This is a genomic window from Ulvibacter antarcticus (genome assembly GCF_003688405.1).
GTDB classification, from domain to species: domain Bacteria; phylum Bacteroidota; class Bacteroidia; order Flavobacteriales; family Flavobacteriaceae; genus Ulvibacter; species Ulvibacter antarcticus.
The window spans coordinates 57,672-173,014 of sequence record NZ_REFC01000014.1 but is presented as its reverse complement, the minus strand read 5'-3'; the positions used below and the strand labels follow the sequence as shown (position 1 = coordinate 173,014).

General features: G+C 37.0%; 95 protein-coding genes and 1 tRNA gene (2 of these 96 cut by a window edge). 42 read left to right on the top strand and 54 right to left on the bottom strand.

Going from position 1 to position 115,343, the window contains the following annotated elements; all coding sequences use genetic code 11:
• On the top strand, positions 1–587 hold the 3' portion of the coding sequence (locus BXY75_RS12485; protein ID WP_121908097.1) for a DUF6029 family protein. The gene continues 1,060 nt to the left of window position 1, outside the view; 587 of the gene's 1,647 nt are visible here — the last part of the coding sequence; its start codon lies beyond the left edge, outside the window; it ends in the stop codon at positions 585–587.
• Positions 588–1,077: 490 nt separating this feature from the next.
• Here BXY75_RS12485 and BXY75_RS12480 read toward each other — a convergent pair whose 3' ends face one another.
• Positions 1,078–1,803, bottom strand: a complete 726-nt coding sequence (locus BXY75_RS12480) for a T9SS type A sorting domain-containing protein (protein WP_121908096.1) — start codon at positions 1,801–1,803, stop codon at positions 1,078–1,080.
• 264 nt (positions 1,804–2,067) lie between these two features.
• Between BXY75_RS12480 and BXY75_RS12475 the strand changes: the two genes are divergently transcribed.
• Both BXY75_RS12475 and BXY75_RS12470 read left to right on the top strand, forming a co-directional pair.
• Positions 2,068–3,756, top strand: coding sequence for a T9SS type A sorting domain-containing protein (locus tag BXY75_RS12475; protein ID WP_121908095.1), 1,689 nt, complete (start codon positions 2,068–2,070; stop codon positions 3,754–3,756).
• A 207-nt stretch (positions 3,757–3,963) separates the two neighbouring features.
• Positions 3,964–5,652, top strand: coding sequence for a T9SS type A sorting domain-containing protein (locus BXY75_RS12470; protein WP_121908431.1), 1,689 nt, complete (start codon positions 3,964–3,966; stop codon positions 5,650–5,652).
• Between the two features lie 67 nt (positions 5,653–5,719).
• Here BXY75_RS12470 and rsmG read toward each other — a convergent pair whose 3' ends face one another.
• Positions 5,720–6,349 (bottom strand): 16S rRNA (guanine(527)-N(7))-methyltransferase RsmG, encoded by a 630-nt coding sequence (gene rsmG / locus BXY75_RS12465; protein WP_121908094.1) that lies wholly within the window; start codon positions 6,347–6,349, stop codon positions 5,720–5,722.
• Positions 6,350–6,471: 122 nt separating this feature from the next.
• On the opposite strand from rsmG, the gene BXY75_RS12460 reads away from it, so the two are divergent.
• Genes BXY75_RS12460 through purT form a run of 3 tightly spaced genes read left to right on the top strand, consistent with a single transcriptional unit; the run spans position 6,472 to position 9,945 of the window.
• Complete coding sequence (locus BXY75_RS12460) at positions 6,472–7,575, top strand: fatty acid desaturase family protein (RefSeq protein ID WP_121908093.1); 1,104 nt, start codon at positions 6,472–6,474, stop codon at positions 7,573–7,575.
• 5 nt (positions 7,576–7,580) lie between these two features.
• Complete coding sequence (locus tag BXY75_RS12455) at positions 7,581–8,771, top strand: pyridoxal phosphate-dependent aminotransferase (protein ID WP_121908092.1); 1,191 nt, start codon at positions 7,581–7,583, stop codon at positions 8,769–8,771.
• A gap of 10 nt (positions 8,772–8,781) precedes the next feature.
• On the top strand, positions 8,782–9,945 hold the full coding sequence (gene purT / locus BXY75_RS12450; RefSeq protein WP_121908091.1) for a formate-dependent phosphoribosylglycinamide formyltransferase: 1,164 nt from the start codon (positions 8,782–8,784) through the stop codon (positions 9,943–9,945).
• 34 nt (positions 9,946–9,979) lie between these two features.
• Here purT and BXY75_RS12445 read toward each other — a convergent pair whose 3' ends face one another.
• Both BXY75_RS12445 and trkA read right to left on the bottom strand, forming a co-directional pair.
• Positions 9,980–11,485, bottom strand: a complete 1,506-nt coding sequence (locus BXY75_RS12445; protein WP_121908090.1) for a TrkH family potassium uptake protein — start codon at positions 11,483–11,485, stop codon at positions 9,980–9,982.
• Entirely contained in the window at positions 11,485–12,834 is a 1,350-nt protein-coding gene (gene trkA / locus BXY75_RS12440) for a Trk system potassium transporter TrkA (RefSeq protein ID WP_121908089.1), read from the bottom strand. The genes BXY75_RS12445 and trkA overlap by 1 nt, the downstream gene beginning before the upstream one ends.
• Positions 12,835–12,969: 135 nt before the next feature.
• On the opposite strand from trkA, the gene ubiE reads away from it, so the two are divergent.
• Positions 12,970–13,701, top strand: a complete 732-nt coding sequence (gene ubiE, locus BXY75_RS12435) for a bifunctional demethylmenaquinone methyltransferase/2-methoxy-6-polyprenyl-1,4-benzoquinol methylase UbiE (protein WP_121908088.1) — start codon at positions 12,970–12,972, stop codon at positions 13,699–13,701.
• Between the two features lie 2 nt (positions 13,702–13,703).
• The gene (porT, locus tag BXY75_RS12430) at positions 13,704–14,411 is read left to right on the top strand and encodes a type IX secretion/gliding motility protein PorT/SprT (RefSeq protein WP_121908087.1); all 708 of its coding nucleotides are present in this window, start codon (positions 13,704–13,706) and stop codon (positions 14,409–14,411) included.
• A 1-nt stretch (position 14,412) separates the two neighbouring features.
• Here porT and BXY75_RS12425 read toward each other — a convergent pair whose 3' ends face one another.
• The gene (locus BXY75_RS12425) at positions 14,413–15,129 is read right to left on the bottom strand and encodes a TrmH family RNA methyltransferase (RefSeq protein ID WP_211331822.1); all 717 of its coding nucleotides are present in this window, start codon (positions 15,127–15,129) and stop codon (positions 14,413–14,415) included.
• Positions 15,130–15,164: 35 nt separating this feature from the next.
• On the opposite strand from BXY75_RS12425, the gene tamL (BXY75_RS12420) reads away from it, so the two are divergent.
• The 3 genes from tamL (BXY75_RS12420) to accD all read left to right on the top strand — a co-directional run bounded on the left by tamL (BXY75_RS12420) (position 15,165) and on the right by accD (position 19,977).
• Positions 15,165–17,756: a translocation and assembly module lipoprotein TamL gene (gene tamL / locus BXY75_RS12420; RefSeq protein ID WP_121908085.1), complete on the top strand. Its 2,592-nt coding sequence runs from the start codon at positions 15,165–15,167 to the stop codon at positions 17,754–17,756.
• 160 nt (positions 17,757–17,916) lie between these two features.
• Positions 17,917–18,984 (top strand): class II fructose-bisphosphate aldolase, encoded by a 1,068-nt coding sequence (fbaA, locus tag BXY75_RS12415; protein ID WP_121908084.1) that lies wholly within the window; start codon positions 17,917–17,919, stop codon positions 18,982–18,984.
• Positions 18,985–19,110: 126 nt separating this feature from the next.
• The gene (gene accD, locus BXY75_RS12410) at positions 19,111–19,977 is read left to right on the top strand and encodes an acetyl-CoA carboxylase, carboxyltransferase subunit beta (RefSeq protein WP_121908083.1); all 867 of its coding nucleotides are present in this window, start codon (positions 19,111–19,113) and stop codon (positions 19,975–19,977) included.
• A gap of 69 nt (positions 19,978–20,046) precedes the next feature.
• Here the strand turns inward: accD and BXY75_RS12405 are convergent, their stop codons facing one another.
• Positions 20,047–20,877 carry a hypothetical protein gene (locus BXY75_RS12405; protein WP_121908082.1) on the bottom strand — a complete coding sequence of 277 codons (831 nt, stop codon included), beginning with the start codon at positions 20,875–20,877 and terminating at the stop codon, positions 20,047–20,049.
• Between the two features lie 178 nt (positions 20,878–21,055).
• Between BXY75_RS12405 and rpsO the strand changes: the two genes are divergently transcribed.
• The 7 genes from rpsO to BXY75_RS12370 all read left to right on the top strand — a co-directional run bounded on the left by rpsO (position 21,056) and on the right by BXY75_RS12370 (position 29,746).
• On the top strand, positions 21,056–21,325 hold the full coding sequence (gene rpsO / locus BXY75_RS12400) for a 30S ribosomal protein S15 (protein ID WP_121908081.1): 270 nt from the start codon (positions 21,056–21,058) through the stop codon (positions 21,323–21,325).
• A gap of 301 nt (positions 21,326–21,626) precedes the next feature.
• Positions 21,627–23,861, top strand: a complete 2,235-nt coding sequence (locus tag BXY75_RS12395) for a polyribonucleotide nucleotidyltransferase (RefSeq protein ID WP_121908080.1) — start codon at positions 21,627–21,629, stop codon at positions 23,859–23,861.
• A 144-nt stretch (positions 23,862–24,005) separates the two neighbouring features.
• Positions 24,006–26,717: an ATP-binding protein gene (locus BXY75_RS12390; RefSeq protein ID WP_121908079.1), complete on the top strand. Its 2,712-nt coding sequence runs from the start codon at positions 24,006–24,008 to the stop codon at positions 26,715–26,717.
• Between the two features lie 102 nt (positions 26,718–26,819).
• Positions 26,820–27,848 (top strand): hypothetical protein, encoded by a 1,029-nt coding sequence (locus tag BXY75_RS12385; protein ID WP_147437279.1) that lies wholly within the window; start codon positions 26,820–26,822, stop codon positions 27,846–27,848.
• Between the two features lie 11 nt (positions 27,849–27,859).
• On the top strand, positions 27,860–28,444 hold the full coding sequence (locus tag BXY75_RS12380) for a DUF1566 domain-containing protein (RefSeq protein WP_121908077.1): 585 nt from the start codon (positions 27,860–27,862) through the stop codon (positions 28,442–28,444).
• Between the two features lie 31 nt (positions 28,445–28,475).
• Positions 28,476–29,030, top strand: a complete 555-nt coding sequence (locus BXY75_RS12375; protein ID WP_121908076.1) for an RNA polymerase sigma factor — start codon at positions 28,476–28,478, stop codon at positions 29,028–29,030.
• Positions 29,027–29,746 carry a hypothetical protein gene (locus BXY75_RS12370; protein ID WP_121908075.1) on the top strand — a complete coding sequence of 240 codons (720 nt, stop codon included), beginning with the start codon at positions 29,027–29,029 and terminating at the stop codon, positions 29,744–29,746. The genes BXY75_RS12375 and BXY75_RS12370 overlap by 4 nt, the downstream gene beginning before the upstream one ends.
• Positions 29,747–29,833: 87 nt before the next feature.
• Here BXY75_RS12370 and BXY75_RS17330 read toward each other — a convergent pair whose 3' ends face one another.
• Complete coding sequence (locus tag BXY75_RS17330) at positions 29,834–29,965, bottom strand: hypothetical protein (protein ID WP_262697292.1); 132 nt, start codon at positions 29,963–29,965, stop codon at positions 29,834–29,836.
• Positions 29,966–30,318: 353 nt separating this feature from the next.
• On the opposite strand from BXY75_RS17330, the gene BXY75_RS12365 reads away from it, so the two are divergent.
• The 4 genes from BXY75_RS12365 (at position 30,319) to BXY75_RS12350 (ending at position 33,825) form a co-directional block, all read left to right on the top strand.
• On the top strand, positions 30,319–31,182 hold the full coding sequence (locus BXY75_RS12365; RefSeq protein ID WP_121908074.1) for a sigma-70 family RNA polymerase sigma factor: 864 nt from the start codon (positions 30,319–30,321) through the stop codon (positions 31,180–31,182).
• 568 nt (positions 31,183–31,750) lie between these two features.
• The gene (locus tag BXY75_RS12360; protein ID WP_121908073.1) at positions 31,751–32,155 is read left to right on the top strand and encodes a BLUF domain-containing protein; all 405 of its coding nucleotides are present in this window, start codon (positions 31,751–31,753) and stop codon (positions 32,153–32,155) included.
• Complete coding sequence (gene rpe / locus BXY75_RS12355; protein WP_121908072.1) at positions 32,152–32,811, top strand: ribulose-phosphate 3-epimerase; 660 nt, start codon at positions 32,152–32,154, stop codon at positions 32,809–32,811. The genes BXY75_RS12360 and rpe overlap by 4 nt, the downstream gene beginning before the upstream one ends.
• A gap of 48 nt (positions 32,812–32,859) precedes the next feature.
• Positions 32,860–33,825 (top strand): YpdA family putative bacillithiol disulfide reductase, encoded by a 966-nt coding sequence (locus BXY75_RS12350; protein ID WP_121908071.1) that lies wholly within the window; start codon positions 32,860–32,862, stop codon positions 33,823–33,825.
• 41 nt (positions 33,826–33,866) lie between these two features.
• Here BXY75_RS12350 and BXY75_RS12345 read toward each other — a convergent pair whose 3' ends face one another.
• The 3 genes from BXY75_RS12345 to BXY75_RS12335 form a co-directional block, all read right to left on the bottom strand.
• On the bottom strand, positions 33,867–34,703 hold the full coding sequence (locus tag BXY75_RS12345; protein ID WP_121908070.1) for a zinc-dependent peptidase: 837 nt from the start codon (positions 34,701–34,703) through the stop codon (positions 33,867–33,869).
• 243 nt (positions 34,704–34,946) lie between these two features.
• Positions 34,947–35,657 (bottom strand): Bax inhibitor-1/YccA family protein, encoded by a 711-nt coding sequence (locus BXY75_RS12340; protein WP_121908069.1) that lies wholly within the window; start codon positions 35,655–35,657, stop codon positions 34,947–34,949.
• Between the two features lie 63 nt (positions 35,658–35,720).
• Positions 35,721–36,251, bottom strand: coding sequence for a hypothetical protein (locus BXY75_RS12335; RefSeq protein WP_121908068.1), 531 nt, complete (start codon positions 36,249–36,251; stop codon positions 35,721–35,723).
• A gap of 285 nt (positions 36,252–36,536) precedes the next feature.
• Between BXY75_RS12335 and BXY75_RS12330 the strand changes: the two genes are divergently transcribed.
• Together BXY75_RS12330 and BXY75_RS12325 are read left to right on the top strand one after the other, a co-directional pair.
• Positions 36,537–39,743 (top strand): SusC/RagA family TonB-linked outer membrane protein, encoded by a 3,207-nt coding sequence (locus BXY75_RS12330; protein ID WP_245962968.1) that lies wholly within the window; start codon positions 36,537–36,539, stop codon positions 39,741–39,743.
• 11 nt (positions 39,744–39,754) lie between these two features.
• Entirely contained in the window at positions 39,755–41,209 is a 1,455-nt protein-coding gene (locus BXY75_RS12325) for a SusD/RagB family nutrient-binding outer membrane lipoprotein (protein ID WP_121908066.1), read from the top strand.
• A gap of 169 nt (positions 41,210–41,378) precedes the next feature.
• On the opposite strand, the gene BXY75_RS12320 is transcribed toward BXY75_RS12325, so the two are convergent.
• The 20 genes from BXY75_RS12320 to mraZ all read right to left on the bottom strand — a co-directional run bounded on the left by BXY75_RS12320 (position 41,379) and on the right by mraZ (position 67,929).
• The gene (locus tag BXY75_RS12320) at positions 41,379–41,822 is read right to left on the bottom strand and encodes a phage tail protein (protein ID WP_121908065.1); all 444 of its coding nucleotides are present in this window, start codon (positions 41,820–41,822) and stop codon (positions 41,379–41,381) included.
• Positions 41,822–42,280, bottom strand: coding sequence for a phage tail protein (locus BXY75_RS12315; RefSeq protein WP_121908064.1), 459 nt, complete (start codon positions 42,278–42,280; stop codon positions 41,822–41,824). The genes BXY75_RS12320 and BXY75_RS12315 overlap by 1 nt, the downstream gene beginning before the upstream one ends.
• Positions 42,281–42,645: 365 nt before the next feature.
• A complete protein-coding gene (locus BXY75_RS12310) occupies positions 42,646–43,551 on the bottom strand; it encodes a YihY/virulence factor BrkB family protein (protein WP_121908063.1) in 906 nt (301 codons plus the stop codon).
• A gap of 12 nt (positions 43,552–43,563) precedes the next feature.
• Entirely contained in the window at positions 43,564–45,855 is a 2,292-nt protein-coding gene (tamL, locus tag BXY75_RS12305) for a translocation and assembly module lipoprotein TamL (protein WP_121908062.1), read from the bottom strand.
• Between the two features lie 6 nt (positions 45,856–45,861).
• Positions 45,862–50,889, bottom strand: a complete 5,028-nt coding sequence (locus BXY75_RS12300; protein ID WP_121908430.1) for a translocation/assembly module TamB domain-containing protein — start codon at positions 50,887–50,889, stop codon at positions 45,862–45,864.
• Positions 50,890–51,422: 533 nt separating this feature from the next.
• Positions 51,423–51,496, bottom strand: a tRNA-Arg gene (locus BXY75_RS12295).
• Between the two features lie 83 nt (positions 51,497–51,579).
• Positions 51,580–52,029 carry a GatB/YqeY domain-containing protein gene (locus BXY75_RS12290; RefSeq protein ID WP_121908061.1) on the bottom strand — a complete coding sequence of 150 codons (450 nt, stop codon included), beginning with the start codon at positions 52,027–52,029 and terminating at the stop codon, positions 51,580–51,582.
• Between the two features lie 116 nt (positions 52,030–52,145).
• Positions 52,146–54,179: a cell division protein FtsZ gene (gene ftsZ / locus BXY75_RS12285; RefSeq protein ID WP_121908060.1), complete on the bottom strand. Its 2,034-nt coding sequence runs from the start codon at positions 54,177–54,179 to the stop codon at positions 52,146–52,148.
• A gap of 100 nt (positions 54,180–54,279) precedes the next feature.
• Positions 54,280–55,614: a cell division protein FtsA gene (ftsA, locus tag BXY75_RS12280; protein ID WP_121908059.1), complete on the bottom strand. Its 1,335-nt coding sequence runs from the start codon at positions 55,612–55,614 to the stop codon at positions 54,280–54,282.
• Positions 55,615–55,619: 5 nt separating this feature from the next.
• A complete protein-coding gene (locus BXY75_RS12275) occupies positions 55,620–56,336 on the bottom strand; it encodes a cell division protein FtsQ/DivIB (protein ID WP_121908058.1) in 717 nt (238 codons plus the stop codon).
• The gene (gene murC / locus BXY75_RS12270) at positions 56,326–57,678 is read right to left on the bottom strand and encodes a UDP-N-acetylmuramate--L-alanine ligase (protein WP_121908429.1); all 1,353 of its coding nucleotides are present in this window, start codon (positions 57,676–57,678) and stop codon (positions 56,326–56,328) included. The genes BXY75_RS12275 and murC overlap by 11 nt, the downstream gene beginning before the upstream one ends.
• Positions 57,679–57,691: 13 nt before the next feature.
• A complete protein-coding gene (murG, locus tag BXY75_RS12265; RefSeq protein WP_121908057.1) occupies positions 57,692–58,783 on the bottom strand; it encodes an undecaprenyldiphospho-muramoylpentapeptide beta-N-acetylglucosaminyltransferase in 1,092 nt (363 codons plus the stop codon).
• Positions 58,770–59,960: an FtsW/RodA/SpoVE family cell cycle protein gene (locus tag BXY75_RS12260; RefSeq protein ID WP_121908056.1), complete on the bottom strand. Its 1,191-nt coding sequence runs from the start codon at positions 59,958–59,960 to the stop codon at positions 58,770–58,772. Before BXY75_RS12260 ends, murG begins: the two co-directional genes overlap by 14 nt.
• A 155-nt stretch (positions 59,961–60,115) precedes the next feature.
• A complete protein-coding gene (murD, locus tag BXY75_RS12255; protein ID WP_121908428.1) occupies positions 60,116–61,456 on the bottom strand; it encodes a UDP-N-acetylmuramoyl-L-alanine--D-glutamate ligase in 1,341 nt (446 codons plus the stop codon).
• Positions 61,457–61,550: 94 nt separating this feature from the next.
• Entirely contained in the window at positions 61,551–62,783 is a 1,233-nt protein-coding gene (mraY, locus tag BXY75_RS12250; protein WP_121908055.1) for a phospho-N-acetylmuramoyl-pentapeptide-transferase, read from the bottom strand.
• Between the two features lie 3 nt (positions 62,784–62,786).
• On the bottom strand, positions 62,787–64,250 hold the full coding sequence (locus tag BXY75_RS12245; protein WP_121908054.1) for a UDP-N-acetylmuramoyl-L-alanyl-D-glutamate--2,6-diaminopimelate ligase: 1,464 nt from the start codon (positions 64,248–64,250) through the stop codon (positions 62,787–62,789).
• Positions 64,247–66,247, bottom strand: coding sequence for a penicillin-binding protein (locus BXY75_RS12240; protein ID WP_121908053.1), 2,001 nt, complete (start codon positions 66,245–66,247; stop codon positions 64,247–64,249). Before BXY75_RS12240 ends, BXY75_RS12245 begins: the two co-directional genes overlap by 4 nt.
• Positions 66,248–66,251: 4 nt before the next feature.
• A complete protein-coding gene (locus tag BXY75_RS12235; protein WP_121908052.1) occupies positions 66,252–66,572 on the bottom strand; it encodes an FtsL-like putative cell division protein in 321 nt (106 codons plus the stop codon).
• Complete coding sequence (rsmH, locus tag BXY75_RS12230; protein ID WP_121908427.1) at positions 66,573–67,469, bottom strand: 16S rRNA (cytosine(1402)-N(4))-methyltransferase RsmH; 897 nt, start codon at positions 67,467–67,469, stop codon at positions 66,573–66,575. It abuts the gene before it with no gap.
• Positions 67,456–67,929 carry a division/cell wall cluster transcriptional repressor MraZ gene (mraZ, locus tag BXY75_RS12225; RefSeq protein WP_121908051.1) on the bottom strand — a complete coding sequence of 158 codons (474 nt, stop codon included), beginning with the start codon at positions 67,927–67,929 and terminating at the stop codon, positions 67,456–67,458. The genes rsmH and mraZ overlap by 14 nt, the downstream gene beginning before the upstream one ends.
• 207 nt (positions 67,930–68,136) lie before the next feature.
• Here mraZ and BXY75_RS12220 point away from each other — a divergent pair, with 207 nt between their 5' ends.
• Together BXY75_RS12220 and yihA are read left to right on the top strand one after the other, a co-directional pair.
• On the top strand, positions 68,137–68,901 hold the full coding sequence (locus BXY75_RS12220; protein ID WP_121908050.1) for an alpha/beta fold hydrolase: 765 nt from the start codon (positions 68,137–68,139) through the stop codon (positions 68,899–68,901).
• Positions 68,902–68,958: 57 nt separating this feature from the next.
• Complete coding sequence (gene yihA, locus BXY75_RS12215; RefSeq protein WP_121908049.1) at positions 68,959–69,558, top strand: ribosome biogenesis GTP-binding protein YihA/YsxC; 600 nt, start codon at positions 68,959–68,961, stop codon at positions 69,556–69,558.
• A gap of 238 nt (positions 69,559–69,796) precedes the next feature.
• On the opposite strand, the gene BXY75_RS12210 is transcribed toward yihA, so the two are convergent.
• From BXY75_RS12210 to gldB, 3 genes are all read right to left on the bottom strand, one after another.
• The gene (locus BXY75_RS12210) at positions 69,797–70,165 is read right to left on the bottom strand and encodes a GTPase (RefSeq protein WP_121908048.1); all 369 of its coding nucleotides are present in this window, start codon (positions 70,163–70,165) and stop codon (positions 69,797–69,799) included.
• A gap of 106 nt (positions 70,166–70,271) precedes the next feature.
• On the bottom strand, positions 70,272–70,610 hold the full coding sequence (gldC, locus tag BXY75_RS12205) for a gliding motility protein GldC (RefSeq protein WP_121908047.1): 339 nt from the start codon (positions 70,608–70,610) through the stop codon (positions 70,272–70,274).
• Positions 70,610–71,566 (bottom strand): gliding motility lipoprotein GldB, encoded by a 957-nt coding sequence (gldB, locus tag BXY75_RS12200; protein WP_121908046.1) that lies wholly within the window; start codon positions 71,564–71,566, stop codon positions 70,610–70,612. Before gldB ends, gldC begins: the two co-directional genes overlap by 1 nt.
• Before the next feature lie 155 nt (positions 71,567–71,721).
• Here gldB and nadE point away from each other — a divergent pair, with 155 nt between their 5' ends.
• Positions 71,722–72,513 (top strand): NAD(+) synthase, encoded by a 792-nt coding sequence (nadE, locus tag BXY75_RS12195; RefSeq protein WP_121908045.1) that lies wholly within the window; start codon positions 71,722–71,724, stop codon positions 72,511–72,513.
• Between the two features lie 159 nt (positions 72,514–72,672).
• Positions 72,673–73,305, top strand: a complete 633-nt coding sequence (locus BXY75_RS12190) for a response regulator (RefSeq protein ID WP_121908044.1) — start codon at positions 72,673–72,675, stop codon at positions 73,303–73,305.
• A 1-nt stretch (position 73,306) separates the two neighbouring features.
• On the opposite strand, the gene dnaG is transcribed toward BXY75_RS12190, so the two are convergent.
• The 6 genes from dnaG to BXY75_RS12160 form a co-directional block, all read right to left on the bottom strand.
• Entirely contained in the window at positions 73,307–75,268 is a 1,962-nt protein-coding gene (gene dnaG / locus BXY75_RS12185; RefSeq protein ID WP_121908043.1) for a DNA primase, read from the bottom strand.
• 131 nt (positions 75,269–75,399) lie between these two features.
• Positions 75,400–76,473, bottom strand: coding sequence for a porin family protein (locus BXY75_RS12180; protein WP_121908042.1), 1,074 nt, complete (start codon positions 76,471–76,473; stop codon positions 75,400–75,402).
• 47 nt (positions 76,474–76,520) lie between these two features.
• Complete coding sequence (locus BXY75_RS12175; RefSeq protein WP_121908041.1) at positions 76,521–77,327, bottom strand: hypothetical protein; 807 nt, start codon at positions 77,325–77,327, stop codon at positions 76,521–76,523.
• Entirely contained in the window at positions 77,314–77,880 is a 567-nt protein-coding gene (locus BXY75_RS12170; RefSeq protein ID WP_121908040.1) for an RNA polymerase sigma factor, read from the bottom strand. The genes BXY75_RS12175 and BXY75_RS12170 overlap by 14 nt, the downstream gene beginning before the upstream one ends.
• A gap of 45 nt (positions 77,881–77,925) precedes the next feature.
• Positions 77,926–78,735, bottom strand: a complete 810-nt coding sequence (locus tag BXY75_RS12165) for a CPBP family intramembrane glutamic endopeptidase (RefSeq protein ID WP_121908426.1) — start codon at positions 78,733–78,735, stop codon at positions 77,926–77,928.
• Positions 78,736–78,951: 216 nt separating this feature from the next.
• Positions 78,952–79,929: a polyprenyl synthetase family protein gene (locus tag BXY75_RS12160; protein WP_121908039.1), complete on the bottom strand. Its 978-nt coding sequence runs from the start codon at positions 79,927–79,929 to the stop codon at positions 78,952–78,954.
• Positions 79,930–80,074: 145 nt separating this feature from the next.
• Here BXY75_RS12160 and BXY75_RS12155 point away from each other — a divergent pair, with 145 nt between their 5' ends.
• Both BXY75_RS12155 and BXY75_RS12150 read left to right on the top strand, forming a co-directional pair.
• Positions 80,075–80,521, top strand: a complete 447-nt coding sequence (locus BXY75_RS12155) for a hypothetical protein (RefSeq protein WP_121908038.1) — start codon at positions 80,075–80,077, stop codon at positions 80,519–80,521.
• Positions 80,522–80,600: 79 nt separating this feature from the next.
• A complete protein-coding gene (locus BXY75_RS12150) occupies positions 80,601–80,942 on the top strand; it encodes a hypothetical protein (RefSeq protein ID WP_121908037.1) in 342 nt (113 codons plus the stop codon).
• Positions 80,943–81,012: 70 nt separating this feature from the next.
• Here the strand turns inward: BXY75_RS12150 and hemL are convergent, their stop codons facing one another.
• From hemL to BXY75_RS12135, 3 genes are read right to left on the bottom strand one after another with little or no spacing between them, the layout of a single operon-like run.
• On the bottom strand, positions 81,013–82,299 hold the full coding sequence (gene hemL, locus BXY75_RS12145) for a glutamate-1-semialdehyde 2,1-aminomutase (RefSeq protein WP_121908036.1): 1,287 nt from the start codon (positions 82,297–82,299) through the stop codon (positions 81,013–81,015).
• A gap of 7 nt (positions 82,300–82,306) precedes the next feature.
• Complete coding sequence (locus tag BXY75_RS12140; RefSeq protein WP_121908035.1) at positions 82,307–83,143, bottom strand: glucosaminidase domain-containing protein; 837 nt, start codon at positions 83,141–83,143, stop codon at positions 82,307–82,309.
• A 1-nt stretch (position 83,144) separates the two neighbouring features.
• Complete coding sequence (locus BXY75_RS12135) at positions 83,145–84,065, bottom strand: 1-aminocyclopropane-1-carboxylate deaminase/D-cysteine desulfhydrase (protein ID WP_121908034.1); 921 nt, start codon at positions 84,063–84,065, stop codon at positions 83,145–83,147.
• Positions 84,066–84,356: 291 nt separating this feature from the next.
• Here BXY75_RS12135 and BXY75_RS12130 point away from each other — a divergent pair, with 291 nt between their 5' ends.
• The 8 genes from BXY75_RS12130 to BXY75_RS12095 all read left to right on the top strand — a co-directional run bounded on the left by BXY75_RS12130 (position 84,357) and on the right by BXY75_RS12095 (position 94,654).
• Positions 84,357–85,820 carry a hypothetical protein gene (locus tag BXY75_RS12130; RefSeq protein ID WP_121908033.1) on the top strand — a complete coding sequence of 488 codons (1,464 nt, stop codon included), beginning with the start codon at positions 84,357–84,359 and terminating at the stop codon, positions 85,818–85,820.
• A 171-nt stretch (positions 85,821–85,991) separates the two neighbouring features.
• The gene (locus tag BXY75_RS12125; RefSeq protein WP_121908032.1) at positions 85,992–86,843 is read left to right on the top strand and encodes a hypothetical protein; all 852 of its coding nucleotides are present in this window, start codon (positions 85,992–85,994) and stop codon (positions 86,841–86,843) included.
• Positions 86,844–86,859: 16 nt separating this feature from the next.
• Positions 86,860–87,714, top strand: a complete 855-nt coding sequence (locus BXY75_RS12120; RefSeq protein ID WP_147437278.1) for a hypothetical protein — start codon at positions 86,860–86,862, stop codon at positions 87,712–87,714.
• Between the two features lie 53 nt (positions 87,715–87,767).
• Entirely contained in the window at positions 87,768–88,619 is an 852-nt protein-coding gene (locus BXY75_RS12115; RefSeq protein ID WP_147437277.1) for a hypothetical protein, read from the top strand.
• 27 nt (positions 88,620–88,646) lie between these two features.
• Positions 88,647–91,841 carry a choice-of-anchor B family protein gene (locus tag BXY75_RS12110; protein ID WP_121908029.1) on the top strand — a complete coding sequence of 1,065 codons (3,195 nt, stop codon included), beginning with the start codon at positions 88,647–88,649 and terminating at the stop codon, positions 91,839–91,841.
• Positions 91,842–92,118: 277 nt separating this feature from the next.
• Positions 92,119–93,567, top strand: a complete 1,449-nt coding sequence (locus BXY75_RS12105) for a hypothetical protein (protein ID WP_121908028.1) — start codon at positions 92,119–92,121, stop codon at positions 93,565–93,567.
• Positions 93,568–93,758: 191 nt separating this feature from the next.
• Positions 93,759–94,280 carry a hypothetical protein gene (locus BXY75_RS12100; protein WP_147437276.1) on the top strand — a complete coding sequence of 174 codons (522 nt, stop codon included), beginning with the start codon at positions 93,759–93,761 and terminating at the stop codon, positions 94,278–94,280.
• An 11-nt stretch (positions 94,281–94,291) separates the two neighbouring features.
• A complete protein-coding gene (locus BXY75_RS12095) occupies positions 94,292–94,654 on the top strand; it encodes a hypothetical protein (RefSeq protein WP_121908026.1) in 363 nt (120 codons plus the stop codon).
• Here the strand turns inward: BXY75_RS12095 and BXY75_RS12090 are convergent, their stop codons facing one another.
• Positions 94,655–94,981 carry a hypothetical protein gene (locus BXY75_RS12090; protein ID WP_121908025.1) on the bottom strand — a complete coding sequence of 109 codons (327 nt, stop codon included), beginning with the start codon at positions 94,979–94,981 and terminating at the stop codon, positions 94,655–94,657.
• Positions 94,982–95,091: 110 nt separating this feature from the next.
• On the opposite strand from BXY75_RS12090, the gene BXY75_RS17160 reads away from it, so the two are divergent.
• The 4 genes from BXY75_RS17160 to BXY75_RS12075 all read left to right on the top strand — a co-directional run bounded on the left by BXY75_RS17160 (position 95,092) and on the right by BXY75_RS12075 (position 99,298).
• The gene (locus BXY75_RS17160) at positions 95,092–95,256 is read left to right on the top strand and encodes a DUF5522 domain-containing protein (protein ID WP_170152889.1); all 165 of its coding nucleotides are present in this window, start codon (positions 95,092–95,094) and stop codon (positions 95,254–95,256) included.
• 116 nt (positions 95,257–95,372) lie between these two features.
• Positions 95,373–97,352, top strand: a complete 1,980-nt coding sequence (locus BXY75_RS12085; RefSeq protein ID WP_121908024.1) for a urocanate hydratase — start codon at positions 95,373–95,375, stop codon at positions 97,350–97,352.
• An 11-nt stretch (positions 97,353–97,363) separates the two neighbouring features.
• Complete coding sequence (locus tag BXY75_RS12080; protein WP_121908023.1) at positions 97,364–97,900, top strand: DUF4136 domain-containing protein; 537 nt, start codon at positions 97,364–97,366, stop codon at positions 97,898–97,900.
• A gap of 321 nt (positions 97,901–98,221) precedes the next feature.
• Complete coding sequence (locus BXY75_RS12075; RefSeq protein WP_121908022.1) at positions 98,222–99,298, top strand: T9SS type A sorting domain-containing protein; 1,077 nt, start codon at positions 98,222–98,224, stop codon at positions 99,296–99,298.
• 438 nt (positions 99,299–99,736) lie between these two features.
• Here BXY75_RS12075 and BXY75_RS12070 read toward each other — a convergent pair whose 3' ends face one another.
• The 11 genes from BXY75_RS12070 to pcaF all read right to left on the bottom strand — a co-directional run.
• Positions 99,737–104,212, bottom strand: coding sequence for an HYR domain-containing protein (locus tag BXY75_RS12070; protein ID WP_121908021.1), 4,476 nt, complete (start codon positions 104,210–104,212; stop codon positions 99,737–99,739).
• Positions 104,213–104,979: 767 nt separating this feature from the next.
• Positions 104,980–107,133: an alpha-ketoacid dehydrogenase subunit alpha/beta gene (locus tag BXY75_RS12065; protein WP_121908020.1), complete on the bottom strand. Its 2,154-nt coding sequence runs from the start codon at positions 107,131–107,133 to the stop codon at positions 104,980–104,982.
• A gap of 50 nt (positions 107,134–107,183) precedes the next feature.
• Positions 107,184–107,549, bottom strand: a complete 366-nt coding sequence (locus BXY75_RS12060; RefSeq protein ID WP_121908425.1) for a four helix bundle protein — start codon at positions 107,547–107,549, stop codon at positions 107,184–107,186.
• 105 nt (positions 107,550–107,654) lie between these two features.
• Entirely contained in the window at positions 107,655–108,950 is a 1,296-nt protein-coding gene (locus tag BXY75_RS12055) for a dihydrolipoamide acetyltransferase family protein (RefSeq protein ID WP_394347376.1), read from the bottom strand.
• A gap of 121 nt (positions 108,951–109,071) precedes the next feature.
• On the bottom strand, positions 109,072–109,677 hold the full coding sequence (locus tag BXY75_RS12050; protein WP_121908018.1) for an acyltransferase: 606 nt from the start codon (positions 109,675–109,677) through the stop codon (positions 109,072–109,074).
• 110 nt (positions 109,678–109,787) lie between these two features.
• Entirely contained in the window at positions 109,788–110,540 is a 753-nt protein-coding gene (locus BXY75_RS12045; RefSeq protein ID WP_121908017.1) for an enoyl-CoA hydratase/isomerase family protein, read from the bottom strand.
• A 116-nt stretch (positions 110,541–110,656) separates the two neighbouring features.
• Positions 110,657–110,917, bottom strand: a complete 261-nt coding sequence (locus BXY75_RS12040) for a GIY-YIG nuclease family protein (RefSeq protein ID WP_394347377.1) — start codon at positions 110,915–110,917, stop codon at positions 110,657–110,659.
• 140 nt (positions 110,918–111,057) lie between these two features.
• Positions 111,058–113,553 carry a phenylacetic acid degradation bifunctional protein PaaZ gene (gene paaZ, locus BXY75_RS12035; RefSeq protein WP_121908016.1) on the bottom strand — a complete coding sequence of 832 codons (2,496 nt, stop codon included), beginning with the start codon at positions 113,551–113,553 and terminating at the stop codon, positions 111,058–111,060.
• A 107-nt stretch (positions 113,554–113,660) separates the two neighbouring features.
• A complete protein-coding gene (locus BXY75_RS12030; protein ID WP_121908015.1) occupies positions 113,661–114,263 on the bottom strand; it encodes a short chain dehydrogenase in 603 nt (200 codons plus the stop codon).
• Between the two features lies 1 nt (position 114,264).
• Positions 114,265–114,945 carry a hypothetical protein gene (locus BXY75_RS12025; protein ID WP_121908014.1) on the bottom strand — a complete coding sequence of 227 codons (681 nt, stop codon included), beginning with the start codon at positions 114,943–114,945 and terminating at the stop codon, positions 114,265–114,267.
• A 10-nt stretch (positions 114,946–114,955) separates the two neighbouring features.
• Positions 114,956–115,343, bottom strand: partial view of a 3-oxoadipyl-CoA thiolase gene (gene pcaF / locus BXY75_RS12020; RefSeq protein ID WP_121908013.1) — the end only. Its footprint extends 827 nt past the window's final position; 388 of the gene's 1,215 nt are visible here — the last part of the coding sequence; the start codon falls outside the window, past its right edge; it ends in the stop codon at positions 114,956–114,958.

The window sequence follows — 115,343 nt, the reverse complement described above, 5'->3', positions numbered from 1 at the left end:
TAAAAACTAAAATAGCGGCAAACTTCTCTTACTACAACGGTTTGGACGCAGAATACAATGTTGAGAATCGATGGTATGAAGCCAAGTTTATTGGAACTGGCCCTCGTCTTTACAGAGACTGGAGTGCAGAAGTTAAAAACAAATGGGGGAAACAATTGAATACAATTTTAACCTTCCAGGATATTATTATTGATAAAGGAGTTTCTCAAGGTGGACCAATTGGCACACAGGGTGATATTAAAGCGCAAATCCTGGTTGGTGAAGGAACTTACCGTATAAAGGGCAGTCAGTCTGTTAGAATGGTGCTACAACATATGTGGAGTAAGCAAGACAGAAAGAACTGGGCAGCTGGAGTATTGGAATACAACTTTAACTCTAGACTAGGCCTTTACATTGCCGACTCTTATAATTATGGCGGTGAAGGTAAAATTCACTATTACAATATGGGAGGTAGTTATTCGAAAGGCAGAACACGTTTAGGAATGAACTACGGAAGACAAAGAGGAGGATTAATATGTGTTGGAGGTGTATGTCGATTTGTACCAGAAAATACAGGAGTAAGCGCTAATTTAACGGTGAACTTCTAAAGCATAGAAATATACAATTTAAATAAGGTCGTCTGAAAGCAATTTCAGGCGATCTTTATGTTTACACTAAAGTTGTTTCAATCGTAGGCTTTGCAATTTAGTACTCATGTATTATCAATTACAATTCCTTCCGAAGAGAAACGAAATGAAGAAGAATGAGATATGAGATATGAGATATGAGATAAAAGTAAATATTCTAGTGTCACTTCGAGTGATTTTAATGACCACCAGGGAATAAAAGCTTTATCGAGAAGAAGAGGAAAGAGGAAAGTGGAAAGTGGAAAGTGGAAAGTGGAAAGTGGAAAGTGGAAAGTGGAATAAGATATGAGATAAAGAAAGGATCTAGTGTCAATTCGAGTGATTTCGATATGACTAAAAGGAATTTAGAAATTGTATCGAGAAGAAGGATCTAATGTCAATTTCTACCTACTAAAACAAAAAAAAACGCCCTGATATCCTCAGGGCGTTTTTAATTTATATAGAAGTAAAATTACTTTACAACAACTTTTTGTGTATGAGATAATCCGCGGTTATTGTCAAATTGTAAAATATACATTTGAGCAGAAAGATCAGACATGTTGATAGATGTTCTACCAGCATTCAAGTTTTCGTTTTTAACTATTCTACCTTGAAGGTCATAAACCTTAAGATTTACATCTTCAGCTACATCCACTGTTAATTCATTAGTGATTGTAGTATTGAAAATATTAACATCCAATGCTTCAAAATCATTCAAACTCAATAAAGGATCGTAATAATAAGTCAAACGTAGTTCTTCACCAATATCGTTACCAGCAGCATCAGATAAATAAAATCTGAAGTTATACTCTAAAACATCTGATCCGTTACCGGCAAAAGAATTATAGAAGTGATTTCCTTGTGGTGTTGTACCTCCTACCGGAATTGCTATAAATTCTGGTGCAGCAGGAACAGATTGTCCAATTGAAAGATTAGAAAGACATTCGCCAAAGCAAAGTTCAAATCCTGTACCATCGGCATTAACAGCACTTTCCAACTCAATTCGCATATATATTTCAGCACTCGTAGTGTTAGTTACGAAGAAATCTAAAGAGGCTTCCGGATAAGTTAAAACTCCGTAAGTAACTTCATGTCCGTCAAGTATTGCACCCCCATCACCATCAACAACCGTATACGACTGAGCAAGCATAGAAAAAGAAGCGAATAACACACTAAGTAAAAGTAATTTCTGTTTCATGTTTATTGTTTTTTATAATTAGGAATACAAAAATACAAAACCTAAGACAAACAATAGTAGGACTTTACGAAAAAAATTTATTACACTTAATTAATTCGAACCCATTCCTTTACACGATTGAGATGCAAATATTCCATCGGTTTAGTAGGGAAAACCCATCATGATTAATTTCACAATTTTTCTAAAACATTAGGCTAATGATTGCCACAAAAAAGGTATATTTGTTTACTATAAAAGTATTTAAGAACTTAAAATCAACTTGTTATGACAAAAAAAATATCCCTTTTTCTGGGAGTAATGTTACTTAGTTTTGGAGCTATTGCTCAAACTATTGTTTCTACTTCTCCAGAAAACAAAAAAGTGATTCTGGAAGAATTTACTGGAATTCATTGTGTATTCTGCCCAGACGGTCATGCTATCGCACAAGCGATTAAAGATGCAAATCCAGACAACGCCTTTCTTATTAACATCCACGTTGGTAGTTACGCAAACCCTAATACTGGCGAACCAGATTTCAGAACTCCTTATGGGACTGCTATTGTTGGCCAAACCGGGCTTGTTGGATATCCGGCAGCAACTGTTAACCGATTAAACTTTCCTGGTTATGAGCAAGGATCTTCTGGATCTACTGCAATGAGTAGAAACCGTTGGACTGCTGCTTCTAATCAAACCTTGGCTGTAGGTTCTTATGCAAACGTTGGAGTTGAAGCGTCTATCAACGTTCAAACCAACATGCTTACTGTTCACGTTGAAGGATATTATACCGGATCTAGCCCGGAAGCAACAAACTTGTTAAATGTTGCTTTGCTTCAGAATAACACTTTAGGACCACAAACTGGTGGGAATTCCGGAAATGAATATAATCACCAACACAGATTAGTAGAAATGATCACTGGTCAATGGGGTGCGGATATTAATACGACTACTACAGGTACATTTGTAGACGAAACATACACTTATCCTATTCCTTTAGATTACAATGGTGTACCGGTAGATCTTATTGACTTGGAAGTTGTTGCATTTATTTCTGAAACACATCAAAAAGTTGTTAGTGGTAGTGGTACTCTTCCAACTTTTACAGGTATTACCATTGCAAATGATGCAAGTTTAGAATCGATTGAAGATTTTGACGTTGATTGTTTCACTATGGTTGAGCCAGTAATTGAAATTAAAAACTTAGGGAATGACCCGATCACTAATTTAGATATTGAATATTCTATAAACGGGGGTACTCCTGCAGTATACAACTGGACGGGAGAGATTCTATCTTACTATACTGAAGAAATAACCCTTCCTGGTTTAACTTATACTCCGGAAGTTTCGAACATTTTAAATGTTACAATTCCGAATGATGATAACAATTCTAACAATAGTGGAGATGTTACATTCCGAAGTGCTTCAGACACATCTGGTTCTATAACTATGGTGTTGAACACAGATGGTGCTGGTGCAGATTGTACGTATACTATACAAGATCCAACTGGTACTGTTGTATCTTCTGGTGGACCTTATGATAATAATGTTACCATTGAAAGAACCTATAATTTTGGGCTCGGATGTTACTATACATTCACTTTGATCGATGCAGCCGGAAATGGTGGAACTACTCTTACATTGACTGACGAAACAGGAAACCAGTTTTTTGAAACAGATGGATCGTTTACTAATGAAGCGGTTTCTGAGTTTTCATCTACTGGAGCATTAGGAGTTGATGACAACGCTCTTCAAGGAGTGAAGATCTACCCTAACCCGGTTACTTCAGTACTTAACATACAAAATGCTGAAAAAGCTTCAATCGTAGTTTTCAATATGCTTGGACAAACATTGTTAAGCAAAAGCGATATTTCAATGAATGAACAAATTGAAGTTTCACAGTTTTCTGCTGGAACTTACTTTGTAAAAATCATAGATGGAAATGCCGTTAAAACTGCTAAATTTATAGTGGCCGAATAAGTAGAAGGTTACAACAATTTTATTAAGACCCCAATAACAACTATTACTTGTTATTGGGGTCTGTTTTTTTTTAAAATCTATAGGAATAGTAGGCTATACAAGAAGTTTTAGAAAAACTTTTTTATTCAGAACAAAAAGCTATATTTGCTTCTAAACAAACCGATTACAGATATAAAAACAAATCAATTAATCCTAAAAAACAACTCTATGTTTACAAAATCAACCTCACTTTTAGCATTTGTTTTACTAGCGTTTACCTCTATTGGACAGACGATAGTTTCTACAACTCCTGAAAACAAAAAAGTGGTTCTTGAAGAATTCACTGGTATTCATTGTGTATTCTGTCCAGATGGTCATGCCATTGCACAATCAATAAAAGACGCAGACCCTGAAAATGTATTTCTTGTCAATATTCATGTTGGTAGTTATGCAAACCCTGGAAGTGGTGAACCTGATTTCAGAACTCCTTATGGAACGGCCATTGTAAATCAAACCGGACTTGTAGGATATCCTGGAGGAACCGTTAACCGAATGAATTTCCCTGGTTATGAGCAAGGAACTGCTGGAACTACTGCGATGAGTAGAAACCGATGGGCTGCTGCATCTAATCAAACCAAAAACCAAGCTTCATACGTAAACATTGGTGTTGAAGCAACAATCGATGTTCAAACTAGTGAACTAATTGTACATATGGAAGGATACTATACTGGAGATAGCCCGGAAGGAACAAACCTTTTAAATATCGCATTACTTCAGAATAATACATTAGGACCACAAACCGGAGGTAACTCAGGTAACGAATACAATCACCAACACAGATTGGTTGAAATGTTAACCGGTCAATGGGGAATGGATATCCTAACTACAACTACTGGAACATTGGTAGACGAAACTATTACCTATACTATTCCAGCAGATTACAATGGAGTTCCTGTTGTTTTAGCAGACCTTGAAGTTGTTGCTTTCATTACTGAAACTCATCAAGCAATTGCTAGTGGAAATGGTGCTAAACCAACATATACCGGTATTACAATAGCTAACGATGCTGCATTAACCGATATCGATGATATTTCTGATGACTGTAATTCTGCTTTTGCAGATGTTGCGCCAACAGTTGCAGTTGAAAATTTAGGAGCCGATACAATTACAGCATTGACAATAGAATATTCTGTAAACGGAGGTGATGTCCACACTTATGAGTGGACAGGAAGTATTCCTACCTATCATGAAGTAACAATTGAACTTCCTGAGATTAATTATCCGGTACAAGCAGAGAATGAATTGAGCGTTACCATACCAGATGACGAAAACAATACAAACAACGTCATTGCTACTGATTTTAGAGCATTAAATGCAACTACTACAGTACATATGGAATTACACACCGACGGTTATGGGAGTGAAGTGAGTTGGAATGTTAAAGATTATTCTGGAGCCACTGTTTATAACGGAGGACCTTACGGTAATAATCAAACGATCAATGAAACTTTCGAATTAGCTTCAGATTGCTACACTTTTAATATTATCGATTCTTACGGTGATGGTGGTGGTTCTGTTGAATTAACAGACGACAATTCACTACAGGTTTTTTATACCGACGGGACTTACGGTTCTGGAGATTCTCAAAATTTCTCTACCGATGGTTTCTTAGGAACCAATACTGCTGAGTTGGAAGGTGTAAATATCTATCCAAATCCAGCAACAACTATATTGAATATCGTAAATGCTGAAAACTCTTCGATTGAAGTATACAACATGCTTGGTCAGGTTTTATATACGAAAAGCAATATTTCATTGAACGAACAGGTAACTGTTTCTCAACTTACAGCCGGAACCTACTTTGTAAAGATTACCAATGGTAATGCTGTTAAAACAACTAAATTCATAAAGAACTAAGATTTTTAATAGCAAATAAAAACTCCCGTCAATAATTTTTGGCGGGAGTTTTTTTATTCTGAAAAAATTAAGGTTTGTACTTCAGAGGCAAATGAACCACACTTTTAGTTTCAAAAAAATCCTCTTTATAATAATCCTGAAGCTTATAAATAGTTGCCTTTGGGTAGTTGGCTAATTCATCTTTTAAATCTCCTCCTTTTAAATACAGGATTCCGTTTTTAAGCTCATGCTTTTGACGCTTAGCAACCCTCCCTTTCACCCAATGTACAAAGGTTTCCATTTGAGCTACTGCTCTGCTCACTATAAAATCGTATTGATCTGTTACAGTTTCTACCCTTGCATTAGTCACTTTTACATTGGTAAGTTCTAAGGCACCGGATACTTCTTCAACAACCTTTATTTTCTTCCCAATGCTATCGACCAAATGAAAATTAGTTTCAGGATATAATATAGCCAATGGTATTCCCGGGAAACCACCTCCGGTCCCAACATCCAAAACCTTCGAGCCAGGTAGAAATTCCTGAACTTTAGCAATCCCAAGAGAGTGCAATACATGACGTAGATACAGTTCTTCTATGTCTTTTCGGGAAACGACGTTGATCTTAAGATTCCAGTCTTTGTATAATTCAGAAAGTCTTCCAAACTGATCTAACTGATTCTCAGAAAGATGTGGGAAATATTTTAAAAGTAGCTCCATAGTTAATTTTCAGTCACAAAAGTAAGTTAACTTATGTAAATTTATGATATCAATTAACTGATTTAGATATTAGATCCGTATTTTTGCATTTTGAGAGGAAATTTCCTCATAAAACCACTACAGTGATAAAAAAGCAAATTACTTTTTCGAGGGTAGATTCTGCCAAATTCTTTAGAACGCTAAATAAACGCGTTAATACATACTTTAAGGAGAATGATATTTCCAGAAGCGGCAATTGGAAACTGCACCTAAAAACGGTGATCATGTTTTCGATCTATCTTACCCCATATTTCCTATTATTAACCTTGGATCTTCCGGGATGGGCACAAATACTTTCAACAATCGCGATGGGTATTGGTATGGCCGGAATTGGAATGAATGTAATGCACGATGCAAATCACGGGGCTTATTCATCTAAAAAATGGATCAATAAAGTATTGGGAAGCAGTATATATATTTTGGCTGGTAATGCCTATAACTGGAAAGTACAGCATAATGTACTGCACCATACTTATACAAATATTCATGGTCATGATGAAGATCTTGAGGCCGGAAGAGTACTTCGATTCTCAAAACACGCTAAATGGTATCGTTTTCATAAATTTCAACATTATTACGGTGTTTTTCTTTATGGACTTCTAACTTTCAATTGGGCACTTACTACCGATTTTCAACAAACATATCGCTATTTAAAGCGTAAATTGTCTTTTGGAAAATTCCCTAAGCCATCTACGCAATGGAGTATCTTAATTATAACCAAGATCATCTATTTCTCAATTTGGATCGTTGTACCATTGTTGTTTTTTAATATTGTTTGGTGGAAAATTTTACTTGGATTCTTCATTATGCACTATGTGGCAGGAATGATATTAAGTGTTGTTTTTCAATTGGCACATGTTGTGGAAGAAGCAGACATGTTATTACCGGATCCTTCAGGAACCATGAAAAATACATGGGCCATTCATCAACTATACACTACTGTTAACTTTTCAACCAAGAATAGAATCATGAATTGGTTTACAGGAGGTTTAAATCACCAGGTAGAGCATCATATATTCCCACATATTAGCCACGTTCATTATACAAAAATTTCAAAAATCGTAAAAGAAACGGCCGCGGAATTTAATTTACCGTATCATGAATTCAAGACCACAAGAAAAGCTCTTATAGCACATTTTAAACACTTGCGAGAAATGGGATTAAATCCCGCCTCATTACCAGCGTAAAACCTATGAATTCTAAACTTTCCAACAGAGTCAATGAAATGGCGACTTCTGCCACACTTGCAATGGCAGCCAAGACCAGAGAATTAAAAGAACAAGGAATAGATATCATTGGACTTAGTCTAGGTGAACCCGATTTCACTATTCCGGAGTTTGTAAAACAAGCCGCAATTCAAGCGGTCGAAGACAACTATCATGCGTATACACCCGTCGATGGTTACGGCGAACTGAAGCAGGCAATCATAACAAAATTTAAAAGGGATAATAATCTTACATATTCTCCTTCACAAATCGTCGTATCTACAGGTGCTAAACAATCTTTAGCTAATCTTGCGATGGTGTTGCTTAATGAAGGTGACGAAGTATTATTACCAGCTCCTTACTGGGTAAGCTACGGTGATATTAGTAAATTAGCAGGAGGAGTTCCTGTTGAAATAAAATCGTCTATTGAAAATGATTTTAAAATAACTGCAGCCGATCTAGAAGCTGCGATTACTCCAAAAACGAAAATGATGATCTACAGTTCACCTTGTAATCCGAGTGGTTCGGTTTATAGTAAGGAAGAGCTTAGGGCCTTAGCAGATGTTCTCGTAAAATATCCTGATATTATTGTAATTAGTGATGAAATCTATGAACATATTAATTTCGTTGGTAAGCATACTTCTATTGCTGAATTCGATGATATGTATGATCGTACAGTTGTGGTAAATGGTGTGTCTAAAGCCTATTCTATGACCGGATGGCGAATAGGATATATTGGAGGCCCCGATTGGATTGCACGTGCATGTAACAAGATGCAAGGACAGATTACCAGCGGAGCTAACTGTATTGCACAGCGTGCTACGATTACGGCACTCGAAAATCCGCCGTCGAAAATTCAGTTTATGGTCGATGCTTTTAAGGAACGACGTACATTAATCCTGAATTTATTGTCAGAAATTCCCGGAATAAAGACTAATGAACCTGAAGGTGCTTTTTATGTTTTTCCAGATATCTCTTCTTACTTCGGAAAGACCCTTAAAGGAATGAAAATAGCAAATGCTTCCGATTTTTCTTTATTTCTATTGGAAAAGGCGAATGTTGCTACCGTTACCGGTGAAGCCTTCGGTGATCCAAATTGCATTCGTATTTCGTATGCAGCTTCCGAAGCGAACATTAAAGAAGCTCTAAAACGTATCAAGGAAGCCCTTACAAGCTAGACGGAAGCACATGGCAAAAATTCTACTTTTAGGAAGCGGTGAACTTGGAAAAGAATTTGTCATTGCAGCACAACGTTTGGGACAAACCGTTATAGCAGTCGACAGCTACGAAAATGCGCCTGCCATGTCTGTTGCTCACGAATCTGAAATAATCAACATGCTGGACGGCGATGCTTTGGATGCACTTGTAGCCAAACATCAGCCTGACTATATTGTTCCTGAAATCGAAGCCATTCGTACAGAACGTTTTTACGAGTACGAAAAGCAAGGCTATACAGTGATTCCTTCAGCAAGAGCTGCTAATTTCACGATGAACAGGAAGGCGATAAGAGATCTGGCTTCCAAAGAATTAGGTCTCAAAACACCAAAATACGCATACGCAACCTCAGCCGAGAGCCTTAGAAAATCAGTTTCGGAAATAGGCATGCCCTGTGTTGTAAAACCACTCATGTCCTCTAGTGGGAAAGGACAGAGTACCATTAAAACCGAAGCAGATATCGAAAAGGCATGGAGCTACTCTCAAGATGGGTCCCGTGGTGATGTTGCAGAAGTGATAGTAGAAGCCTTCGTGGACTTCAATTATGAAATTACCTTACTTACAGTTACTCAGCGTAATGGTAAAACCTTGTTTTGCCCACCTATTGGTCATCGCCAGGAACGAGGCGATTATCAGGAAAGTTGGCAACCCACTGCCATGTTAGAAGAGCATCTAAAAACTGCTCGCCAAATGGCAGATAAAGTGACCTCATCGCTTACAGGTGCAGGGATTTGGGGTGTAGAGTTTTTTATAGCAGACGATGGAGTATATTTTTCTGAATTGTCTCCCAGACCTCACGACACCGGAATGGTTACTTTGGCTAACACTCAGAATTTTAACGAATTTGAATTGCATTTGAGAGCAATTATCGGATTGCCTATTCCTGAAATCACCTTAGAACGAATAGGTGCCAGTGCTGTTATTTTAGCTTCGGAAACTGGTGCAAATCCAAGTTACGAAGGATTAGAATTTCTTGCTGAAGCCACCAAAACAGATTTCAGAATTTTCGGTAAGCCGAGTACGCGACCCTTCCGAAGAATGGGAGTTGTAGTTACATATGACGTTCTAGATGGAGACATTTCCGAAGTGACAAAAAAAGCAAAGGAGCTAGCAGGAAAAGTAAAAATTAAGAGCTAATGTATTTGGCGATCTAATGCCAAGCTTAGTTTTTCTATCTGTTCCTCCAGAAAAATGGAGTAAAAAGAATCAATACAGTAAAAAGTTCCAAACGACCAATTAGCATTAAGAATGACGCCCACCATTTGGCAGCCGCCGGAAGATTACCGTAATTCTCAACAGGTCCCAGATCACCAAGTGCTGGTCCCACGTTTCCAAGCGTTGATGCGGCTCCTCCTAATGCAGTTTCGAAATCAAGTCCGAGCCACGAAAACACTAACGTTCCAATGATAAATGAGAGCATATACAGTATAAAGAATCCCAGGATATTAAAAACAATAGGTTGTGGAACAGCTTTTTTGTTATAGCGTGCCGGTAATATAGCATGTGGATGCAAAGTTCGTTTAAATTCAAGTAGCCCGTTTCGAATCATTATTAAATGCCGCATCACTTTAATTCCACCTGATGTAGAACCTGCTGAACCTCCCAAAAACATTAAACCAAAAAAGAAAATAGTTAAAAATGGGGTCCATAATGTATAATCTGCCGACACAAAACCAGTGGTTGTAACAATTGCTAACACTTGAAACAATCCATGGCGAAAAGCACTTTCAAACTCTCCCCATACCATTGGATGTGCTATTGATGAAATGGAAACATCGGCCCTGAAATAAATAAGCAAGGCCGCTATCGCTGTGAAAAGAAAGATGAAAAACGAATACGCTTTAAACTCTTCATCGTTAAATATCTTACTGAATTTGCCCTTGAAAGCAAAATAACTCAATACAAAATTAGTCCCGGCAAGGAACATAAAAACAATCACAATATATTGGATAATAGGCTGGTCATTCCAATAAGCCATACTAGCATTCTTGGTAGAAAAACCACCCGTACTCAATGTACTTAGAGAGTGATTGATCGCATCAAAAAAGCTCATTCCGGCGATCTTTAATAAGATCGTTTCGGCTATTGTATACCCTACATAAATTAACCATAATCGCTTTGCAGTGTCGGTAATTCTAGGGTGTAATTTATCTCCTCCCGGTCCAGGTGCTTCAGCAGCAAATAATTGCATCCCTCCTATTCCTAATAATGGCAAAATGGCGATAGCGAGTACTATAATTCCCATTCCTCCTATCCAATGTGTGATACTTCTCCAAAATAAAACTCCTTTTGGAATACTTTCAATGTCACTTAAAATACTTGCCCCGGTCGTGGTATATCCACTCATAGTTTCAAAAAATGCATTTGTAAAACTAGGGATAGCTCCTGTAAAAATATATGGAAGTGTACCCACCAATGACATAAATATCCAGCCAAAGGTTACGATCATATATCCTTCTCGTTTCTCAATTTCCTTTCTGTGATTTTTAGTAAGAAACATGATTACTCCTCCTATCATAGATCCAACAATTCCTGCTAGAAACATTTCCATGACAACACCATCTGCATACAAATAACTGACTAATGCAGCGATGAGAATAAAACCACCATTCACTACCAGTAGCAGCCCCATTAAATGAAAAATGATTTTTATATTAAGCTTGGACAGGGCTCGCATTAGACGAAAAGTTTTTCGACTTTACTAATAGATTGTGGAAGACAACATACAACGATACGATCTCCGGCTCGGATAACGAAATCTCCTAAAGCGATTAAACCTTCGTTATTTCGAATTACCCCTCCAATAATAGCCGATCTTGGAAAGTCGAGATCTTTTACCAGCTTATTACATACTCTCGAAGATGGAGACACAATAAATTCAAGCAATTCGGCATTCATGTTATTCAGCTTGGTCATAGCAACGACCTCTCCTTTTCGAACGTATCTAAAAATATTATTCGCTGCAAGTAACTTTTTATTAATCAAAGTATCAATTCCAATAGAATGCGATAACTGAAAATAATCCATATTCTCTACCAGTGCTATAGTCTTACGTACCCCTTTTGACTTAGCCACCAGACAGGACATGATATTTGTCTCGCTATTACCCGTAACTGCGATAAAGGCATCCATATCACTTATAGATTCTTCCTTCAGCAACTCCACATTTCTTCCATCTCCGTTGATCACTAAACAGCTTGGGATATCATCTGCTAATTCAAATGCTTTTTCTTTATTGCTCTCAATGAGTTTCACATTATACTTTTCTCCGCAAAGATCTTTGGCCGTTTTATAACCAATTTTGCTTCCACCAAGAATCATCACATTTCGGATGTCCTCATGAGCTTTACCTGTGAGCTTATAAATTTCATCTACTCCATTTGGTGTCGTCACAAAATACACCTGATCTCCTTCTTTAAATTGGGTATCACCCCTTGGTATTAATGTATATTGGGTTCCAAAGCGTTGAATAGCAATAGGAACACAATTTACCTCTGGAAATGCGATTCCTACTTCTTTCACCGTACGTCCTACAAAGGAAGCTGTACGAGAAAGCACAAGGCCAATCATGGTAAGGGCACCATTTTCAAATTGATAGGATTCATTGAAAGCACTCTGACTCAACAATAATTCTATTTCATCAGCGGCAAGCGATTCTGGAGAGATCAATTCATCGATTCCAAATTTAGTAAAACCTACCTCCTCTTTTTTGTCGATAAATTCAGTATTTGAAATACGTGCAACGGTTCTTTTGGCACCAAGTTGTTTTGCCAAAACACAAACCGTAATATTGGTTGTTTCGCTGGAGGTAACGGCTACTACAAGATCAGTCCCATCAACTTTCGAGTCTTTTAAAACCGAAATGGATGTAGCATCACCTCTAACAACCCGTATGTCCAAATGTGAATCTGCATGAGCAAGGGATTCCCTGTTAGTATCAATTAAAGTGATATCCTGAGATTCAAACGAAAGGAGCTTTGCAAGATGAAATCCTACCTCACCAGCTCCGGCAATAATAATTTTCATATAAGTAGTTACGAAAAATGTAGGGCAAAGGTATCGAATTTAAAATATATTGTCATTGCATCATACATTAATCTATTTTAATTCTAATCCTCAATTCACTAGCAAAAAATATGTAGCTTTGCATCCGCTAAATTTATGGAAAAAAAAGTCACACCTTATAAAGACTCCTCCCTGAACAAAAAGAAACAGGTAGAGCAGATGTTCGATACCATTTCCGGAAATTACGACGGCCTTAATCGTGTAATATCTCTTGGCTCCGATATTAAATGGCGCAAGAAGGTTATTAAGATGGTGGCCGCTACAAATCCAGAAAGCATTTTAGACATTGCAACAGGAACGGGAGATCTGGCAATTAAGTTCGCTACTAACTCTTCGGCATCCAGAATTGTAGGTCTTGATCTTTCTGAAGGAATGCTTTCGGTAGCTAAAAAGAAGGTAGCAGATACCAAACTAGCAAATAAGATTGAATTTATACAAGGTGATTCTGAAGCATTGCCTTTTAAAGAAAATAGTTTCGATGCTATTACCGTTTCTTTTGGAATTCGAAATTTTGAAGATCTTGAAAAAGGCCTTTCAGAAATAAAAAGAGTTCTAAAACCCGGCGGATTATTTGTAATACTTGAAACTTCAGTACCTACAAAAACACCTTTCAAACAAGGTTATTACTTTTACACTAAACAGATATTACCACTAATTGGGAAGGTCTTCTCTAAAGACAAGGTTGCTTATAGCTATTTATGCGAAAGTGCTTCTATTTTTCCTTATGGTGAAAAACTCAACAATATTTTGAGAAAAATTGGGTTTAATGAAGTGGAAAATAAACCTCAAACCTTTGGTGTTGCGACGATTTACACCGCGACTAAATAAATATGAAGAAATTACTTTTTGTACTGGCAGCCCTCTTGCTTTCGCAACATGCGGAGGCTCAATTATTTAGCAAAGAACGACTGGCCAATTTGGAAACTTTTGATAACCGTTTTCTTACATGGGGTTACTTTCTAGGTTTCAATAATTATGATTTTAACTTCGATTATATTGAAGAGAAGGAAAATGAACAAACTGACGTAAATGTCGAATCCCAGTCAGGATTTAACGTTGGTCTTGTAGGTGATATGCGTATTAATAAATATATCAATTTACGCCTGGAACCTGGACTCTACTTCACGCAACGAAATTTAATGTTCACCAATTTTGAAGACGATAAAGATCGATTAAGGGATGTAAAATCGACTTATATACATATCCCATTGTTGCTCAAGATTTCAACCAAACGACTGAACAATATTAAACCTTTTATTGTGGGAGGAATCTCGACTTCCATCAACCTTTCCAGTAACGAAAACAACCCGGACGATAATAAACAGGGGGAATTTAGAACAACTAATAACACCAGCTATTACGAGCTTGGTCTAGGTGTTGATTTTTATTTGTATTACTTTAAATTTACACCATCTATTCGAGGAGTATTCGCTACGAGCGATGAATTAGTACAAGACGCTGACCCAAACAGTCCGTGGACCAGTAATATTTCAAAAATGTCCAGTCGGGGAGTTTTTGTAAACTTTACTTTTCAATAAATTATCTTCGGAATTCGCTTAATAATATTGCAGTAGCGGTAGCCACATTAAGGCTTTCAGTCTTTTGTACTTTGCCAAACTGCGGAATGGTAATCTTATGTGAAAGAAGTGCGATAAGCTCATCAGATATTCCATTGGCTTCATTACCCATAATTACAATTGCATTTTCTGGAGTTTCTTCGGAATAAATATTATTTCCATTTAAAACACCACCATAAACCGGTAACTGCATGTTTTTAATATATTCTGAAAGATCTGTGTATTGAATATGCACTCTGGCAATAGACCCCATACTTGCCTGCACCACCTTTGGATTATAACAGTCTGCAGTATCCTTAGAACAAACCAATTGTTCTACTCCAAACCAGTCGCAGAGCCGAATAATGGTTCCTAAATTCCCCGGGTCGCGAATAGCATCTAACGCTAGTATCAAACCTTCAGAAGTAGTAGCCCTAGGTTTCGGAATTTCAAAAACTGCCAACAAACCGTTTGCCTTCTTTAACGCACTTAATTTCTGAAGTTCCCTTTCCGTCACCATCGAAAACTTTTCCGAAGCATCCATAAAAGAAGAAGTTCCAAAAACCGAATGTAAATTCAGTCCTTCTTCCATCAGTTCTGTTATAAGCTTTTGACCTTCAGCAATAAAAAGTCCGTTGGTATCGCGATACTTTTTTTGCTGTAAACTTGTTATTAGTTTTATTTGACTTTTGCTAACCAAAATATAGTATTTTTGAACTGATTAAAAGCATATTCTTGATCCAAAACCTCACAAAAATATCATTTATTTTAGGAATAATCACCCTACTGGCTTCTTGCAACGCGGTAAAAAGAGTGCCAGAATCGAGGTTTTTATTAACCAACAACACTATCGTGGTAGATGGAGCGGAAATAAAGGATGCAGGAGTATTTAGTCAATTATACCAAAAACCCAATCCGAAGATTCCTTTAGTAAGCATTCCGTTAGGGCTTCATATATATAATCTTGCCGATCCTGATCCGGATAGCACCTTTCTCAATTGGCTTCATCGAAATCCGAAGAGAGAAGATAGACTTATTCGTTTTCTTTCAGAAAAGCAAGTTGTCGAAATGGGAAATAGCTACATAGGTTTAAACAAATGGCTTGAAAAATCGGGAGATGCTCCGGTGGTAATCGACGATGCAAGAACGAAGAAGTCTTTAGAACGAATTAAACAATGGTATGCCAAACGGGGTTGGTTCAATACCGAAGGTGATTTTGGTGTGCGCGTTGATTCTTCAAAAAAGAAACGGGCAGCGGTGAGTTATCAAATAAAGCGCTTCAGACCTTATTTTGTAGATTCCATTCAGGAAAAAATAGGATCACCAGTGGTTGATTCCTTGTTTCAAGCCAGCAAAAAAAACACTTTTATCAAACCGGGAAAGCAATATGCTGCCGCCGATTTTAATAATGAAAGAGACCGACTCACTATCCTTTTTCGCAATTCGGGACTTTATCACTTCGATCAAGATTATATTGGATTTGAAGCAGACACCGTGAACACCGGTCACATGGTAAACGTAACCTATTTAATCCCAAACCGAAAATTGACAGAAGGAGACTCTACCTCCACTACCCCATTTAAAGTGCATAAAATAAGTGATGTGCGAATTGTAACCGACTATTCATTTGCCAATAGAGATAAAAAATATACAGACTCGGCCACCTATAATGGATATACACTCTTTAGCTATGATAAGTTAAGATTCAAACCAAAAGCTATTACCAATGCTATAACGATAACTCCTAATAATATTTTTAAGGATATTGACAGAACGCTCACTTATAGTCAGATAAGTAATCTTCGTATTTTTAAGTATCCCAACATAAGTTATCAGGAAGATCCGCGGGATTCCACAGGTACAGACTTGATCGCTACCATTTTACTAAACCCTAGAAAAAAGGCAACCTTTGAAGCCGATTTTGACACTTACACTTCTACTATTCAACAATTGGGTATTGGATTTAGGGGGTCGTTGATTCTTAGAAACATTTTTAGAAGAGCTGAGATCCTTGAAATTTCTGGTCGTGGAAGTATTGGATCTTCGAAAGATGCGGGCGATAACGAAAGCTTTTTTAATATATCTGATATTGGAGGTGATATAAAACTGTCTTTTCCCAGGATCGTGTTTCCCTTTAACACTTCCAAATTAATCCCAAAATATATGTCACCTTCTACTATTATGAGTTTGGGTGCCAACGCACAAAACAACATTGGTCTGGATCGCCAAAATATCAACGCTATCTTTAGTTATCGATGGAAGCCATCAAAGATCAGGACCAATAATGTGGATCTTATGAATGTGCAGTATGTAAGAAATCTAAATACCGGGAATTATTTTAATGTATATCAAAATTCTTTTGATCAGTTAAACGCAGTTGCCCAAGATCTTGAAGCAGCTTCTCCGGGTAGTGTAAATCCGAATTATTACCAGTTAGATGCTAATAATGACCTCCGACTCACAATTCCGGAAGGTGCCAATAGTTTTATAGCGGATGTCATTGGCGATTCTGTGACCGGAGCAATGTCAGGTTCAGATAACTTTGTCCTTGTTAGCAACCTCTCGGAACGTAAAACAAGACTTACCGAAGACAATTTAATTTTCGCTTCAAATTACACTTGGACACGGGATACGAGAGACAATATATTCGATAATAGTTTTTCACGATTTCGATGGAAAATAGAGAGTGCCGGGAATTTACTCGCAGGAATTTCAAATATTGCCGGTTTAAAGAAAAACAACAATAACAATTATGAAACTCTTGGTGTTGCCTTTTCTCAATACGTAAAGTTTGAAGGTGATTATATTAAACACTGGGAACTCAATGACAAAAACATTTTTGCGATCCGAGCATTTGGCGGTATCGCCATTCCATATGGAAATAGCACCAGCATTCCATTTACTAGAAGCTATTTCGCCGGAGGTGCCAATGACAATAGAGGTTGGCGCGCCTACGACCTTGGTCCCGGAAGTAGCGGTAGTATTGATGAGTTTAATGAAGCTAATTTCAAAATTGCGTTAAACGCCGAATATAGATTTACAATTTTAGGCGATTTTAAAGGTGCATTCTTCCTCGATGCAGGAAACATTTGGAATGTCATGGATAATATTGATGACGAGGCTTCTAAATTTAACGGTTTGGCCGATCTTCAGGAAATGGCCTTGGCTTCAGGTTTAGGACTTAGATATGACTTTGGATTTTTTGTATTTAGGTTCGATGTAGGATTTAAAACCTACAATCCTGCCTTAGCAGAAGGTGAACGCTGGTTTAAGCAATATAATTTCTCAAATGCGGTGTATAACATAGGAATCAACTATCCCTTTTAAACCGTTTAAATTTGTTATTTTTGCAGTCACATTACAATTTAATGTATTGAATCTTGAATTGTTTTGTTGCTTAAAACTATATCAATATAAAGCCTTTTTACTATGGTTTCGGCACCATTGAAACCTTTGTAAAATCTGACTTAACAAACATACCTTACATATGAGTCATACAATAAAGCCTGGAGTAGCTACCGGAAAAGAAATTCAGAAAATACATCGATATGCAAAGGACAAGGGATTTGCCATGCCTGCAGTAAATGTTACAGGAAATAATACTGTGAATGCTGTTATGGAAACGGCAGCTGCTTTAAACGCACCTGTTATCATCCAATTCTCTAATGGCGGGGCACATTTCAATGCCGGAAAAGGACTCTCGAATGAAAACGAAAGAGCCGCAATCGCAGGAGGAATCGCTGGTGCCAAACATGTACATCAATTAGCCGAAGTATATGGCGCGACTGTTATTCTTCATACAGACCATTGTGCCAAAAAATTACTGCCTTGGATAGACGGATTATTAGATGCAGGAGAAAAGCATTTCAAAGAGACCGGAAAACCTTTATATAGTTCTCACATGATAGATCTTTCCGAAGAGCCTATTAAAGAAAATATTGAGATCTGTAAAAAGTATCTCGAAAGAATGAGCAAAATTGGAATGACGCTCGAGATCGAATTGGGAATCACTGGAGGTGAAGAAGATGGTGTGGATAATACAGATGTTGATTCGTCAAAATTGTATACTCAGCCAGAGGAAGTTGCCTATGCATACGAGGAACTTTCTAAGATAAGTGACCAGTTTACGATTGCTGCTGCCTTCGGAAATGTTCACGGAGTATACAAACCCGGAAATGTGAAATTAACGCCTGTTATTCTGAAAAATTCGCAAGAGTACGTTCAGAAAAAATACAATACGGGACACAATCCAATAGATTTTGTTTTTCACGGCGGAAGCGGATCTACCGTTGAAGAAATTCGCGAGGCCATTGGATATGGAGTGATTAAAATGAATATTGATACTGATCTGCAATTTGCATTTACTGAAGGAATTCGTGATTATGTGGTAAATAAAGTAGACTATTTAAAAACTCAAATTGGTAACCCGGAAGGGGGCGAACTACCAAATAAAAAGTATTATGACCCAAGAAAGTGGTTACGCGAAGGCGAATTAACTTTTAAGAAACGCTTAGAAAAGGCCTTTAAAGACCTTAATAATGTAAATACACTTTAGTAATCTAGAATTTAGAATTACGAATTCGGTATTATCATTGAAAATATTATCGGCGATAAAACAACCAGAATTCAAAACCCTGCTTATCGGCAGACGGGTTTGAATTCATAATTCATAAGTAAAAATATGCCTTGGTTTAAAAGAACAAAAAAAGGAATTCAAACTCCTACCGAAGATAAAAAAGATGTCCCAAAAGGATTGTGGTATAAATCTCCTACTGGAAAAGTAGTAGATTCTGAACAGCTTGAAAAAAACTTCTATGTAAGTCCGGAAGACGGATATCATGTACGTATTGGAAGTAAAGAATATTTTGAGATACTCTTTGATGACAACAAATTTAAAGAACTAGATAAAAATCTAAGTTCTAAAGATCCTTTAAAATTTGAAGACAATAAAAAATATGTAGATCGCTTAAAAGAAGCTACCGAAAAAACCGGTTTAAAGGATGCTGTTCGTTGTGCTGTTGGAAAATCCATGGGTGAAAATATTGTCATTGCATGTATGGATTTTAGCTTTATTGGCGGATCCATGGGAAGTGTGGTAGGTGAAAAAATTGCACGTGCTGCAGACTACTCACTTAAGAAAAAAATACCATTGGTAATTATCTCCAAAAGTGGTGGTGCTCGTATGATGGAGGCCGCACTGTCTTTAATGCAACTCGCTAAGACAAGTGCAAAATTAGCACAATTGTCAGATGCTGGCATCCCGTATATTTCCTTAGCTACCGATCCAACAACTGGCGGAACAACAGCTTCTTTTGCTATGTTGGGAGATATAAATATAAGTGAACCGGGTGCATTGATCGGTTTCGCGGGACCGCGTGTAGTAAGAGATACCACTGGAAAAGAATTACCGGAAGGTTTCCAAACGGCCGAATTTTTATTGGAACACGGTTTCCTGGATTTTATAACGCATAGGAAAAATCTTAAACGAAAAATCAATCTATATCTTGACTTGGTGCTCAATCGTCCATTGAGAGAAAAAACGGCATAAAGTTGTTCCATTAAAAAAATCCATCAGTTTTTGACCGATGGATTTTTTTTGTTGTTTGATTGATTCGTACTAATTCCCCAGAACAATAGGAAAGTCATAACCGTTTATCGTTAAGGTCGCCATGTCATCGCATTCACCATTACCCCAATCAATTGCACCTGTAAATCCTTCTTGTTGAATTTCCAACACTCCACTTACTAAATAGAGACAATCGAGTTTTCTAACCAAGGTTTCGGTAACCTCACCAGTTCGTAGAAAACCGTTAGAAAACAAGGTATTCCAATTTCCGGTGATTTCATAAACATTATCAATCCATGTCCCAGTTCCAACACCTTCAGTCCATTCTATGGTTCTTGTACCATCTCTAGTTGCAGTGACAGTTGTGTTTGGAAAGCTAACAGTTATTGTTTCAACTACAGTCGATTGAGGGTTTCCATTCGAATTAGCAATCTGTCGTAATATCTCTCCTCCACCAGTCACTCCATTATTGTTATAGACATAGTCTTCGAATGTATAAGTAATCGTTCTACTACCTGATAAGATTGGACTATATTCTAAACGAATAATACCTGAAACTACAGCGCCATTATTTAACTGACAACCATCACCAAAATCTAAGACAATGGTTCCACCATTTCCATTTGTAGTAACCGTAATGGTAGTGCAATTTGGGAATAATGAAACAAGGTTTAATGGAGTTGTGGTGTTTTCGTCAAAACCTGCCTCCATGATATCGAAGGTTCCCTCGGCAACATTATCTGTTCGAGCAGCCTGTTTTGTTTCCTCTGCCGAGTAATTTATTTCTTCTTGAGGCGCATCATCTTTTTCCACACAACCGACGAAAAATATAGTCATAGTCATTAAAAGCAATAGCCGAATTCTTTTTTCAATGAATTTCATAAGTAATTGTTTATTTGTTAGATTGTTATAAATATGAAAACGCTAATTATTCTATTTCAGTATACTACAGAAAAAATTACCAAGATCATCTCGTACTATATTAAATAGATTTTGTACTTTTGCGCCTTGATTACCAAAGTGGTAGTCGGTACATAAAAATCATTTAAGTAATATTCGCATGTATTTAGCACCAGAAGAAAAAGAAAAAATCTTTGTAAAACACGGAAAATCAAAGTCTGATACCGGTTCTGCAGAGGGACAAATTGCATTGTTCACGTATCGTATCGAACATTTAACAAAGCACCTTAAAGCAAATCACAAAGATTACAACACAGAGCGTTCTTTGGTAATGTTGGTAGGTAAGCGTCGTTCTTTACTAGATTATCTAATAAAGAAAGATATCACAAGATATCGTGCCATCGTAAAAGAATTAAACTTACGTAAGTAATTTATAAAAGGGGGCTTGTATGAGCCCCCTTTATTTTTTTTAAGCTGAAGAGCTTTTTCATGACCCATATTCAATAGTTCTTCAAACAAAATATATAAACTGATAATTTTCACCCTTTGGGTCGAATTTTGAAAACTGTTAGTTTATCACATAGAAAAGCTACCCTTAGGTTTTTCATTGGTCAACCACAACAACACAACAACACTGCGGCTGACAACCAGCCGTTGACCAATTTATTAATGTACACCTCCGCTTATGCTGAAAAGGCAAGAGCTTCGGAGTACTAAAGAAAAACAAAATAATGATACCTAAAGTATTTAGAGAGGTCATTGACCTTGGTGATGGTAGAGAGATCTCTATCGAAACCGGAAAACTAGCAAAACAAGCCCACGGGTCTGTTGTTGTTCAATCAGGAAAATGTATGATGCTTTGTACAGTAGTTTCTAACTACGAGCAAAAAGATCTACCATTCTTACCTTTAACGGTAGACTACCGTGAAAAATTTGCCGCAGCTGGTCGTTACCCAGGTGGATTCTTTAAAAGAGAAGCAAGGCCAAGTGATGGCGAAGTATTAACGATGCGTTTAGTGGATCGTGTATTACGTCCATTATTCCCGAAAAATTACAGCGCAGAAACGCAGGTAATGATTCAGTTAATGTCTCATGATGAAGATGTAATGCCAGATGCTATGGCAGGTCTTGCCGCTTCTGCAGCAATCCAATTATCAGATTTCCCATTTGAATGTGCTATCTCTGAAGCGAGAGTAGGACGTGTAAATGGTGAGTTTGTAATCAATCCAACTAGAGCACAGCTTGAAGAATCTGACATCGATATGATGATTGGTGCTTCTGCAGATTCTGTAATGATGGTAGAAGGTGAGATGGACGAGATTTCTGAAGAAGAAATGATAGAAGCAATTAAGTTTGCTCACGAAGCGATTAAACTTCAAATTGATGCACAACACCGTTTGGCTGACGCCTTTGGAAGAAAAGAAGTACGTGAGTACGAAGAAGCTCCTGATAATGAGGAGTTAGTGAAGAAAGTACACGACATGGCGTATGATAAAGTATATGCAGTTGCAAAAGCTGGATCTACTAAACAAGAACGCACTTTGGCATTTGCCAACATCAAAGAAGAAGTAAAAGCATCGTTCTCTGAAGAAGAATTAGAAGAATATGGCGGTTTAGTCTCAGACTATTACCGTAAAGCTGAAAAAGCTGCTGTTCGTGACCTAACGGTTAATGAAGGCTTACGTCTAGACGGTCGTAAGACAGACGAAGTACGTGATATCTGGTGTGAGGTAGATTACTTACCATCGGTTCACGGTTCTGCTGTATTTACGCGTGGGGAAACTCAAGCACTGGCAACAGTAACTCTGGGAACTTCTAGAGATGCTAATAAAATAGATATGCCATCATTTGAAGGAGAAGAGAACTTCTACCTTCATTATAACTTCCCTCCTTTCTGTACAGGTGAAGCAAGACCTATTCGTGGAACCTCTCGTAGAGAAGTTGGTCACGGTAACTTGGCACAACGTGGTCTTAAAGGAATGGTACCAGACGATTGTCCTTATACAGTACGTGTAGTTAGTGAAGTATTAGAATCTAACGGTTCTTCTTCTATGGCAACAGTTTGTGCTGCTACTATGGCATTGATGGATGCAGGTATCCAAATGAAGAAGCCAGTTTCTGGTATCGCAATGGGACTTATATCTGATGGGGCTACTGGAAAGTTTGCAGTATTGTCTGATATTCTTGGTGATGAAGATTATTTAGGAGATATGGACTTTAAAGTAACTGGAACAGCAGACGGTATTACCGCGTGCCAAATGGACATTAAAGTAAAAGGATTACGCTACGAGATTCTAGTAGCTGCATTAAACCAAGCAAGAGATGGTCGTTTGCACATTCTTGGAAAATTGACAGATGCGATTGCAGCTCCAAGAGCGGACGTAAAAGACTACGCTCCAAAAATGGTAACTGTACGTATTCCTAACGATTTCATAGGTGCGTTAATTGGACCAGGAGGAAAAGTGATACAGGAACTTCAGAAAGAAACCGGATGTACTATCGTTATTAACGAAGATCCAGTGACTGAAGAAGGAATTGTAGAAATCTTAGGAACAGGACAAGAAGGAATTGACGCTGTATTAGCGAAGATTGATTCTATTACCTTTAAGCCAGAAGTAGGATCGGTATACGAAGTAAAAGTAATCAAGATGTTAGATTTTGGAGCTGTTGTTGAATATATGGATGCTCCCGGAAACGAAGTTTTATTGCACGTTTCTGAATTAGCATGGGAACGAACTGAAAACGTAAGCGATGTTGTAAACATGGGCGATGTGTTTGATGTGAAATACTTTGGGGTGGATTCAAGAACCCGTAAAGATAAAGTTTCAAGAAAAGCGTTATTACCAAAACCGGAAGGTTATGTAGAAAGACCACCACGCGATGATAAAAGAAGCGGTGGAAGAGATAATCGTGGACGCGATAATCGTGGACGTGATAATCGCGATAGAGATAGAAAAAGAGACTAAATAATATTAGTTGATAAAGATCAAGCCTCCTCAATAGGGAGGCTTTTTTATGATATAAATACATGAAAATTAGGAAAATGTAAAAAATATTGTATCTTCGTTTTTTGAAGGAAAATTCCTTCATAAAGTCTAGCCCCAAGCCTGATGAGTACACTTATAAATCGTTTTTTCTCACAAAACGCACCTACAATTGAAAAATCAAACCTGATTATTTCGGGTAGTGATTCTATTCTTGATTATTTTATTAATAAGGGATCCTCGTGCAAGAAGTTTAATGATCTTGCTCAAAAAGTAAGACAATATCAATTTCCTGAACAAGATTTCAAGTCGAATCTAGCTGATATCTACCTGTATCTGGAAATAGAAGACTATTTAATCTATCATGATCCACGATGTATTACTTCCAAAGTAGCACTTAGGAAAGAAATCACCATTAATTTTTCTGACATAGCTTCAAAGGAGGCTTTTCGTCCGCTTTTTGAAACTGGAAGAAATCAAGAAATTATTCTAGGGCACTTTTTTATTAGCTATATCCTGCAATCATTTCAGGCATTAGAGAAATCAAATAAACTGGCAAGCCGTTGGTTGGGATCGATCAACTCAACACCACCTATCTTGAAGAATTTAGATTTGGTTGGACAAATAAACAGTTTTAGGAAATTAAAAGAAAACCTGCACAAAATTTATGTAGAATTTCTTAATTCCTTCGGAAAAGAGTTTTCTGATGCTATTTTCTACAATGCGCTTAAGGATTTTAATTTCAACTATCATCGATTAGAGTCGAAGAATACTTTGAAAGAAATGATTCCGCAAGGCTTTTTTGAAGTAGAAAGTATTCCTGTTAAAAATGGCTCTGAAAGCCCTGAAATAAAAGTACATATAGATACGAAGAAAGCCGTTGCAATTGATAATAATTCTGTTCTTGAATACATTCTGGATGGTTATATTCTCATTAACCAAGAGGGAAATGTAATTGACAACAATAGCAATGCGCTTCAGATCTTTGGACTTCAGAAGGAAGCACTAAAAAACAAATCAATTTTTGACTTACTTTCAGAAGAAATTGCCATACAATTGAGAAAGGATCTTTTCAATCCCGACCCTGCAATTCCGAAGAACATAATAGGTACCCGACTTGAAACTGAACTCCAGAAATCAAATGGAATAACAGACGACTATGAAATAGCAATTACAAATAACTATTCATCACCTCAAGACACCTATAGTATTTTTCTAAAAAATATCACCAATAAAAAAGACACCTTAAAATCTGTCAGAGAAGCGAAAATCAATGCGGAGCGCATGGCGAAGGCAAAATCTACCTTTCTCTCAAATATGAGTCATGAGATTAGAACCCCTTTGAATGTAATTCTAGGACTTTCAGAAATCATTACAAAAAGTGATCATAAAAATGAATCCCTCTTACGTAAAAATGTAGATGGGATTAATTTCTCTGCCAAAAGTTTACTTTCAATTGTAAACGATATACTGGACTTCTCTAAAATTGAAGCCGGAAAATTAACGCTACAAGCTATTGATTTTAACCTTAGAGATGTTGTTGAAAATTTAGCCAATGGTTTTGAGATCAAAGCCAAAGAGAAAGGTTTGAAGTTGGAGGCATTTATGGACAAAGACATCCCTGATATTGTTATTGGTGACCAATACCGTCTCAACCAAATCCTAACCAATCTTATTGGGAATTCAATTAAATTTACACAAGAAGGTCAAATTACTATCAATATCTTAAAAGTTGCAGAAGACGATAGCGCTATTACGCTTAATTTCCAGGTAAAGGATACTGGAATTGGTATCCCCGAAGATAAACTAGAAAATATATTCGACAGTTTCTATCAGGTCGAAAATCCTGAAAATTCAAAGATTACCGGAACAGGGCTAGGACTCGCTATTACCAAAGAACTTATTTATCTTCAAGAAGGGACTTTAGATGCCAGCAGCGAAGTTGGTGTAGGTTCTGTTTTTGAATTTTCAATTCCGTTAAAAAAGAGTAAGCTTAAAAAAATTACAAATACCGTTAAATATAGCGGAGAACTTGATCTCAAATTAAATAATCTTAGAGTACTTGTAGCTGAAGATAATCAGATGAATCAATTCTACATTAAGCAATTGCTAAATGGGCTCAATGTGGAAGTTGATATAGCTGAAAATGGGCAGGAAGCCGTAGAGATATTCAAAAATTCAAAAACCGATTACGACATTGTATTTATGGATATGCACATGCCTGTTATGAACGGTCTTGAAGCAATATCAATTATTCGAAAATCTAATAAAAATTCTAGAAAAAAGATTCCAATTGTAGCTTGTTCTGCCGATGTTTTCCCGGAAGCACGAAAAAATGCAATAAAAGCAGGAATCGATTTTTATTTAACTAAGCCTTTAAACGAAGATGCAGTAAAAGAAGTATTGTTTTGGCTTATTTCGGATGAAGATTTTAATCCAAATACTCCTTCAAATACAACAGGCCAAGATGTTGTTGGTGCTAAGAGCAGCACTATTGATATCAACATGTTGCTGGAAACCTTCGATAATGATGAAGAATTTATTATTTCTCTCTTAGAGGTATTTATAAAGGAAACCCCCGAAGATTACAAGAGCTTACGTTCTTGCATGGAACGCGAGTACTATTCGCGTGCCAGCTCTTTAGCGCACAAAATGAAATCCAGTTTTATGAATCTGGGGATGACCTTATTAGGGCATCATTTGCAGCAAATTGAAAGCAATACAATTAAAAATGAAGGGTTGAATGATGCTAAAAAACATATGACTGCCTTTAACAGTCTATACACCAAAGCCCTTCTCGAAATCAATATCATCTTAATTGAATTAAGGCAACATTAGTCCCTTAAAGCAGATTACATATTCAAGTCTAAATAAAATCATCAATTCTTAAGTTTATACGCAACCTTTTTTCTTTTATCAGACTATAAAGAAAAGATTGCTATGAAGAAGAATTGCATTTTATTATTGTCTCTCATCATGTCCCTGTTTTATTCTTGCTCCGACGAAGCTGTAGGAACCATGAATATCAACAGGGACATTGTTGATGAGGAACTTTATGATTTTCTAGGCAGGGTTTCGGGAACAGATTCCGATGAGCCCATAGATTGCATCGAGTTTAACTATCCCTTCGCGCTTTTTGTTTTTGATGAAAATCTGGAATTTATCGAAGCCTTACCCATGACAGGAAATTCTATGTTTAGTGATTTTCTGGGAACGTTAGATGAAAATTATTCCATTAGTCTAAGTTATCCAATCGCCGGTACGCTTGATAATGGCAATCTAGTCGACATCAATAACAATCAAGAGCTAAAAGAGGCTATTGATGTATGCAACAAGGAGTCTCACAGAAGACGCTGTAACAATACACTCACCGAATGCATTTGGGAAGTAAATTATCTTTCGGGGACGCCTTCTGCTTATGATGGCGCCTATTTTAATATCAATCGCCTGGGCATAGTAGAATTTCACTATCAAAACACAATTACTTTTGGCACTTGGGTCACTTTATATATTGGTGATGATCTTTTTCTGAATATCGACTTGTTCGATAATCCCAACATAGAAGATGATTGGGATCTCAATTGGGTTGTAAATCTTCTCACAGATCAACAAATCAATATCTCTAATAATTCATCTGAATTTTTAATGCAAAAAAATTGTTCGATTGTATGTTCTTCGGAAGGGATCACGAGTTGTGAAGATGAAATCAACCCCGGCTTCGCCAACTTTAACTTTTCAAAAAATATACATTGCATTGGCGTACCGCAAAATCACGACACGGTATCGGCGCTGTCCTATAGCTTTTATGAAACTGAAGCAGACGCTGAACAAGGAATTAATGCTATTTCGTATTCTAATTATACCAATATAACCAATCCGCAAACTATATTCACCAGAATTGAATATACCCAAGGTGGGGAAATCTTAGTAATTTTCAACCTTACTATTGAAGCTATCAACTGCAAATAAATATCCCAATTATGAAAAGAATACTTTTAATTTTAATGATGATTTCCATCTCCTTTTCTTGTGATAAGAAGGAGGATGATGCTCCCACAGAGGTACTCACTTTTGAAATTGGTGACAATCATGAAGGAGGTATAATTTTCTATCTGGATGCTAGCAGCATGCATGGTTTAATTGCTTCGGAAGAAGACCAAGAAGATGCCGTATGGGGTTGCTTAGGCAACACAACTCCTATTTCTCAAGATACATCTATTGGCTCAGGAAGTGACAACACAGCGGCGATTGTAGCTGCTTGCTCTCAAGATAATATTGCTGCTAAGATCTGCGCAGCATTATCCCTTAACGGTTATGACGATTGGTTTTTACCTTCGTCAGATGAATTGGAACAGTTATATTTACATCGGGATGTCGTTGGTGGGTTCGACGAATCGTATGGATCGGTCTATATAAGTTCGTCTGAATTTTTTCCAGTTGGAACCGGACAACATTTAAATTGTTGGGTACATGACTTCGGAACCACCCCAGTTATACCAGCTAGCAGGAAACTGAATTCAAACAAAGACAACCCATTTCATATACGTGCGGTGCGGGCTTTTTAAAAAGGAGAATTATTTTTAACCATCATAATTATTGACTCTTAACGAATTAATAAAAAACTGTAAAAAAAATAACCGGGAAGCTCAAAGCGAGTTATTCAGGAGGTATAAAGATGCCTTGTTTTTAGTATCGCTCAAATATTGTAGAAATGTAGTTGAGGCGGAAGATAATTTGCACGATGCGTTTATTACCATCTTTCAAAAGATAAAAACCTATAAAAATAAGGGTTCTTTCGAAGGCTGGATGAAACGTATTACCATTTACAAAGCCATAGATAGTTATAAGGCAAACCGCCATATCCCTATTGAAATAAAAAATGATCTGCTGGAAGATGATACCACGGTACTATCAAAATGGGTCGATCTACCTTTGGATGCGCTATTAGGTTTAATTCAGGAATTACCCGATCAGTATCGGTTGGTCTTTAGCTTGTATCAACTCGACGGATTTTCACATAAGGAAGTGGCGGCAATGTTGCAGATTTCAGAAGGCACTTCCAAATCCAATTATCATAGAGCAAAACAGCTTTTGCGAACCAGAATCACAGATATAAATAGTACAAGCCAAATAAAAGCCACGGAAAAATGAAAAATAGGGAAGACATAGGAGCGCTTTTTGAAGCAAGATTGCAGGACAAGAGTAAGAGTCCGAGGCTGGAAGTATGGGAAAAGATCAATGAGACCTTAGACGCAGAAACAAAACGCAAGAAACGCCTCTTTTTCTGGTGGTTCTTCGGAAGTATTGCCACGATTACTATTCTTTTACTTACAACGCTAACAGTAACAAACACTTCATTATTTAATGCTTCGGAAAATGATTCTGAAGAAGAATTGAACATACAAAAGGAGTCTCCAATCGATATCACTTCGGAAGAAGCTACAGAATCTTCTCAAATGCTGGATGAAAATTCAACAAACAATAACGAATCTAATATAATGTTCACTTCTGAAGGAATTGAAGACACCGAATATTCCAAGGAAGATCAAGCAGCGATAAAAGAAGAAAAGAATAACAATACGGCCAACGAGAAAAAAAGAACAAAAATAGTCTCACACGGATCTAAAACTACCACCGACGAAGCTAATAAACTTCATTTTGAAGGGGAACACGAGATCATTTTTGACGACGGTTACGAAGTGGAAACTAACTACAGTTACTACAATAGTGAGACCAACGAAACCATTGTGACATCCGATAAAAAAGTGATTGATAGCCTGATTGCTGCAAGTAAGGCGGAGGCAAAAAAATCTGAAATTCCCGATACTAATACTGACAGTGAAAAGAGGAAGGACAGTTTAAATTAGAAAAAAGTCGTGTCCGACTGAGATTTGAGATCGCTGCGCTGTTAGATGTTAGACCGCTTTGCTCTTAGATGTTAGAACGCTGCGCTGTTAGACATAAGATGCATGATTTAAGACATTCTTACTTCGTGCTTCAAGCTTCCCACTTCCTTCATCGTGCCTCAAGCTTCCCACTTCCAACTTCCAACTTCCTACATCCCACTTCCCGCTTCCAACTTCCAACTTCCAACTTCCAACTTCTTATAATACATAATTTTCAAGTTTACCATTTTTCAAATTAGCGACTTGTATCAAATGCATTAGTGATAGTAGTGACAGCTTATAGCGAGCGGCGGTTGCCGAGCTATAACTACAACGGATAGCGCGACCCTACGGAATATAATGGAGTTGGGAAATGCCCAAATCTAATTCCAAATTCCAAATGCTCAATTCTCAATTCTCAATTCTCAGTATTAAATAAAGATCCTGTGGTTTAGAAAAGCAAGAAAAAACAAAAAAATTATCCCTTTCTGTAACCTTTACTTCTCATATTACGTATAACTATATAGCAACACAATTTAATACTCGATTCGTACATGAGACAGCTGAAAATTACAAAACAGGTAACTAACCGCGAAACTGCATCCTTAGACAAATACTTACAGGAAATTGGCAAGGTCGATTTAATTACTGCAGACGAAGAAGTGGAATTGGCACAACGCATTAAGGCGGGTGACCATCTCGCTTTAGAGAAATTAACAAAAGCAAATCTTCGTTTTGTTGTATCGGTAGCAAAGCAATATCAGAATCAAGGGCTAACTCTTCCCGATCTTATCAACGAAGGAAATTTAGGACTTATAAAAGCGGCACAGCGTTTTGACGAAACCCGTGGGTTTAAGTTTATTTCGTATGCTGTATGGTGGATTAGACAATCTATTTTACAAGCGCTGGCTGAGCAATCACGTATTGTTCGACTGCCATTGAATAAAATTGGAAGCATCAATAAGATTAATAAGATGTATGCTTTTCTGGAGCAGTCGAATGAGCGTCCGCCATCTGCCGAAGAAATTGCGCAGGAATTGGATATGACGATCAATGATGTGAAGGAATCTATGAAGAATTCCGGACGTCACGTCTCTATGGATGCGCCATTAGTGGAAGGGGAAGATTCAAATTTATACGATGTACTTCGTTCGGGCGAATCACCAAATCCGGACCGCGCCTTATTACATGAGTCATTGCGTACAGAAATAGAACGCGCTTTAGAGACGCTTACACCGAGAGAAGCTGATGTAGTAAGATTGTACTTTGGATTGGCCGATCAACACCCGATGACCCTTGAAGAAATTGGTGAAACCTTTGATCTTACCAGAGAAAGAGTTCGACAGATTAAAGAGAAAGCGATTAGAAGGTTAAAGCATACTTCTAGAAGTAGAATATTAATGACCTATTTAGGATAATTAGTTAAAGAATTTAGATTCCTGCTAAAGTTTCTTATATTGGGCACAACAGACTTTTAAAAAGTTTATATAAGATTCCCACTATCGTGGGAACAAAATAATAAGAATAAGATTCACGCTTGCGCGTGAATTATAAACGCAACAACAGTATTAGATGACCGCTTTGCGGTTATTAAGACTGTTCGTTTTTTGATTGATGAATGACCTCCGGCTGATTACCGGAGGTTTTTTCATTTTATGATTTAATTTTTTCCTTCGTGTAAAACTTTGTGTGCTTTGTGGTTTAAAAAATAGTTTGTGAACGCATTTCATCTTGAAGAGACCCCTCCGCCTTCGGCACCTCCCCTTAAAATAAGGGTAGGATCTTTTAGATTTCACTTCTTTGTGTCTTTCGTGAAAAACCTTGTGTGCTTTGTGGTTATAATTATCTATTCTAAGATCAAAGTCTTATATCTTTTGTCTAAAATCTAACATCTAAAAACTCCTTCATAGCTATCGAAATTTGATTTGAATAAATTTTTTCGCTCGAATTTTAACATTTTTGTATCTTGCTGTATATACGCAAAAGATGAATCACACTATTTGTTATGTAAGTAAGTTATCGGAAGGCTTTACCGACCAAGATGTTAATGAAGTTTTTGAAACAACACAATTAAATAACAATAAAGCGGGGATTACAGGAATTCTTCTATTCGGATTTGGAAATTTTTTCCAGGTGCTAGAAGGTGAAAAAAAACAAATTGAACGGCTTTTTGATGTTATTCTAGATGACCCAAGGCATCATAAAATCGAAACTTTGATACATCACGACATAGAATTTCCTATTTTTGCCAGCTATAGTTCGACGTTTAATGTTGTGAAAACAAAAACCGATTTAACTACTATAAAATCGTATCTGGATATTTTTAATGAAAAAACACCTTTTACAGATAAAATAACAAGACTTATTAATCCTTTTGTACACGCTCCATGAGTAAAACCTTAATTGCCCCGTCCATTTTAGCAGCCGATTTTGCCAATCTTCAACACGATATTGAAATGGTGAACCAAAGTGAAGCCGATTGGTTTCATCTTGATGTTATGGATGGAGTTTTTGTGCCAAATATTTCCTTCGGAATGCCCGTTATTAAAAGCATCTCCAAGCATGCGAAAAAAACGCTCGACGTACATTTAATGATTGTGAATCCGGATCAATACATAAAAACTTTTGCTGATCTGGGCGTTAATGTACTTACCGTACATTATGAAGCTTGTACACATTTGCACAGAACCTTGCAAGCGATTAAAGCTGAAGGAATGCAGGCGGGAGTTGCTTTGAATCCGCATACGAATGTGGACTTGCTTAAAGACACTATAAAAGATATTGATTTAGTGTGTTTAATGAGTGTGAATCCAGGCTTTGGAGGACAGAGTTTTATTGAAAACACCTTTGATAAGGTGCGACAATTAAAAGCCTTAATTAACGAAAAAGGGGCATCGACTAAAATTGAAATTGACGGTGGGGTGACCAATAAAAACGCTAAGCAACTTGCAGAGGCCGGAGCAGATGTATTGGTTGCTGGAAGTTACGTTTTTAAGGCAGATAATCCGACTGAGACAATTAAGGGGATGAAGGAGCTGCTTAAATAAAATCACTTCCGGGAACAGTAAGTCCTTACCTATTTCAATTCTTGTTATATGAACTCAATTAAAGATGTACTTATCATTGGCGCAGGACCCATTGGTATTGCTTGTGCGCTAGAGTGCAAAAAACATAATTGGGATTACGTGGTTCTAGAAAAAGGCGCGCTTACCAATTCACTTTTCAACTATCCTTTGAATATGACTTTTTTCTCTACTTCTGAAAAACTGGAGATTGATGAGATTCCGTTTATAAGCAGCAACCCAAAACCTAATAGGAATGAGGCCTTAGAATATTATAGGCGAGTGGCAACCGCCAATAAACTCAATATTAATTTATACGAGAAGGTTATTTCCGTGGAGAAGAAAGGTGATGTTTTTTCTGTCACTTCCGAAAAACAAGCGTACACGGCAAAGAAGGTTATTGTTTGTACCGGCTTTTACGACCTTCCTAAAATGCTCAATGTAGAAGGCGAACTACTTCCGAAGGTATTGCATTACTACAAAGAAGCGCATCCTTATAGCATGCAAATGGTAATTGTCGTTGGCGCGAGCAATTCTTCGGTAGATGCTGCGCTGGAAATATGGCGTAAAGGCGGCGATGTAACTATGGTGGTGCGAGGAGACAGTATAGGTGATCGTGTAAAATACTGGGTAAAACCGGATATTGAAAACAGGATAGCTGAAGGTAGCATCAAGGCTTTTTTTAATTCTGAAATTGTAAAAATCGAAGCAGACCGGGTGATCGTAAATACTTCAGAAGGGCAGAAAACAATTCCGAATGATTATGTGGTGGCGTTAACCGGTTACAAACCTAATTTCGAATTTTTGGAAGCCATGGGCGTGACTCTTTCCGAAGAAAATAAAAAACCCATTTACAATTCTGATACTATGGAATCTAATGTCGACGGACTTTATCTCGCAGGAGTAATTTGTGGAGGCACCGAAACTCATAAGTGGTTTATTGAGAATTCGAGAATTCATGCGAAGCAAATTTCAAAAGATATCGCGAGTAATTTATAACTCCGCTTATCAAAATTTTACCACTATTTCTCTTAAACAAACTAGTAGCCCGCAAAAGTGAAATTCAATAATTTTTGAGTGTGGCTATATAACTTCGGAAAATGACGTTTAAAGTCCATTGGAGATTCGATGAAGTATTCGGCCAGTACTGCCATAAATTCGTATTGATTAGTAAAGGCATAGGCTCTGAAATATCTTGTTTCATCGAGTTTATTCTTGACATTCTGATCGGTTAGTTGTACCAATATATTCTGAAACTGTTTCGCAAAACGAACGGCATCGATGTCTTTACTCTGTCTGGATTCAAGCTGCATGGCGTGCATAAACTCATGAATTCCTAAATTCATATTATCATCTGCTACTTTGTTGCCTTGTTCAAAATCCTTCCATGATAGCACTAAAGCTCTTTCGCGAGGGTTAAATTCACCCTTATGGTAATCGTCATTTATCGCACTGTAGAATTCCTTCGGATAGATGAGAATGAAATTGATAAGTGAATATTCGTAATTTTTTCTTCCGAAGCTAAGCATACAACCTGCGGAAGCTATGAGGACCTTCATGCGATCTGTGACCTCAAGATTTTCTCTGCCTATGAATTTCTTTTCGGCTATAAAAGTGGCAACTCTGTGTTGAAATTGTCGTTTATGTTTTTCTGAAAGTTTTTTATAAAACTCGAATTCCTTTTCAATAATATCCAATTGGACTTTTGGTAATTTCTTAAACACCCAATAATGACGAAATAGGGGTTTGTTATACTTTGAAGCATACCAATTTTCGAAAACTCTAAATAGGAATAATATAAATCCAAATAAGACTATTGCGTATGCATAAGGAGCCATCCATGCAATTTCCTGGTCTGGTTGTAGTAGTAGCATCATTTAGGTTTGGGATGGGTAATATAACAATTATTTTTTCATAACTAATATACCGTTGTAAACAAACGCTTTAACTAACAAAATAGTATATACAAATATGGTGTTTTAAGGTTTGCTGTCTGAAGTTCTAAACACTTTCAAATAAGAAACCACGAATGCACGAATAAGTAAGAGCTAAATATTCGCGCAGTCGTGGTTAAAGGTTTTATTTTATTTAAGATCCTTTTTAATGAGAACCTCATTGTTTTAATTCCTGTTTAGAATGCTTAAAATATACCAAAATAACAACATAAGTGAAGCAAACAAACCTAGTGAAGCAGCTACGTATTGATCTTCACTATATTTATGAACCATATTGGAAGTTTGATACAAAATAGATCCGGATGCAAGTAAAACCATACCAACACTAAACCATAAACCTAAATTAAATCCGAACAATACTCCGGCAATTATTAATCCTAACGCTACAAAGAATCCTATGGCCAGGATAGATTTTAAAAAGGAGAAGTCTTTTTTGGTAAGCAATACTATTGCCGACAAGCCTGAAAACAAGGAAAGTGTAAGAATTGCAGCTTGATTTAAAATTTCAAATCCGCCATCGCCTGCTACTACCATTGCCATCGCAATTAAGGGAATAAAGATAAAAGCTTCAGCAATCACATAAAGTAATAAAGCTAAGTACTGTTTGTTTCTATCATGACTGGATACCGCCATTTTTTCGGCATAACTGGTCACCAACATAAATCCGCCTAACATTACCAACCAAAGCCATCCTTCAGTTAAAGAAATTGCCAGTTTTAAAATTGCAGGGATTTGAAAGAAAATCATTTCAACCAACACAAACAAAAGTACGGCAAACGCCAGATGCGTATAGGTCTTTCTATAAAAGGCTGCTTTTTGGTCTATCGATAATTCTTTAATTAACAAGTTTTGATTCTGCTGTTGTATTTCTTCCATAAAAATTAAGTTTTTGGTTTAATATATAACTATTGGACATTGTTGCTCTAACAATAAGCAAGCCTATTTTGAACTATCACCTTTAAAATGTTGTGACTGGCTTTTAAACAACACGTTAAATGTTGTGAGACTTCCATAACATCTTGTAATGTATTGTTGAAGGTCTATCTTGTCCTGTTCATCCATTTTCTTATTAGCATTAATTTTTTGTTCCATGACTCTAAGACGATCCCTTAACATGACTATTTTGTGAAAAAAGGTATCTATAGGAATTTCTTTATCAGATAGACTGGTATCTTTTGGTTGTAAAATAATCTTTCCACCTTTCCATTTATCGGCTAGCGGTACAATTTCACTAACATCACTCCATTTTTTTAAAATGTCCTTTAAACTTTTCTCTACTTCATAAAAGCTAATCGTATCCACATCATCATCGGTGGCTTCAATAACTTCAAATTCTGCATCGATTGAGATTGTTTCTAAGCCATTTTCTATAAATGTCACCCAATATAAGGTAGAAGTTACATTAGTAACTACCCCTTTTCCGTATTCAGAATGGTTAATTCTGGATCCGATCCCTAAAATTTTGGCCATATTTTGTTAAATTTTTATTGACTGTAAAAATAATAGTTTTTGTGTTTCAGGGCTCATATTAACTAATAATTAAGTAATTAGATTAGTAGCGCTCTAATTTTGAATGAAATATGGCGGAATTTCCCAATTTTTTATGAAATGCCACAAGTAATATTACATAAATGTTATCGTTACGTTAAAGCAGAGATAATAAAAAATTAAAAATCGAAGTGAAAAACAATAAAGAAATCAATATCTTTGCACATCTTAACAAATAAACAAAATATGAGACAAAATTTTAAACTTATGCTAGTTTTGCTAGCTGTCTTCTTTGCGCAGACTTCATTTGCACAGGAAAAACAGTTATCAGGTACTGTAACGGATGGCTCCGGAGTACCACTTCTTGGGGTAAACATTATTATTAAAGGCACCTCACAAGGAACTCAAACCGACTTTGATGGTAATTATGCTCTTGAAGCTTCGGAAGGACAAACTTTAGTATTTAGCTATGTTGGCTATTCTGAAAATGAACAAATCGTTGGAACAAGTAACACTCTTAATGTAACACTTCTTGAAGGAGAAGCGTTAAACGAGGTGGTAGTAACGGCTCTTGGTATATCCAGAGAGAAAAGATCTCTTGGTTATTCTACTCAGGAACTACAAGCTGAAGACATTGCAACAAACAAAAGTGGAAACCTTACTAATGCTTTATCTGGTAAAGTATCAGGTTTACAGATTAAAAGAAACACTAACTTTGGTGGATCTACAAATGCTGTAATTAGAGGTAATACATCTTTAACTGGTAGTAACCAAGCGTTATTCGTAATCGATGGTGTGCCAATTAATAATACAAACACAAATAGTACCGGTCAGAACAATGCAAGTGGTAATTACTATGATTATGGTAATGCTGCATCAGACATTAATCCTGATGACATTGAGTCTATAAATGTTCTTAAAGGTGCTGCTGCATCTGCACTATATGGATCTCGTGCTGCAAATGGAGTGATAATGATCACTACTAAGAAAGGACAAAGATCAAAAGGTGCTGGTATCTCACTTAACACGGGGGTAAATATTGGATTCGTTGACAAAAGCACTTTTGCTGATTATCAGAACCAATATGGTGCTGGTTATGGACACTATTATGGTGGACCTGATGGATATTGGTATGATGACAACATCAACAATGATGGTGGTCTTGTAGTACCTTATACTGAAGATGCTTCCTATGGTGCTCCTTTCGATTCAAACTTATTGGTATACCAATGGGATTCATTCGATCCGGACCTTCCAAACTATAAAACTAAAACTCCTTGGAGAGCAGCAGACAATGGTCCTGTAGATTTCTTTGAAACTCCTATTACTCTTACAAACTCTATCGCATTCGATAAGAGCTTTGAAGAAGGATCTTTTAGATTATCTTACACTAAGTTAGACCAGTCAGGTTTAATGCCAAATAGTGAAATCAACAAGCATAATTTCAACTTAAGTGGTGTTATCAATGTAACTGACAGATTAACTGCAACTGGATTAGCTAACTACATCAAAACTGATGGATTAGGACGTAACTCTACTGGTTATAGTGATAACATTATAAGTAACTTTAAGCAATGGTGGCAAACTAACGTTGACATTGACCAACAAAGAGATGCTTATTTCTCAACTAGAAGAAACATTACTTGGAACCCAGGATCTAGTGACGCTGGATCTGCTCCTATCTTCTGGGATAACCCTTACTGGACACGATATGAGAATTTCCAAAATGACGAAAGAAATCGTTTTATTGGTCACTTCTCTTTGAATTATGAGTTTGCTGATTGGGTAAATGCAACCGCAAGAGTTGCAACAGATACTTACAGTGAAATTCAAGAAGAGCGTAGAGCTGTTGGTTCTGTACCTACATCTTTTGGTGTAACACGTGGAAATGTAGATTCTGGATATTTAAGAAGAAATATCTCGAATACTGAAACTAACTACGATTTAATGTTAAACTTTAATACCGATATTTCTGATAATATCAACTTGTCCGGTATCTTAGGAACAAACATTAGAAGACAAGAGTTCCAATCTATTACTGCTTCTACTTCAGGTGGATTAGTAGTTCCAGGACTTTATTCTTTACAGAATTCAAGTGACCCACTTCCAAACCCGGTTGAAAGAGCGGAGAAAATTGGAGTAGATGGTATCTATGCAAGTGCTTCTTTAGGATTTAGTAATACTTTATTTATCGATGGTACAGTAAGAAGAGATCACTCTTCTACACTACCTACAGATGAAAGTGTTTATTACTACCCTTCTATATCGTCAAGTTTTGTGTTTAGCAAATTATTAAATGTAGATGCAATCTCTTTTGGTAAATTAAGAGCAAACTATGCTGAAGTTGGTAATGATGCTCCATTTGACTTCTTATATGACACTTATGTTATTAACGCCGACGTTGGAACATCTGTAGCAAACTCTTCTAAAAATCCAAACTTAAGATCTGAAAGAACAAAAAGTTTTGAAGCTGGTTTGGAAATGAAATTTGCAAACAGCCGAATTGGTTTTGATGCAGCATACTACAAAACAAACTCTATCGATCAAATTGTAAGAGTTCCTGTTACTACTGCTACTGGTTCTTCTAGTAAGATTCTTAACGCAGGGGAAATTGAAAACAAAGGTATTGAGCTATCTGCATACTTTATTCCTATTAAAAACGATAACTTTAATTGGAAATTAAGTGCAAACTGGACACAAAATAAGAATGAAGTTCTTTCTTTAGCTGAAGGTATTGAAACATTACAATTAGGTTCATTCCAAGGTGGTGTTACAATCAATGCTCAAGTTGGTCAGCCTTATGGTGTGATTTTCGGTACAGATTATACTTACCTTAATGGACAGCCAATTATTGATCCTGCTAATGGACAATACATCGCTACTGGAACTTCTAATAATATTATTGGTGATACGAATCCTGATTGGTTAATGGGTATTTCAAACTCATTCAACTATAAGAACCTAACATTTAGTTTCTTAGTTGACATTCAACAAGGAGGAAGTATTTTCTCATTAGATCAATATTATGGTCAAGCTACAGGTCTTTATGCTGAAACAGCATTTACTAACGATCTTGGAAATCCTGTGAGAAATACATTAGCCGATGGTGGTGGATTTATCAATGAAGGTGTAAATCCTGATGGTTCAACTAACACTGCTAGAATTCAAGCGGACCGTTTTGGTGCATTTGGATATAGAAGAGGATTACCTAACGCTGCATTCGTTTACGATGCAAGTTATGTGAAACTAAGAGAAGTTGCACTTCAGTACAATCTTCCTGCTAAATTCCTTTCCAATACGTTTATGACTGGTCTTACATTTACTGTAACCGGAAACAACCTTTGGATCATCAGCAAAGATTTACCTCATGCAGATCCTGAGTCTGGATTATCTTCTGGTAACCTACAAGGTTATTCAACTGGATCACTTCCATCAACTCAAGATTATGGGTTCAATATTAAAGCACAATTTTAATTCTAAAAAATATGAAAAAACTAATTTTAATTCTCGTTACGGTATTTATCGCCGTATCATGTTCAGATAGTTTGGAAAGCCTGAATGAAAACATAAAAGATCCCTCGGCTGTAAGTGGAGAGAGCTTGTTTATTTCGGCTGAAAAACAATTGGTGGACCAAATGGTTTCACTAAATGTGAACCAAAACAATACGAAACTGTGGGTTCAGTATTTACAAGAGTCCACTTACACAGATGAAAGTAACTACGATCAGGTTACTCGTCAGATTCCTGAAAACCACTGGAGTGCTTTATACAAAGATGTTTTAAAAGATCTTAATGAAGCTTCCAAAGTAATTGAGGCAACTACTTATTCTACTCCAGAACTTAATGCTCAAAAGCCTAATAAGCAAGCGATCATTGAAATCTTAACAGTATATACGTATGCTAACCTTGTGGAAACTTTTGGTGATGTGCCTTATACAGAAGCACTTGATTCTGATAACCTTGCACCAGCTTACGATGATGCATTGACTATTTACACAGATCTTATTAGTCGCTTAACTGCTGCTTCAAATGCCTTAAATACTGGTATTGGTAGTTTTGGTGCTGATGATGAAAGAATCTATGATGGAAATACAGCTAGCTGGAAGAAGTTTGCAAACTCTTTGAAATTAAGAATGGGAATTACATTATCTGATGTAAACCCTGCTTTAGCTCAAAGTACAGTTGAAAATGCTTTCTCAGCAGGTCTTATTTCTAGTAGTGCTGATAACGCTGCTTATACTTATTCATCTTCAGATCCAAACACAAATCCTCTTTACGTTGATTTAGTGTTAAGTGGAAGACAAGATTTTATCGCTGGTAAAACCTTAACTGATATCATGAATGCTATTAATGATCCAAGAAGACCTCTTTACTTAGAGCCTGTTGATGGTTTATTTGTTGGTGGTGAAATTGGTTCTGCTTCTGCTTATGCAGATCACTCTAAGCATGCTGCTCAATTTCAAGATCCTACTTTACCAGGACTTTTAATGGACTATATTGAGGTTGAATTCTTATTAGCCGAAGCTGCTGCAAGAGGATACGCTGTAGGTGGAACTGCTAAGAATCATTATGATGCTGGAATTACAGCATCTATAACTTTCTGGGGTGGTACTGCCACTGAAGCTTCAGATTTCTTAGCTCAAGCAACTGTAGATTACAACAGTGCTATCACGGCTAGTTCTTCTACTCCAGCATGGAAACAAGTTATTGGTACTCAAAGATGGCTTGCTTTATTTAATAGAGGAATGGAATCATGGACTTCTATTAGAAGACTTGATTACCCTGTAATGGCTGAACCAACCGAGGCTTTGTCTGGGTACCCAAACCGTTATACATATCCAACTGTTGAGCAAACGTTGAATGGAGAAAGTTATGATGCTGCTGCCGCTGCTATTGGTGGAGATGCACCTGAAACTAAATTATTCTTCGATATGTTCTAAGAACAATTAAAGTTTATACTTTATCAAAAGGTCCTGAGAGAAATCTCGGGACCTTTTTTTGTTGCTCATTGAATTTTTCTGATAAATATTATCGAGCATCACCGCTCATTCTAAAACTCTTGAGACTTAGTTAAACTTAAAAATTAATGGATCAAATTCCAGAACTTTACTAATTGTAATAACTATAAGCAAACTCTAAGCTTTCAATAACGATTTCGTTATTCATCGAATTGAGATCGGAAGTTTCCAATTTTACCGGCCAGGCATTGAAGAAATTCCATGACATAAGTGGATCGCCATTTTCATTTAATAGCTCAACATTAATGGTTTTATTTTCTATAGTTTCCATAAGTCCGCCACCCAACGTTCTCTGACACCAGTCTACAATACCAGAATCTTTAGGCACTAAGCCTCGTTTTAACACTAAATTTGAGAATTTTACTGAAGTAGGAACTCTATGTTTAAAATTATTGTTCCCACCTTCTACAATTTCCTCTACTCCCATTTCCATGCTTATTCCCGAAACTTCCTTAAAAGCAGCATCCAATTTTCCGGCTTCGTCACTAAAACTCAATCGAAAATAAAAACCGAGAGGCGGATAATAGGTCTCCATTAGCCTCCATTTTTAATAGTTAAACCTTCGTGTGCCAGTTCTAGCGATTCAACAGCAACCTCATTGGCCTCCGACTTCATATCGGTACTGGAAATCTTTGTAGGCCATGCGTTCGCCAAAGTCCATGTCATGGTGGGACTAGCATTTTCATCCAATAGTTGAATAGTCACAGTCTCTCTTTTTATTATATTCATTTTTATAGCATCGTACCATGTCCAGAAACTATTGTCATTGACAAAAATTCCTTTCTTGAGGGTAACATTCCCCGATTTGGATATGCCGGGCATTTTACCGGTTGAAAACATCTTGTTATCATTATGCCGGTATTCGATAAGCTGTGACTCAGTATCCAAGCCTGATACCTCCTGAAATGACACAGTTTTATGATTTGAACCGAGTTTTACATCAAAATAAAACTTTGGTAATGGCCATAAGTTATCTTGTCCTTCTCCTGCCATAATAATTAGCTCTTAAAATTAATATTCGATTAATTATGATTTTTACACTTCCTGCTAGAAAGTGATTTAAATAAATTCAGCCGGAGGTGATACGGTTATTTTTCAGAAACACTCACTATATCACTAAAGAGATTGCTGATATCTTGTATCCATTGCGAATCTCAAAAAAGTAATTTTATATTATTTCGCAAATAAGGCTTATTAAAGCCTTAAAGCACTTTAGGGATAATAAGCCATTATAATAGTACAACTTATTCTAATCGAATCAAATAGGTGTTTCTACGTAATTTACTGAAAATCATAATTTTAGTATGAAAAAGATCACATAAAATTAAAAATGGAATGGATAGTAAGGTAAATCGCAACTATTGCAGTACTTGTTTGGGTTGATTCCTTAAATACTTTTCAGAATATGCCTTAGTAAAATGTGCTCCAAAAAACAGAATTAAACTCGAATAAGAAACCCACAACATAATCAAAATTAGAGATCCTGCAGTGCCGTAAGTTGATCCCGGTTCTAATTCACTAAAGTAGATTGCCAATAAATACTTTCCACCAGCAAATAGTAGAGAAGTCAAGGCGGCCCCAATGCGAACTGCACGCCAGGGAATTGTGGCATTCGGTAATATTTTAAACATGGCTGCAAACAAAAAGTAAATAAACGATAAGGAAATAACCACATCAAAAATATAAACGAATTCGACTAAACTTTCCGGGATGAATCGCTTTAGATTATTTCCAAAAGCACTTAAAGCAGATGTTAGAACAAAACTAATGAGGAGTAAAAACCCTACAATGAGAATGAATCCAAAACTTTTAAATCGAGTAAAAATAGTCTCTATAATGCTATTTGTAAAGCGTGGCTTAGCTTCCCAAATTTTGTCTAATGCATTTTGAACTTGAAAAAACACACCGGTAGCTCCGTATAAGAGAACTGTAACACCAATAACCGTCGCAAACACTGAGGTAGGAGTATCACCTCGCTCAACCATCATTACACGGATAGTTTCTGCTGTCTCTGTACCTAATGCTTTAGTTATTTCATTAAGTAATTCTCCCTGTACAATTTCTCTACCCCAAATGGCACCCACCACGTTTAAAATAATAATTACCAATCCTGGTAGTGATAAAATAGCATAGTAAGCGACCACAGCACTTTTCTCAAAAGGCTCACTATTAAACCAGGACTTAGCAGTAGTAATAAGCAAGCTGGGAAGATCCTTGAACTTAAAATGTCGTTTTAGTGTTTCATCTGGTATAGGTTCTTTCATTCTCAATAAAATTTAAAACGGGTATCCTATAGCAAAATTCAATAGGGGTTCGTCAACTCTAAAATCGAATCGATTATTTTCTTCTAAAGCTGGATCGTGAAAAGGAGCCGCCAAATCAAAACGAATAACGAAGCCCTGTACATCCACACGGAGGCCAAAGCCTGCTCCCATTCCTAACTCACTCATGAAACTACTTGAAAATTTTCCACCGGGAAGTTGTGGGTTTTCATTAGATAACCAGATATTTCCGGCATCGGCAAAAACGGCCCCCTTCAAAAACCCAAATATTGGAAAACGATATTCAATATTAGCCTCAAGGCGAATGTTCCCAGATTGATCAAAAAAAGTACCTGTGCCATCTGGGTCCCCAATATACGTTCCAGGGCCCAAGGACCTTATTCGAAAGGCACGGACACTATATGGGCCTCCTGAGTAATATTGCTTAATAAATGGCAATACTTCAGAATTACCATACGCATAGCCGTAGCCAGCAAATAATCGTGTCGCTATTTTTTGATCTTTTCCGAAGTTAAAGTGATATCTAATATCTGCATCAACCTTTGCGTACTGTGCGTATTCTGTTCCCAAAAAAGTTTTCGAATCTACCCCCTCTTGTTGCTGACCAAATAAACTGATGCTATTTCCAGCAATATCGAAGGTAGTATTGAGAAATATTTGATGTTTCTTAGAAGTATCTACCATTCCATTGTAGGTAAATGAATATGTAAGACCCGATATAAATTGTTGCTCAAAGCTTCGTTGCAAAAATGAATTTTCTTCGAGAATTAGTTCGAATTCCGGGCTAGTATTTAATAACCTGGTATAATTAATAGAGATTGGATTTATCTCATGAAGGACGTATCTGTTGGCATTCCAAGTGTACCCAAATTGAGCAGTCCCTGAAAGAAGTGTATATAACTGACTTCTACTTAAATATTCAACGCCAATTCCTGTTTTGGTTTTTGGTATAGCATACTCAAAAAAATCTGTATTTATTTTAAAAGGGGCAATCACTCTGGGAAAAATAAGTTCAGATTTTGCTCCTAATACAATACTTGTGAGCCCTGCTTGATCGCCACCTGCCACCTGCACTTCATAACCTACGTTAGCGCTAGTATTCAAGGTTTCACCACCTTTTAAGAAATTCCTATTGCTGAAAGTGAGTCCGAATGCGGGGCCTGCGAAGTTATTCGATTTAGTCACGGCCTGCAATTCGGCTCTCACGGCTCGTTTGTTTAATGGAGATAGATAAATATTTGCTTCCAAACTTGCCGTGCTGTCGGTAGCCATAGAATCTATTTCTTTATACTGAATATTCACAAACTTATAAGCACCTATGGTAGACAGCCTACGCGCTGTATTTTTAGAAATGATTGGACTGTATAATTCTCCTTCTTCAATCGTAATAAAAGGATCTAAATGTTTCGGTTTAAAGAATTCATTTTCCTGAATAAAGTTTTTTTCATTAAACCTTGTAATATCCATTTGGAGCGAATCCCTTTCAAGATCATAATTAGCATAAATGTTTACTTTATCGATAGTATAAGGCAAAATAGCTGCTTTAGGAACATCTTTTTTCAGCTTTAAAAACAGGTCAAATCTCTTGTTTTTATATTGATTGGTGTCTGCCTCAAATATCAAAAATCCAGGATTAAAATTGTAATACCCTTTCTCCTTTAATTCACCGTCAATTCGCTCTCTTTCTAGTTTAAGTGCGGCTAAATTAAAACGAATTCCAGGTTTCAATTTGGATGTTGCTACACTACTTATCATCTCTTTATAAATAGGGGGTGACAGGGTATCTAATTGATAGGTCGCCATACGATAAGGGGTAGGCACCTTTACTGTATAAACTGCGGACGCCCGTTTTTTCACTTCGTCCTCAATAACATCAGAAGAAGCCTGACTGTAGAAAAAACCGCGGTTTTCTAATCTATTTCGAAGAAGTTCTTCTACTTGAAAAGTCTCAACATCACTTCTGTACACAGGTTTTTGACCCAGTTGCTTATTTAACCACTTGTTCAAAAAACCTGGCTTTTCTTTCCGACTTTTATAATGATAATATAAGCCCAGATTCATTCCTAATAGCTTGCTATTTGGCTTAGGGCGTATCACCTCTTCGAGCACAGAAGTGAGTTCAGATTTATTTTTAAGGATGGTGTCCGATACTATATCGACTGTTCCGCCTGTGTACAATAGCTCATCTTCGGGTATAAATTTCTGGATGCTACAAGCCTGCAATAGTATGAGAATTGCAAGACCTATCACTTTTGTATATATGCTTCCGAAATCTAATTTACCCATACTCAATTAATCATTTTCAATGTTCATTTCCTCTTTAATCTTTACTCTTTCCTCTTCAGCCTTCTGACTTTCCTCTTTCTTCTTCTCTTCTGCTTCTGCTTCAGCTTCAGCTTCAGCTTTCGATTTTTTGAAGAAAATAGCGTCTCTTAATTCACTAAATCTATTAAATTCCTGTGTAAATATTAATGCAATCCCACTAGCGATTGTTTGTCCGTCGATTACATTTTCAAATTGATTTCTTCGGAAACCTTTAAGGCGATATCTACCATTTTCAGTAAGAATATACTCTAAACTAACATTTCCTATCAAAGGGGTGGATTCTCCAATGGAACTACTCCCCTGTATATCCAGTTCACTTCCTACTCTTACAATTAAGCGGTCGTTGAACAATTTTTTCTGCGCAGCAATGTCTAGTTGCGTTCGCTCGGTGGGAGAATCACCCTGATAATCTGTGTAACTGTCCAGTCCAAAATCTAATTCAACACCTGAATCTCCTAATAATTTATCTGAAAAAACATTGAGTTGATCAGATAGTGCGTCATTTATATTATCTCTGGCAATAGACGCTGCACCTCCCCGACTTCCATCACTACCAGGTTCCGGATAAAATCTATTGAGTACCAATAGCGAAAACACTTGTTTATTAAGTTCGGCTTCCTGTTGATTTAATAATTGGATTCTGCCATAAACCTGACCTCCAATCGCTCCTTGATCATCTTTTGGCATATCTAAATTAAACGATATTTTAGGCTGCAATAATTCACCATCCACATTTAAATAAACATAAAATGGTAAGACCTGTCTGAATTTTGATTTTAATGCCGGGTCTGAACCTGATGTCTGTGCAGCCATTAATGCAGATGCAGAGGCTTCAACATTATATAAAGCTTTTACATCTAATTTGGCATCGAATGGGTCTCCTGACCAGGACACCCGACTTCCTTTCACGAGTTCGAACTTACGATTTACCAGATTGTACAAATTCATTTCATATTGACCTCCAGAGACATTATAGACACCTACAAGGTTCATTCTACCATTAGGATTCATGGTAAAATTAAACTCACCTTCTCCATAAACCTGAAAGTTATCTCCCGTCTCTTCATCGATGATAATTTTTACTTTGGCGCCTTCACCAACATTCACCAGTGCAGCAATATCAAAACCTGTTACTGTTGCTGTTTGTTCTTCAGCTCGGGTGAGGATCGCATCGGGATTTTCTCGGTTCACAAAAACCACCACCCCATTTCTATCTTCAATGTTTACAGTAGCAGAAGGCATTATATATGTAATATCCGTTGTATTATTTACTGTGGCTTTCACATCGAGCTTCGGGATTAGAAGATCGCCAGTCAATTTTGCATTTGCGTCAAAAACAGCTTTTCCGTAGAGAAAATCATTATCTTCTTCTGTAGCGTTCAATACTTGAAAATTAGTTGCCTTGATTGAAAGATCGAAGGTTGGATTTAGAAAATTATTGGTGCCTACTGCACCTGCAATTACCAACGTATTTCCATTTTCATCCAAAACAGTAAAGCGATCCATTGTAAGTCCTTGATTGTCTATTTTCAATTTTTCATCAGCAAGGGTGAAAGCTGCATTAAACTTAGTTATTTCAAAAGTTGCACCCTTAAAATTAAGTGCTCCGTTATATTTTGGTTCTGATATAGGACCGTTTACCTCAAAATTACCAGTAAACACACCTTCAGCATTACTTACTTCACCTTGAGAAAACCCTTCTAATGCCTTCATTTTGAATTGTGATATATCAAGATTCAAATCTAAATTGGCTCCTTCAGCATTAGCGAGATAGCCCCCATCTAATTTCAGACTAACATCCCCACCCTGAATTTCGAGATTAATATCATATTGTGACCCACCCAGACCTTTTGCATCCAAAGTAAGATTGCCTATATCAACATCCATTATTTTGAATTGGTTTATGGATAGGTCGGCAAGAATACCAGTATCACTAAAAGGGTTTTCAATAATAAGGTCACCGTTTAAAATACCTTCAGCAAAACGTTCTTCGGGATTTAAATAATCTAGTACTTCGCTTAAATTAAAATTATTGTATGCAATTGCAATATGTTCTTTGTTGATGTTTGGTAATTTGTCTGTGATTGCTATGGATTGACCATTTCTGTTAATTTTAAAATCCACAAATTCCAAATTCTTCTCAGTGAAGATCACCTCATTGGTGGCAGGAATAGTCCAGGCGTTTTTATTCAACAATAAATCTTTTGGTAGTACTTTAAAAACCAATCGGTCTCTTTCACCTGTGATTTGTGATTGCACATGCATCAATTTCTCATCGCCATCATACGATAAGAACTCTAAGTTCATCTCATTGTTCACCTGATTACCAGTTATTGTGGTGCTTTTAATTGCAAACGGTCCGGCATTGATTTCTCGAAATCCTAGATTGAAATTAAAATTATCCCTGTCTGTATCCATCGTGAACGCCAAACTATCAATTTGATTACCCGCATAGTCAATATGAGGCGCTGCGATTTTCGCTTTCAATTGTCTTGTTTTTTCCTTAAAATCGATCGCAACTGAGATTGTATCAAGGTCTTGAATATTTACTAAGAAAACCTCTTTTAAAAGCGGTGCCTGACTAACCGTTCCCTTCAACCTTAGATTTACGGGATTTACTACTGAATCTGGCAACTTTGCATCTCTATAAAAGTAACTAGCCACATGTCGTTGCAAAGCCTTGCTAAAAGTAAGGGGGTCTGTGTTGGATTCCAATTCCAGATCTAGCATTTTGTTTTTTACAAATAATGCCGTGGTATCCTTTCTAACATGTGCTCCGGCATTAAAGCTTCCCAATAAGTATGTTTTATTATCATAGACCACAACCCCGTCGTCAATACTTCCAGTTACATCATAGGCCGTTGTGTTGCCTTTAAAATTGGCACTTAATTTTAGACCCGTTCTAACATCGCGCTGTATAAGTCCCAAGGCTTGAAGATCGGCACCAATTATATTAAGATCAATTATAGCTTCGGAAGCGATTGAATCTAAAACAACAATTGCGTCCAGAGCGACATTTAGATTTTCATCTTTATATTTAGAAATTACCTTCCCCCTACCATTTTTTATGTTACCATCAATAGCAAGGTCTTTGATTGCGTAATTATTCAAATTGAAACTTGAAATATTAGCCGCTATCGTTGCATCTAATGAATTAATTGTCGTGCCACTTCCATTTCCATTAATAGTAAGACTTATAGGACCTAACTGCTCATTTTGCATTAATTGGTCTAGGCGATATTCTTCTATGGCAATACTTGCATCGAATGATATGGTGTTGGTATTTCTGAAATTTCCTTTTATAGTAGCGATTCCCTGAGAGGTCGTAATGTTTAAGTCTGTTGTAATATCGTCTACAGAACCACTTAATAGCCCATTGATAGCGATAGTTTCGGGCAGTGTGATATTTAGTTCTTTCTCATCAACAAAATTTAAAATATCATTCCTGGTAGTAGAAGCACGTAATGGCTTAAGTCTGAAACTAAGATTATTAGGGTCTGTTGCATTAGTAATTGTTCCACTGGTGGTTATTTTAGTTGAATTTCCCCATTGCACATTTGCCCTAGCAATTTGAACAGATGACAGATAACCATTAGCAATTAGATTTCCTGAAATATATTTTGTACTTAATGTTTCTATATATTCATTTTGACGTAAGGACGGTTGAAACTGAAAGACATCTTTTAAATCTGCTTGAAAAGAAGAAATATTTAAAGCAATCTTGGATGTTTCGGGAGTAATAACTAAATCGGATAAAGACTTATATTCAAATTTTAATCTTCCTTTTAACTTGTTATTATTCAATGCCATTGAAATCTCTTCAGCATTTAAAAGATTATCTGTGATACTTAACTTAAAACCTAAATTATGTAGATTAAAGCCTGAAGCTTCTGCAAAACTCAATTGATTCAGGTTTATACCGGCAAGCTTATCTTTAAGAAAAACATTGTCACCTTGCAAAGAGACGTTCCGAAGAAAAATAGCATTAGGATCGAACACACCTTTTTTCGGCTTGGCATTTCCAACCTGATAGCTAAATTCATTTTGAGATAAATTGATCGCTCCAATATCAATTCGATAGGCAGGCCAATCGAACTTCTGAACATCTTCTTTAACTTTCTTAGCTACTTCATTTACATTTTCGGTAATAACATTGGTTGGAGTAATTGAATTAATTGTAATTTTCGAATTACTTAAAAACACATCCTTAAGTTCTATATCGTTCTCTCTTAAGTTTGCCTTCGGAATTTTTACAGTAAGTTCATCAATATCCATAAGGGCTGTTAAGCCATCCCCTAAGGAAACATAATCGACATAAACTGTTTTTAAACTAAGATCTTCAATTACGAGCAAGGGCAACGGAACCGCTTTAGCATTTGGATCGATTGGAACCGGGCTTTGATGAAATTTAATTCGAGAATTTTCTACATGCCCTTCCGAAGCCTTAAAACTCATATTGGCAAGATCTACTTCGTCTATTTCTAATAGCGCCTTACCGACAACGAATTTACTATCAATACCCAAAACTTCGTCGGCGTAATCAACATCAACATCTTCCAATGAAATTCGTCCTAAATAGACATTTGTAGCGGCTGTCGTTGAATCTGCAGCAACAGAACTATCGGAAGGTGCAAATGCATCTACGAGAAATTGAAAGTTATATCCGGAGACTGTGTCTTTACGAATTATTTTGGCTCGAAGGCCATTCCAATCCAATGCATCAATACCAATACTTTCGCCCTTTATTAATGGCCATAGGGCGATATCGGCTTCTAAAGATTTGGAATATACTAAAGTATCACCTTTAATGTCTTCAAGATAAAGACCCTTTAATAATAAATCGCCATCAAAAGTGAGATAAAATTTATCGATCTCAACTTTAGTATTTGTTTTATTAGAGACAAAATTTGTAGCTTTTTTAATAATAAAATCCTGTCCCCACGGACTTCGAACAAAGAGGACTAACAGAATTAGTATGACTAGCAACGTAGCCATTATTCTTCCAAAAATACGTAGTGCTCTAAAGCGTTTTTTCTTTTTTGTATTTTTCTTTGGGGCCTCTTCCACGTTCGGTCGCTAGATATTTTTACAATGTTTGTTGAATGTATATTTACTGCTGGCATTCTTATCAAAATTCATTCCAACACTATGTAAATGTATTACAATGCAATATATAGTTCATCGGACTTTAACATTATTGTTTATGGTTTTTTATTAATGCTTAAACTATTGTTAATCATTGATTAACATAAATAAAAAACATGTTTAAAGTATAGTGCCTCACAATTGCAAAACTCTTTGTTATGAACGTAAAGGGATTCCAGATCTCTAAAAGCTCCGCTTTGAAAATAAAAAAGCTTCACTTTCAAATTCAAGCGAGCTTGATTTAAAGTACGAGTTTTCCATTTATTCGTGACCGCGAAGGGATTCGCTACGCGCATACCTCAAAGCTCCGCTTTGAAAATGAAAAACCCGTACTTATAAATTCAAGCGAGCTTGATTTAACGTACGAGTTTTCCATTTATTCGTGACCGCGAAGGGATTCAAACCCCCAACCCTCAGAGCCGAAATCTGATGCGCTATTCAGTTGCGCCACGCGGCCATATTCCTGCGAAGGCAGGAATCTCAATGTTCAATTTAAAAAATCAACTTCAAAATTGAGAATTGATTGTTGAATATTTCTTATTAAGATAATCTATCTTTTACCACTGAAGAAATCGTCTTTCCATCAGCTTTACCAGCCAATTTTCCATTTGCCATTCCCATTACCTTTCCCATATCTTTCATAGAATCGGCTCCAGTTTCAGCAATAATAGCATCCACAACTTTTGCAACTTCTTCTGCACTTAATTGCTTTGGTAAGAACTGCTCAATGATAGCAGCCTGAGCCAACTCCGGAGCGGCTAAATCTTCACGTTCTTGCTGCTTATAAATCGCTGCACTGTCCTTGCGCTGCTTAACCTGCTTTTGTAAAATTTTTATCTCTTCTTCTTCACTAATTTCTTCCTTAGATCCTGTCGCCGTTTGCGCCAATAACAAGGCAGATTTTACTGCGCGCAACGCTTCTAACGCCTGAACATCCTTAGATTTCATCGCCGTTTTCATTGCGTCCATTACTTGCGTTTGTAAGCTCATTTTTTAGTGTTTTAAGACTGCGAAGATACACATTAATACGCTATTGGAAAAAGTCAAAATACAAAAAAACGGATGCCTTTTACAGCATCCGTTTTAACGACAATAAGTGTTATTTATTAATCGACATTATCGTGTAAAAATGAATTATTTTTCCTTAGATCAATATCATCATCATCGGTATGTACCGAAGTTCTAGATATATTCGAATCTGAGCTATTCTCATCATCCAACTCAATACCCATGCGCTTATAAGCTGGTTGCTTCTCAATCTCATCGATCTTAGAGGCGCTGTTTCTAAACTTATAATTAAACTCCTTCATTTTCTTTCTACGCTCTTCTGTACGGTCACTTAAAAGCTTTGAAATAGGTGTGTTTAATGGATCTGCTTGTTCGTTAGGAATTATTTCTTTCGTTTCAGGAGCATCAACTGTTTTTGTTTCAAAAACGATCTCTTCTTCGGCGGCTAGTTGTTTTTTCGCAGGTTTAGCCTTAGTTAAATGATTTTCTACTTCTTGATAATCGTCAAGACTGTAGCGTTTAATTCCCGCATCACTAATTTCAGTTACAGGGACTATTTCCACATGGTCCTTTACTTCAATCTCTTCAATTCTGGATGTAATAATTTCAGGCTTCTCTTCTATTTTCTTCGGAATACTTTTTTCTGAAGAAGGATTCATTGGAAGATCGAACATTAAAATCTGCTCTTCACTTTCTGAAGCTTCAGTCGTAACGATTTCTTCTGAAGCCTTTTTATTCACTTCCGAAATAATAAATTCTTCCGTCTTTTCCACCTTCTTTTGTGAAACAGCTTTCTCTTCAGGAGAAACAATAACAAAATCATTTACGTCGATTTCATTAATTAATAACTGCTCAAATTCAGCCAAATGATGAATGTCGATGTTCTCATGAACAACCTTGATATTCTTGATCAACTCTGAAGTTTCTATATAACCCTCAAACGGAATTTCCTTAACAGCCTTAGCTTCATCCTCGTCAAACAAAGAATGCTTTATTACCTTAGGAGTTTCAGAAGGAATTACAGGACCAGATTTCTCACCTATTAGCCTAGGGGAATCTTTTGGTGTAAGATTGTGCTCCGCTTTTTGCTCTTCTTCCAGGGTATGTATAATCTTTTTTGCCTCAGTATTTACAATCTCATTTTGCTGCTCAACATTAAATCCGGTAGCTATTACAGTAATTGCAATGGCTCCTTCCAATGCCTCATCTTCACCAACACCCATAATGATATTTGCGCTATGTCCCGCTTCAGTTTGAATGTAATCACTTATAGCACCAATCTCGTCAATAGTAATCTCCTCATTCCCCGAAACAATCAATAACAGTACATTTTTAGCACCTTTAATTTTATTGTCGTTCAATAAAGGAGAATCCAGTGATTTTGAGATCGCTTCTTGTGCGCGATTAGCTCCAACTGCACTTGCACTTCCCATAATGGCAGTACCGCTATTAGCTAATACTGTTTTAGCATCACGCAAGTCAATATTTTGAGTATAGTGATGTGTAATTACCTCGGCAATACCTCTCGCTGCCGTGGCTAAAACCTCATCTGCCTTCGAAAACCCTGCTTTAAATCCAAGGTTCCCATATACTTCACGTAATTTATTATTATTGATAACAATTAAAGAATCTACATTGTTTCGCAAATTCTCCACTCCAATGTGCGCCTGTTCACAACGCATTTTACCTTCAAACTGAAAAGGAATTGTCACGATACCCACCGTAAGAATATCCATATCCTTCGCCATTTTGGCAATGATAGGAGCTGCACCTGTTCCGGTACCTCCACCCATTCCGGCAGTGATAAAGATCATCTTAGTATTGGAAGTAAGCATGGAAGCAAGTTCATCGAAACTTTCAACGGCTGCTTCTTCACCTACTTTAGGATTCGCACCGGCACCTAAACCTTCAGTAAGGGACATACCCAACTGAATTTTAATAGGAACGGGACTGTTTTCCAAAGCTTGTGAATCTGTATTGCAAATAACAAAATCCACACCTTTAATTCCCTGACTAAACATGTGGTTAATGGCATTACTACCACCACCTCCAACACCAATCACTTTAATTACATTGGACTGGTTCTTTGGCAGATCAAACGAGATGTTATCAAATTCTTTTTCGCTGCTCATATTTTTAATTTTGTGAGGTTTATTCTGCTATTTACACAGAATCGTTTTTAATTTATTTTTATAGTCTTCGATACATTGCTAACTGTATCGACTTTCTTTCTTACTCGGCATTATCTAAAAACTCTTTGAACTTTTCGGCCCATTTATCAAAAAAGCGTTTTCGCTCTTTAGGTTCTTCTTTAATTACTTCATTTTTTTCAGGCTCATTTACATCTTCCACCCTTTCTTCCTTGCTTTCCTTTGCCTCGAAACGCTTATTCCCTGCGAATTTTTCTTTGCTTTGAAGACTATTCAAGACCAAACCAACCGCAGTGGCGTACAACGGACTTGTAGTTTCACTATCACTATCTCCCGCAAGGTGTTCGTTTGGATATCCAATTCGAGTATCCATGCCCGTGATGTATTCTACCAACTGCTTTAAGTGCTGTAATTGAGCACCACCTCCAGTAAGTACAATACCTGCAATTAATTTTTTCTTTTGTTCTTCATGACCGTAATTCTTGATCTCCAAATAGATCTGTTCAATGATTTCCACTACTCTGGCATGGATAATTTTTGACAGGTTCTTTAAAGTGATCTCTTTAGGCTCCCTGCCTCTTAAGCCGGGTATGGAAACGATCTCGTTATCCTTATTCTCTCCCGGCCAAGCGGATCCAAACTTTATCTTCAATAATTCCGCCTGCTTTTCTATAATTGAGCAGCCTTCTTTAATATCTTCTGTAATTACATTTCCGCCAAAAGGAATCACTGCCGTATGACGAATAATTCCATCTTTAAAAATGGCTAGATCTGAGGTTCCACCACCTATGTCGATTAGTGCAACTCCGGCTTCCTTTTCTTCCTGACTTAAAACTGCTTGTGCCGAAGCTAGTGGTTCAAGTGTAATTCCTGAAAGCTCTAAACCTGCACTTTTAATACATCTTCCTACGTTTCTAATAGAAGAAACCTGCCCTACAACTACATGGAAATTAGCTTCCAATCTTCCACCGTACATTCCTATCGGCTCTTTCACTTCTGCCTGTCCATCGACTTTAAAATCCTGAGGCAAAACGTGCAATATTTCTTCTCCTGGCAACATAACTAATTTATGCACCTGGTTACATAAGCGATCTATATCTTCTTCATCAATTACTTCATCGCTATTATTTCGTGTGATATAATCACTATGCTGAAGGCTTCTTATATGCTGCCCTGCAATTCCTACCACGACATCCTTAATCTTCATTCCTGAAGACGTTTCTGCATCCTGAACAGCTTGCTGGATAGACTGAATTGTCTGAGTAATATTATTAACCACCCCTCTATGAACACCTAGGCTCTTGGATTTCCCAATTCCCAAGATCTCAACTTTACCATAATCGTTTGTTTTACCAATCATGGCAACAATCTTTGTGGTCCCAATATCTAATCCTACAGCTATGTTATTGTTTTCCATTGCCTTTATCGTTTTGTGGCTACTACCTGACTTTCATATTGTAAATTCACAAGGCGATACTCGGTAAGGGTACTATCTTGTTTTGTTTTCTGATAAAAAGCTTTAAAATTCTGAAACTTCTTCTCTATAGCCTCCGGTTTCCCAAGCAGCACTTTAAAATTTTGTTTTCTCAATTGCATTTCAATAGAACCATCTTTTGTTACATTCAATCCAACTACACTTTTTTTCATAAACGGATCTTTATTAATTTTTAAAAGTAATTCAGTTACTTTTTCAAAATCCATTTTAGAATTTCCATCGATTAACGGCACTCTTGCCGAATACACAGACGACAATGGCATCTTTTTTCCATCCGCATCCAGATAAAAATCGGGAGTCCCTATAACTCTTCCAATGGGCGTACGTTGTTCAATCTTCGCGCCCAGTGTACCATCTACGGTGATAAAGACCTGAGCATCACGAATCATAGGGTTTTCCATGAGTCTCTGCTCCATTTCATTCAAAACTAAAGTTTCTTTATTGACGTTCGTAACTTTCTCTTGACTTTGTATCAACAATTTATTAACTGTGTTAATTGTGATAAAAGGACTGTTTTCATCGACAAAACTGACATCAATATGAGTTAAATTTCGACCCTCATTTCTACGTTTTGTAAAACTGAAAAGCAAAACTATCGCTATCGTTAAAAGCGCGAATTTTAGTATAATTAAACTAGTTTTCATCTTTCAGTTTTTGAGTTAACGCATCTACCTCCGCACCAATATCTCCGGCACCTACAAGCAATTGCACCCTACAATTTGATGCCATCATTTCTTTTCCTAACGCTTCTTTTGAAAGTATTTTTTTGTTTTTATTTTTTATTTTTTCTAACAACCAATCAGACGATATTCCTTCAATAGGTTCTTCTCTAGCTGGATAAATATCTAGCAACACGATCTCGTCAAATCTGGAAAGACTTTGTGCAAAACCCTCAACAAAGTCTCGAGTTCTACTAAATAAATGTGGCTGAAAGACGACTAATTTGCGATCCTCCGGATACATTTCACTCACTGCTTGATACAAGGCATCAATCTCTGTAGGGTGATGTGCGTAATCATCGATGAGTACTAAATCATCCGATTTAATTTTGTAAGAAAATCTTCTTTGAACTCCTTTAAAACTTAATAAAGCTTTGGATAGGCAATCGGTTGGGGAACCTGCTAAAATTGCCATACCCAAAGCAGTAATAGCATTAAATAGATTATGGTGACCGGGTAAAGAAAATTGTAGATCTTTTAGGGTTGTAAGCGGGGTTTTTAAATCGAAAACATAACTGCCATCTTCAATTCGAATATTTTGAGCTTCAAAATCGGCTGCTTCTCCAACAGCAACAGTTCGTCCATCTAACGGAAGACCTTTTTTGTATAAAAAGTTTTCCCTCTTCGGAAGTAATTTAGAAAAATCTCTAAAAGCATCCTCAATAGCTGAAGCATCTCCATAAATATCCAAATGATCGGCATCCATCGAAGTCACACAAGCGATATCGGGTTGTAATTGTAAGAAGGAACGATCAAATTCATCGGCTTCTACAACCGTGATCTCATGTCCCCGATAAATGAAATTCGAATTATAATTTTCTGCAATTCCCCCTAAAAAAGCTGTGACAGGCATATTACATTCAGCCAGTAAATGCCCTAAAATAGCAGATGTTGTTGTTTTTCCGTGCGTTCCAGCTACTGCAAGACATATAGAATCCTTGGTTATTTCTCCTAATAATGCTGCTCTTTTTATGGTAGAAAAACCTTCCGCAGTGAAATATTGTAATAATTTGTTGTGCTTCGGAATGGCAGGCGTGTAAACGATTAGCGTATGTTCCTTGTCGAGAACCTGAGTGGGAATATTAGATATATCATCTACAAATCCAACTTCAATTTCTTCCGAAGCTAACGAACTAGTAAGAGCAGATGGTGTTTTATCATAGCCATATACCGCATTGCCCTTTAACTTGAAATAACGAGCTAACGCACTCATGCCTATACCGCCAATGCCGACAAAGTAAAATGTTTGTATGTTTTCTAAATTAATCAACTCTCAATGTTCAATGTTCAATAATTTTCTCAATTTCATCAACGATTTCATTAGTTGCATTTGGTTTTGCCAACTTCTTTATGTTTTCTGAAAGTTCTTTCTGTCTTTTTTCTGAAGCCATTAAGGCTATAAATTCCGATTGAAACTTCTCAGACAATTCACTTTCCTTTATTAATAACGCTGCATTTTTTTCTGAAATTGCCATAGCATTCTTCGTTTGATGATCTTCTGCTACATTGGGCGACGGAATAAAAATGACCGGCTTACCCACAAGGCACAATTCAGAAACCGATAATGCACCGGCGCGGGACACAATAATATCGGCTGCTGCATAGGCCAGATCCATCCTGTTTAAGAAGGTATGTACTTGTACATTTTCAGAAGCTTTTCCTTTGTAATCGTTCTCGTAATATTTTCCGCATTGCCAAATGAGCTGTACTTTATTTTCAGCAAAAAAGGACAATGATTCATCAATCAACTGATTAATTTTTCTCGCTCCAAGACTTCCCCCCAGCACTAATACTGTCTTCAGATTTGGCTTCAGATTGAAAAACGAAAGCGATTCTGCTCTTTTTCCGGATACTTCCAAAAGATCTTGGCGAACAGGATTACCCGTTAGTACAATCTTTTCCGAAGGGAAGAACTTTTCCATCCCTTCATAAGCAACGCAAATCTTCTTCGCCTTCTTCGCCAACCATTTATTGGTAATCCCCGCATGACTATTCTGCTCCTGAATAAGACAAGGAATACCTTTATTAGAAGCTACTCTTAATAAGGGTCCGCTTGCAAATCCGCCGGTCCCTACCACAGCGTCAGGACGAAATTTTCTAATAATCGCCTTCGATCTTATTAAGCTAGAAGCCAGTTTTAAAGGAAACTGAGCATTTTGTAAAGTCAATTTTCGCTGAATCCCCGAAATCCATAGCCCTTCTATTTTGTACCCAGCCTGCGGCACCTTCTCCATTTCCATGCGATCCTGTGCTCCTACAAACAGAAATTCGGCATCTGGATAGCGGAATTTTAGTTCATTCGCAATCGCAACTGCCGGGTATATATGACCTCCGGTTCCTCCTCCACTTATGATGAATTTATAGGGCTTCACTTAAAATATCTAAAGGGTTTTGTTCTTTATCTTCTATAATTACAGGTTCTCTTTTTGCACTTACGCTTAATATCATTCCTAATGCAAGACAGGTCATCCAAATGGCGCTACCCCCACTACTTATTAGTGGCAATGTTTTTCCGGTTACGGGAAACAATTCTACAGCTACGCCCATATTTATTAAGGCCTGAAATACAATAGGTAGTCCCACCCCGATAACGAGTAATTTTCCGAAGAAAGAGCTTGCCTTGTGAGCAACAATCACTATTCGGAACAATAATAACAGGTACATAAACAATAGGAAAAACGCACCAACCAAACCAAACTCTTCCACAATAATGGCGTAGATAAAATCGGATGATGATTGAGGCAAGAAGTTTTTCTGCACACTCTTACCCGGACCTAAGCCCGTAACACCACCGGATGCGATCGCTATTTTTGCCTTTTCTATTTGGTAATCGGCTTCGGTATCTTCATTATCTACAAAGCTGTCGACACGGCTTATCCAGGTATCAACACGATTTGGAAACACCTCAGGGAATGCCTTTGCTGTGAGTACAAACAATGTTAACATTAACAGTCCGGCACCTAAGATGATTCCTAAATACTTGATGGGATAACCGCCTACGAAAACCAAAATAACCACCATCGCAAAAATTATTGCTGTGGTAGAAAAATTTGCGGGAAGAATTAAACCTAAAACCACAAAAACCGGCAACCACAATGGCAGTAAAGATTCTTTAAAAGTAATTACTTTGTCTTTTATCTTAGAGAGATACCTGGCCACATACGCCATTAGTACAACTGCAGCTAAGGCAGAAGTTTGAAAGGTCACTCCTACAAACGGAACCCGAATCCATCTACTTGCATTCGCCCCTTCGATGGTTGTACCTTCAGAAATAGTAATTATGAGAAGCAACACAACAACCGGCAAAGCAATAATTGATAAGCCTCTAAAATAATGAAAGGGTATTTTATGAACTCCATAAAGAATTGCAAATCCCAATACCAAGTGTGCAAAGTGTTTTAGCAAAAATGGCAAGGTGCTCCCATCTCCATATAAATAGGCCAAATTGCTACTGGCGCTATAGACCGGCAAGAAAGAAAATAACGCCAAAAGGGCAACTACTGCCCAAATCGCTTTATCACCTTGTATGTATTGAAATATGTTTTTCATTCTTCTTCTCGATACTATTTTTATTCCCGCTGGTCATCAAAAATCACTCCTTCTCGATACTATTTTTTATTCCCGCTGGTCATCAAAAATCACTCCTTCTCGATACAATCCCGATAGCTATCGGGACCACTCGAAGTGACAACTTAATTCTTAATTTAAAGATGTCTCACTGCTTCTTTAAATTGTCTCCCTCGGTCTTCGTAATTTTCAAATAGATCAAAACTTGCACAGGCGGGAGAAAGTAGCACTGTATCGCCTCTTTCTGCCAATCGATACGCCTGTTTTACAGCTTGTTCCATTGAATGAGTTTCAATTAAAGTCTCGGCAACGTTTCCGAAGGCTTCGATAATCTTTTCATTATCAACACCCAGGCAAATAATCCCTTTCACCTTTTCATTTACCAGAGGCAGTAGCTCTGTATAATCATTTCCTTTATCGACACCGCCAACAATCCAAACGGTTGGGGTAGACATACTATCTAAAGCGTAAAATGTAGCGTTTACATTGGTCGCTTTTGAATCGTTGACGTACATCACATTGTTGATTTTTAGTACTTTTTCCAAACGGTGTTCAACGCCCTGAAAGCTCTCTAAACATTCCCTGATGGTTGTTTTACGAATTTTCAACAAATTAGCTACCGTAGAAGCTGCCATTGCATTTTTTTGATTGTGTTTTCCTTGTAATCCTAATGTTCCGATCGGCATAGTGAGATTGTTATTGTCTATTGTTATTACTATTTCGTTGTTTATTATACATGCGCCTTGTTTCAATTGTTTTGTTACTGAAAAAGGCAATAATTGAGATTGTATTGGGTTTTGCGTAAGCCATTTATTTATTTCTATATCGTCTGCATCATAGATGAAATAATCATCCTTAGTCTGATTCATTGCTATCCTGAATTTCGAAGCGATATAATTTTCATATTTGTAATCGTATCGATCCAAATGATCCGGACTTAGATTCAATAGCACTGCAATATGTGGTGCAAACGAATCGATTCCGTCCAATTGAAAACTACTGAGTTCCAGAACGTAATTCTGATATCTTCCATCAGCAACCTGTTCGGCGAAGCTCTTTCCAATATTACCTCCTAAGGCAACATTTAATCCGCCTTGTTTTAGCAATTCGTAAGTGAGCGTCGCAGTGGTTGTTTTTCCATTGCTGCCCGTGATTCCTACTATGGTTGCCTCAGTGAATTTTGAAGCGAATTCAATTTCAGAAACCACCTTCACACCTTTAGCAATCAACTTGATGACAATTGGTGCATTATCAGGAATTCCCGGACTTTTCATTACTATGTCTGCTGAAAGTATTTTTGCTTCAGAATGACCTCCTTCTTCCCATTCAATCTCATGATGTAACAGAACTTGTTTGTATGATTCTTTTATTTTTCCGAAGTCTGACACAAACACTTCAAACTCCTTCTTTTTTCCTAAAATAGCCGTCCCCACTCCGCTTTCTCCTCCTCCTAAAACAACCAATCGTTGTTTCGAGATCTTAGCTTTAAAACCTGAGACTTGAGAATTCACCTTGACTGTATTTTATATTTGTTTTTCTCATATCTCATATCTCACGTCTTACCTCTGTTTTCTATCTTATCTTCAATGTCACGATAGTAATGATTGCTAGAAAAATTCCAACAATCCAAAACCGTGTTACTATCTTACTTTCGTGAAAACCCTTTATTTGATAATGATGATGCAAGGGCGACATTCTAAAGATTCGCCTTCCTTCACCAAATTTCTTTCTGGTGTATTTAAACCAACTCACCTGTAGCACCACAGATAGATTTTCTACCAAAAAGATTCCGCAGAGAATTGGGATCAACCATTCTTTTCGAATAGCAATTGCAATAACAGCGATAATTCCACCAATCGTCAAACTACCCGTGTCTCCCATAAACACTTGAGCCGGATAGGTATTATACCATAGAAATCCGATAAGCGCTCCTGTAAATGCCATGATAAAAATGGTCATTTCTCCAGTGTTCGGGATGTACATGATGTTTAGGTAATCTGAGAACACTACATTTCCTGAAACCCATGCAAAAATTGCCAAAGTAACTGCGATAATCGCTGATGTTCCTGCCGCCAAACCGTCTATACCATCGGTGAGGTTTGCTCCGTTCGAAACTGCTGTGATGATAAAAATGACAATAGGTATAAAAACTAGCCAGGCGTATTTCTTATAATCATCTCCAACCCATTTGATTAGATTTTCGTAGTTGAATTCGTTCTTCTTTACAAATGGAATTGTTGTTAATAAGGTCTTCTCCGCCGGATAAAATTCTCTGGCCGAATTTTGCGCCACGATTTCAGTACCCGTCACCGGATTCATCTTTTGACGTTTTACTGTAATATCGGGATGAAAGAACATAGTAGCGCCTACAATGATTCCGAGACCAACCTGTCCAACAACTTTGTAGCGTCCGGCAAGGCCTTCTTTATTTTTTCTGAATTTCTTTATATAATCATCTACAAATCCAATTATCCCCATCCAAACCGTGGTTACGAGTAGTAGGATCACATAAATATTCTCCAGTTTAGCGAATAGCAACACAGGGATAATTGTTGCAAGAATTATTATGATCCCACCCATAGTAGGTGTTCCTGCTTTTTCACTTTGTCCTTCTAATCCTAAATCACGAACAGTTTCACCAACTTGTTTTTTCTGTAAATAAGCTATTATCTTCTTCCCATAAACAGTTGCAATAAAGAGTGACAAAATTACTGCCAGTGACGCACGGAATGTGATAAACTGAAAGAGACTCGCCCCTGGTAGCTGGTAGGTTTTTTCTAAATAATCAAACAAATAGTACAACATAGTTTATTTATTTAGGGCTGTTAATAATTGATTTACCATCTTAAAATCATCGAAATCAAAACGTTCTCCTTTAATCTCCTGATAGGTCTCATGACCTTTTCCCGCCACTAGAATAATATCATTCTCATTGGCTAACTGACAGGCAGTTTTAATAGCCTGTTTGCGATCGGTTATTGACAAGGTCTTTTTATAATGTTCGGAAGGAACTCCTGCTTCGATTTCTTCAATAATTGTTTCAGGATCTTCACTTCTGGGATTGTCACTTGTAAAAATCACTTTGGTACTTAGACTTGCCGCAATATTTCCCATCACTGGTCTCTTTTGAGCATCTCTGTCGCCTCCACATCCCACCACAGTGATAATTTCCTCGTTACCAGTTCTGATGCTATTTATTGTCTCAAGCACATTTTTAAGAGCATCGGGAGTATGTGCATAATCGACTATAGCTGTAATATTTTTTTCTGAAACTAAATACTGAAATCTGCCGTCAACACTCTCCAATAGACTCATTGCTTGAAGCACCTCCATATTTTCCAATTCTAACAAATCTGAAGCAGCATAAATAGCGAGCATATTATAGGCATTAAAGCTACCTATAAGCTTTACCCATAATTCGTGATTGTTAATTTTAAGTAAAAGCCCCGTAAATTGATTTTCCAAAATCTGAGCTTTATAATCAGCATACGATTTTAAGGCATAGGTATATTTCTTAGCCTTTGTATTTTGAACCATCACCGCACCATTCTTATCATCTCCATTTATCAACGCGAAGGCCGTTTTGGGTAATTGATCAAAAAATAACTTTTTTACATCTCGGTATTCTTTAAAATCTTTGTGATAATCGAGGTGATCATGAGATAGGTTAGTGAAGATTCCTCCGGTAAAATGCAACCCTTCCGTACGTTTTTGGTGAATACCATGTGAACTTACTTCCATAAAACAGAATTCCACACCGGCGTCCACCATTTCCCTTAAATACCGGTTAATCGTCAACGAATCTGGGGTGGTATGAGTGGCTTTGTACTCCACTTCTCCAACCAATATTTTTACTGTAGAAAGTAAACCGGCTTCATAGCCCGTCTGCTTAAAAAGATTGTACAACAAAGTTGCGATGGTTGTTTTACCATTCGTTCCCGTCACTCCTATCAGCTTTAAATTTTCTGAAGGGTTATCATAAAAATTAGCTGCCATTAACGCCAATGCCTGATGGGAGTCAGCAACTTGAACAAAGGTAATTCCATTGACAAACTCTTCTGGCATTGCTTCACAAATTATAGCCACAGCACCTTTATCGCAGGCGGTTTTAATATAATCGTGCCCATTAGATAGCGAACCCTTTATAGCAATAAACACATCATCCAACGCTACTTTACGAGAATCGAAATGGAGATCGCGAACTGCCACAGCTGTATTTCCTACGACTTTCTCGAGGGTTACCTTATACAATATGTCTCTTAATAAGATCACGATAGTTTTAAAACAATTTGAGTTCCTTTTTTAATATTCTCTCCAGATTTTATCGATTGTTGCGACACAGATCCAATTCCCTGTGTTTTCACTTTTAAGCCTAAATTTTCCAATAGCGATACAGCATCCATTCCTGCCATTCCTTGTAGGTTTGGCATAAGAGTATATTTCTTTTGAGCCTTTGGGTAGTAACTTTCAAAATCCGTTTCAATTCGCTTATCGGATGCATCTAAATTGGCCACCTCAGCAACCAGCGGCGAGTCTGTAAATATCTTTTGAGCGATACGTTTAAACACTGGACCAGATACGTCGGCACCATAGAATCCCTTCTTAATACTTGGTTTATGAATGACAACAATGCACGAATACTTCGGATTCTCGGCCGGGAAATAACCCGCAAATGAAGAAACGTATCTGCGATTGCTCGCCCAATCTTTCATCCAGTATTCAGTTTGCGCGGTCCCTGTTTTTCCCGCCATTGAAAAGTTTTCAGAATACAATGACTTACCCGTTCCTCGTTTTACAATGTTTTTCAGAATTTCACGAATCTCATTAATGGTTTCTTCCGAAGCTATTTTATCATTCATCACTTCGGTATCGAAATGCTCCACTTCCCGATTCCATGATTTTATCTCTTTAATAAACAAAGGCTTTACCATAACACCATCGTTAGCCACTGCATTATAAAAAGTGAGGGTTTGAAGTGGTGTAAGACTCAAATTATATCCGTACGCCATAGATGGCAAGGCATTTCTACTCCATTTACTGTGTCCGGGTTCCGGAATCATGGGTTTTCCTTCTCCTTTAATTGGAATCCCAATAGGTGTATCAAGCCCCCAATCTTTTAAATGATTGATAAATTTTTCAGGATTTTTAGAATAGCCCTCATCAATGATTGTGGCTAAACCAATATTAGACGAAACTTCCAATGCTTTGGCTGCCGAAATCTTTCCGTAGCCACCATGATGAGAATCATTAATACGACGCCCATAAAATGACTTCGAACCTGCTTTTGTATCCACAACCGTAGAAGTATCAATTACCTTATCTTCCAAAGCGGCCATCATAGCCATTACTTTAAAGGTTGATCCAGGCTCATGAGATTCACCAATAGCATAATTCAATTTTTCATAATAAGTACCATCTTTGGTGCGGCCCAGATTAGAAACCGCCTTAATCTCACCGGTTTTTACCTCCATAACGATTACCGTACCATGCTCGGCTTCGTAATATTCTAATTGTTTTAGGAGGGCATGATGTGCAATATCCTGGATGTTTATATTAAGCGTAGAAACTATATCGTAACCATCCTGTGGCTCGATCTCATTATCATCATAAACAGGCTTCCATTGGCCTTTCGCAATTTTTTGTTTTAATCTCCTGCCTTCTTTTCCGTGTAAATAATCATTAAATGCACCTTCCAGGCCCACTGCATAATAACCGGGTTTCTGACTACTTTCACTACCCACCATTCGCTCGGCAATCTTTCCAATAGGATGTTCCCGAACCGTTCGCTGCTCGACAATTATTCCCCCTTTATAAGGGCCTAATCTGAAGAGTGGCATACTCTTTACCTTAATATATTCTGAATATCCTAGATTTTTGGCGACTGCCAGGTAGCGATTTTTGTTGGCACGTGCTTTTCTGAAAACATTCTGATAATAGGAAGCAGGTTTTCCAAACATCTTCCCCAATTCCTGTGAAAGTGGCACCATATTCTCTTTAAAGTTCTCTGAAGAAACCGTAACCGCATCGAAACGGATATCATACTTAGGCACCGAAGTCGCAAGCAAACTACCATCATCGGCATACACATTCCCCCTATTGGCGGTAATTACAAAATTCTTGGTGGTATTTTTGTGTGCCATCTCACGATACTTATCACCGTCAACAAACTGAATATCGATCAGTTTCACGGCAATTAGAAGCGCAAAGAGAAACATACCTCCGGCGATGATATATAAGCGATTCAATATGTTTTTATCTTCTACTGGCAACTCGCTACTTCTTTTTAGTTTTAATTTTTATTTTTTGCGGTGGCGTTTCTGAAGGCTCTAAACCCCTACCTGCCATGGCTTTTATCACTTTGCTTTCCATTCTGGATTGCATCAGTTTCATGCGCACATCCACATATTCACTTTTCAATTCTTTTACTTCATTACTTAATTGCGCAATGCGGTGCACCTTTTTATCGGCTGTATGCGAACTTGCGATCATAACCAAAGCCAAAGCCGATAGGAAAATGATAAAGCGCCAGTTTTTTAGGGCATCATCATTTACCAAAAACTTTCCTTTAATTATGTTGTAAAAGTTCTGCTTCATTTATAATTTTCTGGCGATTCGAAGTTTTGCGCTTCTTGCCCTATTATTTTCTTTTATTTCTGCTTCGGAAGGAATTATAAATTTTCCAACCGGTTTCATTGGCACTTCAACTCTTCCGAAGACATCTTTCTCCGGCTCTCCTTCAAACAAACCATTCCTCATAAAGCGTTTCACCAAACGGTCTTCCAATGAATGGTAGGAAATCACACTCAGTCTCCCATTGGGCTTCAACACTTCAAGAGTTTGGATTAGAAACTCCTTCAAAACATCCAACTCCTGATTTACCTCAATGCGAATCGCCTGGTATATCTGAGCAAGAATTTTATTCTCTTTATGTTGAGGCAAAAAGCGCTTTAAAGCGAGTTTTAATTGGTCACTAGATTTAATCGGGGTTTGTCCCCTGGCTTCAACGATCACTCTCGCCATGCCAGGCGCCGAACGTAATTCTCCATACTGCTGCAGCACATTTTTCAGCTTTACTTCTTCGTATTTGTTAACAACGTGATAGGCAGAAAAGTCTGTGTCCTGATTCATACGCATATCCAGATCGGCTTCAAAACGCGTTGAAAAACCACGTTCTGCCACGTCAAATTGATGAGAAGAAACACCAAAATCGGCTAGAATTCCATCGACTTCTAGCTGTCCATGGAAGCGTAAAAATCTTTTTATAAATCTGAAGTTTTCGTTGATAAGTGTAAATCTTGGGTCGTCGATTGTATTTTCAAGAGCATCTTTATCCTGATCGAAAGCTAGCAATCTTCCTTTTGGACCAAGTCTGTTTAAAATTTCTCTGGAATGACCCCCGCCGCCAAAAGTGACATCCACATAAACCCCGTCGGGTTGGATGTTAAGCCCATCTACAGTTTCGGTTAATAAAACCGGATTATGATATTCCATTTGCTGCGTCACTTTCATCTCCCATTACCTCTTCCGCCAGATCCGCAAAATCACTGGCAGCATCGTCAATGGCCTGTTCATATTTATCTTTATCCCATATTTCGACAATATTAATTGCCGATGAGATCACAATTTCTTTTTGAATTCCCGCAAACGACATCAAATCTTTCGGGATTAGCAATCTTCCCGTCGCATCCAATTCTACCGTTTTTACACCTGCCGTAAAACGACGTATGAAATCGTTGTTTTTGCGGTTAAATCGATTCAACTGTCCCATTTTTTGCATCAACGCATTCCACTCTGCCATAGGGTACAATTCAAGACATGCCTGAAATACCGCCCGCTTAATTACAAAGCCATTGGTCATTACAGGAGTCAGCTGTTTCTTCAAAGGAGACGGCACCATGACCCTTCCTTTGACGTCTGCTTTGCACTCGTATGTCCCTATTAAATTGAGCATTAGACGGTTGATTATTATCGATAATAGCTCCAAATATAAATAACTTTTACCACTTTTTACCACAATTTACCACTTTGTTGATAAGTTTTACCACCTCCAAATGATCTCATTAACTTCAGAAAAAAGCATTTAAATAGGCTTAGAATTTTAAAATCGTGATTCAGAGAAATTTGTTTACTTTTGCTTCTATTAATTGTAGCATCCAGAATGACGCATAACTTAAAAAAAGAAGGTAAATTCTCATATTTTGAAGTTGGTGAAGGAACACCTATCATAGTCCTTCACGGACTTATGGGAGGCCTTAGCAACTTTGATGGTGTTTCTAATTATTTCCCTGAAAAAGGATATAAACTTGTTATCCCTGAGCTACCTATTTACACCATGTCTTTACTAAATACCAACGTAAAGAAATTTGCAAAATACGTTTCAGATTTTATCGATCACAAAGGATATAAAGACGTAATCCTGCTCGGGAATTCATTGGGAGGTCATATTGGATTACTCTGTACTAAATTATATCCAGCAAAAGTAAAAGCACTTGTAATAACTGGAAGTTCCGGCTTATATGAAAGCGCCATGGGAGAGAGTTACCCAAAGCGTGGTGATAGGGATTACATTCGTAAAAAGGCCGAAAACGTATTTTTCGACCCTAAAATTGCAACTAAGGAAATTGTGGATGAAGTTTACGAAACTGTAAATGATCGTAATAAGCTGATTCGCACCCTTGCCATTGCAAAAAGTGCGATTAGGCATAATATGGCGAAAGATCTTCCTAAAATGAACACGCCTACCTGCATCATTTGGGGTAAAAACGATAACGTGACACCACCATCGGTTGCTGAAGATTTCGACAAACTACTTCCTGATTCAGACCTTTATTGGATCGACGAATGTGGTCATGCGGCCATGATGGAACATCCCGACAAATTCAATGAACTGTTAAACGAATGGCTTCAAAAAAGAGGGTTTTAACAATTGCCCCAACCATTGTCATAGCAGCTTTTATAATAATTCTTCAATAAATTTCCAATGCAGATAAAATCGGCAGAATTCGTAATGAGTAACAGTGATGTTGCTAAATGTCCAAAAGACCGTCTTCCGGAATACGCTTTTATTGGCCGTTCTAATGTTGGAAAATCATCGCTCATCAATATGTTGATGCAGCGAAAAAGTTTAGCTAAAACTAGTGGTAGACCAGGAAAAACACAGTTGATCAATCATTTTTTGATCAATAAAAACTGGTATCTGGTTGATTTACCTGGTTATGGGTATGCTAGAGTTTCAAAAAGCTCGAAAAAGGTATTTCAAAAGTTCATAACCAAATATTTTCAGAAAAGAGAACAGATGCTGTTGGCTTTTGTCTTAGTAGATTGTCGCCACGAACCTCAACCTATAGACTTGGAATTCATGCAGTGGATGGGCGAAAATGGCGTTCCTTTCTCTATTATTTTTACTAAGGCCGATAAGCTAAAACCCAATGCACTAAAACGCAATGTTGAAGCTTACCAACAAAAAATGCTGGAAACCTGGGAAGAAATGCCACAACATTTTGTCACCTCATCAAGTAGTAACGAAGGGCGAGATGAATTGCTGGGATATATTGGGAGTGTAAATGCTAATATTCAATGATCAATTCTCAACAATCAATTCAGAATTCAGAATTTATTGAGATTTGCTCAACTCCCCCTTCGAAGGGGGCTAGGGGGATATTTTAATAGTTGATAGTACTTAGCAACTCTGCAACTTTGGGGGTGTCTAGAATTTCTCGATACTATTTTAAAATTGCTACGCATTTTAAAATCACTCGAAGTGACAATCGAAATCATCGAGAGTATTGTAGTTAGGTTGACCATCAAGTTCTACTTTCTCAAACCCAATCCTCATGCCGATTATTTATTTCTACGATCAGGTCTGAAATATTCTCAAGCCCTTCCATCACTTCCGAAGTCATAAAAACTTGCAGTTCTCCATTTTCTTCTGAAAGCACAACGGGAAAATCATATTTGGGAAGCCATTTTGAACGATACTGTTTCAGAAATTCATCTTTGTGCAAAAACACCATCTCTATATCTGAAGTTTCTCGAAAAGCCTTCCATTCCTTGTTTTCAGAAAAGTTTCCGAAGGTAAGAGCACACAACTTACAATTGTAAGTCTCCGGACTAGCAATCTTATGCATGCTATCCATAGCCGCGTTGATAAATCCGGAGTTAGCATTATACACAAAAAGCAGCTTCATATTAGAATAAATTCTATAAGTAGTCAGTGGTCAGTGGTCAGTGGTCAGTGGTCAGTGGTCAGTAAAACTAATTTTATCTTTGTTAAAAGAGAATAACTGACTTAAATTACTTCTTCTTCAACTCTAACTTTTCTGCAAAATAATCGCAAAAATCACGCATGGTAGCGCTCATTTTTTCATCGTTGGTAGCACGCTGAAAAGTATCGGTCATCGCACTTAAAGTTTGATGAAAAAACACCTTCATTTCATCCAAGGGCATGTCTTTTGTCCAAAGGTCAATACGCAGTGCTTCTTTGGTTTTATGATCCCAAACCGATAACATAACAGCCTTTGAAGCTGCATTTTCTATACCTCCATCCTCAGCAGACCAGTGAAGGGCTTCAGGAACTTTATTCTCGTCCAAGGTTACGTTTATCTTTATTTCTGAAGTATGTTGTTTTGCCATTATTTTGCAGGTTTGTATTTGGATTCATTAAATAACTGATCAGTGTCTTTCATCATCAATTGACTTATGCTGGTATTAGTATTTTCCATATAAGATCGCACAATTTGCCAACCAAGAAATCTTCCCACCATTCCGGGAGATTCATTGTCGATTTCCAGATAAAATTTTGAAAATGGAGCCGGGATTATAAACTGACCTGGAAGTGTTGCACTCGTACTATAAAGAATTTCTTTTTCCACAAAATAACGCCACATATAGGTTTCGTTCTCCTGCGCCCATTTCAACTGTTCTTCTGTATAACCAATCTTTTCTGCGTCTGAAGTTTCAGGCAACCAAAGATCTTTTAAATATAATTCTTTACCGTAAAAAATCATTTGAGTCAACAAAGTTCTTTTCTGAGGTCTTGCAATTAGCTGCTTAGCGTAGGCTGAGGCAATATCTGGACCTAACTGAGATTCTTTCATGTTTTGTGCAATGTACTTTTTAATTCCACCATAAAATTTATGATCGCTACCCAAATAGGTATCCAATGCGATCACCATCAAGCTGTCCGCAACTATCACTTTATTCTGATAGTCCACGTCTGAAGTGGTAGTCACTACAGTTGGTGGTCTAAATTCAGGGAAGTAATATTTTATATGTTGAAAAAGAGAAAGAATTTCCTGCTCCATTTTTTCCTCGGAAGGAAACTGCCTAGCAACTTCTTGATTGAGTTCAACCTGAAGTGTGTCTGTCATTTTTTGTTCCCAGATCGTGTCGTTGAATTGCTTCGGAAAGAAAACAGGGTATTTCAGTTTTAAATCCTGCAAATCTGAAGGTTTCGCTGCTGCGAATTCTTTATCAAATCGAAGAATTTCGAATTCCATGGGAATAGCCGCTATAGTCTCTTCCAATTGGTCCTTATTGGAACAATTCAGAAATAAAACACTAATAAATAAATACAAATAATACTTCATACAATACAAATTGAAATTGAATAAGATCTCGTGTAAACTTTTCCTTACTTTTGTGCTGCAAAGGTATTTTTTTTAGTTCAGAGTATTAAATTTTAAGGTCTCAGTTTTAAGCTGGGGTTTAATTATTCTCAACTATAAATCTCAATCAACACAGGATGAAAACGGAAAAAGTAACAAATCATATCGTCAATTGGCTTAAAGAATATGCAACTAATGCCAAAATGGAAGGTTTTGTTGTAGGTGTTAGCGGAGGAATTGATTCTGCCGTTACCTCCTCTCTATGCGCAAAAACAGGGCTTAGAACACTTTGTGTCGAAATGCCTATTCATCAGGCGGAAAGTCAGGTTTCTAGAGGTGTTGAGCATATAAAACAGCTAAAGAAACGCTTCGCCAATGTCACAGATGTCCGTGTTGATCTCACCAATGTTTTTGAAGAGTTCAAGAAACAAGTTCCTCAATCTGGCAATTACACTAACTTAGACCTTGCTCTAGCCAATACCAGAGCTCGATTGCGCATGACAAATTTATACTATTTTGCAGGTCTACATAGATATTTGGTCGCTGGAACCGGAAACAAAGTGGAAGATTTCGGCGTAGGATTTTACACCAAATACGGAGATGGCGGTGTAGATTTAAGTCCGATAGCAGATCTTATGAAAAGTGAAGTGTATGAAATTGGACGTATATTGGAGGTGCCAAAGTCTATTTTACAAGCTGCTCCAACAGATGGATTATTTGGCGATAGTCGCACCGATGAAGATCAAATTGGAGCGAGTTATGATGAATTGGAATGGGCTATGAAAATGAAGGAGTTAGACAAACAAAGTAATGACTTTTTGGGTCGTGAAAAAGTGGTTTTCGAGATCTATAATCGCCTTAATAAAGCCAATAAACATAAGATGAACCCGATACCTGTCTGTGAAATTCCTCCTCATTTGAAAGATTAAGCGGATTTTATCGAGTTTTCGTGAGTTTGAACGAAAAGAAATTCAAGAGATTAAACTTTTAATTAGTTTTGATTTGTAGTATAAATATTACAAAACCTCATACTTGCGATTCATTCATCGTTTTAATGATGATTGTATGTAAGAAAAAGACTAAAAAGAATGAAATCAATTTTTATTGCAGATCATCATCCGGTGACAAGAAAAGGGATTTCCTGTATGCTCAAAAAATCAAAGAATTTTGAGATAGTAGGAAAAGCGAGTAGTGGTGGTGAATTATATAAAAATCTACGCGAAACCAAACCGGATATCTTAATTATGGAAATCGATATGCCGGACATAAACGGAATTAATGCACTTCGAAGCATTAAAACCGAATTTCCTGAAATGAGAGTTTTAATCTACTCAACACATCCTGAAGAAATTTATGCGCTTCGATCTATTAAATCGGGAGCTGCTGGATATGTTCCAAAAACCGCATCAACAAAATTATTCTTAAAAGCATTAAAGCAAATCGCTAAAGGAGGTATCTTCCTCAATGAAGAATTGACTTCTACATTCACCAGTAGAAATGTGGGTGAGAGCAGTGCAATTAGCCGTTATAAAAAATTATCTTCCAGAGAAGTGGAAGTTTTAAATTTACTATCAAGCGGTAAACGAAATAAGGATATTGCAAACGCATTAAACATCAACGAAAAGACGGTAAGTACTTACAAAACGCGTTTGTTGAAAAAATTGAAAGTAGATAATCTGGCAGATCTTATCCATCAGTCCAGAATGTTTCAATTTGGATAATTTATAAAACCCTGTTTAGTTTTTCTGAAAGCACTTTTTTTAAAGTAATATAGTCCACAATGTCTTGTAGGCTATGCTCCCTTTTGTCCGCATCTTGTTTTTTAATCTCTTCCGAAAGCTCATTAATTTTCTGAGCCACTAAATAACGTCTTAAATTAAGAATCGTTTCGCTCACCATCTGCGAAATAGTATGTTTCTTTTCTTTTACGTAAATTTCTTTCCCTTCCCAGTCATGCAGTACGTAGCGCTCTTCATCCATTAAAATGTCGGTTACAGACGACGCCTTATCCGATTGAAGTTCATTTATAAAAGTCTCAATCTGGAAAGGTTCTTCGGCATTGAGTTTGTTTATTATTTCGAAGTATAGCGCCTTAAAGTCGTCGTTTGCAAATTCGATCTCGTCATCCTGAAGATCGAGATATACTTTTTCAAAAACTTTTGCTTTTACTGTTTCAGGCTTAAAGGCAATCTCTCCTTTCTCATTGGTCTCTAAAATAAGATCTTCAAACTCTTCCTCTTCCTTTCCATACAATAGCAGTAATTCGATAATCTTACGCTCTAATTCGTAAAGAGCATCAACTTTCTTTACATTTTGTTTTTCTGAAGGTATAACCTGAAAGGCTTCTTGCTTTGTCGTGGTTTTACGGGAAGCGTCTTTTTTATCCTTCTGAAGCATCTGCGCCAGTGAATTAAAGAGCACTTCTTCAGAAATATCCATAATGCGCGAACATTCCTTTATGTAGACCTCCCTTTTAATAACGTCTGGTATTTTAGAAATACTCACCATTATTTCACGAATGGTATCCGCTTTTTTTATAGGATCATTCTTCGCATCTGAAGCTAGTAAGGAAGCTTTAAAACTTATAAAATCCTGTGCCTTTTCTTCCAGATAAATGGTCAGTTCTTCCAGAGAGTTATTCTTGGCAAAACTATCGGGATCCTCACCTTCCGGAAAGGTGCATATTTTTACATTCATTCCCTGTTCCAGGATGAGGTCCACACCTCGTAAGGAAGCTCTTAAACCAGCAGCATCCCCATCGAATAGCACTGTTATGTTTTTGGTTAAACGATTAACAAGTCTTATCTGCTCTGATGTTAAAGCCGTTCCAGATGAAGAAACCACATTGTGTATTCCAGTTTGATTAAACTGTATTACATCGGTATAACCTTCTACCAAATAGCAATTATCTTCTTTGGCAATGCTTTGTTTTGCCTGATAAATACCGTAAAGCACCTTACTTTTATGGTAAATATCACTTTCAGGAGAGTTTAAGTATTTGGCTGCTTTTTTATCACTAGTAAGAATTCTTCCACCAAATCCTAAAGTACGACCGCTCATACTTAAAATTGGAAACATTACTCTTCCCTTAAAGCGATCAAATTGTTTTTCCTCCTTGACAATTGACAATCCTGTCTTTTCAAGATATTCCAATTTATATCCCTTCTGAATGGCATGAGCTGTAAATGCTTCCCATTGATCCAGTGAATATCCTAATTCAAATTTCTTTATGGTTTCGTCTGTAAAACCTCTTTCTTTAAAATAAGATAGTCCAATTGCCTTCCCTGGTTCGGTCTTTAATAAGGTGTTATGAAAGTAGTTCTTCGCAAACTCACTAACTAGATAGAGACTTTCCCTTTCATCTGCCTGCTCTTTTTGCTCATTGGTTTGCTCAGTTTCTTCAATCTCGACACCATACTTCTTAGCAAGATATTTAATCGCTTCAGGATAGGTGAAATGTTCGTGCTCCATTAAAAATGCGACTACATTCCCACCTTTTCCGCTCGAAAAATCTTTCCAAATCTGTTTTACAGGAGAAACCATAAAACTAGGCGTACGCTCATCCGAAAACGGACTAAGTCCTTTGAAGTTACTTCCCGATTTTTTTAACTGCACAAAATCGCCTATCACCTCCTCTACGCGGGCGCTCTCAAAGACATTATCTATGGTAGTTCTACTTATCAATGTTTATTATTGGGCTTTAAAAACGTAAAAATACACCAACTCTTATTTTAACTCTAAATATAAGTATCCTAAATAAAAAAGACCTCTTTTTACAAAGAAGTCTTTTATTAAAATTGATTGGCTAGTTCAACTTAATCTAAATCGAATCGCAAACCGAGGGATACATTGCGTTCCTCAATTAGATTGTCTTTAAAGATTGGATTAAGATCGTATTTTAGGTACAAGGAAGTATCTCCGTAACCTACATAAGCGGCCAAACCATATATAAAATTATTAGTGTTATAATTGGCTTTCAGTTTTTGTTTTACGTCTTCCCCATCATCAGAAAATTTAAGTTTTTGTCTCGTACTTAAATTGATACCTGCATAGCCACCAAATCCTATTTTAAAACTATTATCGGTATCGTATCTGAAATAATCATCGTATTCTCTTTTTTTCGAAGGTCCGATTTCAAAAAACACTGGCACCACAAGGTTATCCATTCTGAATTTCGATTTATCAAGATCTATTGCAAACTCTTCCAATTGAGTAGTAGCTCCATTATCCACAAAATAACGATTGTCTTCAGGTTTCAGCCCGTTGAATTGGAATGAAAGTCCGTACTTAAATCGAAGCCAATTGCTTTCTTTAAAAACGCGGGTATTCCACGAAATACCAAATTCTGCAAAGCGACTTCCGCCAATTTTATAAGGCGAATCATCAATGGATTGCCCATCGGCAATTGCATTATTTAACCCAAAAGCAACAACAATATCTGAAAAAGTACGCTTATCATAGGCTCTTTCTTTTTGTTGTCCATCGTTGATTTTTATTCCTAGAATAAAATCCCCGTCATCCCCTAAGTCCCCAATACCAATAGAGATCTTACCACTTTCAGTATTGAGACCCACTTCACCGTTGCGCTCTAAGAGTGCAATATGATTATCGATAATAGCAATTTTATTTTCAATATTCAAGGCATGTTTCTCGGCGGCTAGTTTTTTCTTGTTTTCGGCTTCTGAAGCAGTAATGGCTCCTTGGTCCAAAGCCCCATTTATAACAAGAACTTCATTTTTTAACGCTTCTTTCTCTGCGTTGATGATGTCTTCTTTCTTATTTTTTAAAATAGAAATTTTGACATTTTCTTCCTGTGTTTCTTGAGCATTTGCATAAGTAAGCGCAAGTACCCACATAGTTAATGTGATGCAATATGTAACGATTTTCATAGTGTTCGTGATTTTTATCCACCAATGGCGGATCGATTGATGAATACTTAATTATTACGTTCAATTACTGCCGTTCTAATTTTTGTAAATCCTTCACCCAACGCATCATAAACCTTATCTCTAAAGCTACGTTCCAATTCCGTTTCTACATCATCCAGCAAGGACGCCGCGTCAACTTTATTAGAACTTAGAATTTGCTGAGTTCGGATTTCACGTTGCGCGTTGATCAGGAGCGCATCGATTTCCTCGGCGGTAACAACCGTATTCTCTTTTTGTAATTGCTCAACTTGAGCTACTACTTTTTGTATTTTATCATTTAGAATTTTTTCTTCAGAATTCAACTGATTTACAGCTACTGCTTCAATCGGTTCAATTTTTACAGAATTATTCGCTTTAATGGGCTCATCAGAATTATTCTTTTTAGCTGTTTTTTGTACTGCGATTCTATCTTTTTTCTGAAAAGTTTTTTGAGGTGTTTCAACAATTTTTTCAATTTTTTTCTCTTCGGAAACAGTTTCAGAGGCAACCATTTCTTTTGACTCTTCTTTCAATATTTGCTCGTTAAGCTTTATTTTCGGACTTGTTTCCATTGGAGTTTCTTCCGAAGCATCTACATTAACCAGCTCCTTATTAATTTCTTCCGAAGCATTTGAAGAAATATTTCTTACCACCGAAACAACTATCAATACACCTATTAAGCTGGCAGCAATTGCATACCAAATAGTTCGATTATTCGACTTTTTTGGAAGTGCATCTAGTTGCGTACTTAGTTTTTTCCAAGCGTCTTTTGAAGGTTTAATTTCTCTTTCTTCAAGCTTCTCGCGTATGTTTTCTTCAAATTTAACGGGTGCCATAACTCATTTTATTTTCATTATTAAATTTTTGCTGTAAAAGCTTCCTTGCTTTAAACAACTGCGTTTTGGAGGTACTTTCGCTTATATGAAGCATCTCTGCAATTTCCCCGTGCTTATAGCCCTCCACCGCATACATTACAAATACAGTTCTATATCCGTCGGGTAGTGAATCGATTAATTTTTGAATTTCAGCTACTTCCAACGCACTTTCAATATAGGCTACGTGCTCAATAGAATTTTCAATTTCTGTTTCATCCTTAAAGAACAGCTTTTTGTTTTTTCGTAATTGTGAGATAGATTCGTTTACCATGATTCTACGAATCCATCCTTCGAAACTTCCTTCGGCTTTAAAACTTTCAAGGTGGGTAAAGACCTTTAAAAACCCTGTTAACATCACCTCTTCGGCCGCATCATTATTTTTCATATACTGTCTGCAAACACTTAGCATCTTAGGAGAGAAAAGCTCGAACAGCTCCTGTTGCGCTCTTCTGTTTCCCTTAACCGATCTCTCGATCAGCTTTGTATAATTTTTATGTAATGAAATTAACTTCAAGATTTGACGGTATTAACAGACTCTATTTAAATAGACGTGAAATTTTTATAAAGGGTTGCCTGACGTATTATTTTTTACAATTTTTAGCAGGTCTGTTTTCCAAATATAATAGATGGCATACAACAAACATGGTAAAACGATCAAGGAAGTTGCGATGCTGTTAGTCAAAGATGTTGGATTAGATATTTGAGCAGCAGCCGGATTACCCATCGAATCCAATTTGGCCACAAAATCGATGGCTGCATGTATGATAATAAGTGGATAGATTCTTTTGGTAATTAGCAATACCACGCCAAACATCACACCAATGAAAGTAGCGAAGAATAGCTGCGAAATCTCACCATATAAGCCTTTGTCGAATTTCACCAAATGAAGGATTCCAAAAAAAGCTGCAGAAGCAAAAATTACGATTACAATATTTTTTTTACTGCTTCCAAATCGATTTATTAAAAAGGACTGAATAAACCCTCTCAACGTTAATTCTTCAGATAAACCGACACTCAAGCAATAGATTCCGGAGACAAACAAATTCAACCAGAGATTTTCTTCCGAAATATCATCAAGAAATAATGCGTTAATAATTGTGAGGTATAACAGCGGGAATAACAATAAATACGCTCTTTTAACCTTAACCTTTGATAAGCCGGCTAATTCCTGTAGGTTGTTCTTCCGTATAAAATATATCGAAATAGCAGCGAGTAAGATATTTACACAAATTTTAAAACCAGAGTGAACATAGTAGCTATCGATCCCTGCAGCGAGCATTTGAGATACCGTGAATTGTCTAAGAAGAACAACAAATAAGAATAAAATAATGAAAACTGTAAAGTCGCTTTTTAATAATGTTTTGTTCATCGAAATTTGATTAGCAAAGCCGCAATTAGGTTTGGGCATTTATCTATAGACGGTTAAAAACTAGTTTTAGTTGTCTGAGGGGAAAAGTTATTGGATTGTTGGATTGTTGGATGTTGGATGTTGGATGTTGGATGTTGGATGTTGGATGTTTAAAACTACGAAAACTCTGAAACTTTGAGTCTTTGGAACTCTGGAACTCTGGAACTCTGCAAACAACTACTTTTTCCGATCGATCACATAGTTCACCATTAACTCCAAAGAATCTTTATAAGGGGAAGCCGGAAATTCTTGTAACAACTGCATTGCTTTCTGTTGATACGCTTTCATTTGTACAACTGCATAATCGAGTCCACCATTATCTCTAACAAAATGAATTACTTCCTTTACTCTTTTAGCGTCCTTGTTATGGTTTTTCACAGAATTTATAAGCCATTTCTTGTCGCTGTGAGAAGCATTGTTTAGTGCATATATTAAAGGCAAGGTCATTTTTTGCTCTTTAATGTCGATGCCGGTAGGTTTTCCAATTTGTTCATTTCCATAGTCGAAGAGATCATCTTTTATTTGAAAAGCGATTCCGATAAGCTCCCCAAAATTCCGCATTTGTTCAACCTTTTCAGAGCTTGCGTTTACAGATTGTGCTCCCATTGCACAGCAAGCAGCAATAAGTGTGGCTGTTTTCTGCCGAATGATTTCAAAATACACTTCTTCGGTGATATCGAGACTTCTTGCCTTTTCAATTTGCAGTAATTCCCCTTCACTCATTTCCCGTACCGCTACCGATATAATTTTCAGTAAATCGAAATCATCATTATCAATAGAAAGCAAAAGTCCTTTTGAGAGCAAATAATCCCCTACGAGTACAGCGATTTTATTCTTCCACAGAGCGTTTATAGAGAAGAAACCTCTACGTCTATTGCTATCATCTACTACATCATCATGAACAAGCGTTGCGGTATGTATAAGCTCTATCACCGAAGCACCTCTGTAGGTACGTTCGTTCACTTCACCCTCGTTCACCATTTTTGCAATTAGAAAAACAAACATCGGTCGCATCTGTTTTCCTTTACGGTTTACAACATAGTGAGTAATACGGTTTAGGAGGGAGACATTTGAAGACATAGAATTAGTGAACTTTTTTTCAAAAAGCTCCATCTCCTTTTCGATGGGAAGTTTTATTTGAGAGACGATCTTCATTCGTTTTCAAAAATAGTTAAATCTGATTAGTAATAACTACTTTAAACGTGTATGCTATCTAATTCAACTTAATTTTTTTAATAATCATTAAACTATCATCTCAATAAAGTGTCATAGATATGTTGAACAATAAAAATTATTAGAAATGAAAAAATTAATGACCGTCGCATTATTACTGTTATTTATCGGTACGTATGCACAAGAAAGAAGAGCAGATAAAAAAGAGAATAAAAGCGAAATGCAGGATAATAGACCGGATTTTACTCCAGAACAAAAAGCAGAATTGGCTACAAAAAAAATGACGCTACATCTCGATCTCACCGAATCACAGCAAGTCACTGTAAATAAGTTGATGTTAGATCAAGCAAAGAATCGAGGTTCCCATGCGGAAAATAGAGAAAAGAGAAAAGATATGACAGATGCCGAGCGCTTTGAGCTGAAATCGAAATTAATGGATGAAAAAATTGCCTTTAAAAAGGAGATGAAATCGGTTCTTAACGATGAACAATACCAAAAATGGGAAAAAAGCAAGCAGAACAGAAGAAAAGGGAAGATGCGTAAGGCCAGTAAAGACAAAGCTTCGCGAGGCTAATATAAAAATTTGATTTTTGGCTTAATTTTTGGTTATTTGCATCATAAATAGTTACATTAGTAACCTTAAATTTAGAAAAATGAAAAATCTTTTATCAATAGGTGTTTTGGCTTTTGTTATGATGTTCGGAATAAACTCTGCAGTCGCGCAAGAATTAAAACAAGATAACGACAGACCTGAAGTTGTTGCTAAAAAGCAATCTCAGGAATTGGATAAAACTTTAGATCTTACCGATGATCAGGAACGTACTGTTTTTAGAGCTTTGGTTTCGAACGAAATGAATTACAGAAAGCATATCAATGGGCAAGATGCCTCGAATGCTTCAGTAATTGCTAATAAGAAAAAATTCGATTCAGGTCTTGACGCAGCGATGAAGAAGACATTGAATGAAGCCCAATACAAAAAATGGAAAGCACTTTAAGCTAAGTAGTTCCTCGGAATTATAAAAAACAAAACACCCTTCATAGCTAATTGTTATGGAGGGTGTTTTATTATAAGGTTTTAGCAACCTTCCTACAAGCTTCAATAGTTTTATCAAGATCCTCATAGCTTAGGGCCTCGCTTAAAAACCAGGTTTCAAAAGCACTCGGAGCAATGTAAATCCCTTCAGCTAACAGACCGTGGAAAAACTTCTTAAACGTATTGTTATTTCCTTTTGCCGCAGTTTCAAAATCTACCACTGGCGTTTCAGAAAAATGCACAGAAATCATCGATCCAGTCCTATTTATAGTGTAGGTAAGATTACTTTCATCCAAGGCAACTACTAATCCTTTATGAAGATAGGCTGTCTTTTTTGCCAATGATTTAAAAATTTCAGGATTTTCATTGAGTTCAGTGAGCATGGCAAAACCAGCCGCCATCGCCAATGGATTCCCGCTTAATGTTCCCGCCTGATACACTGGTCCAAGAGGTGCGAGGTAATTCATAATTTCTTCTCTTGCGGCAAAAGCACCAACAGGCAACCCGCCACCTATTACTTTTCCGAAGCAAACAATATCGGCTGCAACCCCATACAATTCTTGCACGCCACCTTTTGCAAGTCGAAAGCCGGTCATTACCTCATCAAAAATAAGTAAGATGTCATGAGTGTCACATAATGATCGCAGACCTTGTAAAAACCCTTCAGCTGGAGGTATGCATCCCATATTTCCCGCAACGGGTTCAAGGATGATACAGGCAATTTCGTTTTTATTTTCTGAAATGATTTCAGCTACATTATCCAAATCATTGAATCTAGCTAATAAAGTATCTTTTGCAGTTCCTTTGGTAACCCCTGGACTATTAGGAGTTCCAAAAGTTATCGCACCACTACCAGCCTGAATTAAAAATGAATCACTATGACCGTGGTAGCAACCTGCAAACTTTATAATTTTATCCCGACCTTTAAATCCACGTGCTAATCTTACAGCACTCATACACGCTTCAGTTCCACTATTCACAAATCGAATCTTATCTATATTCGGCACCATAGATACAGCCAGTGAAGCTATGTCGGTTTCAATTTTCGTAGGCATACCAAAAGATGTACCTTTTTTAGCCTTTTCTATTACAGCATCAATAACAGGTTTATGAGCATGACCTAAAATCATGGGGCCCCAGGAACCAATATAATCGATAAGTTTATTACCGTCAACATCGTAGAGATACGCTCCTTCTGCCTTTTCAACAAAAACCGGATCTCCTCCAACAGCTGTAAATGCACGAACAGGAGAATTAACGCCTCCGGGAATTACGCGCTGCGCTTCAGCAAAAAGTGCACTGCTTCTTTTATATATCATATTAAAATTAATTTTTTACAGGATGCAGATACAGTTCCTGTCCTATTGAAATATCATTAGATCTTAATCCGTTGTACTCTTTTAAAGTCTCCACAGTAATATTATGTCTGCGGGCAATATTATATAAAGTATCCCCTTTTTGTACTTGGTAAGTGCTTATTTTAGTATCGTCGAGACGCACAGTGTTGACTTTACCTCCTAACACTTCATCATCGTAGGATGTTAAATTATACCGTTCAATAATACCAATTAGTTTGTCAGGATATTTTGGATCTGTAGCGTAACCTGCCTTTTTTAAACCCTTTGACCAAGCTTTGTAATCGTCTTTTCTCAATTTAAATAAATCGGCATATCTAGATCGGGAGGTAAGAAATAAAGAATGATCCCGAAAAGAATATTTTGGATCTGCATATTTTCTGAAACATTCTTGTGCTTCATCATCATCATGATATACACGATCACCCGACCATTCACGATGGCATTTAATTCCGAAGTGATTATTAGCTTTACTCGTAAGTTCACCTCTTCCAGCACCACTTTCCAAGATTCCTTGTGCTAAAGTAATACTCGCTGGAATACCATACTGAAGCATCTCCTCCATAGCGATACCACTATAATTATTTATATAGTTTGAAACAATTTCGGCATAAGAAGCATTAGTCTTAGGGGGCGTAACTATGGTAACCGTCTCTTCATCTTTAGGATTAGAGGTGTTATTAATAACCGGAGTAGTGGTTCGTTCGGTTCTCGTTTTTTTCTTATAAGTGGTTGTTTTTTTATGCGATTTACAACCACTTAGCACCATCACAAGGATAATTATACACGCTAAACTTCTTAAAAACATACTATATATCAATTTGTTGCATTTGTTTCTTTTTCAACATTTGGTTCATACCGGCTATGCCTTGAAGACCTCCTGTATGGATGGCTAAAATACGGCTATTTTCCTTGAAATATCCACTTTTTATAAGATCGGAAATTCCAAACATCATCTTTGCAGTATAGACCGGATCCAAAGGAATTGTTGTTTCTCTTCGGAAAGTATTTATGAAACGAATTAATTCTGAATCTATTTTTGCATAGCCTCCAAAACAGTAATCATCTGTAATCGCAAAGTTCGTTTTGGAGCTGAATTTGTTTACTATTTTCTTCTGAAAGTTTCCTTTTAAGGCCGAAAATCCCAGAATATGTTGATGTTCTTCTGAAGCTTTAACCAATCCAGCCAAGGTGCCTCCGGTTCCAACAGCGGTACAGATATAGTCGAATTCTTTATCGGCTTCAGTTAATATTTCGGCACAGCCTTTAATCGCCAATTCGTTAGTGCCACCTTCCGGGATTAGATAAAAATCGCCGTAAGACTGCTTCAGTTGTTTAATAAAAGCCTGGTCTTCCTTTTCTCTATAAGCTTCTCTGGAAATAAAGTGCAATTCCATTCCGTTTTCTTCTGCAAAACATAAAGTAGCGTTATCGAAGTAATTATTCGCCAACTCCTCACCTCTTATAATTCCAATAGTTTTAAGTCCGGCAAGTCTTCCTGCCGAGGCAACCGCTGCGATATGATTTGAATATGCCCCTCCAAATGTGAGCATACTTGCTTTATTAGATTCAATAGCGCTTCCAACGTTATACTTGAGCTTTCTAAATTTATTACCAGATATAAAAGGATGTATTTTATCCTCCCTTTTTATAACAACCTGAATGTTTTCAGAAGAAAAAGGTGAAAAAACGATTGTTTCGTTGACGATATGTAACTGATTTTCAAACAATTTTAAATTATTTAAAGCAAAACAAGATTCTAAGTTTCGATTGCGAAACTATACAGAGCAAATTAGAGGATTCCCTTTCTTTCGCAAAAATCATTGAAAATATCGTAAAAATCTATGAATCAAAGTATTAATTTTTAAGAAATCTCTAAAGAAAAACATCACTCAATCTTCAAAATTTTAACATTTAAACAGTTTGTTTTTTCCAATAAACTACCGTTCATCGATAATATTTGTTTTTTATCGTATTTATAACTAAAATTGTCATAGCAAACCCCCCAAATCTCCTCAATAATGAAAACTTATCTCCGTATACGAAGAGTTTCCTACCTTATTTTAATGATCACTACAATTACCAATTTGAATGCTCAGGTTGGGATTGGTACATTAACGCCCGACCCATCAAGTATGCTACATATTGACAATGGAGAAGGTAATAAAGGAATTTTAATCCCTCAAGTTGCGCTATCGGCCAGCAATATTGGAAGTCCCATTACTCCTGCGCCAGCAGTTGGATTACTTGTATATAATACAGCTACGGCCGGCTCGGGTGGTACAGCAGTAATTCCGGGTTATCACTTTTGGAGTGGTACAGAATGGATGGATATAATGCAAAATAATGATAAATGGGATCTATCTGGTAATTGGAATACAGATGAAGACTCAGATTATTTAGGAACTAATGATGCCCAGTCCTTAATGTTTAGAACTCACCATATCGAAAGGTTTAAGGTTGCAAACGGCTATCAAGTACTAGCAATGGGAAACGGATCTCCTAATGCGCCATTTTATTCATGGAATCAAGACAAGACTATGGGTTTTTGGAAATCAGGGCATCAAAAAATGGGAATGGCGATCAATGGATCTGTCTTTTTTAACGCCAGTGCAAATACCAGCGGCGGATCAGACATTGAACTCTCCATTAATCCTGAAGGAGAAAATATAAATTTAAGAGTGGAAACTAGCAATAATGAAAATACTTTGTTTGTCGATGGCGAACATGATAATATAGGTCTAGGGACCGGAACACCCGATCCTAGTTCCCAAATGGAAATGACAGCAACCGATAAAGGCTTTCTTATGAATCGCGTTGGACTTACTGCAACAAACGTATCTTCTCCAATCACATCACCGGCCGAAGGTTTAATGGTATACAACACAAATAATACGGCGACAGGCGCAAACGATGTTTATAAAGGTTTTTATATGTGGGACGGAAGTAATTGGATCGCTCAATTTCCAAAAATGCATTCTAAGGTTTACCAACAGGATGCTGCTCCTCCATTAGGTTTTAGAACTATTAGTACTTCGGGCTGGCAAGATATTCCTGGCTTAACAAATCAAAGTTTCACAGCAAAGTATTCCGGAACTTATAAACTAGAAGTAACTACAAATTTTGGAGGTGGTTATATGGAACCAGCTAGTGATAATAAAGACAAAATAAATATTGCCTCTCAAGAAGGTGAATTCAAATTTACCTTTGATGGAAATGATCATATGATATATTCAAATTCATACTCTGTTCACAACAAATTGATTGGTGGTAGTGGAGGTACGAATTATTACGCTATATGGTATCAATCATCTTTGATCCTATATCTACAAGTTGTTGGAGGCACCACCTACAATTTTAATTTAGCATTTGACCAATTCGATTCTCCTGGATTTGTAGACAATGGAAATAGTGGTACAGGTATGGGACATGTGGGTGTAGATATTCCATGTTATACTGAATTTACCTTCTTAGGTGATAATTAGTCAACTAAGAAGAGAATAAGCAAAAGTCGACGGTTATTAAATCGTAAAAGCATTTCTTAAGCACGTTTATTCTTACAAATGTTAAAGTATTATGTGTTTCATCGATTTTATTTGCATTTAAGCGTATATTTTTCCTACATTCGTGCTAGATATCAGAAACCCCCAATTTCTATGTTAGTAAAACTTACTTTAAATCAGTCAAGACTATTTCTTATAGTTCCCATATTATTTATCTGCTTTGTGGGAAGCGCACAGAGTGTAGGAATAAATACGACAACGCCAAATGGTGTGCTAGATATTAATAGCGCAAACTCAGGTTTTGTATTACCGAGAGTTGTGCTTACCTCAACAGTATTACAAGCACCGATTGTTAATCCCCAAGGAGGAAACATCCCACAAGGCACAACAGTTTACAACACCAGCACTACCTCAACAGGAGCTAATGACGTTTTCCCGGGCATGTATGTATGGAGTGGTACGCAATGGCAATCACAATTCGAAAAAAAACAACGCTTGCTTTATGAGCAAAGCTCTTTAGACATGTTAACTTCTGCCTCTTCGAGTTTTACAAATGTTACCGGTCTTTCAAGTAAAACTTTCACACCCGATTATACGGGATTTTACAAAGTATCTGTAAATGTAAACTTCGCTGGTGGTAATGCGAAAGTTCCGAAAATTTCAGGAGGAAATCCAAGTACTAGATCAAACGGATACTTAAATATTGCGCGTGCCAGCGGAACATTCAGATTAAATCTCGCGGGTACCAATTATGATATTCCTGTGAATAGTTATTCAACTGCTTACGAACCAAGCGAAAGTGCAACAAATTACTTTGCTATCTGGCAGGAATTTTCTACGGTTATTTATTTGCCATGTATAGCCGGCAGTTCTAAGTCCTTTACTTTGTCTTTCGATCAACATGATGCTCCAGAATTTCTTAATGATGGTAATAGTAGTTCAGGAAGAGGGCATATAGGATACGATATTCCTTGTACCGTTGAAATTACTTATGTAGGTGAATAATTCTAAAATGAAAAAAATGCAAAACAAATATCTTTCTAGACTAGTATTAATAGTGAGTTTAATCTTTGTTTCGACTGCAAATGCTCAAGTAGGTATAAACACCTCCACTCCAAATGGAGCACTTGAAATTAATTCGACTACACAAGGAGTAATATTCCCAACTGTTACCCTGGTTGATGTGAATACCCCAACTGTAATCAATCCTAAAGGGGATCCTCTGGTTGCCGGTACTACTGTTTACAATATGAGTACAGTAAATAATGGAGAATATAGTTTAGACCCTGGGTTTTATTTCTGGTCAGGAACACAATGGATTCCACAAGGGGATAAAAAAGACAATAAACTATTTTTACAATCGACCTCTCGAAGAACGGGGTCTTCAGACATTATAAATCCCGTTTTAGGAAATCAAGTCATCACTTTTAATGCAAACACATTCACCCCAAAGTTTAATGGCAAGTATAAACTAACCCTTACTACTCATTTCGGAGCAGGTAGAACCAACGCAACATCATCGCCTCAGTTTGTGAATTTTGCGAAACAAGGTGGAGAGTTCAATTTCACATTTAATAGCGTTACGCATACTTACAGATTAAATTCATTTGCAGGTAGTAACAATGATAAACTATTTAAGGGCGGTACTTTAAGACGTTATGAAAATAACGTTAATCAAAATTCTATTGAAATTGAAGAAGTCTTAACGGCTGGAACCAACTATACATTTGTATTAACATTTAATCAAGATGATGCAGATGGATTTGAAGGTAATGGAGATATCTCTATTGTACCAGCTGGAGACGGAAGAGGCTACATAACGATTAATGGGAATATGAAATGTTCCCTTGAATTTAATTATCTGGGACAACAATAGAAGCTTAATTAACCAAAAGAAAAATGATTATGTTGAACTTTAAAAAAATAAGTGTGACTTTGCTAGTTTGCACTCTTTTTACATATATCAATTACGCACAAATCGGTATCGGGACATCAACACCGGAAGGAGCTCTTGACTTAGAGTCATCAACTCAAGGTTTAGTGTATCCACGGATTGCATTAACGGCTTCAAATGTTTCTGCACCGGTTACAAATCCCAATGGCGGTAGTATTGTGTCAGGGACCGTTGTGTTTAATACCAACTTAACCACTAACGGAGCTAATGATGTGTCCCCAGGAGTATATGCTTGGAGTGGAGCAATTTGGCTGCCCCAATTTACGCTAACAGATCGTAAAAAATACGAACAAACGAGTGGATGTCAACGAACAACCATTAGAGAGAGTCATGGTAATCCGGAGCCAACAGATTCAGACGACGTAGCCGGGCTCAATAGTCAAACATTTACACCCAAATATTCAGGTATTTACAGAATTGAAGTGAAGACAAATTTTGCAGCCGGAGAAATAGATCCATTTACTAGTTCTGACAAAATTTCTTTAGCAACCTCTGAAGGGTCTTTCTTTTTTAAACTCTCTGGAACAGGCGTTGATATCGATCCTGCAAGCACATATTATGATTACAGTGAAGGCTGGTTATATACACATTCATATGCCTCAGACAATACTATCGAGTCGCCAACCCTTGTAGATGATAAGACCGCACATTTCGCATCATTATTATATTACCAATACTTGTTGGCGAATAATACATATACTTTTAATTTAAGCAACTGTATTAATACCGGACACGCATATTTCGTAAATAACGGTGATAGTGGAAATGGACAAGGACACATTGGGCACTCTATTCCTTGTAGTGTAGAATTCGAATTTGTAAAATAAAACAATTAACAAAACCCCGTAATTATTATGAAAAAAATTTTATTTAGCTTACTTATACTGCCGCTTTTTTCGGCAATCGCACAACCTTGTAGCGGCGGTAAGATTAACAACCCAGGAAATCAAAATGATTACCCATGTAACGGAATAGACCTTGTAAAATATATTTCTGCCAGCGCTATGGGCGCAGACGAAGCTCAGGATTCATGGGGCTGGACAGATGTAGATGGCAATGGCGATGAATACGCAATTGTTGCTTTAGATAATGGAACGGCCTTTGTAAATATATCGGCTTCAGGCGGACCTGTTTACTTAGGGAGACTTAATTCTCATTCAGGAGGCTCTAATTTATGGCGGGATGTAAAAGTGTATAATAACCATGCTTATATTGTAAGTGAGGTAACAAACGACGGACTGCAAATTTTTGACTTAACCAATTTACGAGGATTGACTGGATCACCAGTGGCAACCTTTTCAGAAGATGGGTTTTTATCTTTTGGAGATGGTGGTTCTCAAAACAACCGAGCTCATAATATAGTAATCAACGAAGATTCTGGATATGGCTATGTTGTAGGAGTAAACAGAGCCTCAAACAATAATGGAGGTCCTATTTTTGTAAAACTTTTTCCAGACCCTAAGAATCCTACAATTGTAGGTGAGTATGGAAGCAGTGATTATTTTCATGACGCCCAGGTAGTAATATATGACGGACCCGATACAAGATACCATGGAAGAGAAATTATGATTGGTGCAAATGAAGACGAAGTGGTTATTGTAGATGTCACCGATAAAAATAACCCTGTGAATTTATCTACTATATCTTACACGAACGTTCATTATACCCATCAAGGTTGGTTTACATTCGACAAACGTTTCTTTATACTTGGTGATGAAGTTGATGAAGAAAATATTGGAGGTGGAACAAGAACCTTTATTTTCGATTTTAATGATTTAGAAGACCCTAAATTACATTTTACACATACTTCATCTACTGTTGGTGCAATTGATCATAATGGATATGTAAAAGGAAATCGATTCTATTTGGCCAATTACTCTGCAGGAATGAGAATGTTCGATATTACCTCGATCTATAATTCTTCCGCATCTGCTTCCATGTCTGAAATAAAATATTTTGATACTTTTGTACCTAACAATTCCGCTGCTTTTCACGGAACTTGGAATGTATACCCATATTTTAAAAGTGGAAACATTGTTATTTCTGGCTTTGGAAATGCCAATACGAACGGAGACGGAGGAGTCTTTATAGTAAAAGATCCTAACTACGATGCGGTTAATCCAGTTGCTATTGCACAGAACATTTCTGTTTCACTAGGTGTAGATGGTACAGTTAAAATCACACCAGATCAAATAGATAATGGTTCAACCGACAACGTTGTCGTATGGGCAAAAAGACTAGACCAAGACACCTTTACTTGTGCAGATGTTGGAACAAATGTTGTGACACTTTCTATTTACGATGGAAATGAAAACGTCTCAACCACTACGGCTATTGTAACTGTAGTGGCAGAAACCACTACTTTTAGTGCTTTTTGGAGTAATGGGCAACCAGATGCCGGTAAGAACGTAGTTTTTAATGCAAACTATAAAACTTCAGACCTTGGAAAGTCAAGCATTGAAGCTTGTTCTTGTGAAATTAAAAACAATGCAATTGTTACAGTAGATTCCGGAGAATATATGAAGGTTGGCGGTAACGTTATAGTTGATGCCGGGTCTCAATTAATCGTAGAACATCAAGCTAACTTTGTACAGGAAAACGATGATGCCATTGTTACAAATAATGGTTCAATCAATGTAAAACTAACAACACCAGCCATGAATGCTCGTGATTTCCTATTATTAGGTAGTCCAATGACTTCCGATGGAATATCAGCATTTGCAGATGGATTGCCAGCTTATCAGGTTTTAAATCATACAACAGCGAATTTTCAACCTTATAGTGGAACACCTCCAATTGTTGGAGTTAATTTTTACGATCAGGAACAAAATGACTGGACAAACTTTAGTGGAACTTTAGCGCCTAGTGAAGGATATCTTGTACGTCCATCGTACACACAAAATGGGACTTACAATTACGAATACAATCAAGGTACCCTTAACAGTGGAGAGATCACTTATGCAGCTGGATATAATACAAGTAAAGAATCAAGTGCAAATGTTCTTTCCAATCCATATGCTTCCGCTATAGATGCTGCCATGCTTATCGAAAATAATGCTATTTTAGATGAAGTATATTTCTGGGAACACAACACGACTCCGGGTACTGGAATACCAGGTCCTCAAAGTGAAAACTTCAACATGGAAGATATTTCTACTTACAATGGTACGATGGGAATTCCTTCGGCTACTGGAGGAACGACTCCTAATGGTATTATTTCAACAGGTCAGGGCTTCGGAATTAAGGCTAATGCAGCAGGAGATGTTACTTTTAATAATGCAATACGATTAACAAGTGGCAATACAACGCTTAGAAAAACTACCGAAAAAGACTTAATATGGTTAACCGTCCGTGAAGGTCAATATCATATGGGAAGTACTGCCGGAATAGGATTTTTGGAAAGTGCAACTGCCGATCTTGATCAAGGATTTGACACAGAAAAGTTAGGTACAGTTGTTTCTTTGTATTCTCATCTTGATGATGGAAGTCAGCATTTAGGAATCCAGGGAAGAGAAGCATTCGACGCTGGAATGAGAATTCCAATGGGATTCTCGACGCTAATAGATGTAGACGGAGGATTAGCTTACGTTATATCTATTTCCGATCTTAGAGGTGTGAATCTTGAAGCTGTAAGCGTCTTTCTTGAAGATCATGTAGCGAACACTGTCACAAATTTAAGTAACGCTAATTATGAGTTTACTTCTGAAGCAGGAACCTATAATAACAGATTTACACTTCGTTTCCAGACATTACTTTCGGGAGATACAGATAGTGTAGTAGATAGTTTAGTTGTATTTCCAAATCCAACGACAGGTATTGTAAACATACAATCGCCAGACAGTACTTTGGAAAAGGTTACAATTTATGATGCACAAGGAAGAATTCTATTAGAAAAAGTAATAAAAGCAACTAATACTAATTTCAACAAACAACAAAATCAAGCAAATGATTTTGATGAAATAAACATTTCTGGATTTAATCCTGCGGTTTATTTTATGTCTTTACAAACTTCAAATGGAACTGTAAATAGACAGATTATAAAAGAATAGTAAAATTAACCATTACATTTATAAAATGCCTTTAGAGAAATCTGAAGGCATTTTTTTATTTAGATAATTTTTCAGTTTTATCTCTGGTCTGAATGTAAGTTAATGACGATTTGTATAGAACCCCAATTTTACAAATATTAAACAACGCGATTCGATGCTATATTTTGTAGGAATATTCTATTTACATGTAAACAACTAGCATTTCATCGATTATTTTTGAATTTAAACGATAAAATCTCTATTTTTACATTGATAAATTTGAACTAGCCCCTTTTCAATGAAATCACCTACCAAAGTATTAATTCAGCTTTTACTTACGTCTTTCTTACTGTTTTCTCATAGCAGTATTAAAGCCCAAATAGGTATTAATACAGAATTCCCAGATGCTGCTAGCATACTAGATATAAATAGCAATGATAAGGGGTTATTAGTTCCTAGAATAAGTTTAATTACCTCAACTTCCATTGAACCTATTACTGGAGGAAGCCCAGAAGGTCTATTGGTTTATAATACCAATACTGAACTTGGCAAGGGATTTTACTTCTGGTCAGGTGTTCAATGGATTTCTTTAGATAATGACTGGAAAACTACAGGTAATGCTCAGGATGAAGTCAAGTTTCTAGGTACTACTGATGAAAGCGATCTAATATTTAAAACACATAACGAAGAAGCAATGCGGATAAATTCTTCCGGACAACTTCTTGTTGGAATTTCAAGTCCTAATTCTTTAACTTCTGGAAATCTTCTTCAGGTTGCTGGAGACATAGAAATAGGTGGAGGTAATAATCGTTATGACTCAGTTTCAGAAAATATTCAGATTTCAGCAAAATCAGAAATATGGAATATTAACGTGAAAAACGCAGCCCTTCCCAATGAGTCACATTTTTATATTGGCACAGGCAAAGGAGCTAACGATGCCGGATTAATGATTGCAAATAATGGTTACATTAAGGCAGGGAAAAGTGGAGACGTAAAGCCTTTATCAGATTTTCACATTGCAAATGATCAACATAATAAGGCTACTACCCTTAGACTTGATAATACTAGTTCAATTTATAATATCCCTCATACCTCTTACGAATTATGGGATGGAAACACATTTTTGAAAGGATTTTTTAGACATAATAACAAATCGAATATTCTTGATATTGGTCATAACCAAGGAAATGGTACTTTCAATTTCTACTCCGGAAATGGATCGGCTAGTTCAAATCCCAGTGCTATAGCCATGATCTTAGATAATCAAGGAGATGTAAAAGTGGTTAACAATTTAAAAGTAGACGGAAATTTATCTGTAACAGGCACTATTTCTAAAGCAGGAGGTACTTTTAAAATTGATCATCCTTTGGATCCCGAAAATAAATATCTATACCACAGCTTTGTCGAAAGTCCAGACATGATGAATATCTACAATGGAAACGTTATAACCGATGCTTCCGGAACGGCTATTGTAAAAATGCCAAAATATTTCAATGCTTTAAATGTTGATTTCAGATACCAACTTACTTCCATTGGATCTTTTTCAAAAGTTATGATTTCTGAAGAGATTACCGACGGAACTTTTGTAATTAAATCTGAAGTACCTAACGTGAAAATTAGCTGGCAAGTCACAGGGATTAGAAATGATGCCTATGCTCAAAAAAATAGAGTAAAAGTAGAAGTTGAAAAGGAAGAACATTTAAAAGGCACCTACTTATTTCCATCCGGATTCAAAAAGAATCAATAATTCCCAAAAATCTCAATCTGAAGGGTTTTTCTTACAAAATTCTTACAATTTTAACGCATTTAAAGTGATATTATTATTCCTATAAAGCATTCGTTACGCTTTGTATAGTTTTATCTGTGCTTAATCGAAAAAATGAAACTACATATCTCATTTTAAGTAACTTTCCTACAATTATTCAAATAATTGTTATCATGAAGAAAAATACCTCACTTATGTTTTCTTTAACAGTACTCTTTGCATTACTGTTATTTTCAACATCAATAGAAGCTCAAGTTGGTGTAAATACTACCAATCCAACTGAAATGTTACACGTTAACGGAAATGTTAGAATCGACGGAGATTTTAGACCCGGAAATGCCGTTGGTGGAGTAGACCAAATCTTATTATCACAAGGAACCGGCGTACCGCCAGTTTGGGGACCTGGATTTATTAATTCGAGTCAGATTACTTCTATTGCGAAGTTTTACGCTGGCCCTTTGGGCACTATTACATCAGGATTCTATTATGCGATTCCTATCCCAGATCCTGCAATGACGGCAAACTCAACGGTTGAAGTTAACGTTATTGGTGCATTGCCAGCTGGTCCAGCATGGGGATATGACTTTACTATTTTACCAGAACCTCAAAATGGCCAGTTAGTCCTTCATATAACCAACGTGTCTGGATTTGACATTACGGGCTTATCCTTTTCATTTATAATTTATTACAATTAATTCAAGATACCATGAAACGTATTATATTTGCTTTATTTCTTTTTACTAGTATTGTGTCTTTTTCTCAAGAATCGAAAATAACGCCAATGCCAGGAGAACCTATGGTAATTGAGATATTAGATGTTCCAGTAATTAGTGTAGTTGTTGCAACTCAATCAAAAAATATAAAATCTTCAATAAACAATTCTCTGGAATCGAAAACAATTTCTGCAACTTTCAGTAATGAACTGCCAGAAAACGTTCAAATCATTGTAGAAAGAGTCAATTCTAATGCAGACGCTCGTTCTATAGAAACACGAACTGTTGTCGCAACTCTCTCATCAAAACCGCAAAATAGTGTAATTACTGCTGCTCCTACTAATAGAAAACAGTAACTAGACATATTTAATAAAAGCCAAAAAAGACCTCTTTTTTAAATAATCGAGGTCTTTCTCGTTTTCATAGGCTTCTTTTTCAAAGCTTATGCTTCGGTAAGCATCATAACGGTTTTTGTATCGAATCCAATGAACTAGGAATTCGATGATATACCAAATAAAAAATGGAACAATTAAAAGCTCTAGTTGCTGTCTTAAGTGAATTTTTTCATGATTCATAAATACCGTATCCCTTTTCATTTGGGCCGTTCGCACAAATACAAAGGGCCAGATGGCCATCCCTGTAAAACGCTTCCGAAGAAAAAAACGACTAACTATTACGAACATTTAATCTAATTGATAAAGTAAAAATACCTCATTTTATTGGGCATTAACAAATTGAGACAACTATGATTGTAATTAATCGTTTTGATTCTTGAATTCGCTATTTTTGTAGTATGCTATTTCCGAAGAAAAAAATAGAGCTGGAAGAAGGAGATTTTTATCTCACTCCGGAAGGCTATAAATGTTTCACAGAACAGTACCATCTAAAACGTGGTTATTGTTGTGAAAGTAACTGTCGTCATTGCCCGTACGGATATAACAAAAAAACAAATAAGTGAGCAGTTAGTCTATTTTATAGTTAGCGCCAACAAAACACTGAACACTGAACACTGAACACTGAACACTGAATACTGAATACTGAATACTGAATACTGAATACTGAATACTGAAAAATATGACTTTTAAAGAAGAAATTCAAGCCGGAATTCCAAACCAATTACCTGCTTTAAAAAAGTACGACCCTTCAATAAATCATGCTCCAAAGCGTAAAAAGATTCTTTCAAAGGAAGAAACAAAACTCGCACTTCAGAATGCTTTACGATATTTTGACCCCGAACACCACCCTACGCTACTTCCCGAATTTAGAGAAGAACTGGAAAAATATGGACGGATTTATATGTATCGTTTGCGTCCAGACTACAAAATTTATGCTCGTCCTATAGATGAGTATCCAGGCAAATGTGAGCAGGCGAAAGCGCTTATGCTTATGATCCAAAATAACCTGGATCATGCCGTAGCTCAGCATCCTCACGAACTAATTACTTATGGAGGAAATGGTGCCGTTTTTCAAAACTGGGCACAATATCGCTTGGTAATGCAATATCTTTCTGAAATGACCATGGAACAAACATTAGCAATGTACTCTGGTCATCCACTTGGTTTATTTCCTTCACACAAAGACGCCCCACGCGTGGTTGTTACCAATGGAATGATGATTCCTAATTACTCTAAGCCCGATGATTGGGAAAAATTCAACGCATTAGGAGTTTCACAATACGGACAAATGACAGCGGGAAGTTATATGTATATAGGTCCTCAGGGTATTGTTCACGGAACAACAATCACAGTTCTTAATGGCTTCAGAAAAATTAAGAAATCTCCTAAAGGCGGACTTTTTGTGACTTCCGGTTTGGGTGGAATGAGCGGCGCACAACCAAAGGCAGGAAATATCGCAGGATGTGTTACTGTCTGTGCTGAAGTAAATCAAAAGGCTACCCAAACGCGTCATAGTCAGGGGTGGGTTGACGAAGTTATATCGGATGTTTCAGAATTAGGGACACGGGTTAAAAGTGCGATTTCAAATAAAGAAGTAGTGTCTATTGCCTACGACGGAAACATTGTAGATGTATGGGAGCACTTTTCCGAAGCGAATATAAAAATCGATTTGGGTAGTGATCAAACATCACTTCACAATCCATGGGCAGGAGGTTATTATCCCGTCGGAATGAATTATGAGGTCGCCAACGAAATGATGGCTAATAATCCTGATGCGTTTAAAAAGGAAGTGCAAAAAAGCTTAAGACGTCATACGGAAGCAATTAATAAACATACGGCAAATGGCACTTATTTTTTCGACTACGGAAATGCCTTCTTACTAGAAGCGTCGCGAGCCGGGGCTGATATTATGGCCGAAAATGGGATAGATTTTAGATACTCTTCCTATGTACAGGATATTATGGGACCTATGTGTTTCGATTACGGTTTCGGCCCGTTTAGATGGGTTTGTGCTTCGGGTAAGTCTGAAGATTTAGCAAAAACCGACGCCATTGCTTGTGAAGTATTGGAAGAAATTAAAAAACACTCACCGGAAGAAATTCAGCAGCAGATGTCCGATAACATTCAATGGATTAAGGGTGCACAGGAAAACAAGTTAGTAGTGGGATCGCAGGCTCGAATTTTATATGCCGATGCCGAAGGGAGAGTGAAAATTGCGTCAGCCTTTAACAAAGCAATTTCCGAAGGGAAAATAGGAACCGTGATTTTGGGGAGAGATCATCACGATGTTTCGGGTACCGATTCACCTTTTAGAGAAACCTCGAACATATATGACGGTAGTCGTTTTACAGCCGATATGGCAATTCAAAATGTAATAGGCGATAGTTTTAGAGGAGCTACCTGGGTGAGCATACATAATGGTGGTGGAGTTGGCTGGGGAGAGGTTATAAACGGCGGATTTGGTATGGTTCTTGATGGCACTAAAGACGCACAACGTCGCTTAGAATCAATGCTTTTCTGGGATGTGAATAACGGGATTGCAAGAAGAGGTTGGGCGCGAAATAAAGAAGCAATTTTTGCAATTAAAAGGGAAATGAAAAAGAATCCTGAACTAAAAGTTACGCTTCCGAATTTCGTAGATGACGATTTGTTTAATTAAAAAAAGACACTATGAAAATTTTTAAATTTATTCCCTTGGTTGCTTTTTTCGTATTTGCTTCCTGTAGCACGGTTCGGGTAGTGGCAGATTATGATAAGGATGCCAACTTTAATGCTTATAATTCGTATGCTTTTTTTAAGCCTGGAATTGACAAAGCAAAAATTTCAGATTTAGACAAAAAGAGAATACTGCGAGCGATTGATTCGGAGATGTCTTCCAAATCCATGACAAAATCGGAAACACCTACTCTTCTTGTTAGTATTTTTACCAAAGAACGCGAACGTGTAGACGTTTACAATAATAATTTTGGATATGGTTGGGGCTGGAACCCTTATTGGTATGGTGGATATGGAGGAAACTCGGTATCTCGTTCCACAGAAGGTTCTTTATATATAGACCTCATCGATGCAAAAAGTAATGAATTAGTTTGGCAAGGAGTAGGTACAGCGAATCTTGTGACAAATAATATGGAAAAGAAAGAAGAACGAATTCGAGAAATCGTACAGGAAATATTAGCAGAATATCCTCCGGGAACTATGAAAAAGTAAAATTAATTCTGTTAATGAAACCCTCTTGAAAAAGAGGGTTTTTTTATGCATCATTGTTTCAAATATCAATTTTGAACCACGATTTCTATCAACCAACTTAACTGCGAATCCTCATATTATCCATTAGTTTAGCTGTTACATAAATTAAAGTCTTTGTTACAATAGTAATAGCCATGACATAACACTCTTCCTAACTTTAAATTAGAGAAATAAGGGGAAAACCCCTTTTGCAAATCGGGGCTATAACCCCCTGATATACAATTATTTATTTTCTAATTTTAACAATAACTAAAAACTATTAGTAACCTAAAACCAAATATTATGAAAACTATCTTTACACTTTTATTAACTCTTTTCTTTGTTGGAGCTTATGCTTCAGACATTGTGTTTGTGCATACAACCACGGGCGCTAATACTTCCGGACACATAACCACGATCGATCATCCAGTCTTAAATGGTAATCCTGGAGCTATCTTTATTTTTACACACAATCTTGATGGCCCGGCATCCGGGGTACAGTACAACAACAATATAGATGGTACTTGGTATGATGGTTCAAACTGGACAATTTATAACGAAGACATATCTCCAATGACCATTGGTGCCGCTTTCAATATTTACGTACCGGATGGCGGAAATATGTTTACAATACAAGCTGACGGTACAAGCTATGACTTTGAAATCGACAACGCAGCAATAAATGGAAATCCAAATGCTGCTATTGTTTCTAGCCATATTTACAACCCTAGTGGGGTTTATAACATCTTTAATTATGGATTTTGGTATGATACAGTTTCGGACAGATGGCATCTATATAATGAAGCAACAGTAACAAATATACCCGCAAACGCAGCCTTTAATGTACTTATAGATGATGGCGCTGGAGGTGGAAGTTCCTTTGTTTATGATGCGGTAACAACATCGGGGGGTAATTATACCGTTATGAGTCACCCGGACCTTGATGGATTGCCGGATGCCTATCCTGTGGTAACACATAATTGGGGATCTAGCGGAGATCCTTCTAATATCATAATGGATGTAGTATTAGGAGTTTGGTATAATGGAACTAACTGGACGATTTACACAGAAGATACTTCGGTTATGCCTGTAGACACAAGATATAATGTATATGTAGCAAATCCTGGATTAGGCGTTTCAGATAATGTTGCCTTAGACGTAAGTACTTTCCCAAATCCAGCAAATAACGAAGTAACATTTTTAGCTAAGCAAGAGATAAACAATGTTGCACTTTATAATATTCTTGGACAAGAAGTAAGAAATGTTTCTTCTAGTAATACTAGTGTAACTTTAGATATTGCTAATTTGGCAAGTGGTCAATATATAGCCAAAGTACAAGCCGGTGATGCTACTAAAGCCATTAAAGTAATTAAAGAATAATTGTTTAATATTAGTTTATTATTAACGGGATGTTTTAAACGAGACATCCCGTTTTTTTGTAATTTGTTTTAAGTTATTCTGAATTCATTTTTCTTCGGAAGAGCACATCGAATTATCCATGTTCAATACTTCAAAGTAATATAGAAATATACCCCACCTCAATTTACTTATGCCTCACTCCTACTACTGAAGATAAACGTTTCCGAAGTACAATCATAGCATCAGATTCTTAATTACATAAAGCTGGAGTCTTAATTAAAAACAATATAGCTTACACTTCTTCAATAGAACAACAGACTTATATGCTCATTGATAGCAGCAAAGACACAACAATCATACTTTGAAGGTGTATCTATCTTATAAATCATTGTTTATTTTACATTAAAAAAGCCTCTCTTCAGAAGAAGAAAGGCTTTTTCACATTAGTTTAAATTAATACTACTCTTTAATTAATTGCTTAGTAATTTCACCTTGAGCTCCTTTTATTACTAATAAGTAAGTCGCACTAGACAATTGCGATATATCAACCGATTTCTCAGCTTCCATATCTGTTAAATCAACCGATTGTAATAATCTTCCTGTAAGATCATATACAGTAACAGTTTGTAGATCTAATCCATGAGGATTACTTAGCATAACATAATTTCTACCAGGGTTTGGATAAATAGAAATACTACTGTAATCGAATTCACTTCCCTCGGTAGTATTGGCGTGTTCACCTCTAACAACTATTGAATTTGCACAAGGTGCGCAGTAAGGATCAATTTGCCAAGTCACATTTTTATCTCCTTTTATCTTTTCACCAATAAAAGAACCTGTCATATAGGTTGGATTATCATCTTTCCCTTTTACCTCAATATCCTTGTCGTAAGAGTAGAAATGCCCGGTTACATTAGAACCTTCTTTTACATGAAGTTTTTTATCTATATAAACAACCACATAATTTCCGGCGGAATTGAAAATTGAATTCTTTTCCAACTTTAAATCTTTGTTTAGATAGAGATTAGCGCAGCCTGCGAACTCTATAGTAATATCCTTTTTAGTTTTCAAATCATCAATGTAAATATCCGGACTCGTGAACAATACAGTCGCTCCATCTTTAATTTCAACCTTGTCGTAAACAGAACCTGTTAGTGTTACCGATTGATTATTATTCACCGTTACATCAGGACTGCTATTATCAGATAAAGTATTGAACAAGAACGGTGGCAAAGTAACCACTGCAGGTGCGTAAATTGCCGCACCCACAGAACTGTTAGAATGAACATCGATATCATCGGCTTTAACAAAATCCACTACGTGTGTATTATCATGAATTTTGACCTTACCTTTATTATCTGTTACCCCAATAGCTCCTGAAAGCACATCACTATCATTATGCAAATGAACCTCTTTCTCTGCTATCATAATGTAAGATGACAGCAAGATTGTTGGATCGAAGCCAATTACTTCATAAGAAGCGGTAGCTGTACAATTCGTTGCCGAAGTAACAGTAACCGTATAAACACCATCTGCCATAACTTCTATTGATGAGGTCATCTCACCCGTATCCCACATGTACGAAATGGCATCATCACTATTCGCTGTTAATATCAAGAAAGCTCCCTGGCAAAATTCTGGTAATTCACTTTGTGTTATTTCCACTTCAGGAATAATTCCATTCACAGTAACAACAGCCATACACTCAGATTCATTACCATATATATCCGTAACCGTCAATGTCACAGTATTGGAACCAATATCATCACATCCAAATTCTGTTTGACTAACAGTAATTGTATCAATCTCACAATTATCTGATGAACCATCGTCGATATCATCTGCGGTAATCGTCGCCACTCCCATGGCATCTAGATCAACAGAGATATTCTGGCATACAGCTAAAGGTAGCTCAGTATCTTCAACAATTACATCAAAACTACAAGTGTTAGAATTACCTGAAGCATCAGTTACCACAAAAGTATTAATAGTTGTTCCCACCGGAAATGCATCTCCACTGGCAAATCCTGCTGTTTGAACAAGCGACAATTCTGAACCTAAAACTATATTATCAATAAATATAGTTAACGGATTCACATCGATCTGTGAGTTTATCATTTGAACACGAATAGCTTGTCCTGAATACGCCGAAGTATCGAAACAATACTGAGTCATCGGCACATTTAGTGCATCACCGGGATTGGTGATAAATAATGTCTCAAGTAAGGCATCTGTCCCCGAATCACGGATTTCAACTGCGAAATACTGATTCGTGCTAAATGATCCGGCAAAATTGTTATACTCCAAATCATAACACAACTGACTTGTACCAACAGGCATTATTACATCTTGATATAGTTTATGAGCGAATGGCCCACAATTCTGAAAAAATGCCATCATCTTATCGCCGTCTGTAGTATTAAATGTGATTGGCAATCCTTGTGGAAAGGTCACTGCCTGCGTTGTATTGTTTGCATAATTATAAATAGGATCTCCCGAACTAAGGGTTTGTCCATCGTCCATAATTCCCCAAATACCACAACTAGGTGAACCACTTACAATATTCCATGAAGAATAATCTCCGGTTTCAAAACTTCCATTTTCGAGTACATTTCCAATTATTGTACCTGAACAATTATCACTAACGATTGGAAGATCATATTCGATTACAGCGCTACACTCTCCTTCGTCATTTGCGACAGAAATATCTGCAGGGCACATAATTGTTGGTGCTTCTGTATCATTTACAGTGACATCAAAACTGCAAGTTTCGGAGTTTCCTGAACCATCTGTTACTACAAATGTGTTTGTAGTTGTTCCCAACGGAAATTCTGACCCACTAGCCAATCCTGCTGTTTGCATAAGCTCCAAATCTGATCCAAGTGCTATATTATCAATGAAAATCGTTAATGGATTCACATCGATCTGAGAATTTATCATTTGAACTCGAATCGCTTGTCCGGCATAAGCTGAAGTATCGAAACAATATTGAGTCATCGGTACATTAAGAGCGTCACCCGGATTAGTTATAAATAAAGTCTCCAGCAGTGCGTCTGTACCCGAATCACGAATTTCAACCGCAAAATATTGATTTGTACTAAAAGATCCGGCAAAATTATTATACTCCAAATCATAGCACAATTGACTGGCACCGGCCGGCATGATTACATCTTGATATAGTTTATGAGCGAATGGCCCACAATTCTGAAAGAATGCCATCATTTTATCGCCGTCAGTAGTATTAAAAGTAATTGGTAAACCTTGTGAAAATGTTACCGATTGGGTTGAGTTACTTGAATAATTATAAATAGGGTCACCGGAACTTAAAGTTTGTCCATCGGACATAATTCCAAAAATACCGCAAGAACTCGAACCAGAATCTATTGTCCATCCTGAATAGTCTCCAGTCTCAAAACTACCGTTCACAAGAACACTATTTACAGGCGTTCCTGAACAATTGTCACTGACTACAGGAAAATCATATTCTACAATAGCACTACATTCCCCTTCGTCATTTGCGACAGAGATATCTGCCGGGCACATAATTGTTGGCAATTCTGTATCAATAACAGTAATATTAAAAGTACAGCTATTAGATAATCCTGAATCGTCTGTAACAATGAACGTATTTGTTGTTGTCCCTAATGGGAATGTCGATCCGGAAGCTAATCCTTGAGTTTGTGTGAGTGTAAAGCCACAGTTATCTGAAGCAGTAATATTATAAGTAAATATAGCCCCGCAATCTCCTGGATCGTTGTTTAGTGTCATGTCTGTTGGACAGCTTAAGCTTGGTGCTAAATCATCAACAATTGTTACTGTAAGATTGCAACTCGCCGTCTGACCTATGCCACTTGTTGCTGTAGCAGTGATGATGTTAGCGCCAATATCGAAACAACCAAAGTCATAATCACTCAACGTTATAGTAGCACCTGAACATCCATCCTGAGCGACCGCAACTTCAGAAGCCGTAATTGAAACATTTCCGGTAGCATCCAAAGATCTGGTGATATCATTACAAGTAATACTTGGTCCTACCCCTTGTGTAGCAAAAGAAAAACAGTTATTGTCTAAGAAATGGACGCCGTCGTTTGCTCCAAAAGGTCCGTCATAAGCAGCACTATCCTCATTAAAACGACCAACTTGTTCAAAATTTGTGTTGTTACCACTATTCCAACCTACAGTTGCAGGAGTTCCTCCAAAAGGTCCACCACCAGAAGCCAATCCTGTAGTCCAATTCATATCGCCGTATCGAAATTGAAGATTATTTCCAACACCTACAATAGGTGCATTTCCATCGCTAATTATAATTTGAAACGTGTTGGTAACTGGACAATTGTTAGCTGGGAAATAAGTCACCTCATCCCAAGTAACGATCATATGATCGGGAAGTATCTTATAATAAATCTGTCCTGGACAATTTCGCGTGTCTACATCTGCCCAAAAAGCAGCCACCATAGGCACAGTATATGGAAAGCCCTGAGCGTTGTAAATTGATAATCCCTGTGTAAAAGTTAGATTACCATTGGTGTTTACCCAAACTGTATTATATGTTGTTGAACAGAAGGCAAAATCAAATGGAATAGTAATGGGCCCTGTGAATCCGTCATCGTTCCTGGAAACAGCCGTATAAGAAGCATCTCTTGGAATAAGTGCATCTGTACAATCTGTACGATACTGCATTGTTTGTTGCCCAATAGGATTTGAACGAGATTCAACATTCGAACTTCCTAATATTCCTAAAGATGTTAGCTCGTTTACCGTTTTACCGATAAGATCCTCTTTCGTTAGATTTTTAGATTCTTGTCCAAAAACCAAAGGGTTAATGAACATAAATAAAATTAGCACTGTAATGCCAATCAAGCGATTTACCGCTTTTCGATAGTTAGACAGAAATCGAATATGTCGATTTCCAATCGGAGTAATACATGTTTTCATAATTGTAATTGTTTTGGTTAATAGTTAAAATAATATGTATATATCTCTATGTATCGTTTTAAAGCATCAGAAAATTTAAGAACTCGTTGATCATCTAATCTCCTGTATACTTACAGAAGGTTTTAATTAAAGGTGTGGGGAAGTTAATATCCAGCCGTAGGCTTATATCGTAATTAGATAACTCAAAACATTTTGATCAATAGTTAAATTATTGAAACATGATCAAGACTTACATTCACGATTCTTTTAAAAATTAAGAACAGTTTTCTCTAATTATTTTAATGTGGGGATGGAAAGTGGTTTGTTGGAATTGAATGATTTCTCAATCTAAAAATGAAATTATTCTCAAATTAAGACAAACTTGTATTTGAATCTTCAAGATACGGTATTAATCCTAATTCTATATACGTGGTTTTACGTATATTTCTGAATATCAAAATGTTATATTATTTCGAAGAAAAACACACAATACAAAAAGACCCTCTTAAAATCATTTAAGAAGGTCTTTAATAAATTATTAAATAGTAGTAATGCTTAATTAGCTTAAGTCCTTTTGCAATACCCGTATTCGTTTTATTGTCATTAAATAAACACCGGAATTCCATCCGTTAGTTTAAATCGTAATCTCTTCATTTCCGAATGCTGTTTACTGAAAAACAAACTGTCCCAAAGTATTATAAATCCAAACTGTTTCAATTAGAAATGTACTCTTCAGAATCTTCAGACTAAAAATGTAAGGCTATCTTTTTGTTTAAAATTGATGAAAGTTAATATTCCAACAACTCAAGAATCTTATTCTTTACTTTTTCTTCGGAAGGAATCATCGTTTGTTCCAAAACTGAATTTAATGGAATGGCAGGCATATTTTCAGAACCAATAATCATAACCGGTGCGTCCAATTGCTGAAAACATTCTTCTTGTATTCTCCCTTGCAAGGCTCTTGAAAAACTATTTTCTGAAGGTTCTTCAGTCACCACCAAACATTTGCCACATTTCTTCACCGATTTAAAGACAGTTTCGTAATCTAAAGGATGTAAAGTTCTTAAATCCACAACCTCAACCTTATCCTTCATTCCTAATGCTTCGGAAGCATTCATTGCCCAATGAACTCCCATTCCGTAGGTAATAATAGCAACCGTTTCTTCCTCCTCCTGTTCCCAAATTTCCTGAAGCACCCAAGCCTTTCCGAAGGGCAACATATAATCACTTGAAGGCTCCACAGAAGTAGCTCCTTTAGTACCAGGCACCTTACTCCAATACAAGCCTTTATGCTCAAAAATCACCACCGGATTGGGATCGTAATAAGCAGCTTTCATCAATCCCTTTAGATCGGCCCCGTTACTCGGATACGCAATTTTTAAACCGCGAATATTGGTTACGACACTTTCTACAGATGACGAATGATAAGGACCACCACTACCATATGCACCAATTGGAACACGCAATATCATAGATACAGGCCATTTTCCGTTCGACAAATAACAACTCCGACTTACCTCAGTAAATAACTGATTTAGTCCGGGCCAGATATAATCGGCAAACTGAACTTCGACTATAGGTTTCAAACCAACAGCACTCATTCCTACCGTCGACCCAACTATAAATGCTTCTTGAATTGGTGTATTAAACACCCTATTATCTCCAAACTTCTGCGCCAATGTTGCAGCTTCTCGAAAAACACCACCCAATCTTCCACCAACATCCTGCCCATACAGCAAACACTCCTCATGCTTAGCCATTAATTCTTCAATGGCGAATAAAGCACAATCTACCATCACTACCTTTTCGGCGCCTTTTGGGGATCGTTCTCCAACTTCCTCTGTAACGGAAGTAGGCGCAAAATCGTGGGTAAATAAATCTTCAGGTTTTGGATCTTCTTCTTTTAAAGCGTCCTCAAGACTCGTCGCAACTTCTTTTTGAATTGTAGCAACAATCGATTCGAGTTCTGCTTCTTTAAAGCCATTATCTAGCAATAATTTCCATAGTTTCGGATAAGGATCACGGCTTCGGGCTTCTTCCAAATCATCCCGATACCACTCCATTCTTACTCCGGAAGTATGATGATTTAATAAAGGAACCTTTGCGTGTACTAAAAACGGACGACGTTGGGTTCGTATTTTTTCGATTACTTCTTTTAACGTATTATAGCTTTCTTCAAAATCGGTACCGTCAATAGTTACAGCCTCTAAACCATTAAAGCCCCTGGCATATTCGTAGGCATTCTGCGCTCTAGTTTCAGCTTCATTCGCACTAATATCCCAACCATTATCCTGCACTAAATACAAAATAGGTAATTGCTTTAGCGCTGCCATTTGAAAAGCTTCAGCAATTTCGCCTTCCGTGACAGAGGCATCTCCTAAGCTACATACCACAATCGGGCAATTCCCTTGCGATCGTGAATCTTTCGAATGCACTGTTCCATCATACCAATCGTTCGATGAATTAAGATTTGAAAGGTTTAGTTCAGCCGATTCTCCTTCTGTTTCAGAAACATTACCACTTTCACGGTAATGAAAGCCCATTGCAACTCCAGTTGCCGGAATTGCCTGCATTCCCGTTGCACTACTTTGATGCGGAATTTTCGGTTTATCATCATCCTTTAAACTAGGGTGGCAATAATAAGTTCTTCCAGCAGAAAATGGATCATTCCGTTTGGCAAGGACCTGTAACATCAATTCATACGGTGTCATCCCAATGGACAACAACATACTGTCATCTCTGTAATATGGAAAAGCATAATCCTGAGGTTTTAATTGCAATCCTAGGGCAATTTGTATCGCCTCATGCCCACGAGAAGTAGCATGCACATATTTCGAAACAACCTTAAAGTTTTCCTCATACAATTCGGTCATCGATTTAGCCGTGACCATCGTTGTAAATGCTTTTTTAAGTATGTTTTTATGAATTGATTTTTTTGACATTTTTTTATTGTTGGATGGTTTGACCCACGACTTTTTGACTCACGACTCTGTTATTTATTCAGGTCGAATGTGTCCATAAAATTTGAAATTTTGCTTTGTACTTTTAAAACTTGTTCTTCGAGTTTAACAAATAAATCCTCACCAATGAAGTTTTGACGACGACATACATTTAGCTGCGTTTCCCATTCAAAAGCAGACCCTAAACTATCCTCTAAATATTTCAGAAAATGTTTATTTGTACGCTTACTTGAACCTTCAGATATATTTGACGCTATGGAAACAGAACATCGATTCATCTGTGATCTCAAGCCAAATTTTTCATAATCTGGAAGATTTGCTGTAAGCAAATAATTTTCATCAATCAATTCCATCGCTTCTTGCCAAATATGCAGTTTTTTAAAATTATGTCTTCTCATAATAATATTATTTCCTGACTCAATATTCTTTTTCCAACCTACAAATAACAATCGTCGTGTATCCTGGAGTGAACATAGAGAGCGATCGTGTCTCAAACAGTCGTATTAATACTTTCTTTTAAAGTCAAACTGCTCCATATTATCGGCGATTCTTCTTAAAAAAGAACCCGCTAAATAACCGTCAACAATTCTATGATCGAATGATAATGATAGATACATCATACTTCTAATTTCTATGGTATCACCTTCAGGTTTTTCGATTACCTCTGCGCGTTTTTTTATGATTCCGGTTGCCAAAATAGCAGCTTCCGGCTGATTGATAATAGGTGTTCCCATAATACTTCCAAAGGTACCTACGTTACTAATTGTAAAAGTACTCCCTTTGGTGTCGTCTGCTTTCAATTTATTATCGCGTGCTTTTCCAACCAGCTCATTCGTTTTGACTGCCAATTCAAGCAAATTTTTCTTATCGGCATTATGAACCACAGGAACTATTAGATTTCCGCTTGGTAGTGCCGTTGCCATGCCAATATTAATATCCTTTTTTACAATAATGTTTGTTCCATCCAAAGAAGAATTAATCATAGGAAAATCCTTCACAGCCTTTGCAACAGCTTCAATAAAAAGAGGTGTGAACGTGAGTTTTTCGTTATTTTTTTTCTGAAATGCAACTTTATTAGCGTTCCGCCATTGTACCATTTTTGTAAGATCTGCTTCCACATAGGCAGTAACATGTGGTGCTGTAGTTGCACTAAAAACCATATGATCTGCAATCATTTGTCGCATGCGATCCATCTCTACAATCTTCCCTTTTCCTTTATCAAACTTCAAATCAGGAATCTGAAATCCGGAAGGCTTTGCAACTGCCTGCGCAAACTGAAACGGACGTCCTTCATTCAAATAATTCGTTACATCGCTCTTTCGCAAACGCCCCTCTTTTCCACTCCCAGTAATACGTGCTAATTCTTCGTAACTAATATGATGCTTTCTCGCAACAGCATCTACTAAAGGGGAAATGAAAACATTCTCATTATTTTCCTTTGAAGGCAGGGATCTCATATTTACCTCCTTTTTTTTCTTCGGAAGGTCTTTCGTTTTTATGGAAGGCTCTTTACTCGAATTCCCTCTCTGTCCTTCGGACATCTCTCCCAGAGGGAGAGAATTAGTTTGAGTTGAGTCAGCACTTTTATCAGACATTTCCAAAATTGCAATCACTTCCCCTACAGGAACGACTGCTTTTGGTCCGAATTTATGTTGACGCATTGTTCCAGCGGCTGGCGCAGGAATTTCATTATCAACTTTATCGGTCGCTACTTCGCATAGAATATCACCTTCCTCAAAAGATTCTCCTTCCTGTACCAACCAATTGATAATGGTTCCTTCGGTAATTGATTCACCCATTTTGGGCATTTTAAACGCAATTTCTGACATAGTCGTCTTTCTTCTTTATTCTTCTTCTCGATACTATTTCAAAACTCCTTTTAGTCCTTTTGAAATCACTCGAAGTGATAGTGTTTCTTCTTTATTCTTTATTCTGAATTCTGAATTCTTCCAATGTCTTATAAAAATCCTCTTGAATTGGTCTGTGCTTCGGAATCTCACGTAATGGCTCTACTTCCCTCAAACTTTCATGGCAATCAGTTGGTAATTGCTGATATAATCTTGTTCCCGCTGTTTTCCAGGCTATCATTTCATCTGAAATTTCCTTGACCACTTTTGCAGGGTTTCCAACAATCAATGTTCGCTTCGAAAATACCGTTTCTGCCTTTACGAATGCCATGGCACCTACGATACACTCATCTCCAATTTCTGCATCATCCATGATCACGCTATTCATTCCGACGAGACAATTCCGACCTAGATTAGCACCGTGAATTACTGCTCCATGTCCAACATGCGCACCTTCCTTCAAAACGATCGATTTTCCCGGAAACATATGTACCGTGCAGTTCTCCTGAACGTTCACGCCATCTTCCAAAATAATCTCACCCCAATCCCCACGAATGGCTGCACCGGGTCCGATATAACAGTTTTTACCAATGATCACATTCCCGGTCACTGCTGCCAATGGATGCACGAAACTAGATTCGTGTATTACAGGTATATGTCCTTTGAATGAATAAATCATTTTTTAATTGTTAGTCTCTAGTTAATAGTTGTTAGTTAATTTTGTGAGTATTAAATTGATACAAATATCATTTTCTATTTCTACTCACTATATCTACCAAATACCAAATGTTATTTAAATCTCTTCAGTGTTTCTTTCGTAAATTCTGAAAGCACCAATCTTCCACTAATCACGGCGCGTTCAGCCAATAAGGTATCCCAATCTTCAGTGCCTTCCCACATGATCTTTTTCATTTCTCTCATAGCTTCTGGGTTATAATCGCATAAATTTTCTGCAAAAGCCTGAACTCCTTCGTCCAACGCTTCGGTCGATTCGAAAACCTGCGCATATAATCCTTTCTGACGTGCCCATTCGGCATCATAGAAGGTATTTGCGTCAATCGCGATTTGCGACATTCCTGTTAACCCTAACTTTCTCTGTACAGCCGGTCCAACCACGAAAGGTCCGATGCCTACATTCAACTCACTTAATTTAATAGCAGCAAACTTCGAAGCCATACAATAATCGGTTGCGGAAGCTACTCCTACACCACCTCCCACGGTCTTTCCTTGTATACGTCCGATTATGAATTTCGGGCATTTTCTCATCGCATTTATCACATTGGCAAAGCCACTAAAAAATACGCGACCTGTTTCTGCATCGTTGATATTGATCAACTCACTAAAGCTGGCTCCTGCACAAAAAGTGCGCTCTCCACCACTTTTTAAAATGATTACTTTTACTTCGTCATTCTCTCCAGCACTGTTGATCTCATCCACCAATTTAGCCAATATATCACCTGGCAAACTATTATGCGCCGGATGAAAGAATTCAATGGTTGAAATTCCTTTTTCTATGTTTTGTTTTACGTAAGGTTGTGTCATATTTATTACCCGCGCAGGCGGGTATCTTTTGATTAATAAACTAAATTTCAATTATCGCGCAGGCGGGTATCTTTTGATTGTTAAACTAGAATTTAGTATTATTCAGATTAAATAATTTATATTGAATGTAATTCATTCCATTCTGGGTTTATTTCTTCAATTAATCGAATTTTCCAATCACGATTCCATTTCTTTAATTGAGCTTCTCTTTTTAATGATTCTTCTTTAGTTTCAAAATTTTCAAAAAACACTAATTTGTCTAAATTATAACGAGCTGAAAAAGCTGAAGGATGGACTTTCCTTTTATGTTGATCTATTCTTCTTCTTAAATCTTTGGTCGATCCGATGTACAGCACTCCATCTGGTTTGTTTGTAATTATTCATACGCTCCATTTCATTTCTGTTTTAGATATAATTAAAATATTTATTCGAACTTAATCTAATAAACTATAAACTCATGTTATTAAATTACGTTAAAGTTCATGAGATTCCCGCTTTTGCGGGAATTTTGAGCAATTTAATCTTTTAGATTAAATTGCTCAAAATGATGATTCAAATGTTTTCTTTCTAGTAAATACCATTCAAACTTATTCAAATCACCAAATACAATGTTTTTCAATTTCACATCGGGATTTTCCTTGAAAAACGCAATATATTCCTCTCTCGCTTCTAATAATTTACTTTTTGCTGTTTCTAGATCGGGATGACTTAGCGCATCCAAAGTATCTTTTTCGAGCATCGGGAAATTTGTGTTCTTTGGAAACTTCTCGTAATTGTATAGGGATTCGAAAGTCTTTTCCAAATACTTCTCCGGCGTTGCTACTTCAAAATCCTGAAGTTCACCGGAAGCAATTTTATATGTCATTTCCAAATGCTCTATCATATGCTGTGGCGTCAGGATTCCCCATTTCGGTTTAGTGTCTGAAGTTAGTTTGCTCAAATATTCTGGGATATTTTCCGAAGTCATTTCAACAAAAACAGTTTGCTTTTTCTGAACCATGGTTAAAATAGTTGCGATTGCTACCAATTCATCTTCAGTATCAAAAACCTCAACATACCATTTTACGATTCCACTAGGAAGTTCTGTGCCTCGAGAGTCACGATCTATTTTTTGCTTACAAGTAAGACGAACGTAAACCGTATCGTTGTGATAAATAGGACGCAGGAATCTACATTCTTCCAGTCCGTAATTCGCTGCTACTGGACCTTTATTCGGATAAACAAACAATCCCGCCGCCGCAGAAATAATAAAATACCCATGAGCGGTTCGCTTTTCGAATATGCTTCCTTCAAGAGACGTGATATCAGTATGGGCATAAAAATGATCCCAAGTAATATTTCCAAAGTTAATAATATCGGTATCAGTAATAGTTCGTCTATGCGTTTTTAACGACATTCCCGGCTCTATATCTTCCCAATGATAGGCAAAGGGATGCTTTTCAGTCTCCTTATAATCTGCCATAGGCTGATAAATACCCGTCACTTCTGTTAGGGTTGTTGGAGAACCTTGAATCGCACAACGCTGTAAATAATGTTTTACACCTCGCAATCCGCCCATCTCTTCACCACCTCCGGCACGTCCCGGACCGCCATGAATTAGATTTGGCAATGGTGAACCATGTCCAGTACTCTGCTTGGCACTCTCACGATTCAGGATTAAGATTCTTCCATGATGTGATGCTGCATTTATAGTATATTCTTTTGCAATTTTATTATCGTTTGTAATAATCGAACTCACTAGAGAACCTCTCCCCATTTTCGAAAGCGTAATTGCTTCTTCCAAGGATTTGTACGGCATAATTGTACTTACAGGACCAAACGCTTCAGTAATGTGAGCAGCTTCATTTACTAAAGGATTGTCTTCACGGAGCAGTATTGGTTTAAGAAACGCACCTTTTTTAGAATCGGCTCCAATGGTCTCTACTTCGGAAAGATTTCCGTAGACAATTTCAGCCGTTTTAGCGATTTTATTTACTTGCTCGATTACAGATTTACGTTGAGCATCATTTACTAATGAGCCCATACGTACTTCCTTCAAACGAGGATCACCAATCGTTACCTTATCTAATGCTTTTCCAAGTGCAATCTGAACATCTTCAACTAATTTCTCCGGAACGATAATACGTCGAATAGCAGTACATTTCTGACCACATTTAACGGTCATTTCATTTCTAACTTCTTTAATAAATAGATCGAATTCGGGAGTCCCTGGCACAGCATCTTCTCCTAAAATCGAAGCATTTAATGAATCGGCTTCCATAGTAAAAGGCACTGATTCTTCCATAAGCCGTGGATGATTTTTAAGCTTTCTTCCAGTAACGGCAGAACCCGTAAAAGTAACGACATCCTGCGATTGAACCGTATCTAAAATATTTCTTGCAGTACCGCTAATAAGCTGTAAAGATCCTTCCGGAAGAATCCCAGATGCGATGATTTCACGTACAACAGCTTCCGTTAAATAAGACGTCTGAGGTGCAGGCAAAACAACAGCCGGCATTCCTGCCATCCAGTTTACCGCACATTTCTCTAACATTCCCCAAACCGGGAAATTGAACGCATTGATATGAACTGCAACTCCTTCACGAGGCACCATAATATGATGCGCCATAAATCGACCTCCTTTAGAAAGATCGATAGGATCGCCTTCAACATGATACGACTGATTAGGGAAAAGTTTCCGAAGAGAAGCATTGGCAAATAAGTTTCCAAATCCGCCTTCAATATCTATCCAGCTATCAATTTTTGTAGCTCCGGTTCTATAACTCAGCTCATAAAAAGCCTGCTTCTTTTTGGTAAGATACATCGCCAAAGCTTTGAGCATATTTCCACGCTCCTGAAAAGTCATTTTCCGAAGTGTGTTTCCCTTATCTCGTCCATACTGCAAAATAGATGCAACATCCAATCCTTCGGTAGTGACACTTGTAAAATGTTCTCCAGTAATCGAGTCAAGAATTGGGCTCCCTTCGCCTTTGCCATCCGTCCATTGTCCTTGTATGTAGTGCTGTGTTTTCATTGGTAATTAATAAATGAAAAAGTTTAAATTTTAAATGTAAAAGTAACGCGTCTTTAGGCTTTATCGATTTACATTTTGAAGTTTTAGATTTTTCGGTTTTATATTGTTTACGCTCTAATTCTAATTATTTCGCCATTGATTTTACCTTCTACGCATTTCACATAACCATCGGTTATTTTACGCATTGGAACGGGTGTATTACCCGGAAAATAATCTTTGTATTTTTCGTAAGCATCTTCTACTAAATCGGCTGAAACGACGTTTACACGTATTCCATTTTGCAGTTCTAATGCCACTGCTTTTGTGAAACTCTGAATCGCTCCATTGACCATTGCTGCACTTGTTGTCATATCCACCGGCTCATCGGCCAAAATTCCTGTGGTTAATGTTATGGATCCATTAGGATTTAAAAACTTGCGCCCGAGTCGTACTAAATTCACTTGCCCCATCATCTTACTTTTAATACCAATATAAAAGTCTTCTTCGGAAAGATTATCGAATTTATCCCATTTTGCATCACCTGCAACATTTACTATAGCATCAATCTTTCCTATTTTATGAAACATTGCTTGAATAGATTCCGAAGAAGCAATATCGACCGTTACATCCCCTGAAGATCTGCCTGCAACAATAACGTCATGCTTTTCAGAAAAACGTTCAGTTAATTTTTTTCCAATCGTTCCATTTCCTCCTATGATAAGTATCCTCATTCTAAATATCTTTTATTGGTTTTGTGGAATCCACTTTGAATATAGAATCGTCAATCTTGTACTCTTTAATCTCTGTTGCTGTTTTAGTTTCCTCTTTTATAAAATTATCATTAGAGATAGTTTTCAAAATTAAAAAAGGGTTTTGTTCTACAATCTCATCATAAAAACCATCTTTTTGATTCTTATGATTCTCCGGGTTTATTTTAAATTTCTTTGTAAAATAGTATGTAATGCTACTCTTTTCAACTCCATATGTGACAAACTCCGTTTTCATTTTAAAGTCATATCGAATACCGAAGGTCTTTAAATTCAAAATTGTCTCCTTCTCTACTTTTGTTGACTTATAATCCGCCATGACTTCATCTAATGAAGAATACGTCATTATGGTATCACCAGTCGAAATATGCGTTCCATAAAGCCTTTTTTCGATCGGATTGTGAATGATCGTTTTAACCGTATCTCCCTCTCTATTCAAAGTAACTTTTTTATAAAAACCATTCTTGTAGTACATAATTTCGGTCACACCATAATTCTCTTCAAGGAACTCAACAGTCGCATTTTTATGGATAGGGTCATACTCTAATTGATATGTCACTTTCCCTTCAAAAAAATCCTTCCTTTCAGGCGCCTGGAAGGCACTGATTAAGACCAATAGAATTAGAAAACTAATTACCCTCGTCATATTAAAACTTTTATATATTGACATTTTCTATTATCGCCGCATACCCTTGTCCCACGCCAATACACATGGTAATCAAGGCATACCTTTTCTTTTGTTCTTGCAGCTCTAAAGCCGCAGTATAGGCTAATCTGGCACCTGTAACTCCCAATGGATGTCCAATAGCAATTGAGCCTCCATTCGGGTTTATTCTCGGGTCGTTATCTTTCAATCCCCATTCGCGAATACATGCTAAGGCTTGAGATGCAAAGGCTTCATTTAGCTCGATGATGTCCATATCTTTCATTTTCAGACCTGCTTTCTCCAAAGCTTTGTTCGAAGCTTGAACAGGACCTATTCCCATGATTCTGGGCTCTACTCCAACCACAGCCGAACTTACTATTCTAGCGAGGGGTTTTAAA

Bases quoted from the DNA above. Each gene is read 5' to 3' on its own strand.
- hemL (WP_121908036.1), bottom strand. From the start codon at position 82,299: ATGATATATAAAAGAAGCAGTGCACTTTTTGCTGAAGCGCAGCGCGTA.
- BXY75_RS12130 (WP_121908033.1), top strand. From the start codon at position 84,357: ATGAAAACTTATCTCCGTATACGAAGAGTTTCCTACCTTATTTTAATG.
- BXY75_RS17160 (WP_170152889.1), top strand. From the start codon at position 95,092: ATGCTATTTCCGAAGAAAAAAATAGAGCTGGAAGAAGGAGATTTTTAT.
- BXY75_RS12455 (WP_121908092.1), top strand. From the start codon at position 7,581: ATGAATTCTAAACTTTCCAACAGAGTCAATGAAATGGCGACTTCTGCC.
- BXY75_RS12030 (WP_121908015.1), bottom strand. From the start codon at position 114,263: ATGAGGATACTTATCATAGGAGGAAATGGAACGATTGGAAAAAAATTA.
- BXY75_RS12075 (WP_121908022.1), top strand. From the start codon at position 98,222: ATGAAAACTATCTTTACACTTTTATTAACTCTTTTCTTTGTTGGAGCT.
- BXY75_RS12405 (WP_121908082.1), bottom strand. From the start codon at position 20,877: ATGAAATTCATTGAAAAAAGAATTCGGCTATTGCTTTTAATGACTATG.
- BXY75_RS12110 (WP_121908029.1), top strand. From the start codon at position 88,647: ATGAAAAAAATTTTATTTAGCTTACTTATACTGCCGCTTTTTTCGGCA.
- BXY75_RS12125 (WP_121908032.1), top strand. From the start codon at position 85,992: ATGTTAGTAAAACTTACTTTAAATCAGTCAAGACTATTTCTTATAGTT.
- ubiE (WP_121908088.1), top strand. From the start codon at position 12,970: ATGGAAAAAAAAGTCACACCTTATAAAGACTCCTCCCTGAACAAAAAG.
- BXY75_RS12340 (WP_121908069.1), bottom strand. From the start codon at position 35,657: ATGGAAGAAATACAACAGCAGAATCAAAACTTGTTAATTAAAGAATTA.
- BXY75_RS12065 (WP_121908020.1), bottom strand. From the start codon at position 107,133: ATGTCAAAAAAATCAATTCATAAAAACATACTTAAAAAAGCATTTACA.
- BXY75_RS12155 (WP_121908038.1), top strand. From the start codon at position 80,075: ATGAAAAAATTAATGACCGTCGCATTATTACTGTTATTTATCGGTACG.
- BXY75_RS12470 (WP_121908431.1), top strand. From the start codon at position 3,964: ATGTTTACAAAATCAACCTCACTTTTAGCATTTGTTTTACTAGCGTTT.
- tamL (WP_121908062.1), bottom strand. From the start codon at position 45,855: ATGGGTAAATTAGATTTCGGAAGCATATATACAAAAGTGATAGGTCTT.
- BXY75_RS12085 (WP_121908024.1), top strand. From the start codon at position 95,373: ATGACTTTTAAAGAAGAAATTCAAGCCGGAATTCCAAACCAATTACCT.
- gldC (WP_121908047.1), bottom strand. From the start codon at position 70,610: ATGGCAAAACAACATACTTCAGAAATAAAGATAAACGTAACCTTGGAC.
- BXY75_RS12090 (WP_121908025.1), bottom strand. From the start codon at position 94,981: ATGTTCGTAATAGTTAGTCGTTTTTTTCTTCGGAAGCGTTTTACAGGG.
- BXY75_RS12290 (WP_121908061.1), bottom strand. From the start codon at position 52,029: ATGAGCTTACAAACGCAAGTAATGGACGCAATGAAAACGGCGATGAAA.
- BXY75_RS12140 (WP_121908035.1), bottom strand. From the start codon at position 83,143: ATGTTTTTAAGAAGTTTAGCGTGTATAATTATCCTTGTGATGGTGCTA.
- BXY75_RS12395 (WP_121908080.1), top strand. From the start codon at position 21,627: ATGATACCTAAAGTATTTAGAGAGGTCATTGACCTTGGTGATGGTAGA.
- rpe (WP_121908072.1), top strand. From the start codon at position 32,152: ATGAGTAAAACCTTAATTGCCCCGTCCATTTTAGCAGCCGATTTTGCC.
- BXY75_RS12095 (WP_121908026.1), top strand. From the start codon at position 94,292: ATGAAACGTATTATATTTGCTTTATTTCTTTTTACTAGTATTGTGTCT.
- BXY75_RS12380 (WP_121908077.1), top strand. From the start codon at position 27,860: ATGAAAAGAATACTTTTAATTTTAATGATGATTTCCATCTCCTTTTCT.
- accD (WP_121908083.1), top strand. From the start codon at position 19,111: ATGCCTTGGTTTAAAAGAACAAAAAAAGGAATTCAAACTCCTACCGAA.
- purT (WP_121908091.1), top strand. From the start codon at position 8,782: ATGGCAAAAATTCTACTTTTAGGAAGCGGTGAACTTGGAAAAGAATTT.
- rpsO (WP_121908081.1), top strand. From the start codon at position 21,056: ATGTATTTAGCACCAGAAGAAAAAGAAAAAATCTTTGTAAAACACGGA.
- ftsZ (WP_121908060.1), bottom strand. From the start codon at position 54,179: ATGAGCAGCGAAAAAGAATTTGATAACATCTCGTTTGATCTGCCAAAG.
- porT (WP_121908087.1), top strand. From the start codon at position 13,704: ATGAAGAAATTACTTTTTGTACTGGCAGCCCTCTTGCTTTCGCAACAT.
- BXY75_RS12480 (WP_121908096.1), bottom strand. From the start codon at position 1,803: ATGAAACAGAAATTACTTTTACTTAGTGTGTTATTCGCTTCTTTTTCT.
- BXY75_RS12210 (WP_121908048.1), bottom strand. From the start codon at position 70,165: ATGAAGCTGCTTTTTGTGTATAATGCTAACTCCGGATTTATCAACGCG.
- BXY75_RS12080 (WP_121908023.1), top strand. From the start codon at position 97,364: ATGAAAATTTTTAAATTTATTCCCTTGGTTGCTTTTTTCGTATTTGCT.
- BXY75_RS12070 (WP_121908021.1), bottom strand. From the start codon at position 104,212: ATGAAAACATGTATTACTCCGATTGGAAATCGACATATTCGATTTCTG.
- BXY75_RS12475 (WP_121908095.1), top strand. From the start codon at position 2,068: ATGACAAAAAAAATATCCCTTTTTCTGGGAGTAATGTTACTTAGTTTT.
- BXY75_RS12105 (WP_121908028.1), top strand. From the start codon at position 92,119: ATGAAATCACCTACCAAAGTATTAATTCAGCTTTTACTTACGTCTTTC.
- BXY75_RS12350 (WP_121908071.1), top strand. From the start codon at position 32,860: ATGAACTCAATTAAAGATGTACTTATCATTGGCGCAGGACCCATTGGT.
- fbaA (WP_121908084.1), top strand. From the start codon at position 17,917: ATGAGTCATACAATAAAGCCTGGAGTAGCTACCGGAAAAGAAATTCAG.
- BXY75_RS12300 (WP_121908430.1), bottom strand. From the start codon at position 50,889: ATGGCTACGTTGCTAGTCATACTAATTCTGTTAGTCCTCTTTGTTCGA.
- BXY75_RS12315 (WP_121908064.1), bottom strand. From the start codon at position 42,280: ATGGCAGGAGAAGGACAAGATAACTTATGGCCATTACCAAAGTTTTAT.
- BXY75_RS12180 (WP_121908042.1), bottom strand. From the start codon at position 76,473: ATGAAAATCGTTACATATTGCATCACATTAACTATGTGGGTACTTGCG.
- mraZ (WP_121908051.1), bottom strand. From the start codon at position 67,929: ATGCTCAATTTAATAGGGACATACGAGTGCAAAGCAGACGTCAAAGGA.
- BXY75_RS12445 (WP_121908090.1), bottom strand. From the start codon at position 11,485: ATGCGAGCCCTGTCCAAGCTTAATATAAAAATCATTTTTCATTTAATG.
- gldB (WP_121908046.1), bottom strand. From the start codon at position 71,566: ATGAAGTATTATTTGTATTTATTTATTAGTGTTTTATTTCTGAATTGT.
- BXY75_RS12150 (WP_121908037.1), top strand. From the start codon at position 80,601: ATGAAAAATCTTTTATCAATAGGTGTTTTGGCTTTTGTTATGATGTTC.
- BXY75_RS12220 (WP_121908050.1), top strand. From the start codon at position 68,137: ATGACGCATAACTTAAAAAAAGAAGGTAAATTCTCATATTTTGAAGTT.
- BXY75_RS12165 (WP_121908426.1), bottom strand. From the start codon at position 78,735: ATGAACAAAACATTATTAAAAAGCGACTTTACAGTTTTCATTATTTTA.
- BXY75_RS12120 (WP_147437278.1), top strand. From the start codon at position 86,860: ATGCAAAACAAATATCTTTCTAGACTAGTATTAATAGTGAGTTTAATC.
- BXY75_RS12160 (WP_121908039.1), bottom strand. From the start codon at position 79,929: ATGAAGATCGTCTCTCAAATAAAACTTCCCATCGAAAAGGAGATGGAG.
- BXY75_RS12190 (WP_121908044.1), top strand. From the start codon at position 72,673: ATGAAATCAATTTTTATTGCAGATCATCATCCGGTGACAAGAAAAGGG.
- BXY75_RS12330 (WP_245962968.1), top strand. From the start codon at position 36,537: ATGCTAGTTTTGCTAGCTGTCTTCTTTGCGCAGACTTCATTTGCACAG.
- BXY75_RS12260 (WP_121908056.1), bottom strand. From the start codon at position 59,960: ATGAAAAACATATTTCAATACATACAAGGTGATAAAGCGATTTGGGCA.
- mraY (WP_121908055.1), bottom strand. From the start codon at position 62,783: ATGTTGTACTATTTGTTTGATTATTTAGAAAAAACCTACCAGCTACCA.
- BXY75_RS12025 (WP_121908014.1), bottom strand. From the start codon at position 114,945: ATGACGAGGGTAATTAGTTTTCTAATTCTATTGGTCTTAATCAGTGCC.
- BXY75_RS12275 (WP_121908058.1), bottom strand. From the start codon at position 56,336: ATGAAAACTAGTTTAATTATACTAAAATTCGCGCTTTTAACGATAGCG.
- nadE (WP_121908045.1), top strand. From the start codon at position 71,722: ATGAAAACGGAAAAAGTAACAAATCATATCGTCAATTGGCTTAAAGAA.
- rsmG (WP_121908094.1), bottom strand. From the start codon at position 6,349: ATGGAGCTACTTTTAAAATATTTCCCACATCTTTCTGAGAATCAGTTA.
- BXY75_RS12100 (WP_147437276.1), top strand. From the start codon at position 93,759: ATGAAGAAAAATACCTCACTTATGTTTTCTTTAACAGTACTCTTTGCA.
- BXY75_RS12370 (WP_121908075.1), top strand. From the start codon at position 29,027: ATGAAAAATAGGGAAGACATAGGAGCGCTTTTTGAAGCAAGATTGCAG.
- ftsA (WP_121908059.1), bottom strand. From the start codon at position 55,614: ATGGAAAACAATAACATAGCTGTAGGATTAGATATTGGGACCACAAAG.
- BXY75_RS12320 (WP_121908065.1), bottom strand. From the start codon at position 41,822: ATGGAGACCTATTATCCGCCTCTCGGTTTTTATTTTCGATTGAGTTTT.
- BXY75_RS12050 (WP_121908018.1), bottom strand. From the start codon at position 109,677: ATGATTTATTCATTCAAAGGACATATACCTGTAATACACGAATCTAGT.
- BXY75_RS12365 (WP_121908074.1), top strand. From the start codon at position 30,319: ATGAGACAGCTGAAAATTACAAAACAGGTAACTAACCGCGAAACTGCA.
- paaZ (WP_121908016.1), bottom strand. From the start codon at position 113,553: ATGAAAACACAGCACTACATACAAGGACAATGGACGGATGGCAAAGGC.
- BXY75_RS12235 (WP_121908052.1), bottom strand. From the start codon at position 66,572: ATGAAGCAGAACTTTTACAACATAATTAAAGGAAAGTTTTTGGTAAAT.
- BXY75_RS12345 (WP_121908070.1), bottom strand. From the start codon at position 34,703: ATGATGCTACTACTACAACCAGACCAGGAAATTGCATGGATGGCTCCT.
- BXY75_RS12175 (WP_121908041.1), bottom strand. From the start codon at position 77,327: ATGGCACCCGTTAAATTTGAAGAAAACATACGCGAGAAGCTTGAAGAA.
- BXY75_RS12390 (WP_121908079.1), top strand. From the start codon at position 24,006: ATGAGTACACTTATAAATCGTTTTTTCTCACAAAACGCACCTACAATT.
- BXY75_RS12055 (WP_394347376.1), bottom strand. From the start codon at position 108,950: ATGGGTGAATCAATTACCGAAGGAACCATTATCAATTGGTTGGTACAG.
- BXY75_RS12060 (WP_121908425.1), bottom strand. From the start codon at position 107,549: ATGAGAAGACATAATTTTAAAAAACTGCATATTTGGCAAGAAGCGATG.
- trkA (WP_121908089.1), bottom strand. From the start codon at position 12,834: ATGAAAATTATTATTGCCGGAGCTGGTGAGGTAGGATTTCATCTTGCA.
- BXY75_RS12045 (WP_121908017.1), bottom strand. From the start codon at position 110,540: ATGACACAACCTTACGTAAAACAAAACATAGAAAAAGGAATTTCAACC.
- BXY75_RS12335 (WP_121908068.1), bottom strand. From the start codon at position 36,251: ATGGCCAAAATTTTAGGGATCGGATCCAGAATTAACCATTCTGAATAC.
- BXY75_RS12385 (WP_147437279.1), top strand. From the start codon at position 26,820: ATGAAGAAGAATTGCATTTTATTATTGTCTCTCATCATGTCCCTGTTT.
- BXY75_RS12310 (WP_121908063.1), bottom strand. From the start codon at position 43,551: ATGAAAGAACCTATACCAGATGAAACACTAAAACGACATTTTAAGTTC.
- rsmH (WP_121908427.1), bottom strand. From the start codon at position 67,469: ATGGAATATCATAATCCGGTTTTATTAACCGAAACTGTAGATGGGCTT.
- yihA (WP_121908049.1), top strand. From the start codon at position 68,959: ATGCAGATAAAATCGGCAGAATTCGTAATGAGTAACAGTGATGTTGCT.
- BXY75_RS12360 (WP_121908073.1), top strand. From the start codon at position 31,751: ATGAATCACACTATTTGTTATGTAAGTAAGTTATCGGAAGGCTTTACC.
- BXY75_RS12325 (WP_121908066.1), top strand. From the start codon at position 39,755: ATGAAAAAACTAATTTTAATTCTCGTTACGGTATTTATCGCCGTATCA.